Source organism: Aquirufa rosea (assembly GCF_004118285.1).
Lineage (GTDB): Bacteria > Bacteroidota > Bacteroidia > Cytophagales > Spirosomataceae > Aquirufa > Aquirufa rosea.
In genome coordinates this window covers 230,686-346,028 of sequence record NZ_SDHY01000001.1, presented here as the reverse complement: position 1 = coordinate 346,028, position 115,343 = coordinate 230,686, and the positions used below count along the sequence as shown (strand labels likewise).

General features: G+C 37.6%; 103 protein-coding genes and 1 tRNA gene (2 of these 104 only partly in view). 52 read left to right on the top strand and 52 right to left on the bottom strand.

What is annotated here, in order from left to right; genetic code table 11:
* The 3 genes in view from ESB04_RS01570 to ESB04_RS01560 are tightly spaced (at most 33 nt apart) and all read left to right on the top strand, a layout consistent with a single transcriptional unit that may run on beyond the window.
* A protein-coding gene (locus ESB04_RS01570) for a PhoH family protein (RefSeq protein ID WP_129025557.1) crosses the window boundary here: on the top strand, positions 1 to 179 show its end. The gene continues 781 nt to the left of window position 1, outside the view; 179 of the gene's 960 nt are visible here — the last part of the coding sequence; its start codon lies off the left edge, out of view; the stop codon is at positions 177 to 179.
* The gene (locus ESB04_RS01565) at positions 180 to 611 is read left to right on the top strand and encodes a GNAT family N-acetyltransferase (protein WP_129025555.1); all 432 of its coding nucleotides are present in this window, start codon (positions 180 to 182) and stop codon (positions 609 to 611) included.
* Between the two features lie 33 nt (positions 612 to 644).
* A complete protein-coding gene (locus tag ESB04_RS01560) occupies positions 645 to 1,514 on the top strand; it encodes a pirin family protein (protein WP_129025553.1) in 870 nt (289 codons plus the stop codon).
* A 277-nt stretch (positions 1,515 to 1,791) separates the two neighbouring features.
* Here ESB04_RS01560 and ESB04_RS01555 read toward each other — a convergent pair whose 3' ends face one another.
* Complete coding sequence (locus tag ESB04_RS01555) at positions 1,792 to 2,166, bottom strand: DUF3127 domain-containing protein (RefSeq protein ID WP_129025551.1); 375 nt, start codon at positions 2,164 to 2,166, stop codon at positions 1,792 to 1,794.
* 76 nt (positions 2,167 to 2,242) lie between these two features.
* Here ESB04_RS01555 and ESB04_RS01550 point away from each other — a divergent pair.
* A tRNA-Leu gene (locus ESB04_RS01550) sits at positions 2,243 to 2,326 on the top strand.
* A gap of 41 nt (positions 2,327 to 2,367) precedes the next feature.
* The gene (gene trhO / locus ESB04_RS01545) at positions 2,368 to 3,360 is read left to right on the top strand and encodes an oxygen-dependent tRNA uridine(34) hydroxylase TrhO (protein ID WP_129026131.1); all 993 of its coding nucleotides are present in this window, start codon (positions 2,368 to 2,370) and stop codon (positions 3,358 to 3,360) included.
* A 33-nt stretch (positions 3,361 to 3,393) separates the two neighbouring features.
* Here the strand turns inward: trhO and ESB04_RS01540 are convergent, their stop codons facing one another.
* The gene (locus tag ESB04_RS01540; protein WP_129025549.1) at positions 3,394 to 3,855 is read right to left on the bottom strand and encodes a hypothetical protein; all 462 of its coding nucleotides are present in this window, start codon (positions 3,853 to 3,855) and stop codon (positions 3,394 to 3,396) included.
* A gap of 50 nt (positions 3,856 to 3,905) precedes the next feature.
* Between ESB04_RS01540 and ESB04_RS01535 the strand changes: the two genes are divergently transcribed.
* On the top strand, positions 3,906 to 4,784 hold the full coding sequence (locus ESB04_RS01535) for a nucleoside phosphorylase (RefSeq protein ID WP_129025547.1): 879 nt from the start codon (positions 3,906 to 3,908) through the stop codon (positions 4,782 to 4,784).
* Here the strand turns inward: ESB04_RS01535 and ESB04_RS01530 are convergent.
* Positions 4,765 to 5,250 (bottom strand): GNAT family N-acetyltransferase, encoded by a 486-nt coding sequence (locus ESB04_RS01530; RefSeq protein WP_129025545.1) that lies wholly within the window; start codon positions 5,248 to 5,250, stop codon positions 4,765 to 4,767. The two genes, ESB04_RS01535 and ESB04_RS01530, sit on opposite strands and share 20 nt — an antisense overlap.
* 50 nt (positions 5,251 to 5,300) lie before the next feature.
* On the opposite strand from ESB04_RS01530, the gene surE reads away from it, so the two are divergent.
* Positions 5,301 to 6,083: a 5'/3'-nucleotidase SurE gene (surE, locus tag ESB04_RS01525; protein ID WP_129025544.1), complete on the top strand. Its 783-nt coding sequence runs from the start codon at positions 5,301 to 5,303 to the stop codon at positions 6,081 to 6,083.
* On the opposite strand, the gene ESB04_RS01520 is transcribed toward surE, so the two are convergent.
* Positions 6,073 to 6,624, bottom strand: a complete 552-nt coding sequence (locus ESB04_RS01520; RefSeq protein ID WP_129025541.1) for an NUDIX domain-containing protein — start codon at positions 6,622 to 6,624, stop codon at positions 6,073 to 6,075. The genes surE and ESB04_RS01520 overlap by 11 nt on opposite strands.
* A gap of 49 nt (positions 6,625 to 6,673) precedes the next feature.
* On the opposite strand from ESB04_RS01520, the gene ESB04_RS01515 reads away from it, so the two are divergent.
* A complete protein-coding gene (locus tag ESB04_RS01515; RefSeq protein WP_129025539.1) occupies positions 6,674 to 7,660 on the top strand; it encodes a cation diffusion facilitator family transporter in 987 nt (328 codons plus the stop codon).
* Here ESB04_RS01515 and ESB04_RS01510 read toward each other — a convergent pair.
* The 3 genes from ESB04_RS01510 to ESB04_RS01500 are packed head-to-tail and all read right to left on the bottom strand — an operon-like array spanning position 7,646 to position 9,430.
* The gene (locus tag ESB04_RS01510; RefSeq protein WP_129025537.1) at positions 7,646 to 8,344 is read right to left on the bottom strand and encodes an SDR family NAD(P)-dependent oxidoreductase; all 699 of its coding nucleotides are present in this window, start codon (positions 8,342 to 8,344) and stop codon (positions 7,646 to 7,648) included. The two genes, ESB04_RS01515 and ESB04_RS01510, sit on opposite strands and share 15 nt — an antisense overlap.
* Complete coding sequence (gene folE, locus ESB04_RS01505) at positions 8,344 to 9,048, bottom strand: GTP cyclohydrolase I FolE (RefSeq protein ID WP_129025535.1); 705 nt, start codon at positions 9,046 to 9,048, stop codon at positions 8,344 to 8,346. The genes ESB04_RS01510 and folE overlap by 1 nt, the downstream gene beginning before the upstream one ends.
* Positions 9,008 to 9,430 carry a 6-pyruvoyl trahydropterin synthase family protein gene (locus ESB04_RS01500; RefSeq protein ID WP_129025532.1) on the bottom strand — a complete coding sequence of 141 codons (423 nt, stop codon included), beginning with the start codon at positions 9,428 to 9,430 and terminating at the stop codon, positions 9,008 to 9,010. The genes folE and ESB04_RS01500 overlap by 41 nt, the downstream gene beginning before the upstream one ends.
* 80 nt (positions 9,431 to 9,510) lie before the next feature.
* Between ESB04_RS01500 and ESB04_RS01495 the strand changes: the two genes are divergently transcribed.
* From ESB04_RS01495 to ESB04_RS01480, 4 genes are all read left to right on the top strand, one after another.
* Complete coding sequence (locus ESB04_RS01495) at positions 9,511 to 10,863, top strand: Gfo/Idh/MocA family protein (RefSeq protein ID WP_129025530.1); 1,353 nt, start codon at positions 9,511 to 9,513, stop codon at positions 10,861 to 10,863.
* Between the two features lie 6 nt (positions 10,864 to 10,869).
* Positions 10,870 to 12,075, top strand: coding sequence for a sugar MFS transporter (locus tag ESB04_RS01490; RefSeq protein WP_129025528.1), 1,206 nt, complete (start codon positions 10,870 to 10,872; stop codon positions 12,073 to 12,075).
* An 88-nt stretch (positions 12,076 to 12,163) separates the two neighbouring features.
* Positions 12,164 to 14,179, top strand: coding sequence for a (E)-4-hydroxy-3-methylbut-2-enyl-diphosphate synthase (gene ispG / locus ESB04_RS01485; RefSeq protein ID WP_129025526.1), 2,016 nt, complete (start codon positions 12,164 to 12,166; stop codon positions 14,177 to 14,179).
* A gap of 1 nt (position 14,180) precedes the next feature.
* A complete protein-coding gene (locus tag ESB04_RS01480; RefSeq protein WP_129025524.1) occupies positions 14,181 to 14,369 on the top strand; it encodes a DUF6728 family protein in 189 nt (62 codons plus the stop codon).
* Between the two features lie 3 nt (positions 14,370 to 14,372).
* On the opposite strand, the gene ESB04_RS01475 is transcribed toward ESB04_RS01480, so the two are convergent.
* Together ESB04_RS01475 and gldC are read right to left on the bottom strand one after the other, a co-directional pair.
* A complete protein-coding gene (locus tag ESB04_RS01475; RefSeq protein WP_129025522.1) occupies positions 14,373 to 15,422 on the bottom strand; it encodes a thioredoxin family protein in 1,050 nt (349 codons plus the stop codon).
* 11 nt (positions 15,423 to 15,433) lie between these two features.
* Complete coding sequence (gene gldC, locus ESB04_RS01470; protein ID WP_129025520.1) at positions 15,434 to 15,784, bottom strand: gliding motility protein GldC; 351 nt, start codon at positions 15,782 to 15,784, stop codon at positions 15,434 to 15,436.
* 85 nt (positions 15,785 to 15,869) lie between these two features.
* Here gldC and ESB04_RS01465 point away from each other — a divergent pair, with 85 nt between their 5' ends.
* Both ESB04_RS01465 and ESB04_RS01460 read left to right on the top strand, forming a co-directional pair.
* Positions 15,870 to 17,123 carry a competence/damage-inducible protein A gene (locus ESB04_RS01465; RefSeq protein WP_129025518.1) on the top strand — a complete coding sequence of 418 codons (1,254 nt, stop codon included), beginning with the start codon at positions 15,870 to 15,872 and terminating at the stop codon, positions 17,121 to 17,123.
* 2 nt (positions 17,124 to 17,125) lie between these two features.
* Entirely contained in the window at positions 17,126 to 18,394 is a 1,269-nt protein-coding gene (locus ESB04_RS01460; RefSeq protein WP_129025515.1) for a dihydrolipoamide acetyltransferase family protein, read from the top strand.
* Between the two features lie 99 nt (positions 18,395 to 18,493).
* Here ESB04_RS01460 and ESB04_RS01455 read toward each other — a convergent pair whose 3' ends face one another.
* From ESB04_RS01455 to ESB04_RS01435, 5 genes are all read right to left on the bottom strand, one after another.
* Positions 18,494 to 19,255 (bottom strand): acyl-CoA desaturase, encoded by a 762-nt coding sequence (locus tag ESB04_RS01455; RefSeq protein WP_129025513.1) that lies wholly within the window; start codon positions 19,253 to 19,255, stop codon positions 18,494 to 18,496.
* Between the two features lie 90 nt (positions 19,256 to 19,345).
* The gene (locus ESB04_RS01450) at positions 19,346 to 20,005 is read right to left on the bottom strand and encodes a DUF4159 domain-containing protein (protein WP_129025510.1); all 660 of its coding nucleotides are present in this window, start codon (positions 20,003 to 20,005) and stop codon (positions 19,346 to 19,348) included.
* Positions 19,995 to 20,711 carry an RsmE family RNA methyltransferase gene (locus ESB04_RS01445; protein WP_129025506.1) on the bottom strand — a complete coding sequence of 239 codons (717 nt, stop codon included), beginning with the start codon at positions 20,709 to 20,711 and terminating at the stop codon, positions 19,995 to 19,997. Before ESB04_RS01445 ends, ESB04_RS01450 begins: the two co-directional genes overlap by 11 nt.
* Before the next feature lie 2 nt (positions 20,712 to 20,713).
* On the bottom strand, positions 20,714 to 21,271 hold the full coding sequence (locus ESB04_RS01440) for a hypothetical protein (protein ID WP_129025504.1): 558 nt from the start codon (positions 21,269 to 21,271) through the stop codon (positions 20,714 to 20,716).
* Between the two features lie 10 nt (positions 21,272 to 21,281).
* The gene (locus ESB04_RS01435; protein ID WP_129025502.1) at positions 21,282 to 23,489 is read right to left on the bottom strand and encodes a glutamine synthetase III family protein; all 2,208 of its coding nucleotides are present in this window, start codon (positions 23,487 to 23,489) and stop codon (positions 21,282 to 21,284) included.
* A gap of 244 nt (positions 23,490 to 23,733) precedes the next feature.
* Between ESB04_RS01435 and ESB04_RS01430 the strand changes: the two genes are divergently transcribed.
* Positions 23,734 to 24,747: a glutamine synthetase beta-grasp domain-containing protein gene (locus tag ESB04_RS01430; protein ID WP_129025500.1), complete on the top strand. Its 1,014-nt coding sequence runs from the start codon at positions 23,734 to 23,736 to the stop codon at positions 24,745 to 24,747.
* Between the two features lie 85 nt (positions 24,748 to 24,832).
* The gene (gene mtaB / locus ESB04_RS01425; RefSeq protein WP_129025498.1) at positions 24,833 to 26,158 is read left to right on the top strand and encodes a tRNA (N(6)-L-threonylcarbamoyladenosine(37)-C(2))-methylthiotransferase MtaB; all 1,326 of its coding nucleotides are present in this window, start codon (positions 24,833 to 24,835) and stop codon (positions 26,156 to 26,158) included.
* Positions 26,159 to 26,247: 89 nt separating this feature from the next.
* Here the strand turns inward: mtaB and ESB04_RS01420 are convergent, their stop codons facing one another.
* The 3 genes from ESB04_RS01420 to ESB04_RS01410 form a co-directional block, all read right to left on the bottom strand.
* Positions 26,248 to 27,591 (bottom strand): ammonium transporter, encoded by a 1,344-nt coding sequence (locus ESB04_RS01420; protein WP_129025495.1) that lies wholly within the window; start codon positions 27,589 to 27,591, stop codon positions 26,248 to 26,250.
* A gap of 20 nt (positions 27,592 to 27,611) precedes the next feature.
* On the bottom strand, positions 27,612 to 28,766 hold the full coding sequence (locus ESB04_RS01415; RefSeq protein WP_129025494.1) for a porin: 1,155 nt from the start codon (positions 28,764 to 28,766) through the stop codon (positions 27,612 to 27,614).
* Positions 28,767 to 29,119: 353 nt separating this feature from the next.
* Positions 29,120 to 29,467 carry a 4Fe-4S dicluster domain-containing protein gene (locus tag ESB04_RS01410; RefSeq protein WP_129025491.1) on the bottom strand — a complete coding sequence of 116 codons (348 nt, stop codon included), beginning with the start codon at positions 29,465 to 29,467 and terminating at the stop codon, positions 29,120 to 29,122.
* 149 nt (positions 29,468 to 29,616) lie between these two features.
* Here ESB04_RS01410 and ESB04_RS01405 point away from each other — a divergent pair, with 149 nt between their 5' ends.
* Entirely contained in the window at positions 29,617 to 30,630 is a 1,014-nt protein-coding gene (locus tag ESB04_RS01405) for an aldehyde dehydrogenase family protein (RefSeq protein WP_129025489.1), read from the top strand.
* On the opposite strand, the gene ESB04_RS01400 is transcribed toward ESB04_RS01405, so the two are convergent.
* Positions 30,603 to 31,151: a phosphatase PAP2 family protein gene (locus ESB04_RS01400; RefSeq protein WP_129025487.1), complete on the bottom strand. Its 549-nt coding sequence runs from the start codon at positions 31,149 to 31,151 to the stop codon at positions 30,603 to 30,605. The two genes, ESB04_RS01405 and ESB04_RS01400, sit on opposite strands and share 28 nt — an antisense overlap.
* A 2-nt stretch (positions 31,152 to 31,153) precedes the next feature.
* Positions 31,154 to 32,128, bottom strand: coding sequence for a tryptophan--tRNA ligase (gene trpS, locus ESB04_RS01395; protein ID WP_129025485.1), 975 nt, complete (start codon positions 32,126 to 32,128; stop codon positions 31,154 to 31,156).
* A gap of 114 nt (positions 32,129 to 32,242) precedes the next feature.
* On the opposite strand from trpS, the gene ESB04_RS01390 reads away from it, so the two are divergent.
* Genes ESB04_RS01390 through trxA form a run of 3 tightly spaced genes read left to right on the top strand, consistent with a single transcriptional unit; the run spans position 32,243 to position 36,876 of the window.
* Entirely contained in the window at positions 32,243 to 32,926 is a 684-nt protein-coding gene (locus ESB04_RS01390; RefSeq protein WP_129025483.1) for a DUF2461 domain-containing protein, read from the top strand.
* 3 nt (positions 32,927 to 32,929) lie between these two features.
* Entirely contained in the window at positions 32,930 to 36,493 is a 3,564-nt protein-coding gene (dnaE, locus tag ESB04_RS01385) for a DNA polymerase III subunit alpha (protein ID WP_129025480.1), read from the top strand.
* Between the two features lie 59 nt (positions 36,494 to 36,552).
* Complete coding sequence (gene trxA / locus ESB04_RS01380; RefSeq protein ID WP_109323049.1) at positions 36,553 to 36,876, top strand: thioredoxin; 324 nt, start codon at positions 36,553 to 36,555, stop codon at positions 36,874 to 36,876.
* Here the strand turns inward: trxA and ESB04_RS01375 are convergent, their stop codons facing one another.
* The gene (locus tag ESB04_RS01375) at positions 36,877 to 38,076 is read right to left on the bottom strand and encodes an aspartate aminotransferase family protein (protein WP_129025477.1); all 1,200 of its coding nucleotides are present in this window, start codon (positions 38,074 to 38,076) and stop codon (positions 36,877 to 36,879) included. It abuts the gene before it with no gap.
* Positions 38,077 to 38,209: 133 nt separating this feature from the next.
* Between ESB04_RS01375 and ESB04_RS01370 the strand changes: the two genes are divergently transcribed.
* Both ESB04_RS01370 and ESB04_RS01365 read left to right on the top strand, forming a co-directional pair.
* Positions 38,210 to 40,795 (top strand): DUF5686 and carboxypeptidase regulatory-like domain-containing protein, encoded by a 2,586-nt coding sequence (locus ESB04_RS01370; protein ID WP_129025476.1) that lies wholly within the window; start codon positions 38,210 to 38,212, stop codon positions 40,793 to 40,795.
* A gap of 66 nt (positions 40,796 to 40,861) precedes the next feature.
* The gene (locus ESB04_RS01365) at positions 40,862 to 43,030 is read left to right on the top strand and encodes a sodium-translocating pyrophosphatase (RefSeq protein WP_129025475.1); all 2,169 of its coding nucleotides are present in this window, start codon (positions 40,862 to 40,864) and stop codon (positions 43,028 to 43,030) included.
* 182 nt (positions 43,031 to 43,212) lie between these two features.
* On the opposite strand, the gene ESB04_RS01360 is transcribed toward ESB04_RS01365, so the two are convergent.
* From ESB04_RS01360 to ESB04_RS01350, 3 genes are all read right to left on the bottom strand, one after another.
* Entirely contained in the window at positions 43,213 to 43,779 is a 567-nt protein-coding gene (locus ESB04_RS01360) for a 50S ribosomal protein L25/general stress protein Ctc (protein ID WP_129025474.1), read from the bottom strand.
* 61 nt (positions 43,780 to 43,840) lie between these two features.
* A complete protein-coding gene (locus ESB04_RS01355; RefSeq protein ID WP_129025472.1) occupies positions 43,841 to 44,782 on the bottom strand; it encodes a ribose-phosphate pyrophosphokinase in 942 nt (313 codons plus the stop codon).
* Positions 44,783 to 44,867: 85 nt separating this feature from the next.
* Entirely contained in the window at positions 44,868 to 47,132 is a 2,265-nt protein-coding gene (locus ESB04_RS01350) for an aconitate hydratase (protein ID WP_129025470.1), read from the bottom strand.
* Positions 47,133 to 47,394: 262 nt separating this feature from the next.
* Here ESB04_RS01350 and ESB04_RS01345 point away from each other — a divergent pair, with 262 nt between their 5' ends.
* The 3 genes from ESB04_RS01345 to ESB04_RS01335 all read left to right on the top strand — a co-directional run bounded on the left by ESB04_RS01345 (position 47,395) and on the right by ESB04_RS01335 (position 53,112).
* Positions 47,395 to 49,605 carry a DUF5686 family protein gene (locus ESB04_RS01345; protein ID WP_262707664.1) on the top strand — a complete coding sequence of 737 codons (2,211 nt, stop codon included), beginning with the start codon at positions 47,395 to 47,397 and terminating at the stop codon, positions 49,603 to 49,605.
* 106 nt (positions 49,606 to 49,711) lie between these two features.
* A complete protein-coding gene (topA, locus tag ESB04_RS01340; RefSeq protein WP_129025466.1) occupies positions 49,712 to 52,201 on the top strand; it encodes a type I DNA topoisomerase in 2,490 nt (829 codons plus the stop codon).
* A gap of 20 nt (positions 52,202 to 52,221) precedes the next feature.
* Positions 52,222 to 53,112, top strand: a complete 891-nt coding sequence (locus tag ESB04_RS01335) for a bifunctional 5,10-methylenetetrahydrofolate dehydrogenase/5,10-methenyltetrahydrofolate cyclohydrolase (RefSeq protein ID WP_129025464.1) — start codon at positions 52,222 to 52,224, stop codon at positions 53,110 to 53,112.
* Positions 53,113 to 53,118: 6 nt separating this feature from the next.
* Here ESB04_RS01335 and ESB04_RS01330 read toward each other — a convergent pair whose 3' ends face one another.
* From ESB04_RS01330 to ESB04_RS01310, 5 genes are read right to left on the bottom strand one after another with little or no spacing between them, the layout of a single operon-like run.
* The gene (locus ESB04_RS01330; RefSeq protein WP_235832155.1) at positions 53,119 to 54,024 is read right to left on the bottom strand and encodes a class I SAM-dependent methyltransferase; all 906 of its coding nucleotides are present in this window, start codon (positions 54,022 to 54,024) and stop codon (positions 53,119 to 53,121) included.
* 2 nt (positions 54,025 to 54,026) lie between these two features.
* Positions 54,027 to 55,640 carry a hypothetical protein gene (locus tag ESB04_RS01325; protein WP_129025462.1) on the bottom strand — a complete coding sequence of 538 codons (1,614 nt, stop codon included), beginning with the start codon at positions 55,638 to 55,640 and terminating at the stop codon, positions 54,027 to 54,029.
* A gap of 4 nt (positions 55,641 to 55,644) precedes the next feature.
* Entirely contained in the window at positions 55,645 to 56,049 is a 405-nt protein-coding gene (locus tag ESB04_RS01320; protein WP_129025460.1) for an EVE domain-containing protein, read from the bottom strand.
* Positions 56,050 to 56,051: 2 nt separating this feature from the next.
* The gene (gene menB / locus ESB04_RS01315; protein WP_129025458.1) at positions 56,052 to 56,876 is read right to left on the bottom strand and encodes a 1,4-dihydroxy-2-naphthoyl-CoA synthase; all 825 of its coding nucleotides are present in this window, start codon (positions 56,874 to 56,876) and stop codon (positions 56,052 to 56,054) included.
* Positions 56,877 to 56,879: 3 nt separating this feature from the next.
* Positions 56,880 to 57,329 carry a DUF2452 domain-containing protein gene (locus ESB04_RS01310; protein WP_129025456.1) on the bottom strand — a complete coding sequence of 150 codons (450 nt, stop codon included), beginning with the start codon at positions 57,327 to 57,329 and terminating at the stop codon, positions 56,880 to 56,882.
* An 83-nt stretch (positions 57,330 to 57,412) separates the two neighbouring features.
* On the opposite strand from ESB04_RS01310, the gene ESB04_RS01305 reads away from it, so the two are divergent.
* The 11 genes from ESB04_RS01305 to ESB04_RS01255 all read left to right on the top strand — a co-directional run bounded on the left by ESB04_RS01305 (position 57,413) and on the right by ESB04_RS01255 (position 70,181).
* Positions 57,413 to 58,477 carry an AMP-binding protein gene (locus ESB04_RS01305; RefSeq protein ID WP_129025454.1) on the top strand — a complete coding sequence of 355 codons (1,065 nt, stop codon included), beginning with the start codon at positions 57,413 to 57,415 and terminating at the stop codon, positions 58,475 to 58,477.
* Between the two features lie 4 nt (positions 58,478 to 58,481).
* On the top strand, positions 58,482 to 59,231 hold the full coding sequence (locus ESB04_RS01300) for a hypothetical protein (protein WP_129025452.1): 750 nt from the start codon (positions 58,482 to 58,484) through the stop codon (positions 59,229 to 59,231).
* A gap of 5 nt (positions 59,232 to 59,236) precedes the next feature.
* Positions 59,237 to 60,652 (top strand): aldehyde dehydrogenase family protein, encoded by a 1,416-nt coding sequence (locus tag ESB04_RS01295; protein WP_129025450.1) that lies wholly within the window; start codon positions 59,237 to 59,239, stop codon positions 60,650 to 60,652.
* 26 nt (positions 60,653 to 60,678) lie between these two features.
* On the top strand, positions 60,679 to 63,462 hold the full coding sequence (locus ESB04_RS01290) for a TolB-like translocation protein (protein WP_164969568.1): 2,784 nt from the start codon (positions 60,679 to 60,681) through the stop codon (positions 63,460 to 63,462).
* A 29-nt stretch (positions 63,463 to 63,491) separates the two neighbouring features.
* Positions 63,492 to 64,532, top strand: coding sequence for a tetratricopeptide repeat protein (locus ESB04_RS01285; RefSeq protein ID WP_129025446.1), 1,041 nt, complete (start codon positions 63,492 to 63,494; stop codon positions 64,530 to 64,532).
* Positions 64,533 to 64,585: 53 nt separating this feature from the next.
* Positions 64,586 to 66,526 (top strand): threonine--tRNA ligase, encoded by a 1,941-nt coding sequence (gene thrS, locus ESB04_RS01280; RefSeq protein ID WP_129025444.1) that lies wholly within the window; start codon positions 64,586 to 64,588, stop codon positions 66,524 to 66,526.
* Between the two features lie 116 nt (positions 66,527 to 66,642).
* Complete coding sequence (gene infC, locus ESB04_RS01275; protein ID WP_129025442.1) at positions 66,643 to 67,203, top strand: translation initiation factor IF-3; 561 nt, start codon at positions 66,643 to 66,645, stop codon at positions 67,201 to 67,203.
* Positions 67,204 to 67,288: 85 nt separating this feature from the next.
* Positions 67,289 to 67,483, top strand: coding sequence for a 50S ribosomal protein L35 (gene rpmI, locus ESB04_RS01270; RefSeq protein WP_109323028.1), 195 nt, complete (start codon positions 67,289 to 67,291; stop codon positions 67,481 to 67,483).
* Between the two features lie 81 nt (positions 67,484 to 67,564).
* Positions 67,565 to 67,909, top strand: a complete 345-nt coding sequence (gene rplT / locus ESB04_RS01265; RefSeq protein ID WP_129025440.1) for a 50S ribosomal protein L20 — start codon at positions 67,565 to 67,567, stop codon at positions 67,907 to 67,909.
* A 96-nt stretch (positions 67,910 to 68,005) separates the two neighbouring features.
* Positions 68,006 to 69,160 (top strand): cysteine desulfurase family protein, encoded by a 1,155-nt coding sequence (locus tag ESB04_RS01260; RefSeq protein ID WP_164969566.1) that lies wholly within the window; start codon positions 68,006 to 68,008, stop codon positions 69,158 to 69,160.
* Positions 69,132 to 70,181, top strand: coding sequence for an XdhC family protein (locus ESB04_RS01255; RefSeq protein WP_129025436.1), 1,050 nt, complete (start codon positions 69,132 to 69,134; stop codon positions 70,179 to 70,181). Before ESB04_RS01260 ends, ESB04_RS01255 begins: the two co-directional genes overlap by 29 nt.
* 85 nt (positions 70,182 to 70,266) lie before the next feature.
* Here the strand turns inward: ESB04_RS01255 and dnaK are convergent, their stop codons facing one another.
* Positions 70,267 to 72,156 (bottom strand): molecular chaperone DnaK, encoded by a 1,890-nt coding sequence (dnaK, locus tag ESB04_RS01250; protein WP_129025434.1) that lies wholly within the window; start codon positions 72,154 to 72,156, stop codon positions 70,267 to 70,269.
* Between the two features lie 172 nt (positions 72,157 to 72,328).
* On the opposite strand from dnaK, the gene ESB04_RS01245 reads away from it, so the two are divergent.
* Complete coding sequence (locus ESB04_RS01245; protein ID WP_129025432.1) at positions 72,329 to 73,330, top strand: fatty acid desaturase; 1,002 nt, start codon at positions 72,329 to 72,331, stop codon at positions 73,328 to 73,330.
* Between the two features lie 45 nt (positions 73,331 to 73,375).
* On the opposite strand, the gene ESB04_RS01240 is transcribed toward ESB04_RS01245, so the two are convergent.
* Both ESB04_RS01240 and pgmB read right to left on the bottom strand, forming a co-directional pair.
* Entirely contained in the window at positions 73,376 to 75,676 is a 2,301-nt protein-coding gene (locus ESB04_RS01240) for a family 65 glycosyl hydrolase domain-containing protein (RefSeq protein WP_129025430.1), read from the bottom strand.
* 23 nt (positions 75,677 to 75,699) lie between these two features.
* Entirely contained in the window at positions 75,700 to 76,350 is a 651-nt protein-coding gene (pgmB, locus tag ESB04_RS01235; protein ID WP_129025428.1) for a beta-phosphoglucomutase, read from the bottom strand.
* A gap of 163 nt (positions 76,351 to 76,513) precedes the next feature.
* Here pgmB and ESB04_RS01230 point away from each other — a divergent pair, with 163 nt between their 5' ends.
* The 6 genes from ESB04_RS01230 to ESB04_RS01205 all read left to right on the top strand — a co-directional run bounded on the left by ESB04_RS01230 (position 76,514) and on the right by ESB04_RS01205 (position 83,330).
* Positions 76,514 to 78,229, top strand: a complete 1,716-nt coding sequence (locus tag ESB04_RS01230; protein WP_129025426.1) for an alpha-amylase family glycosyl hydrolase — start codon at positions 76,514 to 76,516, stop codon at positions 78,227 to 78,229.
* A 126-nt stretch (positions 78,230 to 78,355) separates the two neighbouring features.
* Complete coding sequence (locus tag ESB04_RS01225; protein ID WP_164969565.1) at positions 78,356 to 79,027, top strand: N-acetylmuramoyl-L-alanine amidase-like domain-containing protein; 672 nt, start codon at positions 78,356 to 78,358, stop codon at positions 79,025 to 79,027.
* Positions 79,024 to 80,160, top strand: coding sequence for a MalY/PatB family protein (locus ESB04_RS01220; protein ID WP_129025422.1), 1,137 nt, complete (start codon positions 79,024 to 79,026; stop codon positions 80,158 to 80,160). The genes ESB04_RS01225 and ESB04_RS01220 overlap by 4 nt, the downstream gene beginning before the upstream one ends.
* Positions 80,161 to 80,185: 25 nt before the next feature.
* Complete coding sequence (locus ESB04_RS01215; RefSeq protein ID WP_129025420.1) at positions 80,186 to 80,821, top strand: hypothetical protein; 636 nt, start codon at positions 80,186 to 80,188, stop codon at positions 80,819 to 80,821.
* A complete protein-coding gene (locus ESB04_RS01210) occupies positions 80,818 to 82,533 on the top strand; it encodes an IlvD/Edd family dehydratase (protein ID WP_129025418.1) in 1,716 nt (571 codons plus the stop codon). The genes ESB04_RS01215 and ESB04_RS01210 overlap by 4 nt, the downstream gene beginning before the upstream one ends.
* A 47-nt stretch (positions 82,534 to 82,580) precedes the next feature.
* Positions 82,581 to 83,330, top strand: a complete 750-nt coding sequence (locus ESB04_RS01205) for an SDR family NAD(P)-dependent oxidoreductase (RefSeq protein ID WP_129025416.1) — start codon at positions 82,581 to 82,583, stop codon at positions 83,328 to 83,330.
* A gap of 93 nt (positions 83,331 to 83,423) precedes the next feature.
* Here ESB04_RS01205 and ESB04_RS01200 read toward each other — a convergent pair whose 3' ends face one another.
* From ESB04_RS01200 to fucP, 10 genes are read right to left on the bottom strand one after another with little or no spacing between them, the layout of a single operon-like run.
* Positions 83,424 to 84,491 carry a dipeptidase gene (locus ESB04_RS01200; protein ID WP_129025414.1) on the bottom strand — a complete coding sequence of 356 codons (1,068 nt, stop codon included), beginning with the start codon at positions 84,489 to 84,491 and terminating at the stop codon, positions 83,424 to 83,426.
* 4 nt (positions 84,492 to 84,495) lie between these two features.
* Complete coding sequence (locus ESB04_RS01195) at positions 84,496 to 85,587, bottom strand: D-TA family PLP-dependent enzyme (RefSeq protein ID WP_129025412.1); 1,092 nt, start codon at positions 85,585 to 85,587, stop codon at positions 84,496 to 84,498.
* A 1-nt stretch (position 85,588) separates the two neighbouring features.
* Positions 85,589 to 86,371 (bottom strand): L-fucose dehydrogenase, encoded by a 783-nt coding sequence (locus ESB04_RS01190; RefSeq protein ID WP_129025410.1) that lies wholly within the window; start codon positions 86,369 to 86,371, stop codon positions 85,589 to 85,591.
* On the bottom strand, positions 86,371 to 87,210 hold the full coding sequence (locus tag ESB04_RS01185) for an amidohydrolase family protein (protein WP_129025408.1): 840 nt from the start codon (positions 87,208 to 87,210) through the stop codon (positions 86,371 to 86,373). The genes ESB04_RS01190 and ESB04_RS01185 overlap by 1 nt, the downstream gene beginning before the upstream one ends.
* The gene (locus tag ESB04_RS01180) at positions 87,203 to 88,051 is read right to left on the bottom strand and encodes a fumarylacetoacetate hydrolase family protein (protein ID WP_129025406.1); all 849 of its coding nucleotides are present in this window, start codon (positions 88,049 to 88,051) and stop codon (positions 87,203 to 87,205) included. The genes ESB04_RS01185 and ESB04_RS01180 overlap by 8 nt, the downstream gene beginning before the upstream one ends.
* Before the next feature lie 23 nt (positions 88,052 to 88,074).
* Complete coding sequence (locus ESB04_RS01175) at positions 88,075 to 88,752, bottom strand: SGNH/GDSL hydrolase family protein (RefSeq protein WP_129025404.1); 678 nt, start codon at positions 88,750 to 88,752, stop codon at positions 88,075 to 88,077.
* A gap of 11 nt (positions 88,753 to 88,763) precedes the next feature.
* Positions 88,764 to 89,531 carry an SDR family NAD(P)-dependent oxidoreductase gene (locus tag ESB04_RS01170; protein ID WP_129025402.1) on the bottom strand — a complete coding sequence of 256 codons (768 nt, stop codon included), beginning with the start codon at positions 89,529 to 89,531 and terminating at the stop codon, positions 88,764 to 88,766.
* 9 nt (positions 89,532 to 89,540) lie between these two features.
* Positions 89,541 to 91,196 (bottom strand): UxaA family hydrolase, encoded by a 1,656-nt coding sequence (locus ESB04_RS01165; RefSeq protein WP_129025400.1) that lies wholly within the window; start codon positions 91,194 to 91,196, stop codon positions 89,541 to 89,543.
* A 14-nt stretch (positions 91,197 to 91,210) separates the two neighbouring features.
* The gene (locus ESB04_RS01160) at positions 91,211 to 91,540 is read right to left on the bottom strand and encodes an L-rhamnose mutarotase (RefSeq protein ID WP_129025398.1); all 330 of its coding nucleotides are present in this window, start codon (positions 91,538 to 91,540) and stop codon (positions 91,211 to 91,213) included.
* 4 nt (positions 91,541 to 91,544) lie between these two features.
* Positions 91,545 to 92,888: an L-fucose:H+ symporter permease gene (fucP, locus tag ESB04_RS01155; protein ID WP_129025396.1), complete on the bottom strand. Its 1,344-nt coding sequence runs from the start codon at positions 92,886 to 92,888 to the stop codon at positions 91,545 to 91,547.
* 220 nt (positions 92,889 to 93,108) lie between these two features.
* Between fucP and ESB04_RS01150 the strand changes: the two genes are divergently transcribed.
* Entirely contained in the window at positions 93,109 to 94,545 is a 1,437-nt protein-coding gene (locus tag ESB04_RS01150; protein ID WP_129025393.1) for an alpha-L-fucosidase, read from the top strand.
* Here the strand turns inward: ESB04_RS01150 and ESB04_RS01145 are convergent.
* Genes ESB04_RS01145 through ligA form a run of 4 tightly spaced genes read right to left on the bottom strand, consistent with a single transcriptional unit; the run spans position 94,511 to position 98,144 of the window.
* Positions 94,511 to 94,960 (bottom strand): hypothetical protein, encoded by a 450-nt coding sequence (locus ESB04_RS01145; protein WP_129025391.1) that lies wholly within the window; start codon positions 94,958 to 94,960, stop codon positions 94,511 to 94,513. The two genes, ESB04_RS01150 and ESB04_RS01145, sit on opposite strands and share 35 nt — an antisense overlap.
* Positions 94,941 to 95,243 carry a Dabb family protein gene (locus ESB04_RS01140; RefSeq protein ID WP_129025389.1) on the bottom strand — a complete coding sequence of 101 codons (303 nt, stop codon included), beginning with the start codon at positions 95,241 to 95,243 and terminating at the stop codon, positions 94,941 to 94,943. The genes ESB04_RS01145 and ESB04_RS01140 overlap by 20 nt, the downstream gene beginning before the upstream one ends.
* Positions 95,244 to 95,246: 3 nt before the next feature.
* Positions 95,247 to 96,140 (bottom strand): 4-hydroxy-tetrahydrodipicolinate synthase, encoded by an 894-nt coding sequence (gene dapA / locus ESB04_RS01135; protein ID WP_129025387.1) that lies wholly within the window; start codon positions 96,138 to 96,140, stop codon positions 95,247 to 95,249.
* 3 nt (positions 96,141 to 96,143) lie between these two features.
* On the bottom strand, positions 96,144 to 98,144 hold the full coding sequence (gene ligA / locus ESB04_RS01130; protein WP_129025385.1) for an NAD-dependent DNA ligase LigA: 2,001 nt from the start codon (positions 98,142 to 98,144) through the stop codon (positions 96,144 to 96,146).
* A gap of 80 nt (positions 98,145 to 98,224) precedes the next feature.
* Between ligA and rpe the strand changes: the two genes are divergently transcribed.
* Genes rpe through ESB04_RS01105 form a run of 5 tightly spaced genes read left to right on the top strand, consistent with a single transcriptional unit; the run spans position 98,225 to position 104,184 of the window.
* Positions 98,225 to 98,887: a ribulose-phosphate 3-epimerase gene (gene rpe / locus ESB04_RS01125; protein ID WP_129025383.1), complete on the top strand. Its 663-nt coding sequence runs from the start codon at positions 98,225 to 98,227 to the stop codon at positions 98,885 to 98,887.
* 5 nt (positions 98,888 to 98,892) lie between these two features.
* Positions 98,893 to 100,920 (top strand): OmpA family protein, encoded by a 2,028-nt coding sequence (locus ESB04_RS01120; protein ID WP_129025381.1) that lies wholly within the window; start codon positions 98,893 to 98,895, stop codon positions 100,918 to 100,920.
* A complete protein-coding gene (locus ESB04_RS01115; protein ID WP_129025379.1) occupies positions 100,920 to 102,044 on the top strand; it encodes an acyltransferase family protein in 1,125 nt (374 codons plus the stop codon). The genes ESB04_RS01120 and ESB04_RS01115 overlap by 1 nt, the downstream gene beginning before the upstream one ends.
* Before the next feature lie 2 nt (positions 102,045 to 102,046).
* Positions 102,047 to 102,796, top strand: coding sequence for a glycosyltransferase family 2 protein (locus ESB04_RS01110; protein ID WP_129025377.1), 750 nt, complete (start codon positions 102,047 to 102,049; stop codon positions 102,794 to 102,796).
* A complete protein-coding gene (locus ESB04_RS01105; protein ID WP_129025375.1) occupies positions 102,793 to 104,184 on the top strand; it encodes a protoporphyrinogen/coproporphyrinogen oxidase in 1,392 nt (463 codons plus the stop codon). The genes ESB04_RS01110 and ESB04_RS01105 overlap by 4 nt, the downstream gene beginning before the upstream one ends.
* Before the next feature lie 8 nt (positions 104,185 to 104,192).
* Here ESB04_RS01105 and ESB04_RS01100 read toward each other — a convergent pair whose 3' ends face one another.
* Together ESB04_RS01100 and ESB04_RS01095 are read right to left on the bottom strand one after the other, a co-directional pair.
* Complete coding sequence (locus ESB04_RS01100; RefSeq protein WP_129025373.1) at positions 104,193 to 104,765, bottom strand: carboxymuconolactone decarboxylase family protein; 573 nt, start codon at positions 104,763 to 104,765, stop codon at positions 104,193 to 104,195.
* Between the two features lie 46 nt (positions 104,766 to 104,811).
* Entirely contained in the window at positions 104,812 to 105,360 is a 549-nt protein-coding gene (locus ESB04_RS01095; protein WP_129025371.1) for a peroxiredoxin, read from the bottom strand.
* Between the two features lie 101 nt (positions 105,361 to 105,461).
* On the opposite strand from ESB04_RS01095, the gene ESB04_RS01090 reads away from it, so the two are divergent.
* On the top strand, positions 105,462 to 106,382 hold the full coding sequence (locus ESB04_RS01090) for a hydrogen peroxide-inducible genes activator (RefSeq protein WP_129025370.1): 921 nt from the start codon (positions 105,462 to 105,464) through the stop codon (positions 106,380 to 106,382).
* On the opposite strand, the gene ESB04_RS01085 is transcribed toward ESB04_RS01090, so the two are convergent.
* From ESB04_RS01085 to ESB04_RS01070, 4 genes are read right to left on the bottom strand one after another with little or no spacing between them, the layout of a single operon-like run.
* Complete coding sequence (locus tag ESB04_RS01085; protein ID WP_164969564.1) at positions 106,369 to 107,682, bottom strand: MFS transporter; 1,314 nt, start codon at positions 107,680 to 107,682, stop codon at positions 106,369 to 106,371. The genes ESB04_RS01090 and ESB04_RS01085 overlap by 14 nt on opposite strands.
* Positions 107,683 to 107,685: 3 nt before the next feature.
* Positions 107,686 to 110,391, bottom strand: a complete 2,706-nt coding sequence (locus tag ESB04_RS01080) for a DNA gyrase/topoisomerase IV subunit A (RefSeq protein ID WP_129025368.1) — start codon at positions 110,389 to 110,391, stop codon at positions 107,686 to 107,688.
* Between the two features lie 9 nt (positions 110,392 to 110,400).
* A complete protein-coding gene (locus tag ESB04_RS01075; RefSeq protein WP_129025366.1) occupies positions 110,401 to 110,976 on the bottom strand; it encodes an NUDIX hydrolase in 576 nt (191 codons plus the stop codon).
* Positions 110,977 to 110,989: 13 nt separating this feature from the next.
* Positions 110,990 to 112,549 (bottom strand): NAD(P)/FAD-dependent oxidoreductase, encoded by a 1,560-nt coding sequence (locus ESB04_RS01070; protein WP_129025364.1) that lies wholly within the window; start codon positions 112,547 to 112,549, stop codon positions 110,990 to 110,992.
* A gap of 40 nt (positions 112,550 to 112,589) precedes the next feature.
* On the opposite strand from ESB04_RS01070, the gene ESB04_RS01065 reads away from it, so the two are divergent.
* Positions 112,590 to 114,539 carry a thioredoxin domain-containing protein gene (locus ESB04_RS01065; RefSeq protein WP_129025362.1) on the top strand — a complete coding sequence of 650 codons (1,950 nt, stop codon included), beginning with the start codon at positions 112,590 to 112,592 and terminating at the stop codon, positions 114,537 to 114,539.
* On the opposite strand, the gene ruvC is transcribed toward ESB04_RS01065, so the two are convergent.
* Entirely contained in the window at positions 114,532 to 115,104 is a 573-nt protein-coding gene (ruvC, locus tag ESB04_RS01060; RefSeq protein WP_129025360.1) for a crossover junction endodeoxyribonuclease RuvC, read from the bottom strand. The genes ESB04_RS01065 and ruvC overlap by 8 nt on opposite strands.
* Positions 115,105 to 115,123: 19 nt before the next feature.
* On the opposite strand from ruvC, the gene ESB04_RS01055 reads away from it, so the two are divergent.
* Positions 115,124 to 115,343, top strand: partial view of a polysaccharide deacetylase family protein gene (locus tag ESB04_RS01055; protein WP_164969563.1) — the start only. It continues 410 nt past the right edge of the window; the window shows 220 of its 630 coding nt (coding positions 1-220); it begins with the start codon at positions 115,124 to 115,126; its stop codon lies off the right edge, out of view.

The window sequence follows — 115,343 nt, the reverse complement described above, 5'->3', positions numbered from 1 at the left end:
TAACTGGAGATAAATCACAGGTAGATTTACCTAAAAATCAAGTTTCAGGTTTGGGAGAAGCTGCCCATATTTTGAAAGGCATTAGTGGCATTTCATTTGTAGAGTTAGATGGTTCGGACGTGGTTCGCCATCGTTTAGTTAGAGAAATCATTGAAGCTTACGGTAAACAGGAGAAATAAATGGTGGAGATTATTCAAGCGAAGTCATTAGAAGAAATAAACGAGGTTTTTAATATTCGGATTCAGGTATTTGTCCTGGAGCAGGCTTGTTTACCTTCGGAGGAATTTGATCAAACTGATGCTGAGGCAAAGCATTTTTTGCTTTTAGAAGATGCCAAGCCAGTTGCTACTGGTCGTTACCGTAAAACTGAAAAGGGTATTAAAATAGAGCGAATAGCTACTTTAAGTTCTGCAAGAGGAAAAGGATATGCCAGTCAAATGGTCAAACACATCATACAGGATGCTCAAAAAACATATCCCGATTGCCACTATTTCTATCTTCATTCTCAGCAAACCGTCATGCCCTTATATGCTAGTCTAGGATTTCTTCCCTATGGTGAAACTTTTATAGAGGCAGATATTGTTCATCAGGCAATGTCACTCACTTGTTAGTGACAATTAGTTTCTCTATTAATTTTTAAGAATATGACTAAGACTGTTGAATTGGTATACCCTCCTGGCGAAGTACATTTTGTGGGAGATGGATTTAGGGTGCATAATTTTATTCCAAGTAGATATGGTTTGGACATGCAGCGCATGAGTCCCTTTATCATGTTGGATTATGGATCTAAGCATTATTTCTCTCCTTCAGAGCATGCCAGAGGTGTTGGGGTTCATCCACACCGTGGCTTTGAAACAGTGACCATAGCCTACAAAGGACGAGTTGCGCATCATGATAGTAGCGGCGGCGGAGGAATTATTGGTGAAGGAGATGTACAATGGATGACTGCCGCGTCAGGGGTATTGCATAAAGAATATCACGAGGAAACCTTTAGTGCGGAAGGTGGAGATTTTCAAATGGTTCAATTGTGGGTGAATTTACCTGCGAAGGACAAAATGTCCACACCCAAATACCAAGCCATTTCCAATCAGGAAATCGTCAAGGTTGATTTAGGTGAATCAGGACTGGTGGAAGTAATTGCTGGAGAATATCAAGGGCAAAAAGGACCAGCCTATACATTCACGCCAGTACATATGTACAATGCCAAATTGAAGGCTGGTGCTCAGTCAAAGTTTTCTTTTCCAGCAAATTACAATACATGTCTATTGGTAATTGAAGGAGCAGCAAGTGTCAATGGTTCAGTGGATGTTCCCTTGGATCATTTAGCCTTGATGGCCAATGCAGGTGAAGAATTTACTTTGGAGGCTAAGGAAGATTCCGTGGTGTTAATTTTAAGCGGAGAGCCAATTTTAGAACCAATTGCGGCTCATGGTCCTTTTGTAATGAATACGCGTCAAGAAATCATGCAAGCCTTTGAAGATTTTAATGCAGGTAAATTCGGGTATCTGGCATAGTAGATGCCTTGCATTGCAAGGCATCTACTATGCACTGCAAGGGACCACTACTATGTAGATATCTGACAATAAAAGCCCTTGCAACGCAAGGGCTCTGGAATATGGGTATATGATACAAACCCTTGCAACGCAAGGGCTCTGGAATATGGGTATATGATACAAACCCTTGCAACGCAAGGGTTCTGGAATATGGGTATATGATACAAACCCTTAAAACGCAAGGGCTCTGGAATATGGGTATATGATACAAACCCTTGCATTGCAGGGGGTCTTCCGATTAAAATGGTAAATCATCTCCTGATTCAGCTTCTAATGGAGGAAACTGATAACCACCACTAGCGGTTGGAGCTACATTCGGAGGCACCGAAGGCGCTACTCCCGAGCGGTCTATGCGATAAGCTCTGATTTCTGTATACCAACGATCATTGTATTCCCTAGATTCTACATTAAATTGAACTTTTACTAATTCTCCATCTTGTATAGGAGCTAAGTCCTGGGTTTTGTCGCCCCATAGCGACATACATACTTTTTTAGGATATTGATCTTGGGTTTCAATCACAAATTCCTGTTTAATCCAATTGGTTCCGTTACGACCAGTGCCTGTAACTTCGGGTAATTTTTTAATTAATTTTCCGCTGATTTCTAAAGCCATTCTGTTTATTCAGATTTGATGAAAACTTGTATTCCTTGCAAGTAAGCAAATATTTGGTAATTTTGCTAACCCGTTTGGCGATGTGGTGGAATTGGTAGACACGCTACTTTGAGGTGGTAGTGCCGTTTTAGGTGTGGGAGTTCGAATCTCCCCATCGTCACTTATTTTTTGTTTGTTATTAATCTGTAAATCATGTTGAAGATGAAACCTTACAGTGTGTTGCTTTACTATAACTACACCCCTGTGCCTGATCCCGAGGCTTATCGAGAAAAACATCACCTTTTTTGTATTGAGAATAATATCCTAGGTCGAGTAATCGTGGCTACTGAAGGATTGAATGGAGCAGTTTCCGGATTAAAGGAAGATTGCGACAAATACATGAAATGGTTGGAAAATGATCCTATTTTCCAAGGTACTGACTTTGATTTTAAAATTGAAGAACACGATGCGCATACCTTTAATAAACTGCATGTCCGTGTTAAGAAAGAAATAGTACATTCAGACCTTCCCGTAAATCCGCGTGAAAAAACAGGAAAACACCTAAAACCGAAGGAATTTAAGGAATTATTGAAAAATGATCCAGACGTGGTTTTGGTAGATATGCGTTCTAATTATGAACATGAATTAGGTCGTTTCAAAGGTGCATATACCTTTGATATGGAGAATCTACGTGATTTGCCTCAGCATGTGCATGAAATTGAACATTTAAAAGACAAGAAGGTCATTACTTATTGTACGGGAGGAATTAAGTGTGAAAAGGCATCTGCTTATTTGTTGGAACGTGGTTTTAAAGATGTTTACCAATTACACGGTGGAATTATCAAATATGGTTTGGAAGAAGGTGGAGAAGATTTTGATGGTTCTTGCTATGTATTCGACAATCGTGTAGCCACACCCGTTAACAGTGTTAATCCGGTGGTGATTTCTACCTGTCATATTTGCCATGAGCCATCTGATCACATGGTAAATTGCGCCAATCCAGAGTGTAACGAACATTTAGCTATTTGCCCAAGCTGCTTGAAAGAAATGGATGGGGCTTGTTCTCCTGAATGTAAAGTACATCCTCGGAAGCGGCCTTACAATGAAAAAGGATATTATTCCAAACAATCCGTAGGATACTCTCCTATTTTAGGATTTAAGTCCTTTAGTCGAAATGCGAAGATTGAAGAAAAACAAAAAAAGGCTCATTCTTGAGCCATTTTTATGAATTTTATATTATATGAAGCATCAATAAATCCCCAAGATTTGTATTTTTTGATCCCTCAAGACAATCTTATCCCCTACTTTTTTAGCCCAAAATAATTCTCCGATTGGCGATTCTGGTGAAATGATAAAATATTCCTTTTGCTCTAGAATCATTTTACCTAAACCAATCAACATATAATATATGCCCATATTCGTTTCGATAAGCGCACCTTTGTCGACTTGTAGATAACTTCGATTGGATGGCAATTTCAGTATGATTTGCAAAGAATGCTTGTTTTGGTCTATGACGGCCGAACATTTATCCATTTCCCTCTGCATCATTTCTCGTCCAGTTTCATATTTATCCCCAGCTGAGCTTTTAGTGTCTGAATCCCGAGACTCCTTGGCTTGCTCATAGGCTACTTGAGCCTCTTGTATATTTTGCTCAATTCGAAGTTGAATTTCCTCTAAAAGTTGTTTTTTAATATCTATCCAATTTTTCATATCCTACCATTCCCAATAAATCAATTGGAAAATTATCAATAAATTTGTTCATGACCTATTTCTCGCCCACCGACTTAATTATCAATCCTGATGGAAGTTCCTACCATTTGAACATTCGATCCGAGCAGTTGACAGATACTATTTTTATGGTGGGAGATCCAGAAAGAGTAGAAAAAGTTTCCCAGCATTTTGATCGTATTCATACTAAAATACATAAAAGGGAATTTGTAAGTCATTTTGGAGAACTAGCTGGAAAACCAATTGGAGTACTTTCAAGTGGAATTGGTGCGGACAATGTGGAGATTGTCATGAATGAATTGGATGCTTTAGCCAATATTGATTTTGAAACCAGGGAAGAAAAGACCGTAAAGCGGAGCTTACAATTAATTCGGATTGGTACATCAGGATCTATTCAAAGTGATATACCGGTAGACTCGGTTTTGATTTCTAATTCCGCCATGGGATTTGATAACTTGTCTCAATTTTATGATTTTACTTCGGAGAATAGTTTAGATCAAGCTACACTAAATCAATTTTGTCAACAAATATCCTATCCTTTACCCATTTATGGTGCCAAAGCCTCCGATAAATTATTGAATTTTTTGGCACAAGATTCCTATTTCAAACAAGCCTATAGTGGAATAACTCTAACAGCACCTGGGTTTTATGCTCCACAAGGACGTACTGTTAGGATGCCTTCACTCCTACCCAATTACTTAGTGGATTGTGCTTCCCATAAAATTATGGGCCAAAGAATTAGCAATATTGAAATGGAAACTGCTGCCTATTATGCTTTTTCAGGAGTTTTAGGGCACGAAATGGTCTCATTGAATGCCATTCTTGCTAATCGTATAAATCATCAGTTTTCCACGAATCCTGAAAAGCAAATTAGTCAATTGATCGAAAGAGCTATAGAAGTCTTTTCATGATGTAATCATTCATGTAATACCCCTCTCCTACATGAATATCTACTTCTTGGTCAATTTGAAATCCCCTTTTATGATAAAAATTGACGGCTGAATTATGGCGGTTGACATTTAAAATCAATTCTTTTTGGCCATTCTCATGGGCAAATTGGGCTATATATTCCAAAAGGAATGTTCCAGCACCTTTACTTTTCTGAACTGGATTCAAATATATTTTATGAAGTTTTCCCTGTATACCATCCATGTTTTCATAGGCGGCAAAGCCAATGGCCTCCCCTTCCGATTCTAACATGAAAAATTGGACATTGCCTTCCATTTGTTTTCTAAGTACATCAGTTCGGTACATCATGTCCAGCATGAAAACGCATTGCTCTTCGGATAAAATGGCTCCATAGGTAGGTCTCCATGCTAGTTCAGCTATGAACTGAATAACAGGAATATCATTTATTTCAGCTTTTCGAATTTGCATGGTGCAAAATTAAGGGAGCAAATTTGTAAATTCGTTAAAAATATGAAATTATGAGTCAAGTGAAACCACTTATTTTAATTGCTAATGATGATTCCATTCACTCCAAAGGCATTAAAGTACTAACGGAAATCATGTCGGAAATTGGTGAAGTGGTCGTTGTGGCCCCAGATAGCCATCAATCGGGTATGGGTCATGCTATTACGATGGGTACACCTATCCGTGTAATTAGAACAGAAACTTTTGGTTCTAATATTCTTTCTTACAAGTGTTCTGGTACCCCTGCTGACTGTGTAAAATTTGGTAAGCACTATATCTTAAAGGGCCGTAAAATTGATTTAATGGTTTCCGGAATCAATCATGGATCCAATGCATCCATTTCAGTTTTATATTCAGGTACAATGTCTGCGGCTATCGAAGCAGCAATGGAAGGAATTCCTGCCATTGGTTTTTCTTTGTGTGATTATGCCAGTGACGCAGATTTTAGTCACTGCCATGATTTAATTATAAAAATAGCTCAACAGGTTTTAGAACATGGACTTCAAGAGGGTCTAACTTTAAACGTGAATTTCCCTGCCAAAACGGAGACTCCTATTCAAGGAATTCGTGTTGCACGACAAGCAAAAGCGGTTTATCGGGAGTTTTTTGAAGAGAGAAAAGACCCTTATGGTCAGCCATATTTTTGGATGGATGGCTTTCTTCACAATGAAGACCTGAATAATGGCACAGATTTAGATTGGCTTTCTGAAAATTATGCCACGGTAGTCCCTGTGAAATATGATCTGACGGATTATCAGGCTTTGGAAGAAATGAAGCATTGGGATTTTACGATATAAGCGCTTTTACTTTTAAAATCGTTATTATGCTTAAAGCATCTTGAATCTCTCCCCTATCTACCATATCAAAAACTTGCTTCACAGGAAGTTTTTTTATGACCAAAGATTCTGTTTCCTCAGGTGCCGCTGCTCCTTGCTGAAGGTTCTTCGCCAAATACATAAAGGCCCTTTCATCAGTCACTGAGTTGGATAAAAAGCAGCTTCCTAATTCATGCCATTCTAACGCTTTTAAACCAGTTTCTTCCTCCAATTCTCTTTTTGCGGCCTTTAATGGAATTTCATTTTCTTGAATTAAGCATCCTCCTTCTGGTAATTCCCAGGAATAAGTATCCAAGGTATATCGGTATTGACCTACCAAATACGTATTCCCATCATCATCCAAAGGAAAAACAGAAACCGCAACATTTTTGAAATGCACTAAACCATAAATTCCTTCTTTATTGCTGGGATTGATAACCTCATGATGTTCAATTCGAATCCAAGGGTTTTCATAAATCGTTTGCTTTGAAAGTGTTTTCCAGGGTTTATCTTCTTTTTTCATTTCGTAAATGTAAGTGGATTTGATGTATCTTTGTGCATAATTTTTTTACATGAAACAGCGCCTGCTGCTTGTTACTTTTTCGATTAGTGTGCTGATTCTAATAGGCAAATTTTATGCCTATTATCTGAGTGGTTCTACCACTATTTTAACAGATGCTTTAGAATCGATTATCAATGTAGTAGCTGGGGCATTTGCCTTTTATTCGGTTTATTTAGCCTCTTTACCTAAAGATTTAAACCATCCTTATGGTCATGGTAAAATTGAATTTTTTGCTTCAGGCTTAGAAGGAGTTTTGATTTTATTGGCGGCAACTTACATCTTTTTACACGCCTCCCAACACCTATGGACTCAGCAAGAACTCCAACAATTGGACATGGGTATGGCCATTTCTTTGGGCTCCTCTGCTTTGAATGGTATCATGGGGTATTTTCTTATTCAGATAGGAAAAAAAGAACATTCTCCTACTTTGGTGGCTGATGGAAAACACCTGCGATTAGATGCTTACAATAGTTTATTAGTCGTGTTAGCCTTGGCAATCACCTACTGGACGCATTGGCTCTGGGTTGATTCAGCGGCCTCTATTTTATTTGCCTTGTTTATGTTTTGGCAAGGAATCCGCTTGATTCGTACTTCGGTAGCTGCATTGATGGATGAAACAAATCCCAAAGTATTTAAATTGGTTATCGAGTGGATAACGCAAAACCAACAGCCTGCCTGGATAGATTTACATAATTTGCGAGTTCAACAATATGGAGGCGATTTACATATAGATTGTCACATCACTCTTCCGAGATACTGGGATTTAATTCGTGTACACGAGGAAATTCACGCTTTCGAAGAAACTTTATCACAAGTTTTACCCACTCACATTGAGATTTTTGTACATACGGATCCTTGCTTAGATGAATGCTGTGCTCACTGTCAGGTGGCCGATTGTCCTATAAGAACTCAAGTATTTGTTCGTAGGATTGAGTGGAACAATGTCAATTTAGCTTTGAACCAAAAACATTTTTTGGAACAACTAAACCGTTCTTAGGCTCCCTATTCCTCCGTCAACTCCTATGATTTGACCTGTTATCCACGAATTTTCTGGCTGTAATAAAAACATGGCTAAATTAGCTATATCTTCCGCTTGTCCTACTCGTCCCAAAGGATGTCTCTTTCCTCCAGATTCTATCTTTTCAGGAGAATTTAGTAAGTTTTGAGCTAAAGGCGTTTGTGTCAATGATGGAGCAATCGCATTAACTCGAATTTTCTGTGCACTTAATTCGGCTGCTAAGGAACGCGTTAAGCCTTCAATAGCTCCTTTAGAGCTGGCTATAGAAGCATGAAATCCCATTCCTGTCTGCACAGCAACCGTACTGAATAAGACCACGGAGGCATTTCCAGATAATTTTAATTTGGGCAACAAGGCCTGAATCACTCTAACGGCCCCCAACACATTGATTTTAAAATCAAATTCAAAATCGGAGCTAGTAAGTCGATGGAAGGGTTTTAAATTAATACTACCAGGACAGTAAGCTAAGCCATCAACTGGCTCTTGAATACTTTGTAAAATTTGATCATAATCTCCAAGGGCATCCCATGTATAATTTTCAATACCTGAAATGTCGCAAGCATGTCTTGAAAAATTAAGCACACGATTACCTTGGGCAATCAGTTGTTGAGCTAAGGAATATCCAATCCCTTGGCTAGCTCCAATAATGACAAATAATCCCATTATATGCTTTGGATAGAACCTAAAAATTCTTTTCTAGTGGATTCTTCTTGGAATTTACCTCCATAAAATGAGGTAATCGTAGAAGTTGCATCGTCCTTAACACCGCGCGAAGAAACACATAGGTGTTTAGCATCAATGTATACAGCTACATGCTCCGTATCAAGTACTTTTTGTAAATGTTTTGCTATTTGCATGGTTAAACGCTCCTGTACTTGAGGTCTTTTGGCATAATATTGCACTATTCGATTCAATTTAGAAAGTCCAATGACCTTACCGGAAGAGATGTAAGCAATATGCGTTTTACCCATAATAGGGACGAAATGATGCTCGCAATTGGAATAAAAACTGATATTTTTTTCAATGAGCATTTCATTGTAACCAAATTTATTTTCAAATAAGGCAATTTGAGGCTCATTTTTAGGATTTAATCCACTAAAGATTTCCTCCACGTACATCTTAGCCACACGCTTAGGGGTTCCTTTTAAAGAATCATCAGTTAAATCAAGGCCTAAAGTCAACATAATTTCTCTGAAGTGACTTTCGATTTTTTGAATTTTCTCAGCATCAGAAAGATCAAATGCATCAGCCCTCATAGGAGTTTCTATGGATGTAGCTATATGATTATCTCCAATCTCCTCATCAGTAAAATGAAAATTTTCTGTATCAATGAGCAGGGAATTCAACAAAATTTCTTTCTGTTTCATACAATCTGATTTTTAAATCTAAGTTGGTGGCAAGTGTAGCTCTTAATTTTTGATATATCACCCAAGCGATATTTTCAGCCGTTGGGTTTATATTTGAAAAATCGGGAACATCTAAATTAAGATTCTTGTGGTCAAACTTTTGAATGATTTCCCTCTGAATCATATGGGAGACTTCCTTCATATCAATAACATAACCCGTATCCGGATTAATTGTTCCAGTAATTTGCACAATTAATTCATAATTGTGACCGTGGTAGTTGGGATTATTACACAATCCAAAGACTTCCTGATTCTTTTCATCTGACCAATTTGGATTGAATAGTCGATGAGCCGCATTAAAATGCTCTTTTCTAAATACACTAACTCTAGGAAGATCCGTCATTTTTTTAAATTGGATATAAATTTACAGCCATATTTTGATTAAATTTCATTTTCATTACCTAAAAACCAGTTTAACAATTTATGAAAAGGCGAAATTTTATTTCTAAATCGCTGTTATACACTTCTTCTGCCGCTCTTTTTCCTACTATTCTGAAAGGCATAACACCAGAACAAACAAAAGTACGTTTAGGTTTCATTGGGGTGGGACTTCGTGGAAGAAATCATTTGGAAATGGCTCTTTATCGCCCAGATGTAGAGATTGTGGCTATTTGCGATATTGATCCCCAAGCCATTCAAATTTCCCAAAAAATGATTCGTGATAAGGGCCGTAAAGAAGCTGCAGCTTATCAAAAGGGGGATCATGATTTTGAAAATCTAGTTAAACGAGAAGATATTGATGGGGTTATTATTGCTACCCCTTGGGAATGGCATGTGCCTATGGCGCTAGCCTCTATGAAAGAAGGCAAATACACGGGTGTCGAGGTTTCTGCAACGGTAACCCTAAAGGAATCATGGGATTTGGTGAACATGTATGAGAAGACAGGCGCCCATTGTATGATTTTGGAGAATGTTTGTTATCGAAGAGATGTAATGGCCGTACTAAACATGGTCAGACAAGGAATGTTTGGTACTTTAACCCATCTTCAGTGTGGCTATCAGCATGATTTACGTGAAGTTAAATTTAATGATGGGGTTCGTCCCTATGGAGGAGGTGTTGAATTCGGTAAGAAAGGATTTTCGGAGGCTAAGTGGAGAACCCAGCATTCTGTTGATAGAAACGGTGATATTTATCCTACTCATGGACTAGGTCCAGTGGCGGAGATGTTAAATATTAATCGAGGGAATCAATTCTTATACTTAACATCTATGGCCAGCCCTGCCTTAGGTTTGCACAAGTATGTGGTAGACAAAGGAGGGAAAGATCATCCCAATGCCAATGTCAAATTTAAATTAGGGGATGTGGTTACTACATTGATTAAATGTGCCAATGGAGAAACCATTATGATTTCGCATGATACGAACTCTCCACGTCCTTATTCCTTAGGTTTCCGAGTACAAGGAACCAATGGCCTATGGATGGACGATAATAAATCAATTTATTTAGAGGGCGTTTCCCCCAAAGCCCATAGCTGGGAGCCATTTAAGCCGTATCAAGAAAAATACGATCATCCACTTTGGAAAGCTCATGCTCAGGATGCTGAAAATGCGGGACATGGTGGCATTGATTATTTTGTATTGAGAGCATTCATTGAATCCATTAAAAATAAAGTGGCTCCTCCGATTGATGTGTATGATGCAGCTGCTTGGTCAGCCATTTCGCCTCTATCTGAGGAGTCTATTGCCAAAGGCTCTGCTCCTGTAAAAATCCCTGATTTTACCCGAGGTAAATGGAAAACTAATCAACCTATTTTTGCTTTACATGATAATTATTAAACCTTTATGACAACTACAAACAAACCTACCAACACCTCTGCTGCACTTTTAATTATTGGAATACTCTTTTTCGTATTTGGATTTGTGACTTGGGTAAACTCCGTTTTGATTGCCTTTTTCAAATCGGCATTTGAATTAAATAATTTTGAATCTTTATTAGTAACCTCGGCATTTTTTATTTCCTATTTCGTGATGGCCATTCCTTCATCATGGGTGTTGGCCAAAACCGGCTTTAAAAATGGTATGTCGGTAGGTCTTTTAGTTATGGCAGTAGGAACTGTATTATTCGTTCCAGCCGCTAAAATGGCTAATTATCCCATGTTCTTATTGGGTTTATTTGTTATTGGAACGGGTTTAGCCCTTTTGCAAACTGCCTCTAATCCCTACGTGACCATTTTAGGATCCCCTGATTCCGCCGCTAAGCGTATTTCAGTGATGGGGATTTGTAATAAAGTGGCTGGTATTTTAAGTCAGTTTATTTTTGGTGGCTTGTTGCTTTCCTCTACTACGGATGCTAAAGATTTAAACATCGTAGTTAATCCTTATTTAATCATGACAGGGGTATTAGTAGCACTAGCTTTATTGGTTCGTTTTTCTACCTTACCAGAGGTGGAAGCAGAAGAAACTGAAGAGTCTAGCTCAGATCAACGTTCTAGTGTTTGGGCCTATCCTAACTTGGTATTAGGCCTAGTTGCCTTTTTCTTGTACGTGGGTGTAGAAGTAATGGCGGGCGATACCATTATCAACTATGGGGTTTCTCAAGGAATCGATATGGAAGTGGCTAAAACCTTTACTACCTACACCTTATACGGTATGTTGGCAGGATATGTAGTAGGTATTTTGTTTATTCCCAAATACTTATCTCAACAGAAGGCTTTGAATTATTCGGCTATTTTGGGAGTAGTATTTTCTTTAGGAACTATTCTTTTAGATGGATATTATTCGGTGATGTGTTTAGCTTTATTAGGACTAGCTAATGCCTTAATGTGGCCAGCTTTATGGCCTTTAGCTATTAACGGTTTAGGAAAATATACCAAACTGGGATCTGCATTGATTATCATGATGATTTCTGGAGGTGCATTGATTCCTTTGTTATATGGAAACATTGCTGATAGCATTCAAAATACCCAATTGGCCTATGTGATTATGGTACCCTGCTATCTATTTATTCTTTTTTATGCAACAATAGGCCATAAAAAGAGTTCTTGGTAATATAAAACATGTGAATGAGCCTCATCTTATTTTCATGAGATGAGGCTTTTTGTTGGTATTTCGTAAATTTGAAATAAATTAAATTTCTATGTCAAGCATTCATCAATCAAGTTCTGCTCATTTAATTTCCCAAGGGAATATCTATGCCCCTACCTTATTGGGATATCGCAGAAGAGAAACCATTCCTGTGGCCATTGGTGATTTGATGTTAGGCTCCGACTTCCCTATTCGTATTCAATCAATGACTACGGTGGATACCATGGATACTCAGGGTTCCATAGAACAATCCATTCGGATGATTGACGCAGGATGTGAATTGGTGCGGATTACTGCTCCCTCCGTGAAAGAGGCACAGAATTTAGAAAATATACGTAAAGGATTGCGTGAGAGAGGTTATAAAACGCCTTTGGTGGCTGATATCCATTTTACCCCCAATGCCGCTGAATTAGCAGCTAGAATAGTTGAAAAAGTGCGCATAAATCCGGGTAATTATGCTGATAAAAAGCGTTTTGAAACCATTGAATACACAGAAGCTTCTTACCAAGCAGAACTGGAGAGAATTCGTGACAAGTTTTTGCCTTTAGTAAAAATCTGTAAAGAATATGGTACTGCCATGCGTATAGGAACCAATCATGGTTCATTATCAGATCGTATTCTAAGTAGATATGGAGATACACCCCTCGGAATGGTGGAATCAGCCTTGGAATTTCTTCGTATTTGCGAGGACGAAAATTATTATAATATCGTTTTATCCATGAAAGCGTCCAATACGCAAGTCATGGTAGAAGCCTACCGCTTATTGAGTAAAAAGCTAGCTGATGGACAATTCAAGCCTTATCCTCTTCATCTAGGTGTAACAGAGGCCGGTGATGGTGAGGATGGTCGAATAAAATCTGCGGTGGGTATTGGTAGCCTTTTAGAAGACGGATTGGGAGATACCATTCGTGTTTCATTAACTGAAGACCCTGAATTTGAAATTCCTGTGGCCCAGGAATTGGCAAATCGTTATGTAAATCGACATATTCCTAGTGAACCTATTCCTGCCTTGTCAGATTTAGACCAAGGTTTTGATTCTCCCATTAATCCTTTTGCCTATACAAGAAGAAAAAGTAAAGAGCTTGCGAATTTTGGTGGACATCAAGTACCTCGCGTATTAGCTGATTTTTCTCAAATGAAGGAAATTGAGATGGATGATCTTAAGTCCATTGGGCATTTTTATCTTCCTGAGCCAGATAAATGGGCTATGAATGATTTAGGAGCAGATTACCTTTTTACAGGTAAACTGGATTTGAAATTTATGCTTCCCAATGGATTGAAGCAAATTCAATCTGCTGAAACCTGGTTAGCCCAAAGTGACTCGATTCATCAATTTCCCATGTTTGAGGCTTCAGTATGGTTGAATACCGATAAAAAGCATGCTTCACTCAATTTTGTTCATGCAGATGCGGAAGAAATTTGGTCTAATCCTGAACTAGTTAATGCCTTAAAAACAGCAAAGAAAGAGGTTTTAGTTCTTTCTTCAACCTATTCTAATCGAATGGCAGCACTTAGAAGGGCATTCTTTGAATTAGAAAATCAAGAAATAGATATCCCGGTGGTGATTCGTTTACATTACCAAGATATACCCAGTACCCAATTCCAATTGTTTGCCCCTACGGATGCGGGTGCCTTGCTTCTAGATGGCTTTGGAGATGGATTGATGCTTTCTCTTCAAAGTCTACATGACCAATATGCTCTAGTTAATTCTACCAATTTTGGTATTTTACAAGCTTGTCGAGTTCGTATTTCCAAGACTGAATACATCTCCTGCCCTTCTTGCGGCAGAACATTATTTGATCTTCAAGAAACTACCGCCAAAATTCGTCAAGTGACAGACCACCTCAAAGGCGTAAAAATTGGCATCATGGGATGTATCGTGAATGGTCCGGGCGAGATGGCCGATGCGGATTATGGATATGTGGGAATTGGTAAGGATAAAATTGCCTTGTATCGCGGACAGGAAGTTGTTAAAAAATCCGTTCCTACCGACTCCGCAGTGGATGAATTAATTCAATTAATCAAAGAAGACGGGATGTGGAAAGATCCCCAAGAAACCAATATTTAAAATGAGCAGACTCAAGGAACAATTCAAATTGGGGGAAGTTTTCTTATACTTTATCCGAGTATTTCAAAAACCTAAACCCGGAGCTCCTACGAATTTCAATATTCGCACCATGCACACCATCAACAAAATATCCATTGTGATGTTTTTATTCTGCGTGGCCGTCATGATTTATCGGGCCTTTTTGCGTTAAATATTACTTCATACCGAATTTACACCAATGTGATTTGGCATAACTTAATGCTTTTTTGTCCTTGGTTTTGCCATTGACATAATCGCATAGATATTGGTATTCTTTCGGTCCGGGTGCATTCGGAAGTACTGACAGTAAAATTTCAATCACTTGAATGGCCTGAGTAGCCTTCTTCTGTTTGAATAATAAAGAACTTTCTACCATCCACATTCTTCGCTGTATCGAGCTAGCATCTAAGCCTGCCTTTGTCATTTGTCCTTTAATCTTTTGAATATCTGCCAAGCTGAGCTTATTGGCCTGCGAACTCGTTAATACGATTTGAAAAATATTTTCGTAGGTCATTCTAACTGAACTAGCTTCAAACATTTTTTCGTAGGTAGGAATATGGCTTACAAAATAATCAAACAGCGGATTATTGTTGTTCATCATAACCATTTGAATAGCATTGAAAGTACTCTGGGATGTGTACTGATTGGTAGGTAATGATTTTGCGAATTCATTGAATGCCAAAATGTTAGCCGTAGTATCACCCATGATTCTGGCATATTCAGCGTAGTTTAATAAGAACTGTGGATTTTTATCCCCAGCCTTTAATCTTTTGGCATAGTTTTGTGCATGTTCGGCTGGATTAATGGCTTTTTGAGCAATGGAATTCACATTGATGACTGAATTATCACGTTCTCCAAATATTTTGGCGCCAACAATTTGTAAGTTGGAAGGATCAATAAAAATGAAAGTGGGAGTAGCATTGATATTGATTTTCAGCTTTTTTAGCAGTTTTTGATTTTCTGGATTTCGAATATCCAATTGAAAGTTCACGAATTTGGCATTGTAAATAGCTCCCACTTGCGGCTGGGCAAAGGTTCCTTTGAATGAATTACAAATATGACAATCTGGCGCATAAACTTCCATGAATAAAAGTTTATTCTGCTGTTTGGCAGTAGCTAATGCCATATTAAAATTCCCTGTCTTAATAAAATTGATACCTTTTTGTGCAAAACCTGGCAAAGCCAAAAGTAGGAAAAAGCTAAGGTACGAAGATGCAATTCTCATTCGAGTGTGATTTATTGGCCTTTTTCTGCCGCGATGATTTCCTTTTTTAAGTGAGCTGAGAGCGTCATACACACTTGTTCTACTTCCTGCGAAAAAAACTTGTCGCCCGTAGCCTGAAGTGATGCGTCTGCTACAGTACCCATCACTTCAATAAAGAATCTTTTCATGTCCAAGACCTCCATATCTTTTGTCCAAAGTGGTAATGTCAAGGTACCCTTATGATAAGGGTCCCAAGTCGCCACCAAAATTGCCTTGGTTTCTTCAATTCCTTCATTGGGGTTATCAGTTGCGGACCATGAAATTTGGTCTGGAATATTATTTTCGTCAAGCTTAATTTGGAAATGTATTTCTGATTGTTTCATTGCGCAATTATGAATGGTTTTTCGATTCAGGGATTCACTTCTATCCCAAATAAATCGTATTTTCGTACAAAAGTAAGAAAACTTCATGGTTCGAGCAGAAATTATTACGATTGGGGATGAGATTCTTTATGGTCAAATTTTAGATACTAATACGCAATGGATTAGTCTTGAATTAGATAAGATTGGAATTAAAACGATTCGTAAATCATCCGTAGGTGACCAAGACACTGAAATTCTAGCTATTTTAGAAGAAGCACAACACCGAGCTGACATTGTATTTATCACAGGTGGTTTGGGCCCAACTAAGGATGACTTGACCAAAAATGTGTTAGCCAAATTTTTTGATAGTGACATGGACTATCACCCTCAAGCACTAGAAGATGTACGTGTTTTCTTTGAAAAACGTGGTCGAGAATTAAGTGACTTAAATCGGGATCAGGCTTTATTACCTGTTAAAGCACAATATATTCAAAACAAGCAAGGGACTGCTCCAGGCATGTGGTTTGAAGAAAAAGGAACGATTTGGGTTTCCATGGCCGGCGTACCTTTTGAGATGAAAGCTATGATGGAGGAATTAGTATTGCCAAGAGTAGCCCAACATTTCAAGACCCCTACCATCGTTCATAAAATTGTTAAAGTGGTGGGTATAGGTGAATCCTATCTGTCCGACATGATACAAGATTGGGAATTGTCTTTACCTTCTCACATTAAATTGGCTTACTTACCTTCTTTAGGAATAGTTAAATTGCGTCTGACTGGCTTTGGTTCAGAAGCTAAACAAATCCAACAGGATATTCAGCGTGAAATAGACCGAGTAATGCCTTTAATAAAGGGCTATGTATTTGGATATGAGCAAGATGAATTGTCTGAGGTGGTTGGGAAGTTATTGATAGCTCAATCTGCCAACCTGGCAGTGGCTGAAAGTTGTACCGGAGGATATTTATCTCACTTATTCACCGAAATACCTGGAAGTTCAGCCTATATTGTCGGAGGAGTTATCTCCTACGCTAATGAAGTAAAAATGGAAAGTTTGGGGGTGTCTTCTCAAATTTTAGAGCAAGATGGAGCAGTAAGCGAAGCATGCATAGTGGCTATGGCACAGGGTGTTAGGGAGAAATTGAAATCAAGTGTATCTTTGGCTACTTCTGGCATTGCAGGTCCAGATGGTGGTTCTGAAGATAAACCTGTAGGGACAGTTTGGATCGCTTTAGCGCATTCTGGTGGAGTAATAACAAGAAAATTGCAATTGGCCGGAACCAGGAAGCAAATTATTCATATGACGGCTCTTAACTGTCTGAATTTACTTAGGAAATTTTTATTAAACGAATTGACACAATAGTTATGGCCATCATGGAAGTAATTATGCCCAAAATGGGGGAAAGCATCATGGAAGCAACAGTCCTAAATTGGCTCAAAAAGCCGGGCGACTATGTGGAAGCTGATGAGTTTATTTTAGAAGTAGCCACGGATAAAATAGATACGGAAGTCCCTAGTCCCGTTGCGGGTTATTTGCAAAAGATTATTGTTCCAGTGGGAGAAATTGCCACAATAGGGAAAGCTATTTGTGTAATTGATTCGACTGAAAATTCAAGTGAAAATCCTTCATTTGCTTCCAGTAGCTCCATGTTTCCTGAGCAAGATGATTTGGCCATGCTGACAGATGTGAGTTTGGGGATTTTAGGGCATAATGAAGAAAAATCCAATCCTTGGATATCTCCATTAATTAAGCAGATTTGCTTGCAGGAGAATGTCACCCAAAGAGAATTAAGTTCTATCAAGGGAACTGGATTAGATCAAAGGGTGACTAAAAAAGATGTATTGAATTATATTGCTGTTAGAAATTCTAAGCGTATGATTGCCTCCGGAACGCTGTCTCAAGGCCCAGGTTTGCGTTTACCGGGCGACGTGGTGGTTGAGATGGATCGAATGCGTAAAATGATTTCCGAGCGCATGGTTGACTCCAAGCGTATAGCTCCTCACGTGACATCTTTTTTGGAAGCCGATATGACTGCTATGGTTGCTTGGCGTGAAAATCATAAAGCTAATTTTTTGGCTAAATATAAGGAGCCGATGACCTACACTCCTTTGCTTATCATGGCTACGGCTAAGGCATTAAAAGATTTCCCTGGTATGAATATTTCTGTCGAGGGGAATTATTTAGTTCAGCATGAACAAATTAATATTGGTATGGCAGTGGCATTACCAAACGGTAATTTGATTGTGCCTGTCATTCATGAAGTGGATAAGCTTTCTTTGGTTGAATTGACTAAAAAGGTCAATGACCTTTCAAATAGAGCGCGCTTAAATAAATTAACCCCTGGAGATTTAGAAGGCGGTACTTATACCATTTCTAATATTGGTTCTTTCGGTAATTTGATGGGTACTCCTATCATCGTTCAACCGCAAGTGGGAATATTGGCTTTTGGAGTGATAGAGAAAAAACCAGCGGTCGTTTCTGGGCCTAATGGTGATGAAATAGCTATTAGACAAAAGATGTTTATTTCACATTCTTATGATCATCGTGTTATTGACGGTTCTTTGGGTGGAGGATTTTTAAAACGCGTGTCAGATTATTTGGAGAAATTTACCATGGAAGAATCAGATTTTTAGTTATTTAAACAAAGTATAAAATAGAGAAGCCTCAGAATTAATTTCTGAGGCTTCTTTATGTTTAGATATTTAAGAAATGATTCTTTACATTTCTTAAACTTAGAATTTCGAATTTGGATCCTTTATATTTGGACGAATGATCTTTAACCAAGTTAATAATTTCACCATAGGATAAGTTGGATCTATTTCAAACCACTTTGTAGCGAAATTCACGCGATTAGGCAATTTATGGTGGTTATTTTGGAATAATTCTCCCATCATTAAAACGTCCACTACCAGAGAATTTTTAGAATGATCGTGGTTATCGTAATTTTGGTAACCGTATTTATGTCCAGACCAATTTACTATTGCACCATGCACAGGTCCCATCAAGAAGTGTACGGGTAATAAAAAGAAGAATGCCCAGTGCATATCGAAGTATTTATAGGCTACGATGTAGAATGATGAATATGCTACTCCCCAACCAATACGAGAAACCCATGAATCACCAATTTTTTCAATGGTTTTAGAAACTGGATAATCATGCTCAAAACGCTCTTCAACTTTTTGAGATCTGTTCAAAACCGCATTATAAATATTTTTGGTTTTCCACATCATGGTAAAGACATTACTAGAGAACATCGGTGAATGTGGGTCCTTAGGGGTATCAGAGAAAGCATGATGCATTCGGTGCAAAATGGCATAAGCTCTAGGGCTTAAGAAAGACGAACCTTGAGACAAATAGGTCAAGAAATAAAAAAACTTCTCCCAAAACTTGTTCATCAAGAACATTTTATGGGCAGAATAACGGTGAAGGAAAAATGTTTGACTGAAAAGAGAAACGTACCAATGAATGATAAAAGCAGGAAGTACTAATTGCATAAAACTAAAAATAATTATTTGACTACAAATTTATACATGAAATCGCTAAGAATCTCTAGTATATGCATATACTTTCATGATTTTTGTCAGTTATGGGTGCATGAATGCATAGTGAAGCAAATTAGTGCCCATTTTTAAGGCTGCCTCGCGCTTTTCTGCGGGATCGTGGTAAATACTTTCATCTTCCCATCCATTGCCTAAATCGCATTCGTAGGAATAAAAACAAATTAATCTACCTTGATAAATTAAACCGAATCCTTGAGGGGCTTTTCCATCATGTTCATGTACTTTAGGCAGACCCTTGGGAAAGGAATATGGCTGGGAATAAATAGGATGGTTAAAAGGCAGTTCTACGAAGCCAAGCTCAGGAAAAACCTTTGCCATCTCTCGACGAATAAACTTATCTAAACCATAATTATCATCGATGTGTAAAAATCCCCCACCTATTAAGTATTGTCTAAGGTTTTTTTGTTCCTCTTTATCAAATACCAAATTTCCATGTCCAGTTATATGAATAAAAGGATAGTTCCAAAGCATGGGACTATTTAATTCAACTGTCTCTGGATTAGGATCAATATTCAATTTTGCTTGTTGATTAGCAAAGGCAATCAAATTAGGCAAAGATGTTTTGTTGGCATACCAATCCCCTCCCCCTTTGTATTTAACTTTAGCAATCTTTACAAGAGAATTTTGTGCCCAACAGATGTTGCCCAAGAGTAGTAATAAACATATAAATACATTAGACCTCATGTAAAAAATGGATGGAATGAGTGGCTACTAAACCGGCCGTTTCAGTGCGCAAAATAGTTTTTCCAAGGCTAAATGGAATCCATTTTTTTGCTAATAAGCCTGAACTTTCTTCCACAGAAAAGTCACCTTCTGGACCGATTAAGATATGATAGCTTTGATTTAATTGAATGCACTTGGCAAGTCCTTCGCTTGGTGGATTTGAGATGTAGGCAAATAATTTTTGGTCCTTAGTGTTTTTGTCAAGCTCTTGGATAAGTTGCTTAAATGGCAATATTGGCTGAATTTGAGTAATGAATAAATTTTTTGATTGTTTCAACGCAGAAATAGCTATTTTTTCAAGTCGATGCGTCTTTAATTCTTTTCGTTCTGAATAGCGAGAATGAAAAAATCCAATGGATTGAATACCTAATTCTGCACATTTTTCGACCATCCATTCCATTCGCTCCATCTGTTTCGTAGGAGCTATCCACAAATGAACAGAATAAGCTGGAGAAGAGGAGTTTTCTATTTCTATTAGTTGTTTGAAGCTCGTTTTTTTACTATGTGATACCTCAATTCGGGCTTGGTATTTTTGTCCTTTCCCATTTAAAATAAAAATCGGGTCATCAGCTTTCAATCGCAAGACCCGATGGGCATGAATGGATTCTTCTTCATTTAAATAAGAGTTGGACAATGGATTTGGCTCATAAAAAACCGGAATACTCATGCTTACTCTTCTTCAGATTTAAATGAATATAAAGAGCTGTCTAATTGTAATGAATTGGAGTTAAAATCCAGAATGAATTTTTCAAGAACCTCATCTGTTAAGGATGGAACATACAAAGCAGCCTCTAGGCCGATTCCAAAATCAAAATCTTTATCTACCTCCACATATTCACTTACTTTGATTTCATCGTTTTCCTCCATTTCCTCTATGATCTCCAAAACCATCATTTCAACCTCCTCGTCCAAAGAATCGTTGGCTTGATACATTTCATCTCTATTTTCAATAGGGATATAGAGAGGAAAATGTTGAATAGCTTCTCGCTCGGCAGCTTCATACAATAAGCTGGAGTAATGAAGTTGTAGGGTACAAAGAATGGCATCAAAGATGACCTCCTTTTGTTCAAAATGGCCCACAAATTGTATGTGGACCATTTCTCTATCATTGCTAACCGGAAGATCTTCGTCTTCTATGATGATAAATGAACGCTTTTCGGAAGCACAAAGCTCTTTTAAACGTTTGATTTCTTCAGGCGAAAACCCCGGATTGCTGCTTGGTGTCATAATTGACAAACTATTTAATCATTAATAATTCTCTGTACTTTGGTAATGGCCACTCATCGTCATCGATAATTAGCTCAAGTTTATCAACTGCATAACGAATGTCCTCAAAGTAGCTTTTAACCTTAGAGCCGTACAAGTAAGCTCTTTCTTCTATATTTTCTATATTATTCGCTTCTTTTCTTGCCTCAGTCATTTCGTTTTGTAATAATACAATTTTAGAGGTGTATTCGGATATTTTCTTTATCATCTCTACTGTAGGAGCATAATATTGAGGGTCAATACCGATTTCTTTTTGTCCTTTTACATTCTCAACCAATTGAGTTTGGTATTTTAAAGAAGTAGATACCACATGGTTAATGGCCATATCTCCTAATACTCGCGACTCAATTTGAATTTTTTTAATGTAATTCTCCAATTCAATTTCATAACGGGCATGCATTTCTTCTTTAGAATAGATGCCGTATTTCGTGAATAGTTCTATGGATTCCGGACGAGTATATACTGCCAAAGCCTCTGGAGTAGATTTTAAATTAGATAAGCCTCTCTTCTCGGCTTCTGTAACCCACTCATCAGAATAACCATTTCCTTCAAAACGGATTTTCTTGGATTCTTTAGCATAACGTTTCAACACGTCCATAATAGCCAATTCTTTCTTAACTCCTTTATCTAGTATAGCATCTACCTCCTTACGGAACAGGATTAATTGATTAGCTACGATAGTATTTAAAACGGTCATAGGCGCAGCTGAGTTGGCTGAAGAACCTACGGCACGGAATTCAAATTTATTTCCAGTAAATGCAAAAGGAGAAGTTCTGTTACGATCTGTATTGTCTAAAATAAGTGATGGAATTTTGTTGATACCTAATTTTAAATATACATTATCCCCTTTTTCCAATTGAAACTCCTCAATATCTTTCATGTTTTCTAAGTCATCCAAAACATTGTTCATGGTTGAACCTAAGAAAACAGAAACGATAGCTGGTGGTGCCTCATTGGCTCCTAATCGGTGCTCATTACCTGAAGAAGCAATAGAAGCACGTAATAAATCTGCATTATCATGAACCGCCTTCACAACGTTGACGAAGAAAGTCAAGAAGCGAAGATTCTCTTTTGGCTTAGATGAAGGTCCTAGTAAGTTAACACCTGTATCAGTTCCTAAAGCCCAGTTATTGTGCTTTCCTGATCCATTGATACCAGCAAATGGTTTTTCATGGAATAAAACCTTTAGCTTGTGTTTAACTGCTACTTTAGACATTAAATCCATCAATAATGCATTGTGGTCACAAGCCAAGTTTGCTTCTTCAAATGTCGGGGCTACTTCAAATTGTGCTGGAGCTACCTCGTTGTGACGGGTACGAACAGGCATACCTAATTTCAAAGCTTCAATTTCAAAATCCACCATGAAGGCATTAACACGTGTTGGAATTGAACCAAAATAATGGTCTTCCAGCTGTTGACCTTTGGCTGGTGCATGTCCAAATACCGTTCTACCTGCCATCATTAGATCAGGACGAGCATTGTAAAGAGCTTCATCTACTAGGAAATATTCTTGTTCGATACCTACTGTTGGAATAACCTTGGTGACATCGCGGTTAAAATATTCTTTTACAACGGCGGTTGCAGCTTTATCAATTAATTCAATAGATTTCAATAAGGGAGTTTTGTAATCTAGCGCCTCACCTGTATAGGAAACAAATACAGAAGGAATACATAAAGTAGCCGTACCTGCTGCATTTTCCATAATGAAGGCTGGAGATGAAGGATCCCATCCCGTATATCCACGAGCCTCAAATGTGGAACGAATTCCCCCATTGGGGAAAGAAGAAGCATCTGGCTCTTGTTGTACTAATGCCGAACCTTTGAATTTTTCAACCGCTTTACCAGAACCGAAATCAATATCAAAGAAGGAATCATGTTTCTCTGCTGTAGTACCTGTTAATGGTTGAAACCAGTGTGTATAATGGGTTGCACCTTTGGAGATAGCCCAAGATTTCATAGCAGCAGCTACTTCATCTGCTGCATCACGGTCAATTTTAGATCCTGTATTAATTGCAGTAGTTATCTTAAGATATGCTTCAGGAGATAATAATGAGCGCATTACCTCATCATTAAATGTCATGTTTCCATAAAAATCGCTTACTTTTTCAGTAGGAATTTTTACAACAGCGCTAGCTCTACTTTGAGCTAATTCAAGGGCTTTGAATCTAGTTATTGCCATGGTTGAAATTTGGTTATCAAGAACGTAAAAATAGGATTTTTGTAATTTAGATGAAACAAAATCATGGTCTTTTTCCTAGACTATTTGCAATTTCTAATAATTGTCATGTTTTTTATGTCTAAGTTTATGTGCTTTAAAATTGTATATTTTTTATGTAAAATAATTGTTTTTAATAAAAACAGGTTTATTTTTGCATTGTATTTGACACAAAAAATGAATTTTTAACAAAAACACGTTTAAAATTATGGCAAAATCTAAACTAGAATACATTTGGCTTGACGGTTATAAACCTACTCAGAGTTTACGTTCTAAAACCAAGATTGAAAATAACTTCAGTGGTCGTTTAGAAGATTGTGATGTTTGGTGCTTTGATGGTTCTTCTACTGAACAAGCACCAGGTGGATCTTCAGATTGTTTACTGAAACCAGTTTTCATTTGCCCAGATCCCGCTAGAAAAAATGCTTATTTAGTAATGTGTGAAGTTTTAAATTCAGATGGTACCCCACATGAGAGTAATGGAAGGGCTACTATTGAAGATGATGATAATGATTTTTGGTTTGGTTTTGAGCAGGAATATTTCTTGTGGGATCCAGAGACCAATAAACCATTAGGCTTCCCTGCCAACGGTTTTCCTGCACCTCAGGGTCCTTATTATTGTTCTGTAGGAGCAAAAAATGCCTATGGTAGAGAGATTGTTGAGGAGCATTTAGATATTTGTTTAGACGCAGGATTGAATGTAGAAGGTATCAATGCAGAAGTGGCTGCAGGACAATGGGAATTCCAGATATTCGCTAAAGGTGCCAAAGAGGCTGGTGATCAGATTTGGGTAGCTCGATATTTATTGGAAAGATTGGGTGAGAAATATGGTGTTTCTATCAACTGGCATTGTAAGCCTTTGGGAGAGTTGGATTGGAATGGTTCTGGTATGCATGCTAATTTCTCCAATACAGCTTTACGTACTTGTGGCGAAAAAGCTACTTATGACGCTATCTGCTCGGCATTTGAACCAGTAGTGAAGGAGCATATTGAAGTATATGGTGCTGATAATCATTTGCGATTAACTGGAAAGCATGAAACGCAGTCGATTCATCAGTTCTCATATGGTGTTTCAGATCGCGGAGCTTCTATTCGTATTCCAATCGCTACAGTAGAAAGAGGCTGGAAAGGTTGGTTAGAAGATCGTCGTCCTAACTCAGCTGCAGATCCATATAAAGTTGCATCTAGAATTATCAAAACAGTAAAATCAGCCAAATTTTAATTTGGGGGCTGATTAAACTATATTAGATTAAAAATGGCGGATTTATCCGCCATTTTTGTTTTAAATTTGCAGCTTGTTATCGTTTATGAAAAAAATAGCTTTCTATACACTAGGCTGTAAATTAAACTTTGCTGAATCCAGTACCATTGCTCGTTCTCTAGAACCTATGGGTTTTAATCGAGTAGAATTTCTGCAATCGCCTGATTTATTTGTCATTAATACCTGCAGTGTGACAGATCAGGCAGATAAAAAATGTAAGAAGGTAGTTAAAGAAGCTAAAAAAATCAATCCGGAGTCGGTGGTCGTTGTTATGGGTTGCTATGCCCAGTTGAAACCCCAAGAAATAGTAGAAATTTCTGGGGTTGATTTAGTGCTGGGGGCTAATGAGAAGTTTAAATTGCCCGAGTTGATAGAACCTTATTTTGTGGCTGAGCAAAGAAAGTCTTTGCCAAAAATTATAGCTTCTGAAATTCGTTATGATTTGGATTACCATGCCTCCTATTCCGTTAATGATCGGACGAGAACCTTTTTAAAGGTTCAGGATGGATGTGATTACCCTTGCTCCTATTGTACTATTCCTTTGGCTCGCGGACAAAGTCGATCCAGTAGTATTGAAAATGTATTGGGTTTGGTCAAAGAAATTGCTGAAAAAGGCGTAAAAGAAGTGGTGCTGACAGGAGTGAATATAGGTGATTTTGGTATTCAAAATGGTAAACGTGTCGAATCTTTTTTTTCCTTAGTAAAAGCTTTAGATTCTCAGCAAGAGATGAATCGTTTTAGGATTTCATCTATTGAACCTAATTTATTGCATAGTGAATTATTGTCCTTTTTGGCTACTTCTAAGCACTTTGTTCCTCATTTTCATGTTCCTCTGCAATCAGGTTCCAATGCCGTCTTACGACTTATGAAGCGCAGGTACCAAAGGGAATTGTATGCAGAGCGTGTCAAAGAAATAAAATCGCAAATGCCCCATGCTTGTATTGGGGTGGATGTCATTGTGGGTCACCCAGGTGAAACGGAAGAAATGTTTAAAGAAACCTATCAGTTTTTAAACGAACTGGACGTTTCTTATTTGCACGTTTTTACCTACTCAGAAAGAGCCAATACCTACGCCGTGGATATTCAACCCAAAGTAGATGTTAAAGTAAAAGCTGAAAGGTCCAAAATGTTGCATATTCTTTCTGATAAAAAACGCAGGGCATTTTATGAATCACAATTAGGTCGGAAAGGTAAAGTTTTATTTGAGGAAGCATCCTCAGATGGTTATATGGAGGGTTTTTCTGAAAATTACGTGAGGGTTAGAGTTCCTTATGATCCCCTATTAATCAACACTATTCAGCCAGTTAGGTACAAATCCATTGATGAGGAAGGTTTGGTGCGTGCTGAAATTTTAATCGAACATTTGGTGTAAAACAAAAAAGCCGGAAACTAATAGCCTCCGACTTTTTGATTGAAACAAAACCACAAGAACCATTACTTGCGGCTTTGTCTATGTTTAGATTATTCCGAAATCGATTCGTCGTGCTGCGAAATATCTAATCCTAATCTTTCTTCCTCTTCGTTTACACGCAATGGAATAATTTTGTCTGTAACAATTAAGAGGATGTAGGAAACACCAAAGGCAAAAGCAGAAACAATGGCTAGTGCTAAAATGTGTTTCACGAATAATTCAGTTTCTCCGTAAAATAAACCGTTGGCAGCTACAGCTGAGTTAACTGCGCTAGTAGCGAATATACCTGTCAACAACATGCCCATCATTCCACCTACTCCATGGCAAGGGAATACATCCAATGTATCATCCAAGTTGGATGATGCTCTCCAGTGAGCAATGATGTTAGATACCATGGCTGAAATTACACCTATGAAAATGGCAACCGGTAAAGTTACGAATCCAGCTGCAGGAGTAATTGCCACTAATCCAACCACTGCACCGATACAAAAACCTAATGCAGATACTTTTTTACCACGAGTTACATCAAATAAAATCCAAGATAAACCAGCCGCTGCGGCAGCAATGTGTGTAGTTGCGAAGGCAGAAACTGAAAGAGAATTAGCTCCAAGAGCAGATCCGGCGTTGAAACCGAACCATCCAAACCAAAGTAAAGCGGTTCCTAACAATACATATGGAATGTTTGCTGGAGGTAAAATATTGGATTCAATATGTGATTTTCTGCGGCGCAAGTATAAGGCACCCGCCAAAGCAGCCCAACCTGCAGACATGTGTACGACCGTTCCTCCGGCAAAATCCAAGACTCCTAAGTTAAATAAGAATCCATCTGGATGCCATGTCCAGTGTGCTAAAGGAGAATACACACAAATACAGAACAATACCATGAATAATACATAGGCCTTAAAGTTGATTCTCTCGGCTAATGCTCCAGAAATTAATGCAGGAGTGATTACCGCAAATTTCATTTGAAAGAAAGCAAATAAGGCAAAAGGAATAGTGAACTTGATTTGGTCGGCAGAGCCTAGAGATAATTTATGATCAAATACATGGTTGAACATAAAAAAGGTGGTTGGATCACCAATCCATCCGCCAATAGAATCTCCAAAGGCTAAACTGAACCCAAATACTACCCAAATCACACTAATTACTCCCATCGCGATGAAAGATTGCAACATGGTTGAGATGACATTTTTATGATTTACCATACCTCCATAGAAGTAAGCAAGACCAGGTGTCATTAATAATACCAATCCAGAAGCTACAATTAGCCAGGCTGTGTCACCTGTGTCAATTCCTTCCGTAGGAATAGAGCCTGGAAGATCAGTAAACAATGCAAGCACCGCAACAGCTAATAAAACAAGCAGCGGTATCCAAGTTGGTTTTTGTGTTGTCATGTTCGTAAATTTAAGTATGATTAAAATTTGTAAATAAAGACAGTAGCAAATGTGGCTTGTGATTTTTGTGATTTTCCATCACCATCAACAAATTGAGCTGTTTTGAAAGAATCTGTTCTTAATTCAGGTTTGATTAATAAATGACCTTCCGCTGTTGTAAATGTTCCTGTTAAGGTAAATGAGTTAACATCTGTACCAACTGTTTCGCCAGCCGCATTAATTCCACGTAATGCTCTTGCGCCACTTGTGTTGTCAAATACCTCATATCTAGCTCCCAGGCTAAAATGGTCAGTGAAGGCATAGTTAGAATAAAGAGCCACGCCACCCCATGTTTTGCTATTTCCTACATTTCCTCCACCTTGGAAATCACCTGTTTGAGAACCGTATGCAGCATTTAAGCCGATTAAATACTTAGGACTAATTTGATAAGAAGTGGTTAGGTCTAATAAATTATAACTACCAGAATCATCTTTTCCATTGGCTAAAGTAGCCGATTCGTTGGATGTTATTCCATTAATATATACGTTCCATCCTTCTTTTGGGGCTAAAAAGAACTGACCTATTAAACCCTTGGCTGCATTATTATCGTTCAGGTTGTCTACATTGTTCACAACCCCTAACATCAAGGCAGATTTATCTGAGAAAGCGTAGCTGGCCTTAGCTCCAATATGATAAAATGGACCATTGTTAAATAGATTAGATAAAGAATAATTATAGTTCACAGGTGCATCAATGACCTCATACCCGATATGTGTTCCAAATTGACCCACTGTAAATGTCCATTTGTCGTTCGGTTTCCAATTAAAGTAAGCTTGTTTGATAGCTAGTGCCGTGGTAGCCTTACCTGCTCCTAATGGTCCTATTACATTTCCATATTGTCCTAAGTCGGCATTGGGACCAAATGTTAAGTCAACTACCACATCGGAAGTTTTGGTAGAGTATCCCATTTTCGTTTGTACCAAACCTAATGAGAATTGATTTGATTTCTGATCAAAAGCTCTTTCGTTTCCAGCTACACCCAAGTTGCTACGATTTATCGGGTTGTTGAAATTCAACATATAGTACGAATCGATGTAACCCGAGAAAGTGAATTTGGAGCTTTCTGCTTCTTTCTCTTGGGAAAATCCCAAAAAGCAAATTCCGGATAATAAGAGGGTAAAGATTGATTTTTTCATATTCTTAAAATTTTAATGGGAAAATAAATGCTTGACTACGGAACAAATATTGGGTTAAAAAAAATATAAAGCAAAAATTTTACATAAAAATTAAACCTAAAAAATACAAAAAGTTAAAAATATTTAAATTTTAAGTTAAAAATTAAACCTAAAATTTGAATAATTACAAAAATTGATAAAAATACAATTAAATTCGAAACCTGTATTTGGAATTTTGTCAGAATTGACTCAGCTTATCTTAGAATAATATAAATCCGATGTATGCGGTAATTTAAAGCTGTTTAGGATTTAATTGATATAAAAAAAAGACCTGCTGTAGAGCAGGTCTTTTTAATAGAATGAAGTTTTGAAGCTTATTCGGCGTGCAACCAGGCCTTTTTAGCTAATAAAGTTTCCTTGTCTTCCACGTGATCTGGATCTGGAACACAGCAATCTACTGGACAAACCGCCGCACATTGTGGCTCTTCATGAAATCCTGTACACTCAGTACATTTATCAGGAACGATATAATAAAATTCTTCTGAAATCGGTTCTATGGGTGATTTTGCATCCATTGTTGAACCATCTCCTAATTCTACTTCTGTTAAAGCGGTACCTCCTGCCCATGTCCATTCAACTCCCCCTTCATAAATAGCTGTATTTGGGCATTCTGGTTCACAGGCCCCACAGTTAATACATTCATCCGTAATAATAATAGCCATAATCTTTTCTTTAAGACTTTAATTATCCTTATATCTAGGAAATTTCTGCAATTTACATCCAAAATTTTGAATAGTATATATTTTTAAAAGACTATTGCAAATTTTTTAGAACTTTGTATCCTTGTAACATACCAATAACCCTCCTATTGATGAAAAAAGATTCTTTTTTGCAGCTGATTGGCTTTTTACATGATTACTTCACTAAATCATCTAACAAGGAAAAAATAGAACTTTTTATAGAAAAGGCAAAAGATGAAAATCCTTGGTTTTCAGATCATTTGATTCGAGAGGCCATGGATGCGATTCAAATCCAGTTTTTTGATATAAATGCTTGGGAAGTTTTTTTTCAAGAACATCCTGAGCATGTGAAAGCGTCAAAGAAAGTGGGTTTAATTTTAGCAGGTAATTTACCTGCGGTAGGTTTACATGATGTTTTAATGACCTTAGCCAGTGGCAATACCGCTTTGGTTAAACTAAGTTCTCAAGATAAGTCCATCATGCAATTATATATACAGGTCATGCAGTCCTTTTCAAGTGATGTACCTGTTCAGTTGGTTGACCGTTTGCAGGGCGCTGAGGCTGTCATTGCTACAGGAAGTGATTTTTCAAGTTCCTATTTTAGTCATTACTTCGCTTCCATGCCTCATATTATTCGTAAGAACAGAACATCTATTGCCTTATTAACAGGAAATGAGAGTAAGCAGGATTTTGAAGGGTTGGCTAAGGATATATTCTCCTATTATGGATTGGGATGTAGAAATGTATCAACCATTGCCATTCCTGAATCTTTTGATCCAACGCCCCTTTTTGATGTATTAACTACTTATCATGGGGTTTTGGACCACAATAAATATTCCAATAATTATCAATACCACAAAACCCTTTTCTTATTAAACCAGGTTCAGCATTTTGATTTAGGCAATTTATTAGTGTTAGAAAGGGATGAATTGGTTTCTCCTGTGGGTGTCATCTTTTTAAAACGATATTCCTCTTTGGATGAATTGAATGCATGGATTCAAGCGCATGAACATAAGATTCAATGTGTGGTGAGCCAAGAAAAAACCGCATCTAATCGAGTGTATTTTGGAGAAAGTCAACAACCTGGTTTGAGCGATTTTGCTGATGGTATTGATACTTATGCTTTTTTGAGCAATTTATCGTAAATCAATATTTTGAGTAAATAAGCTCCTAAAGTACCCACTAAAGCACCTGTGATGACATCCAATGGGTAATGAGCACCTAAATAAATTCTACTGTAAGAGACGCAGAATGCCCAAATCAATAATACGTTTCTGATTAATTTATTTTGGGTAATGAAATACATACCCCAGGCCAAGGCAAAGGAATTGGCCGCATGAGAAGAGCAAAAGCCATATAGTCCTCCGCAGCCATCCGGTAAATGAATCCAGGCACTAAATGCTTCTTCATGGCAGGGTCTTAATCGTTTAAAATAGGGTTTTAATATGCTGGAGGAAACTTGGTCTGCCCAAACGATGCATAAAATCAAATAAGCCAAAGTCGGCAATATAAGCCTCTTTTTAAGCTGATATAGTTTAAATATCAAAAATAGATACAAAGGAATCCAGATCCAACGATTGGAAAACAGTACCATGATTTCATCCAGCCCACTGGCATGTGCTTGATTGATCCATTGAAACAAAGTACTATCCCAATTTGGCCACATAATTAAAACTGAAAGATTTCTCGAACTCGTTGAATGGTAGCTTCTGCTATCGGTTTTACCCTAGCTTCTCCTTCTTCTAATTTGGCCTCAATTTCCTTCGGATTAGCCATAAAGTAGTCGAATTTTTCTCGGGCTTCCTTGAAGTAAACCAATATAGCCTCATAAAGTGCCTGTTTTGCATGTCCATAGCCATATCCACCTTGTAAGTAATTAGCTCGCATGGTGGCCACCTGTTCTGGGCTTGCTATTAATTGATATAATTTAAAAGTAATATCTTCTTCAGGGTTCTTTGGATCTTCCAAGGGTGTGGCATCGGTCACAATCTTTTTAATCTGTTTTAATAAATCTTTTTCTGGTAAAAATACATCGATGTAATTGTTTAAGGATTTACTCATTTTTTGCCCATCGATGCCCGGAATGGTCATGACATGTTCCGAAATTTCTGCTTCTGGAATTACGAAAATATCTTTTTGGGCTAGTCTATTGACTGCCCCTGCCATATCTCGGGTCATTTCAATATGTTGCCTTTGATCTTTTCCTACTGGAATGATTTCAGCGTCATACAATAAAATATCGGCAGCTTGAAGGACTGGGTAGGTAAATAGTCCTGCGTTGACATCGGCCAACTTATTAGATTTATCCTTAAAGCTATGGGCATTAGCCAACATTGGAAAAGGAGTCACACAACTTAAATACCATAATAATTCCGTATGGTAAGCAGCCAATTTAGATTGGCGATAAAAATAAGTATGCTGAGTATCTAGTCCACAAGCTAACCAAGCAGCAGCAATGGACAAGGTATTTGATCTTATGGTAGCCCCATCTTTTAGGCTAGTCAACGTATGTAGATCGGCAATAAAAAGAAATGATTCATTCCCTGATTTTTTAGAAAGCTCTACCGCTGGAAGGATTGCACCCAATATGTTTCCCAAATGTGGTCGACCGGAAGACTGAATGCCCGTCAAAATGCGCATAATTAAAAATTTAATGTTTTACAAAATTCAAGAAAATAGCTCAAAACTCCCAAAATTTGGGACTAAGTATTGACTTAAATTATTTAAATTCGTTTCTAATTTTGCTTTACCAATCTTATGTTCCTCCCTGCTTCTTTATTTAGCTTTTTGTCCGATTTAAAAGAGAACAATACGCGGGAGTGGTTTGGAGAAAATAAAGAGCGTTACCTGGTACAAAAATCAGCTTTTGATCAATTTACTGTTCAATTAATCCAGCAATTTGGCGAGTTTGAAAATATGGATGGTGTGGAATTGAAGCATTGTTCTTATCGAATTTATCGGGACGTTCGTTTTTCCAAGGATAAGTCACCTTACAAAACCTGGTTTTCCGCTAGTTTTTCTGAAGGAGGACGGAAATCCGGGCTCATGGATTATTACTTACACATTGAACCGGGCGGGAAATCTTTCTTAGGTGGAGGAATGTATGAGCCCAGTCCGGAACAATTGGCCATATTTCGTCAGGAGGTGGATTATAACGCCCCTCAATTAAAAAACATTATTTTTTCGACTGAATTTGTAAAAGTATTTGGTGACCCTGTTGGAGAATCCTTGAAAAAGATGCCTAAGGGTTATGATATTAATCATCCTGAAATTGAATTATTAAAGAGAAAACAACTCTTTTTTTGGCATAAATATGCTGATTCAGAGGTTTGTGATCCCCAATTTGCAGAACACTTAATTCATGATGCCCAAATTTTGAAACCATTTTTGGACTTCTTGAATGCTATTTTTTTTGATAAAGAACCTTATACGACTAAGTAAAATATGCAGTTTTCCCACTTGCACAATCACTCCCAATTTTCACTTTTGGATGGTGCTTCCAAAATTTCTTCCATGTTTAAAAAAGCCAAGGCGGATAATATGCCTGCGGTGGCTATTACTGACCATGGAAATATGTTTGGGGTCTTTCAATTTGTAGCAGAGGCGGGAAAGCATGGAGTTAAACCCATTGTAGGTTGTGAGTTTTATTTGGTAACGGATAGGCATAAGCAGAGTTTTACCAAAGATCAGAAGGATAAAAGGTATCATCAGTTATTTCTGGCTAAGAACCCTGAAGGCTACCAGAATTTGGTGAAATTATGTTCTTTGGGATTTATGGAAGGTATGTATTCCAAATATCCCAGAATTGATAAAGAATTAGTTTTAAAATACCATAAAGGCTTAATTGCTACCACCTGCTGCCTAGGAGCAAGTGTTCCACAAGCTATTTTACGCTCAGGTGAAGAAGAGGCAGAAAAGGAGTTTAAGTGGTGGTTAGATTTGTTTGGGGAGGATTATTATGTCGAGGTTCAAAATCATCATATTCCTGAGCAACAAATAGTGAATGAGGTATTACTTCGTTTTGCGAAGAAATATCAAGTGAAGGTTATTGCGTCCAATGATAGCCACTATTTAGATCAAAAAGATGCCAATGCACATGATATTTTATTGTGCATTAATACGGGTGAAAAGCAGTCTACTCCTACTTACAAGGATATCGAGGGTGATTTTGATATGAAAGGAAAGCGATTTGCTTTTTATAATGATCAATTTTATTTCAAAACAACGGAAGAAATGACCCAATTATGGTCACATGTTCCTGAGGCCATAGATAATACCAATGAGATTGTAGGGAAAGTAGAAACCCTAGAACTGAAAAAGGATGTATTATTACCTAACTTCCAAATTCCAAGTACCTTTTTGAGTCAAGATGATTTTCTGGAGCATTTGACTATGGAGGGCGCTAAAAAGCGTTATGTGGAAATCCATCAGGAAATAGAGGAACGACTCAGGTTTGAATTGCATACTATTCGCACGATGGGATTTGCTGGTTATTTCTTGATTGTAGCCGATTTTATTAATGCGGGTAAAGATTTGGGCGTTTATGTAGGTCCAGGGCGTGGTTCTGCTGCGGGTTCCGTAGTGGCTTATTGTTTGGGCATTACTAATATTGACCCCATTAAATATAATTTACTTTTTGAGCGTTTTTTAAACCCAGACAGAAAGTCATTGCCCGATATTGATACAGATTTTGATGATGAGGGTAGACAAAAAGTGATTGATTATGTCGTAGATAAATACGGTCGTAATCAAGTGGCTCATATAGCCACCTACGGTACTATGGCAGCCAAAATGTCTATCAAAGACGTGGCTCGTGTATTAGATTTGCCTTTATCAGAATCGAATGCCCTGGCTAAATTGGTGCCGGATAAGCCTAAAATATCCTTAGAACGTGTCATGAACGCACCATTGACGGGTGATGGTAGTTTGGCAGATAAAGAAAATTTGACCAGCGATGAATTGGAGCAAGTGAAACAATTGCGACAAGTCAAGGCGGATGGAGGTTTGGCTGCGCGTGTTATTGAAAATGCCTTGGTTTTGGAAGGATCAGTTCGTGGTACCGGTATTCATGCGGCAGGAATTATCATTGCTCCCAATGATTTGACTGATATTTTACCAGTGGCTACCTCCAAAGATGTTAATTTATTGATTACCCAATTCGATGGTTCCGTCATTGAGAATGCTGGCGTAATTAAAATGGACTTTTTGGGGTTAAAGACTTTGTCTATACTTAAAGAGGCGATTCGTTTAATTCAACAAAACCACGGAGTTAAAATTGATTTAGATAGCCTTCCATTGGATGATGTCAAGACCTTTGAGTTATATCAGCGAGCAGAAACCAATGGTACCTTCCAGTTTGAATCTCCTGGTATGCAAAAGCATTTAAGGGATTTAAAGCCCGATCAGTTTTCTGATTTAATTGCGATGAATGCTTTATTTAGACCAGGTCCTATGGTCTATATTCCTAATTACATCGCTCGTAAACACGGTAGGGAGAAAATTGAATACGATTTGCCAGAAATGGAGGAGTATTTGAGCGATACTTATGGGATTACCGTTTACCAAGAGCAGGTAATGCTCCTTTCTCAAAAATTAGCCAATTTCACCAAGGGTGATGCGGATGTTTTACGAAAGGCCATGGGTAAAAAGGATAAGGCGACCATCGACAAAATGAAGGGTAAGTTCATGGAGGGTGGTCAAGCGAATGGTCATCCGGCAGATCGTCTAGAAAAAATCTGGACAGACTGGGAAGCTTTTGCTCAATATGCATTTAATAAGTCCCATTCCACCTGTTACGGGCTAGTTGCTTATCAAACAGGTTTTTTGAAGGCTAATTATCCTTCGGAATACATGGCTGCTGTTCTCTCTAATTCATTGGGGAATATCGAAAAGATTACATTTTTCATGGATGAATGTAAGCGAATGGGTATTCCCTTGTTAGTTCCAGATGTTAATGAATCAGAGCGAGTTTTTGCTGTGAATAAAAAAGGGCAAATCCGTTTTGGATTAGGAGCCATCAAAGGTGTGGGAGAAGCTGCCGTTGATGCTATTGTGGAGGAAAGAACCAAAAACGGCGATTATCTAGATATTTTTGATTTTGTATCTCGTGTCAATATTCGTCAGGTAAATAAAAAAAGTTTGGAATCACTGGCTTTAGCTGGAGCTTTTGATTGCTTTATTGATATCCCACGTTCTCATTATTTCTATGTTGATCAGGAAAATACCACCTTCATTGAGAAGATTGTCAGGTATGCTGCTCGTATGGCTGAATTAAAGGCAAGCGCCACTCAATCATTATTTGGTGAATTAGGTGCGGGAACAGGAAATGATATTGCTAAACCTCGCTTACCTTCTGCCGAGCCGTGGTCGGTGATGGAACAATTAAAAAATGAAAAAGAGGTGGTGGGTGTTTACATCTCCGGACATCCTTTAGACGAATACCGCATTGAGATTAATAACTTTTGTAATTCTAGTGTATCCCAATTGGAATCTAAAGTCGGTATAGTTCAATCCATTGCTGGAATTGTGACTAAGGTAAATGTTAGAACCTCTGGTAATGGAAATCAATTCATGATATTTAGCTTGGAAGATTTTACTGGAACCACGGAGTTTGCTCTGTTCGCCAAAGATTACATTGAGTTTGAGCGTTTTATTGGATTAGATCGATTGCTGTTTATTCAAGGAGTTTACAAGAATAAAAATTCTTATTCAGATCAAAAAGCGTTCAAAATTCAATCCATTGAACTTTTGTCCGAGATATTGTCATCTAGAACGAAAGAAATGAAACTTTCTTTGAACTTACATAGTTTAACTAAAACTTCATTAGATCAGTTGATGGAAACCCTAGAGCGACATAAGGGAAATAAGAAATTGATTGTAGAAGTGTACGATGAACAAGAACGATTGCAATTGGATTTTATGTCTAGAAAGATGCAATTGAATATTGCGAAATCATTGATGGATGAATTAGCGGAATTGGAAAATATCTCAGTTAAATTGATTTCCTAAATTTCGCTTTTCCAGAAACTAATAAATTGTTTAATTTTGAATCATAACAAATATAAATCATGGGAAAATACGTAGAGGCAACTGATGCCAATTTTCAAGAGTTAATAGGATCTGATACACCTGTATTAGTGGATTTTTGGGCTGAATGGTGTGGTCCATGTAAAATGATTGGTCCAGTGGTAGAAGAATTAGCGGGAGAAGTAGAAGGACAGGCTATCGTGGCTAAAATGAATGTAGACTTAAATTCTGCTGTTCCAGCTTCATTGGGAATTCGTTCTATTCCTACCTTAATGGTGTTTAAAAACGGTGAAATGAAGGAACGATTAGTAGGTGGAAATTTACCCAAGTCGGTATTGGCAGAAGCTTTATTAAAGCACGCTTAATTATTTAGAGCATACTAATTCAATGGCCTGCAATAAAATGTTGCAGGCTTTTTTTATTTCCTCTTCAGTAATTACCAGAGGTGGTGCAATTCGGATTGAATAATCACAAAATAGAAACCAATCGGTAATTAAGCCATCTTCAATGCACTGGTCAATGACCGCTTTTACAGTTTGAAAGGAATCTAATTCTACGGCTAGCATGAGACCTATTCCGCGAATTTCCTTGATGCTCGGGTGCTTTAATAGGCTTTTGAATAGCTGACCTTTTTGTTTAACCTTATCTAAGAGATTTTCTCTAAAAATAGATTCTAAGGTAGCCAAAGAGGCTGCGCATGAAACTGGGTGTCCACCAAAAGTGGTGATATGTCCAAGAACGGGATTTTGAGTCAGTGAACTCATGAGGATTTCTGGAGCAATGAAGGCTCCTATGGGCATGCCCCCTCCCATCCCTTTGGCAGAAAGTAATATATCAGGTTCTATTCCTGTGCTTTGAAATGCCCAAAAAGTACCTGTCCTTCCAAAACCCGTTTGGATTTCATCTATGATAAGTAAACAACCCATTTCATCACATCGCTTTCTGAGTGCTTGAAAATAAGTTTTATCCGCTAATCGAACGCCTGATTCCCCTCCTACTATTTCAATGACAATGGCCGCAGTTTTTTTTGTTATGTAGGCTAAATCATCTATTTCTCCGTGTCGAATATGGCGTATTCCTGGTAGTAATGGTCTAAAACTATTTTTGAAATTTTCATCCCCTGCCAAGGAAAGGGCTCCCTGACTTGCGCCATGGTAAGCTTGATAACAAGAAATGATTTCTGTTCTTCCCGTATATCGCTTGGCTAATTTCATGGCACCCTCTACCGCTTCTGTGCCTGAATTGGTAAAATAGACTTGATTCAGAGATTTAGAATTTGTCGATTTAATGAGTGCTTCGGCTAATTTTACCTGTGGACTCTGAATATATTCTCCATATACCATTAAGTGCATATAGGAGTCTAATTGATTTTTAATCGCTTCTACCACATAAGGGTGCCTGTGACCTACATTAGAAACTGCAATTCCTGAAATTAAATCCATGTAGGATTTTCCATTTTGATCATATAAGTATATATGTTCAGCTTTTTCGATTTCCAGAGCTAGAGGTGCATCAGAAGTTTTAGCTAAATAATTCAGAAAAAGTTGTCGGTGTGTCAGCGCCATTTTTGTAAAGAAAAACAAATTTATCGCCTTTACGTTAGGAATGAAAATTATATGAAATACTTTATTTTACCCTTTATCATAAAATCAGTTTACTTATAAAATCTACTACTATTTTTGCGTAAAATACCCTCATATGAAATCTATACCTATTTTACTTCTTCACTTGCTACTTATTTATGGAGCTTCGGTAAATGCTCAACAAATTCATGGAACGGTTAAAAATAAGCAAGGAGAGATTTTACCCTTTGCTACGGTTTGGGTGGCTAATCAAAACAAAGGAACAACTGCCAATGAAAATGGTCAATATGCCATTAAATTAGGTCAAGGTAAGCACGAGGTAGTATTTCGATTTTTAGGGCATAGTCCTAAGTCTTTTACTGTTGTCATCGAATCCCCTCAAGAAGATAAAAAATTGGATGTTGTTTTAGAGGAACAGGCCATCGATTTAGCAGAGGTCAATGTAGGCGGATTAAAAGAAGATCCTGCCTTGGGGATTATGCGGCGGATGATTGCCATGGCTCCTTTTCATTTAAGGGAATTGGATGCTTATGAGGCCAAGGCCTATGTGAAAGGATCAGGAAAGGTAACCGAGGTCAGTTCGCTCGTTAAAATATTGGGGGGCAAAAAGATTGAAAAAGAAATGGGGGTAAAAGTGGGAAGTACCTATGTGTTGGAGGGAATCAATCAAGTCATTTATCAAAAGCCAAACAGACTACAAGAAAAAGTAATTTCTAATCGAAATAATTTACCCGCCGCCTTAAATCAAGGTTTAAATCTAAGGGTGACGCAGACGAATTTCTATCGACCTAAAGTATGGGGTAGTTTATGGTCACCCTTTGGACCTCAGGCATTTCAGTTGTACCGTTTTGCTTATTTGGGAAGTTTTACACAAAATGGTATGACAATTAGTAAAATTAAAGTCCAACCGAAAGCATCTTATGATGATTTATTTGAGGGTTTTGTTCAGGTAGTGGAGGATACTTGGAGTATATATTCATTCCTACTTAAATTTAAGGATTCGAATGGCGAATATGAGTTTTCTCAACAAAATGCCCTTTTTCAAGGCGTTTGGATGCCTATTCAATATGATTCTCATGTTCAATTTGATGCATTTGGGGTGAAGGCAAATTTTAGGTACATCACCCAGATCAAACAATATCAAATTCAAGTCAACCCAGCTTATTTGGTTAAACCCACACTCATTGAAGAAAGACTTAATAAGGATTTGGCAAAAGAAATCAACCGGGAAAAACTGAAGGAACCCAAAAAGGCTTTAGGGAAGGAATTGACGAGGAAAAAATTAAAAGAGGTTATTAAGGAAGTTGATAAGCTGGAGAAAAAGGAAAATTTGGCTAAAATGGATGGTTTAAGTTCCGATTATACTTTTGAAGTAGATTCAATGGCGAGAACCAAGTCTGAAAGTTTTTGGGAAGATGAAAGGCAAGTTCCATTAACGGAATCAGAGAAAATTGGCTATCAGGAAGCGGATAGCCTTTGGAAAGCCGGAGCAGATAAAAGAAGAAAGGATTCTGTTAATGCATTACCTAAGTTTTACATTCGCCATTTGTATACGGGCAAGTTTTATAACTACGAGAAAAATTTCATTGGAAAGAGTATTAATTTGAGCTCTTTTGGTGGAGGATTTAATGCGATAGATGGTTTTTATCTTGATAAGAGTGTGGTTTATCGAAATAGATTTGGTAGAAATAATTATTTATCCCTTGGTGCAGATGTCCGATATGCCTTTGCAAGAAAGGCATGGAATGGGGATGTGTTTTTGGAAAGAAACTTTGATGAGAATAGGCAGTTTTTTAAACTAGAGCTTGGTTCAAATGTCTATCAGATAAATCGAAATAACCCTATTTCACCGTTTTTGAACATGTTTTATTCTTTATTATTATCGGAAAACTATGTTCGATTGTTTCAAAAAAACTATGTGAGTGCCAATTACCAATATCAATTTACTCCTAAGCTTCGATTTATTTCCTATATTGAATTTAGAAACAGGGAGGTTTTATCCAATTCGGTGGAACATGGATGGTTGAAACAAGACAAATTATTTGAACCCAATATGCCTTCCAATGTAGCTTGGGGAGATCAAGTTCCTCCTCGTGCTAATCAATGGGCAAGCTCCTTAGGAATTCGATGGCAGCCTATGTCTACTTGGAGTCGAAATAATGGAGTTAGAAGAATAAATAATAATGAAGGGCCAAGCTTTCAATTTAACTATGCTTTTGGCGCAGGTGATGATCAATTTCAACGCTTGACTGCAGATTATAGTCAATTTATAAATTTGGCACGCTTAGGGTCATTACAAATGCAGTTGTCGTATACGTTTTATTTACAAAAGGCCACTAATTTTTTAGATTATAGCCATTTTAATGGGAATCAAACCCTATTTATTAGTGCCAATGATCAGTCTTTCAGGACACTTCCTTATTATGCCTTTAGTACTACTGATCAACATATTAAATTGCATGCGAAATGGGAGCCCAGGAAATTGCTTTTTAGTCAGTGGAATATATTGACTCAATATGGTATCAGAGAATACTTGGTATATAATCGTCTTCAATTGTTAGCTGGTCCCAATCAAGGAGCCTACCAAGAATTAGTATATGGTATTTCTGGTATTGGTAAGTTTCTAGGCTTAGAGTTGGCCTATCCAGTGAGTAATTGGGTTCCAGAGCGCTTCAAGCTATTGCTTAGATTTCCTTTTTAGTTGTTTTATGTGCCAATTTTCTTATTTTTGTGACAAATTTTTTTGGAATAATCTAAAACACACTTTATGGATTCAATTGTTTACTTAGTTCCTGCTTTTGGAATAGTGGGATTGTTGTACACAGCTTGGAAATTTAGCTGGGTATCAAAGCAAGATGCTGGAAATGAAAAAATGCAAGAGCTTTCGGGCTATATCGCTGATGGAGCGATTGCCTTTTTGAAAGCAGAATGGAAAATATTAGCCTATTTCGCTTTACCAACGGCGATTTTATTGGCATGGTTAGGAAATCAGGAAGGTCCTGGATTTCACTCTTCCCCATTGATTGCAGTAGCATTTATCATCGGAGCTATATTTTCTGCCACAGCAGGCTATATAGGAATGATTGTGGCTACTAAAGCCAATGTGCGTACAGCGGAAGCTGCTCGTACATCCTTAGCAAAGGCTCTATCTGTTTCATTTACAGGAGGGTCTGTTATGGGAATGGGCGTAGCTGGTTTGGCTATTCTTGGCTTAGGAGGCTTGTTTATTACCTTTTACCAGATTTTTGCCCAAGGACAAGCATTGACTTCCAATGAGATGAAAACCGCGATTGAAGTATTGGCTGGTTTCTCATTAGGAGCTGAATCCATTGCTTTGTTTGCACGTGTAGGTGGAGGTATCTATACAAAAGCAGCGGACGTTGGAGCAGACTTAGTAGGTAAGGTTGAGGCAGGAATTCCTGAAGATGATGTGCGTAATCCTGCAACTATTGCTGATAACGTAGGAGATAACGTAGGTGATGTGGCTGGTATGGGTGCCGACTTATTTGGTTCTTATGTAGCTACTATTTTAGCTACTATGGTTTTGGGACAAGAGATTGAAGTTAGCGATAATTATGGTGGCTTCTCCCCTGTTCTTTTACCGATGTTAATTGCTGGTGTAGGTTTATTAGCTTCATTAGTATCTACATTTTTTGTTCGTATTAAAGGTGAAACTTCGTCTGTGCAAAATGCCTTGAACACGGGTAACTATTTATCCATTGTTATCACTTTTGTAGTTTCTTATTTCTTGGTGCAAAATATTTTACCAGAAACCTTGGTACTTCGTGGTTTTAGCTTTACCGCAATGGATGTTTTTTATTCCATTATCGTAGGATTAGTGGTTGGTACATTGATGTCAATCATAACGGAGTATTATACGGCCATGGGTAAACGTCCTGTTGATTCTATTGTTCAGAAATCAGGTACTGGTCATGCGACTAATATTATCGGTGGTTTGGCCGTAGGTATGGAATCTACCGTATTACCGATTTTAGTGTTAGCCGCGGGAATTTATTTCTCCTACTTCTTTGCTGGAATTTACGGGGTTTCTATTGCTGCTGCTGGTATGATGGCAACCACTGCGATGCAGTTGGCCATTGATGCCTTCGGTCCAATTGCGGATAATGCAGGAGGAATTGCTGAAATGTCACAATTACCTTCTGAGGTTCGTGAGCGTACTGATAATTTAGATGCTGTAGGAAATACGACAGCAGCAACTGGTAAAGGTTTTGCTATTGCTTCAGCAGCCTTAACATCTTTGGCTTTGTTTGCCGCATTTGTGGGAATTTCTGGAATTACTCAGATTGATATTTACAAGGCTGATGTGTTAGCAGGATTATTTGTAGGTGGTATGATTCCATTTATTTTCTCTGCATTATGTATTTCAGCGGTAGGAAAAGCTGCCATGGAAATGGTAAATGAGGTTCGTCGTCAGTTCCGTGAAATTCCTGGAATTATGGAGTATAAAGCTAAGCCTGAATATGAGAAGTGTGTTGCCATATCTACAGAAGCGTCTATTCGCCAAATGATGTTACCAGGCGCTATTGCCTTAACTGTTCCAGTCATCGTTGGATTTATCATGGGACCTGAGGTATTAGGCGGGTTATTAGCTGGTGTTACTGTATCAGGTGTGTTGATGGGTATATTCCAATCCAATGCTGGTGGTGCTTGGGATAATGCTAAAAAATCGTTTGAAAAAGGCGTTTTAATTGCTGGAGAGACTTATAAAAAAGGTTCTGATCCGCACAAAGCAGCTGTTACTGGTGATACCGTAGGAGATCCATTTAAGGATACTTCTGGTCCTTCCATGAACATCTTGATTAAATTGATGTCCATTGTTTCCTTAGTAATTGCTCCTTATATCGCCAAAACTGATGGTAAGGTTTCTCAAGTGGAGAAAGCGCCAATTGTGATGAAAATGGTTGCTAAGAAATAATTCATTTTTCCATTGAAATTGAAAAGCCAATCCAGAGATGGATTGGCTTTTTATTTTTACTAAAATTCAATAGATAGGTATAGTTGCCCCATTGGGTTTTATTATTTTTGATAGCAGGTAAACTAAAAAAGCCTTCCCATTGGAAGGCTTTTTTAATCTCTATCAGAAGGATATTCCTAGGATTAAGCAGTTAATTTACCTCTTAATGCTCTTGGGATATCGATAGTGGCCACTGGGTTAGACATTGGATTTAAAATCTCGCATCCAGTTACTTCTAATTTATTTACTTTCACAGTTTGACCTAAATCTAAACCAGAAATGTCTGCTGTTACAAAATCAGGAATATTTTCAGCTAATCCTTTCAAAGTTACTTTACGCAATTTTTGGATCATCTTACCCCCTTTAATAACTCCTGGAGAATTACCTACAATTTTAATAGGCACATCGATCTTAATTGGCTTGTTTTCTACGATTTCTAGAAAATCTACGTGTAATATCATTTCGTTTACTGGATGAAACTGAGCATCTTGTAAAATAGCGCGGTATGTATCACCTTCGATATTTAATGCCACTTCATATACATCAGATGAGTAAAGTAATTCACGGAAAAGAATCATGGGTACTGCAAAATGTACCTGCTCTTTTCCACCATACAATACACAAGGAGCTAAAGCTTCAGAACGCAAATCTTTCGCGCTCTTAGTTCCGAGATTCGCTCTTTTATACCCTACAATCTCTAATTTTTTCATGTTGTTTTTTTGTTAAGTCTCCAGTCTTTCGCGTTTGGCTATCCCCTGAAAACGGTTAAAATTAATATTTAATAAATAATGAACTGATAGATTCGTGATCTCTAATTCGACCGATTGCCTTTGCAAATAACTCAGAAACCGATAGAACTTTAATTTTGGAGCATTGTTCTCTTAATGGTATCGTATCAGTTACCACTAATTCAGTTAAGACCGAATTGTTGATATTCTCATACGCTTTACCTGATAGTACGGGGTGAGTGACAATAGCTCTCACCGATTTAGCTCCTTTATCCATGATTAATTGAGCGGCTTTGCACATGGTGCCTCCTGTATCAATTAAATCATCAACTAATACCACATTGGCTCCTTCCACATCCCCAATCAATTGCATGGAAGCAATTTCATTTGCGCGTTTTCTGTGCTTATCGCAAATAACCATGTTGGCATTAAAAAACTTAGCCATATTTCTAGTTCTTACTACTCCACCTACGTCTGGAGAGGCAAAAGTTAAATTTTCCAGTTCTAAGGATTTTAAGTAAGGAATAAAAATGGCCGTTCCTTCTAAGTGATCCACTGGAAAATCCATAAAACCTTGGATCTGTCCTGCATGTAAATCGATTGTCATCAGACGATCGGCACCTGCTGCAGTCAATAAATTCGCAATCAATTTTGCACCAATTCCTACCCTTGGTCGATCCTTACGATCTTGACGAGAATATCCAAAATATGGAATTACCGCCGTGACATAATGGGCAGAGGCTCTTCTAGCGGCATCTATCATCAACAATAACTCCATCAAATTGTCGGCAGATGGGAAAGTGGATTGAATGATAAACACATCACAACCTCTTACGGATTCATCAAAGCTGGGAGACATTTCTCCGTCTGAGAAGCGTAAAATGGTGGCGGCACCTAAATCTTTTCCATAGTATTTAGCAATTTCTTTGGCCAAATAATTGGACGCTGAACCAGAAAATATTTTTACTGCATTAATCGCTGCCATGGGGAAAAATTAAGGAACTTATATTTTGTTTAACAGAAATAAGGCGCAAAACTAGTAAATTTTGCGCCCTTTTACAATTTAATCTTTATTTAATAGATGCCCTGATAATATTCAAGGCTCCTCCGGCTTTAAACCACTCTATTTGTTGAGCATTATAGGTATGGTTTACAGCAAAACTCTCTTTGCTTCCATCCGCATGTTCTAATTCAATAGTCAATGGCTTTTCTGGTGCAAATTCATTTAATCCTACAATATTGATGCTATCATCTTCTTGAATCTTGTCATAATCAGCTTCATTGGCGAATGTTAATGCCAACATACCCTGTTTCTTCAAGTTGGTTTCATGGATACGAGCAAATGATTTCACTAATACCGCACGTACTCCCAAATGACGAGGTTCCATGGCAGCATGCTCTCGTGATGAACCTTCACCGTAATTGGTATCCCCAACTACAATAGTGCCAATTCCAGCAGCTTTGTAAGCACGCTGTGTCTCAGGTACAGGACCATAGGCACCCGTTAACTGATTTTTTACATTATCTGTTTTTTCATTGAAGAAGTTCACAGCGCCTATTAACATGTTATTTGAGATATTGTCTAAGTGACCACGGTATTTTAACCATGGACCAGCCATAGAAATATGGTCTGTAGTACACTTACCTTTCGCCTTGATCAATAATTTCAAGCCTTTCAAGTCTGAACCTTCCCAAGCAGCAAAGGGTGCTAATAATTGCAAACGGTCAGAAGTTGGAGAAACTTTTACTTGAACGCCAGAACCATCAGCTGCAGGTGCTTGATAACCAGCATCTTCTACGGCAAATCCTAATTTCGGCAATTCATCGCCTGTAGGAGCTTCCAATTTAACTTGTTCACCTTTCTCATTAGTTAATGTGTCAGTCAATGGATTGAAAGTCAAATCTCCAGCAATAGCCAAAGCGGTCACAATTTCAGGAGAAGCTACGAACGCATAGGTATTTGGATTTCCATCAGCACGTTTCGCGAAGTTTCTATTAAATGAATGAACGATGGTATTTTTCTCTCCTTTTTCTGCCCCTGGTCTAGCCCACTGTCCAATACATGGACCACAAGCATTCGAGAATACAGTAGCACCAATCGAATCAAAAGTGGAGATAAATCCATCTCTTTCAATAGTGTAACGTACTTGCTCTGAACCCGGAGTAATGGTGAATTGTGCTTTTGTTTTTAAACCTTTGGCAGCAACTTGCTTCGCCAAAGATGCTGCACGTGCAATATCCTCATATGAAGAGTTGGTACATGATCCAATTAAGCCTACTTCTACTTTAGTTGGCCAGTTGTTTTTAGCTGCCAACTCTTTCAATTTAGAGATTGGAGTAGCTAAATCTGGTGTAAATGGACCATTTACGTGTGGCTCCAAGGTATCTAAATCAATTTCAATAACTTGATCAAAATAGGCTTCAGGGTTGGCATAAACCTCTGGGTCAGCTGTTAAGTGTTCACGAATGCCGTTGGCTAAAGCAGCAACATCTGCTCTTCCAGTTGATTCTAAATAACGGGCCATAGAATCATCATAGCCAAATGTAGATGTGGTTGCTCCAATTTCTGCGCCCATATTACAAATGGTTCCTTTGCCAGTACATGACATGGAAGTAGCTCCTTCTCCGAAATATTCCACCACACAACCTGTTCCACCTTTTACAGTTAATATACCCGCAACTTTCAAGATAACATCTTTAGCTGAGGTCCAACCATTTAATTTACCTTTCAATTTTACTCCAATTAACTTAGGGAATTTCAACTCCCAAGCTAATCCAGCCATTACGTCGCATGCATCTGCTCCTCCTACTCCAATGGCAATCATTCCCAAACCACCCGCATTTACCGTGTGAGAGTCGGTTCCAATCATCATTCCTCCTGGGAAAGCATAATTTTCTAACACTACTTGGTGAATGATACCTGCTCCTGGTTTCCAGAAACCAATTCCGTATTTATCTGAAACAGATGATAAGAAATCGTATACTTCTTTATTTTTATCTACGGCCACTTGTAAATCAGTAGATGAAGCTACTTTAGCTTCAATCAAGTGGTCACAATGTACTGTTGAAGGAACGGCAACCTGTGGACGACCTGCCTGCATGAATTGCAATAATGCCATTTGTGCAGTGGCATCTTGCATAGCAACACGGTCTGGTGCAAAATCCACGTAGGAAGCTCCACGAGAAAATGTGCTGGAAGGAGTCCCTTCCCACAAGTGACTATAAAGAATTTTTTCCGTTAATGTAAGCGGTTTCCCTGTCAATGCGCGGGCTGCAGCTATTCGAGCTGGCATGCGATCATAGACAGCTTTAATCATTTCAATATCAAAGGCCATGAGTCAATGTTGGTTTTAATAAATTGTTTGTAAAATTAATAGATTACCGTCACCTTTTTGTCACTTTTTTTAAATAACATTTCCTTTGCAGCAGTTTTTTGTGAATTTTACATTTTAATTGACGTTTTAAGGTCAATATTATGCTTTCTAAATAATTGTTAAGCCCAATTTGAGATTTAAACCCATCATTTCTTTTTTTCTGTGGCTATGTTTTTTTAAAAGCTTAAGTGCTTTTGGACAAGGCAATAGCGTTCCGGATTTAGTGATTAGCAAGGCAATCGAAATGGCTCCGCAACACGGTGCACAAATTGGGTATTTTAGTTCTGAGGTAATCACCAAGGAAAAGGGCCGTTTCAATCAGGTCATTGGTTTAGCTAAAAATCGATTGAAAAAGAATGAGGGTATTCAAGAGGGTCAATGGTACGGAAATCAAACACATTCTAAAGTATATGTTCGAAGTTTAAATCAAATTATTCATGAGATTATCGATGTGAGAGGCTTTCAAAAAAAGTATCCAAGACCTACTTTATTTTTTTGGCCTGATTTTTACCAAGACTACATAGGAACCAACTGCGTCTCTCCTTTAAACTACCACGGACGAAATTTTTATTCCTATTCGCATACAGGCGACACTTTGGTTGAAGGACATCAAGCATTACAATTTGATGTCAAACCGCTTAGCTCTGGAGATCGTTTATTCTCAGGCAAGCTGACATTAAGTATTGATGGTTGGATAATTCGCTGGCAGGCACAGGTAGAATCAGATGCCATCATGTATTACATGGATTTGCAGCACCAGTGGTCAAACCAAGCTTGGTTACCTAAAACCGCCTATTTTAAGTTGTCAGGTGGACTCATGGGTAATTATGGTGAATTCATCTTACAAGAAGAGTTGCAACAAAAACCAACTAATTGGCAAGATATTTCTTCTTGGCAGACTCCTCAGCCTGTCAAGGAACGTTTGAATATTTCCGAAGTTGGATTCGATGAAGTTTTTGCCACGCAATTACTTGGGAATTTTCACCAGTCCTTGCTTAGAAAATGGAAATCTAGGCCACAAAGTGGTTTGATTACCATGGATTCAGTTCGTTACGCTATAAAGGGAGAAAGTGCTCATAATACTTTAGGAGATCAATTTTTTCAAGGTTCAAGAAATGATATTTTGTTGGAGACTGCTATTGATACCTTACGTAAAAGTCCCTTTTCCATTAATCAACTGATATTCTCTAAGTCTTTTTATCTGGGACCTCGTCAAAAAGATTTTTATCCCTTTGAGATTTATTATAAATCACCGGTTTTTGATTCAAACTTTAATACTGTTGAAGGATTTGTCGCTAATGCAGGATTGGTGTTTCGAAAACGCTGGGCTAGATATAAATTCTTGGAAGCGGAATTTTTAGGTAGAAGATCCTTTGGTTTGAACAGAAATACGGGTTATGTTAAACTTAGGTACAAAACTGAAACATTTGATATTTCCTTATCTCAAGGGGATTTTGTTCAGCAGATGAACCCTGATAATTCAATATCTCCCGAGATGAATACGCTTTCAACTCTATTGTTGAAAAATAATCAGATGAAAATCTTCCGAAAGGAATTTTGGAATATGTCTTTAATTAAGCGTTTTTCTTCCAAATTCTTTTTGAAAGGAAGTTTGGATTGGTCGCGAAGGAGTCAAATGGATAATACGACGGACTATTATTGGTTTAATTACCTCAACAGGAAGTTTACCACCAATAACCCTCAAAATGCCGAATATACCCAAGATGGTTTTGCCACTCATAAGGCTTTTATTAGCCAATTGACTCTTGGTTTTAGGCCTTTTTTGACACAATATTATCGTAATCATATCCGAGAAAGTGAATGGGGCTCATCCCCTCTTATTTTGGTGAAATATCGAGCAGGTTGGAATGGAGTGGCTGAATCTTCGGCTCCTTTTAATATGCTTGAACTATCCTATTTACAAAACATGACTTTATCTCCTTGGATCAAGGCAGGTTTCATTATTAATGCCGGAACATTTTTAGGATCTGCACCTACCAATTTTATTGATTTCAAACATTATAACGGCAACATGAACTTAGTTTTGACGGGTGAAATGCTAGCCTCTCATCGTTTGGTGGGATATTACCAAAATTTTACTTCGGGGGCTAACCAGCGACTGAATGTAAACCATTATGCCTACAGTACGGCAGGGACCTATTTGGAGGGACTTTCTCTTTTTCAGTTTTCAAATCTTTGGTTAAAGCCTTTATTGGGGATGAAGAAATCTTATGTGAAAGAATTGCTAATAGCTAACACCGTATATATCCAAAATCAAAAACTTTTGTATTCTGAGCTTGGTTACGGCATGGATGGCTTGCTAAAGGTCCTTCGATTGGAAGCTATATCCAGTTTTGTAAACGGAAAATTTAATTATGTTGGATTGCGCTTAAATTTAAATTCTCGGATACGCATTGGAAATATTCCTGAATAATCAATAAGTAGATTTTTTCGGGTCATTTAAATTCCTTGGCAAGAAATTCATTTTAAGCAAGTATATTTGAGGTCACTTTTTAATTTACAATTTCAATTTATTTAGAATGGCAAAAAATTTGGTCATCGTGGAGTCGCCGGCAAAAGCTAAAACCATTGAAGGGTATTTGGGTAAAGATTTTGTGGTGAAATCTTCGTTTGGTCACGTGAGAGATCTGCCCACCAAAGGCGATAAGGCGATAGATATTGAACATGATTTTGCGCCAACTTATGTGATTTCAGCAGATAAAACAAAAGTGATTTCTGAATTAAAAAGTTTAGCTAAATCATCTGAAGAAGTATGGTTAGCAACTGACGACGACCGTGAGGGAGAATCTATTTCATGGCATTTAAAGGAGGCATTGGGATTGAAAGACGATACCAAAAGAATTGTCTTTCGAGAAATTACCAAATCGGCCATTCAAAATGCCATTTCTGCTCCTCGTAAAATTGATATGGATTTGGTGAATGCCCAGCAAGCTCGCCGAATCATGGATCGATTGATTGGATTTGAATTATCTCCTGTTCTCTGGTCTAAAGTACAAAAGGGACTGTCAGCAGGCCGAGTACAATCCGTTGCTGTTCGATTAATCGTAGAGCGTGAAAGGGAAATTGAGCATCATCAAAGTGTGGCTTCATACAAAGTTTCAGCTTTATTTGAGCTGCCCGGAAAGAAATATTTAAAAGCAGAATTACCCAAAAATTTTGCTACCGAGGAAGAGGCAGTTGCTTTTTTAAAGAAGTGTCTTGATGCCGAGTTTAGTATCAAAAATTTAGAAACTAAACCCGCCAAAAAAACACCCGCACCGCCGTTTACTACCTCTACTTTGCAACAAGAAGCCTCTAGGAAATTAGGATATTCTGTAGCTACAACGATGCAAATTGCGCAGAAACTCTACGAGTCGGGAAGGATATCTTATATGCGTACTGATTCTACTATGCTTTCTCAAGAAGCTAGGGATAAGGCCAAACAAGCCATTGAATCTGCTTACGGGTCTAAGTTTCACCACGGACGGCAGTTCAAGACTAAAAATGAAAGTGCCCAAGAAGCTCACGAGGCCATTCGTCCTACGGATTTTGAGGTAAACTCCATTTCAGGCGATGCTCGTGAAAAACGTTTATATGAATTAATTTGGAAGCGCGCTATTGCCTCTCAGATGGCTGATGCGGTGATAGAAAGAACAACCGCCCAAATTCAAATATCGACCACATCCGAATTATTAGTAGCTCAAGGTGAGGTGGTAACATTTGAAGGATTTTTAAAAGCCTATTTAGAGGGTAAAGATGAGGAGGAGGAAGATGAGAACAAGGATATGTTGCCGCCTTTACAGGTAGGTCAAGTGTTAGTATTAAATGAGTTAAAAGCCCAAGAAAGATTCTCTAGACCAGCAGCAAGATATACGGAAGCAAGTTTAGTTAAGGCCTTGGAAGAGAAAGGAATAGGTCGTCCTTCTACCTATGCTCCAACTATTTCAACGATCATCAAGCGAGCTTATGTGGTTAAAGAAGATCGGGAAGGAAAAGAAAGAGAATTTCAAACTTGGATTTTGAAAGACCGGGAAATTGTTGGTCAAAAAAATAAGGAAATTGTAGGTACGGAAAAAGCTAAATTATTCCCAACCCATATAGGCATTTTAGTGACAGATTTCTTGGTAGAAAACTTCCAAGATGTAGTCGACTATACCTTTACGGCTGAAATGGAAGATGAGTTTGATAATGTGGCGAAGGGAAAGTTGCCTTGGACTCAGCTGATGAAGAACTTTTATGGTTCTTTTCATCAAACCATTGAAGACAGTAAATCCATTTCAAGAAGTTCAGTGGGTGGAGGAAGAGAATTAGGTGTGGATCCTGTTTCTGGTAAGAAAATATCGGTGAGATTGGGTAAATTTGGTCCATTTGTGCAATTGGGGGAATCAGGTGAAGAAGAAAAACCGGTATTTGCCAATTTGACCAAGGATCAATCTATTTCCACTATTAGCCTAGAAGAAGCCATTGCTTTATTAGAGCGTCCTAAACTACCTAGAGAGGTGGGTATTTATCAAGATAAACCCTTGATCATTGGGGCAGGAAAATTAGGGCCTTATATCAAATTTGATGGAAAGTTCACCAGTTTACCTGACAGTGAGGATCCATTTACTTTGGATTTAGCGGGAGCTATTCGTGTATTGGATTCAGCCCAAAAAGTGGCTGAGGCAGAGAGTCTTGGGACTTTTGAAAATGAGTTGATATCCACAGGTAAGGGTCGATTTGGCCCCTATGTTAAGCATGCGGGAAAATATTATTCTCTTGGCAAGACAGATAATTTAGCTACTTTAAGTCAAGAAAGAGCTATTGAGATTATTTTGGCTAAACGAAATATGGAGGCCAACAAATACATCAAAGAGTTTCCGGAAAACGAACAAGTAAAAATTGTTAACGGTATGTATGGTCCTTACATACAGATAGGCAAAAGAAATGTCAAGATTCCTAAAGATATGAGTCCGGCGGACTTGACCTTAGAACAGTGTCTAGAACTTGGTGAGCAGGCTCCTGCGCCTAAAAAAGGAAGAAAAAAGTAATACAAATATAAATTATGGGTATGAGTCAAATTATTGATGGCAAGTTTGTGGCTGAGTCCATGAAAGCCTCCATTGCTAAAGAAGTACAAGAATTGTTAGCAAAAGGACATAGGGCACCACATTTAGTGGCCATTCTTGTAGGAAACAATGGAGCCTCTGAAACTTATGTTGCCAATAAAGTTAAGTCATGTGAGGAATTAGGTTTTACCTCTACCCTATTACGTTTTGATCCGACTATCACGGAAGCTGAATTACTGAAGGCGGTTCAAGAAGTAAATAATAATCCTGGTATGGATGGTTTAATTGTTCAATTGCCATTGCCAGACCATATTAATCCTGATAAAGTTATGGAAACAATACATCCATCCAAAGATGTAGATGGTTTCCATCCCATCAATATCGGTCGAATGGCTAAGGGTTTGCCTGCTTACATTTCAGCTACTCCTCAAGGAGTGCTGGATTTATTGGCATATTACCAAATTCCAACTGCTGGTAAGCATTGTGTGGTGGTAGGAAGGAGTCAAATCGTTGGATTACCCATGTCAATTTTAATGCAAAGAAATCATCCTCAGGGTAATTGCACCGTAACTCTGACTCACTCGAGAACACCTAATTTAGAGGAGATTAGTTCACAGGGGGATATTGTCATTGCTGCTCTAGGAAAACCTGAGTTTATTAAAGCAGCTCATATTAAAGAAGGTGCCGTAGTAATTGATGTGGGTTTAACCCGTGTCGAGGATGCTAGCAAAAAATCTGGTTTTGCCTTAAAAGGGGATGTGGATTTCGCAGACGTAGCGCCCAAATGTTCCTACATCACTCCAGTGCCTAAAGGTGTTGGTCCTATGACCATTGTTTCATTAATGAAAAACACTTTGTTGGCGGCTAAAGGAGAAATTTATCCTAAAAATTAAGCGATATTAAGATTGATAATAATAGCGATGGAAAACTCCCAATGGCAGTTTTTTGTCGCTTTTATCATTTAAATACAGCTCACCTGATTCTGCCGTTTCCGGCACATCAAATATGCCATTCATTAGATTTTCCACCACTAAAGTTGAAAATCCCAATGAATAGACATTACTCAATAATAAATGCTCTTCAGGATCTAGTATTTCTTTGACAGAAAGTAATAAATCTTCAATTTGTTCTTCTAAGACCCATTTTTCACCATCAGGTCCCCTTCCATAAGCTGGGGGATCCAGGAGAATTCCTTGATATAAATTACCTCTTCGAGCTTCTCTTTTGACGAATTTTAAGGCATCCTCCGCCATCCATCTTATCCCATCAAGTTTGGATATTTCCATGTTTTCCCTAGCCCACGAAAGAACGGGTTTAACAGAATCCACATGAGTTACGTCTGCTCCCATTTGTCGACACACCAAACTAGCTCCTCCTGTATAAGCAAACAGGTTTAAAAACTTGGGCTTGTTGTGTTTAAATTGAGGGATTTTTTCTGCTAAATATTCCCAATTGGATGCTTGTTCTGGGAATAGACCGACATGTTTAAAAGAAGATAAAGAAATTTTGAAGGATAAGTTTAGGCGCTTTGATTGATAAGGCATAAACCATTTATCAGCCACTTTTCCTTTGATCTCCCATTGACCACGCTCTACACTTCCTTTTTCTTTTTTGAAATGAGCGTGGCATTGAGATTGCCAAGCTTGTTCCGACAAAGATTTACCCCAAATAGCTTGTGGTTCTGGCCTTCTAACGATGAAAGAACCAAATTTTTCCAGCTTCTCAAATCCACCTGAGTCGATTAACTGATAATTATCTCCCCAAAATTGAGGACTTTCAATGGCAATGGATGTGGACTGCTTCAAACTTATTTTTGGATTTCAATCTTATTTAAATAATATACTGAACGGCGACCTTCTTCATTGGAGATGGTCTGGTAGCCATTGGCTAAATAATAGGGACCAAACCAGTAATTTAACTCCGACTTACTGCTTCTTCTGATTTTATCCGCATCATTATCAGTACTAATATTTTGAATACTTTCTGTTTCCGATCTTCCTTGATTACCAATTTTTTTGGTTATGATTTGATTGTCTATGTTGAAAGAAAGAACAATCTCATCCCCCTGAAGAGAAGTTTTAATTTTTTGGATTAATTTGGGTTCTTTTAGGTCTTTCATGGCTATGCAATGATCCCATAACAAATCCCCCTTTTCATCTAATTCGACAATAACTGCATGTGTATAAACCCAGCCGTCAAATTGCTGCTGGCTTCCGTAGGAATTGAACCCTCTATATCCCCAAGGGCTATAATAGCTAGAATAGGGTGAATACAAGCCATAATAACCGTAACCCCAACGGTAAGGATTATACATCATAGTCCATGGTGAGTAAAAACCTCCTAAACCCATCATGCTGCCGTATGGGCCGAAATTATTGTATTTATAATCAGGATAGAATGCTTCTGCCACCACAATGTAATGGTCACCTTTTTTGATAATTTCATGAATTAATAAACGGTAATCTAAGCGCAAATCTTCTCCTTTGCTTTCTTTATTTTTTATCTTCTTTTCTTGTTTCTCCTTTTGTTTAGGCGTTAAAAAATTGAAGAAATTAGAAAACTTAGTGAAGCTATGAAACTTGGACTGTATCAATTCTCCATCTAAATATGAATTAAAATAGATCCCTTGCGAACTTGGTCCCTTAGAGGATCCAATGGTAGTTTTATGACCGTAAGTCCCCACGATAACTTGTAAGGAGTCGTTGAGCTGGGTGGATTTGGCATTCATCATAGCAAATTCCTCGTTGGGATCCATTACAATTTGCCCAATTTGCACTCCATCTTCATCAAAAGACTTGATAACTAATTGATAATTTTTAGCTCGGTTTCCTACCGAATAGGTTACATTGATTTGTTGTTGAATGGAATCTAGGTCCATCGACTGGATTTCTGCTTGTCCTTTTACTACCGAAGGCAGTATGCGCGTTTTACGCTCCTTTAAGTTCGTAAATAAGATAACAGGCTGATTATTAACTATACCAGCAATGAATAGAGATTCATTCAATGCTTTGAAATTGGATATTTCCATTCGATCAACGGAATAGATTTGAAATTTTTCAAAAGTTCCTTTAACTATATTGACCCGAATGACTTGATAGGAATTACTTTTAAAACGGCTGAACAATAGGTTAAGTGATTTTCCATCAAAACTGTGATTTACGTAATCAAGTCCATTATCTATGGTTCCGGAAGTATACCAAACTTGTTGTAAGTTGGTAGAGAATTTCTGAATACTGAACTCCTGTTTACCTAATTGGTTAAGTATTATAACTCCTTGATTTCCAATGGGTATGGTGAAAGATTCCAAATCCTTTCCTCCTACTGGAAACTCAATTCGCTGACCTACTTGAGCGTTCAATTGAAATAAGGCAAGAATTAAAATACCACTTAGTAATAGCTTGATGGAAGATAAAACTCTCATATATTTATTCTGTTAGGCTCAATATGATATCAAATTCAGGTTTGTTAACAGGGGTCACTGAGAGTCTGGATTGTTTTATTAATGCCAGATTACATAAACGAGAATCTGATTTCATTTGTTTTAGGGTAACTGTTTTGTTAAACTTCCGAACGGGAATCAGTTCTACCACTACCCAGCGAGGATCATCTGTTGTCGGATCAGGATAATGTTCCTTACTGACTTCGGCTAATCCAACAACTTCGAGACCTTCATTGGAGTGGTAAAAATAGACCCAATCTCCTTTTTTCATGGCCATCAAATTGTTTCTTGCCTGGTAATTTCTTACCCCATCCCATACGGATTTACCTTCTTTAACGAAATCATCCCAAGAATATTTGAAAGGTTCTGATTTAACTAGCCAATAATTCATATTTATGGAAATTTAGGAAATTTAGAGAAATCAGGTTTTCTTTTTTCTAAAAATGCATTTTTACCCTCTTTGGCTTCTTCAGATAAATAGTAAAGCAAGGTAGCATTTCCAGCTAATTCTTGGATACCAGCTTGACCATCCAATTCTGCATTAAAGGAGGATTTCAACATGCGAAGCGCTATTGGGCTTTTCTCGAGTATTCTTTCACACCATGAAATCGTGGTAGCTTCCAATTGGTCTAATGGAACAACTTTATTAACTAAACCCATGTGTAAGGCCTCTTGAGCATCGTATTGGTCACATAAGTACCAAATTTCTCTGGCTTTTTTCTGTCCAACTACTCGGGCCAAATAGGAAGCTCCAAAGCCACCGTCAAATGAACCTACATTTGGTCCTGTTTGACCGAACCTCGCATTATCTGCCGCAATGGATAAATCACATACGACATGTAGTACATGGCCACCACCGATAGCCCAGCCTGCTACCATAGCTACCACAGGTTTAGGAATAGAACGAATTTGTTTTTGTAAGTCTAATACATTTAATCTAGGCACCAAGTCTTGGCCAACATAACCCCCATCACCTCGAACACTTTGGTCGCCACCTGAACAAAATGCTTTTCCTCCCTCTCCTGTCAAAATAACAACGCCAATGGAAGTATCTTGCCTGGCTAATTCCATGGCCTCCGACATTTCCTGCACCGTTTTTGGTGTAAATGCATTGTGTTTGTGCGGTCTATTAATTGAAATCTTCGCTATTCCTTTATATTGCTGAAATAGGATTTCTTCATATTCTTTAATGGTTTTCCAAGGGAAATTAGATGTCATGATTTAAATATTTTCTTGGTTATAAATTACATCCCAGGTATGGTCTGCTAATAAAGTTACTTGAGCTAAAAATCGACTGTATTTAAAAGATCGCCCCCATTCGTGTGGAGCCACTAAAGACAATAAATCTGTCCCATTTTCTTTTTCGTACAGGTAATAAGTTTCATTAATGATGGGTTCAAAACCCATGGCAGCATCATATATTCGTTCAGAAATCTCTTTTCTTTCAGCCAAAAGTTTCGCTTGTTTGGCTAAAGTTTCCATCTGCTCGTACAATTGATTCATTTGCCTATCTGTCTGTTGCCTCATGGCTGTCACAGATCGACCTTTGGTTTTACCCATATCTTCGGGCTTTATAACGGCAGATCCAGCCGTATGAGCATAAGGTAAAAGACCTGGATTGGCGGCTACTTTTTCAGGATTGATTGGATTTAAGAAAGGATCTTCTGACATGCGCAATTAATTAAGGTAAATCCTAGCTTTAACCCTCAAAATTAGAGAATGTTTGGTTAATTTTGGAATGATTGACTGATTATATGCTGCTTATTTCTCCCAAGTCAAATTCCTTCCCTATTCCATCGACTCCTTTTGAAGCTGAGGTCATGGAATTTTGCCGATTATGGCATACTGGAAATGAATGGTTTACCTTTCATACTTCAGGTTCCACAGGTGTTCCCAAGGAAATTAAAATTCATCGTAGACAAATGATTTATTCTGCCAAAATGACGGGTAAATGGTTGGGATTAAAGTCAGGCGATAAAGCTCTTTTGTGTTTGCCTATTAGATTTATTGGAGGAGTGATGGTGGTAGTTAGGGCATTGGTATTGGATTTGGAATTAGTTATTGTTGAACCTAGTAATCAACCTGAAATTCCAGCCAATTTGTCTTTAGTATTGACATCTTTGGTCCCTCCTCAGTTACAATATCTATTACAAAACCCCTCGCTGCTTTCATCATTTTCCATTGCCAAGGGTATTTTAGTAGGTGGTGCTGCTATTTCAAAAGAAATCGAAAATCTTGCCGCTAAACAGGATATTCCCATTTATTTAACCTATGGGATGACAGAAACTGTATCCCACATAGCCTATCGATCTATCTCTAAGACTACTGATGAATATTTAATTCCTTTATCAGGTGTGGAATTGAGATTGAATGCTGATGCTTGCCTGTGCGTACGTTCTTTTGTTACCAATGAAGTTTGGATTGAAACGAATGATGTAGCTGACTTGCTTCCAGATCAGCGATTTCAAATTTTAGGAAGGAAGGATTTTGTGATCAACTCGGGAGGAATGAAAATATTCCCAAGCCAGATTGAACAACATGTTCAGACTTATTTTCTGGAAAATGGTTTATCTTACCTTTGTTTTGTAGCAGGTTTACCTGATGAAAAATATGGTCAGAGAGCTACATTATTTATTGAATCCCAACAAGCCATTACTTGGGAAAATGATTTAAAGCGATATTTATTGCAACATTTGTCATCAAAACAAATCCCTAAGTCGATTATTTGCCTTCCTCAATTCATATTTAATTCAAACGGTAAATTAGATAGTCGGAAAACGGTAGCTTTGTATCAAGAAACTTCATCCATTGAATCCTAATTTTATGAGTAATTTTAATTTATTGTACGAAAGCGCCAATCATGTTCCCGCTCCCTATCATTTCGAAGCGATGCTAAAATTTCTTGATTGGGGAAGTTCGGTGGCATCTTTGGAAATTGAAATACAATACACTGACCGGGATGATTTTTCTAAGGAAGAACTTATGGCGGAGGGATTACCACTGGAGGATTTTTGGTCTTGGAAAGGCCCCATTACACCGGTATGGCAAAATCGATTGCAAGCTAGATTTGATACCTATAAATCTGGTATTTGTAAACCGAAAGATACTGAACCATTTATCATGTTGGAGTATGAAGATCGTAAAACTCTGGTTCCTAGAATGCTAGAAATGGAAGAAAATCTAATTCAGGAATTTTTTCAATCTATTTTTGAAGCTGCCGGAAGAGAAATGCCTTTATACCTAGGATTTCAATTTAAGGATCATCAAGGCAATTGGATTCGAATAGAAGGAGAATTATCATTTCAAAATTTAAACTTCACCTACCAAGAATCAGGTTCTGTTCAAAAAACAATTTCAGATTGGGAGCGTTTACAAACTTTAATGAATACGATTTACATAGCTGATTTCCAATCTGATAAGGCTAAAGAAGAATTGAAAAGTTCTCAGTCTTTTGCGGTTTATCCGGGTGACGGGCTTTGGTATATTGCTGGTGATTCATTGAGAAAACCATCTGGTAATAATCGATATTTTGATGGTTTGGAAAACAGTTTAAGAGAAATTTTTGCATCATAAAAATTATGGTTTCATCGATAGAAGATCAAATTGCTGAGGTTTATTGGATTCAAAAATCATCTTTGGCTAGACTCAATAATTCTAGCCCTAAAGAGAGGATAGATAAATTAAGATCTATAGAAAAATACATGCTTGCGCACAAAAAGGAATTGTTTGATGCGCTCTATGAAGATTTTAAAAAACCTGCTTCTGAGGTGATATTAGCTGAATTGTTGGGTGTAAAGAGAGAAATTGATCATATTTGTAAGAACCTAAAATCATGGATGAAACCTCAAAGGGTAGATACACCTCTCCTACTTTTAGGTACGCAAGGATATATTCAACCCGAAGCTAAAGGTATGTGTCTGGTCATTGCACCTTGGAATTATCCATTTAACCTGGCTATTTGTCCCTTATTGTTAGCCATAGCTGCAGGTAATGCGGTTATGTTAAAACCTTCGGAGCTAAGTCCTGCTACATCAACTTTTATTAAAAAGATGATTACAAGTCTATTTGATCGTAGCGAAGTTGCTGTTTTTGAAGGAGATGCTGCTGTTTCTACTCATTTATTGGAGCAAAAGTTCAATCATATATTTTTTACGGGAAGTCCTGCCATAGGTAAAGTAGTGATGAAGGCTGCTTCTGAACATCTTTGTTCGGTTACTTTGGAATTGGGAGGAAAATCGCCTGCTATCATTGGACCTGCAGCAGATATTGAGGCATCCGCACAAAAAATTGCTTGGGGAAAATTTTTAAATAATGGCCAAACCTGTATTGCCCCAGATTATGTCTATGTTCATGAAAAGCATTATTTTGCCTTCTTGGAATTCTTGGAAAAGGCGGTGAATAGTTTTTATAATCCTGAAAATAAAGGTATTCAACAAAGTAAGGATTATGCTAGAATTGTCAATAAAAGGCACTTTGCGCGCGTCATGCATTTAGTAGAAGATGCCAAATTACGCGGAGCTAATGTACTTTTTGGTGGGGATACCGATGAAAATGAATGTTATATCTCACCTACTGTTTTGACTAATTGTAACCACGATATGCAAATTTTGCAGGAGGAAATTTTTGGTCCAGTTCTCCCTATTTTGGTGTACAAAGATGAGCAACAAATTGTGGATCAATTAGCCAAGGAGGAAAAGCCATTGGCCTTATATATTTTCTCAGAAAATGAAGATTTCACTCAATACATTCTGAAAAATACAAGTTCCGGAGGTGTAGTGGTGAACGATTGTTTGATTCATTACGGTCATGGTGAACTTCCTTTTGGTGGAGTTAATAATTCTGGAATAGGTAAAACGGGTGGTAAATTTGGTTTTAATGAATTCTCCAATCAAAAATCCGTTTTAGTTCAGCACAGTCGGATGATGAAATTCTTGTACCCACCCTATAAATTGAATGTTCGTTGGATGCTTGATTTTATTTTGAAATGGCTGTAAAAAAAGTCCTATTATTTCTGATATTTGTGGCTTGGACCCTCCAATCAAAGGCCCAATTAAATTATGCCTTACTAGACCAAAATCCACCCTCAGTTCAATGGAAAAAAATACAGGTTCCTAATTTACCTATTCAGCTAATCTTCCCCAAAGATGCCGATAGTTTAGCTAAATTAACAGCATATTACCTAGAAAAACACGTTTCTAAAGTTGGTCAAACTCTTCCCTCTAAGCTTCATTCCTGGAAAATTGTACTTCAAAACCAGGGCATTTATTCTAATGGTTTTGTTAGCCTAAATGCTCCTAGAGCTGAGTTTTTCACTATACCAACTCAATCTCCGTCTTTAGTAGGTACAAATGAATGGTTGGAAATGCTTGTAAGCCACGAAACGCGACATATTTATCAAAATGAATTAGGTCGTCAAGGGTTGGCAAGTGTTTTTAGAACCCTCTGGGGAAGCAATGGCCAGGCTTTGTATTCCAATTTGATAATTCCCAATTGGTTGTGGGAAGGTGATGCAGTGGAAACTGAAACTCGTTTGAATCCCATAGGAAGGGGTAAAATACCTGAGTTTTATTTGCCTTTGCATGCCTATTTACTTCAATTTGGAATACCTTCCTATGGAAAAATGATGGGTAAATCCTTTCGCCAATGGGTCCCTAATCATTACGTTTTTGGACAATATTTTAGTCAATATATCCGTGAAAAACAAGGAGAAAAGGCTATTGGTCAGATATGGCAGCAAGCCTTAAACAGACCTTATCCATTTGCTTTTTCATCAGTATTCAAGAAAAGAACAGGTTTAAGCATTGATCAATGGAGCCAAATGGCCTTGAAAAATTTAAAGGATTCCTTACAGCTGCAAGCTATTAATACGAAGCAAGCATCAGAGTCCCTAATTCAAATTAGTCCGGCAGTAAAGAAAGGTTTTTCTCCCTATAAGTTCCCTAATTGGGTGTCTTCTGATACGGTGGTGGCTATTAAATCAGGTTTTTCCACCATCCCTGTCTTAGTGGAGTTGAGTCATGGTAATGAAAGAATTTTAGAAAAACTAGGCCCCATAGCGGAAATGAATATGTTGTCTGCATCCAAGAATTGGGTGGTTTGGTCAGAAATAAGATTTGATCCTCGTTGGGGTCAGAGGCAAGGTAGTAGAATCGTCCTTTATAACCGATTTACAAAAGAAAAGTCTTATTGGGATGGTGATGAGAAATGGATAAATCCATCCATAAACCCAGATGGCAAGCATTTGTTGACTTTAGTTCAAAATACTTCAGGTTCCTCCCATATGTTGTTATTGGATATCGAAACTCGGCAACTGATTAAGAAAATACAAATTGCTCCTGGGGAACAAATCATTCATGCTCGATTATCTGAAGAAAACCGTTTAGTGTATGTGGTGAAATACCAACATCAGAAAGCCATTAGAATCATTGATTTAGACAAATTACATGTTTTACATGAATTTAATTTGGGAGAAAGCAACATCGGTTCACCCTATTTGAAAGGATCTTTTGTGTACTTCAATGAGCCTATTAATGGAATTGATCAAATAGCTAGGATCGATATTTCTACTTCCAAGAAACAGATTGTAACTCAATCCGAGTTTGGGGCATATTCTGCCCAGGTTTCTTCAGATGGGAAATTGATTTATCAGGCATATCAGGCCAAAGGAGATGTCATTGTTCAAAAAATGATTGGAGAACAGAATTGGAAACCTTTAGCAAATATTTCTAAAGTAAATAGCGTTCAAGAGAATGTCCCAAATTATTCCATTAAACCTTATTCCAAATGGAATATTTTCAATGTGTATTCATGGGGGCCTTTAGTAGCTGCACAAGGAAATCAGCTGGAACTTAGTCTTTTATCTAAAAATATAACGAATACCTTACAAGCTGGACTTGGATATCAATATGATCCTAATGAGCGCTCAGGAACCCAATTTGCCAGATTTTCTTATCAAGGTTTTTATCCGGTTATTGATGTTTCTTTTCAAAATAGTCAGCGAAGTACTAGTTTGTACATCGATAAAAAATCTCCATTGGATAGTTTGAGAACTGATTCTTGGACTCAAACTAAGGGTGATATAGGCATTCGTTTACCCTTCAATTTGACACATTCGGCATTTGCAGAATATTTGACTTTATCTTCTACCTATTCTTTTTTTCAAGTAAATGGATATGATTTGCCGCTGAGATACAAGAATGAAGCTTTTAATGGATTATATTCATCCATGACCCACGCCATATCCTATTCCAAATTAATGAATAAGGCATATTGGGACGTCCAATCACCTTGGGGCTACCAATTGGGACTTTACTGGCAAGGAACACCATTTACTCAAAATTTGAAGTCTGAAATTTGGTCGGCTCAGCTGAAATTCTTTTTACCTGGATTAATCAAACACCACGGTTTGTCCTTGAGAGGTGCCTACCAGCAACAGTCCAATGGGAATTATACTTTTGCCAGTACATTAGCGCTATCCAGAGGATATACTACGGTTTTGTACAATCGATTATATACTTTCTCGGCTGACTATAAATTTCCTATTGCCAATACTGATTTTAATTTGGGTAGGTTAGTCTATGTTAAGCGTTTGAAAGGCAACCTGTTTTTTGATGCCTCGCAAGGAGAAAATTATTCGAAAGATGAAATATCAAAGAATACATTTCAATCATTCGGTGTAGATTTGTCATCTCAATTTCACTTGATGCGATTTGCACAGACATTTGAAATCGGAGTACGTTGTTTATATAAATCTCAAACCCAACAAATCGAGTGGTATCCTTTAGTAGTCGATATAGGTTTTTAATCCTTATAGGGTGGGGTTTGATAATTTTGATGTCCTGTGAAACCAATCAGGATTCCAAAGGAGAAAAAATACCACCTGCATCAGCTTTTAAAAAGGGGGAAGATCCTCAACGTGTTATTCAATATTTAAGTGCGATTTTAGAGGATAAGCCCTCTTCTACTCTATTCTATTTGCGTTCAAAAGCGTATTTCTCTCAAAGGAAATATTTGTTGGCAGCGGAGGATATTCAAAGAGCTTTACAAATTGAATCGGGAGATTTGGATTTTTTATTCCTTTCTGCCAAGATTCATTACCATTTAGAGGAATATGATGAAGCCTTGAATGAAGCTAAATCATTGGAGGAAGCAGGATTTTCAAGTCCCGGCTTGTGGATATTATTAGCAGAAATTTATGCACACCGTGGACAGGTAAAAATTGCCAATTATTATTTGGCAAAAAGTTTAAAAGTGGGTTTGTCACCTGAGGACAAAGCCTATGTTTATACCTTACGAAATTTATCGGTCGGAGATACTTTAACATGGTTAAGGAATGTTCGTGATAGCAGCAGAGTTTATTTAGCTGATAATCCATTAGCAAGAATTTATTTTCAATTGCAAGCGGATCGAATGCCCATCATGAATTACCAGTACCAATTATTGGCGGCCAGAAAAAAATATCCCAATGATCCGCATTTATTGCGTTTTTGGGCAAGGTTTTTGGCTAGGATTCGACAAACCCCTCGAGCAGAAAATGTGTATGCCAGGGTTTTATCATCATTTTCCTCCAATCCAGCTTTATTTTTGGAAGTGGGAACATTTTATTTCAAAAGTAGGGATTATTATAAAGCGATAGCCTTCTTGGATAAGGTACCACCCAATACGCCATGGGCTGCAGAAGCTTTATTTTACAAATCCATCTGTTATTTATATATCGGTGAGCGAATGAAGAGTTTGGCTTTATTGGATTCGGCTCAGGGATTATATCCTCAGGACAAAAGATTTAAAAGTTTGAAGTTTAGATTTATGAACCGAAGCTTGGATTCAACCCAAGCTCAACAAGATAGTTTATCCGCGAAGTCGCCTGAAAATTAAAATAGGCCTGCATTATTCCTGCTTAATTCGTAAATTGCGGAAAATTAGTTCGAATGATAAAAATTACTTTTCCCGACGGGAATATTCGTGAGTATCAAGTGGGGGTAACTCCCATGGAAATAGCCCTATCCATTTCAGAAGGTTTAGCTAGAAATGTGCTGGCTGCCAAAGTAGATGAAAAAGTAGTAGATGCTTCTACTCCTATTCAAACGGATGCGAAAGTTCAATTGCTTACTTGGAATGATACGGATGGGAAAAAGACATTTTGGCATTCTTCTGCCCACTTAATGGCAGAGGCTATTGAGGCCTTATATCCTGGTACTAAGTTTGGAATTGGTCCAGCTATCGAGAATGGATTTTATTATGATATTGACCTAGGAGGTAAAGAATTTGGCAGTGATCAGTTCAAGCAAATAGAAGATAAAATGCTGGAATTGGCACGCCAAAAAAGTGAATATGTACGTAAGCCTATGTCCAAAGCGGATGCCATCACCTATTTTCAAGAAAAAGATGATGAGTATAAATTAGAGCTATTGGAGGGCCTTGAAGATGGTTCCATCACTTTCTATTCCCAGGGGAATTTCACCGACTTATGTCGTGGACCCCACATTCCTCAAACAGGCTTTATTAAATCCGTTAAGTTATTGAGTGTGGCGGGTGCTTACTGGCGAGGGGATGAAAAGCGTAAACAAATGACCAGAATTTACGCCATTACATTTCCTAAAGCCAAGGAATTAGAAGAGTATTTGTTTTTATTAGAAGAGGCCAAAAGAAGGGATCATAGAAAATTAGGAAAGGAATTAGAATTATTTGCTTTTTCAGAAAAAGTAGGTTTAGGATTGCCTTTATGGTTACCTAAAGGAACAATTTTGAGAGAGAGATTGGAGAATTTTTTACGTAGAGCTCAAGTAAGGGCGGGTTACTCTCCTGTGGTTACCCCACATATTGGTAGCAAGCAATTATACGTGACCTCAGGTCACTATGCCAAATACGGCAAAGATTCATTTCAGCCAATTCATACACCAGATGAAGATGAGGAATTTTTATTGAAACCGATGAATTGCCCTCATCATTGTGAAATTTACAAGACGAAGCCTCGCTCCTACAAGGATTTACCTTTGAGATTGGCGGAATTCGGTACGGTTTACCGTTATGAGCAATCTGGTGAATTACATGGACTTACTCGTGTACGTGGATTTACTCAAGATGATGCGCATATTTTCTGCCGTCCAGATCAGGTGGAGGATGAATTCATGAAAGTGATTGACTTGGTATTATATGTATTTAAAGCCTTGGGATTTCAGGAATTTTCTGCTCAGGTATCTTTACGGGATAAAACAGATAGAGAAAAGTACATTGGTCGTGATGAGGATTGGGAAAAGGCAGAGGCGGCTATCATCAAATCGGCAGAAGAAAAAGGGCTTCCTTATGTGATTGAATATGGTGAAGCTGCTTTTTATGGTCCTAAGTTGGACTTTATGGTTCGTGATGCCTTGGGTAGAAAGTGGCAATTAGGAACGATTCAGGTCGACTATCAATTGCCACAACGTTTTGAGTTGGAATATACGGGTTCGGACAATCAAAAGCATCGTCCGGTGATGATACATCGTGCCCCTTTTGGTTCTTTAGAACGTTTCGTGGCTATTTTAATCGAAAATACTGCAGGTAATTTCCCATTGTGGTTATCTCCGGATCAATTAGCGGTATTGCCTATTTCTGAAAAGTATGAGGACTATGCCAATGAAATCTATTTACGCCTGCAAGAGCGTGATTTGAGAGGTTATGTGGATCACCGGGATGAGAAGATTGGACGTAAAATTAGGGATGCGGAGGTTTCTAAAGTTCCATTCATGATCATTGTTGGAGATAAAGAACAGGCAGAGGGTATGGTGAGTATCCGTAAAAAAGGTCAGGGGGATTTAGGAACCATGACTTTAGATGCCTTTATGGCGATTGCACAAGAAGAAATACAACAATTAACTCAGGATAAATAGATTTTTCAGGAATATCAATTGCTTGAGAGTCTTTTGTTTGCAAATGCGTTAAAATTGATATAGATTTCGAATTGAATTCAAAAATTAACATTAATTATTAAACGAAAATTCACTTTATGGCTTTACGCCCCAATAACAATTACAGAGGAAATAAACGAGAAGAGGAACCTTATCGAATTAACAATTTAATTCGAGGTGTTGCAGAGGTTCGACTAGTTGGTGAAAATATAGAGCAAGGTGTGTATGAATTCTCGAAAGCCCTGGCTATTGCTGAATCTCAGAGTTTAGATTTGGTTGAAATCTCCCCTAATGCAGTTCCTCCTGTTTGTAAGGTCATTGATTATGCTAAATTCAAGTATGATCAAAAGAAGAAGCAAAAGGAAATCAAGGCCAACGCAACCAAAACGGTTATTAAGGAAATTCGTTTCGGTCCTAACACGGACGAGCATGATTTTAATTTCAAGTTAAAGCATGCTGTTAACTTTTTAAAAGAGGGCGCCAAAGTAAAAGCATATGTTCATTTTGTAGGACGTACCATTGTTTTTAAAGAGCGTGGTGAAATGTTGCTTTTGAATTTTGCCAAAGGTTTAGAGGATTTTGGCAAGCCAGATGATATGCCTAAGCTAGAAGGTAAGCGTATGAGCATTATCTTTTCTCCTAAAGCAGCCAAGAAATAATTTATTTTTTTTCGATTCAGAATGGGAATTCATGGGTATTTTTTATACTTTTGCATTCCCAATTTTTAATTTAATTTTTACTATAATGCCAAAAATTAAAACCAACTCTGGAGCAAAGAAACGTTTCAAGGTAACTGGAACTGGTAAAATTAAGCGTAAACACGCTTTCCATAGCCATATCCTTACTAAAAAAACGACTAAGCAGAAGCGTAACCTAGTTCATGCTACCTTAGTTTCTCCATCAGATATGGACCGTGTAAACTTAATGTTAGGTCTTTAATATCAATTTAGTTATTGTTCAACCAGAAATAAGGCCTAAAGTACTCGAAAGAGTCGCCTACATTTCAAAAAACAAATTTTTATGCCACGTAGTGTCAACCATGTAGCTTCAAGAGCTCGCAGAAAAAAAATTTTAAAATTAGCCAAAGGCTTTTATGGTCGCGGAAAGAATGTTTGGACCGTTGCCAAAAACAAAGTAGAGAAAGGTTTGCAATATGCATACCGTGATCGTAAGGTTAAGAAAAGAGACTTCAGAGGATTGTGGATTCAGCGTATTAATGCTGCCGCTCGTCAAGAAGGAATGTCTTACTCCGCTTTTATGGGTAAATTCAATAAATCAGGTATGACTTTAAATCGTAAAGTTCTTGCTGATTTAGCGATGAATCATCCAGAAGCATTCAAAGCAGTAGTTAAAAAACTAGGTTAATGCCTTTTTATGATACTCCTTAGAAAGTCCCAAAGAAATTTGGGACTTTTTTCATGTCCTATATGTATCTTTGTAGCCTACTCTTAGGCAAATATTTTGAAGCGTCCTGTCTATTTAGATTATGCTGCCACTACTCCCGTTTCTCAGGAAGTATTGCAGGCTATGCTTCCTTATTTTACAGATCAATTCGGTAATTCAGGTTCTAATCAGCACCTATTTGGTTGGGAAGCAGCTGATGCTGTGGAGGAATCCAGGAATTCCATTGCATCTTTTTTTCATGTAAAACCCTCTTCTATCCTTTTTACCTCAGGCGCTACAGAGTCCAACAATTTAGCTATCCTTGGATTATTAGAGCATCAAACTCCAGGACATATCATAAGCTCTGTCTTAGAACATAAGGCTGTGTTGGAGCCCTTAGCTCATTTAGCATCGAAAGGTTGGGAAATTACTTACTTAAAGCCTAATCTGGACGGCGAAATTACTTTAGAGCATTTTATTGCTTCGGTTAAGGAAAATACTCGATTGGTCTCTCTTCTGTGGGTAAATAATGAAATTGGTACAATTACCGATGTACCGGCAATTGCTCAATGGTGTTCTAATCACAGTATTATTTGTCACAGTGATGCTACGCAAGCTTTGGGTAAAATGGCTATTCAACATTTATATTTGCCTGATTTGTTGAGTTTTTCCGGGCATAAAATTTTTGGTCCTAAAGGTATTGGTGGACTTTATGTCAAACCTGGAATAGGTTTACAGGCTAGACAATGGGGCGGATCTCAAGAACGTAATTTACGAGCTGGTACATTGGCAGTTCCATTGATAGTTGGATTGGCCAAGGCCATTCAACAAATACCCCTATTATTGCAGTATTTACCTGAATTAGAAGCTAAGAAAAAGGATTTAGCGAATGAATTGAAAGCAAAATTGGGCAATTCCATTGTGATCAATTCAGATTCTCAAAATCAGGTGGCATCCATACTAAATGTATCAATTAAAGGAGTGGATTGGGAAAAATTATTTAGATCGATGCCCCTTTTGGCCATGTCAAATGGTTCTGCTTGCAATTCAAAATCAACTTTTCCATCTCATGTATTAAAAGCGTTGGGTAGGCCAGATGATATGGCATTGGCTAGTTTGCGTATTTCATTGGCGCATCCTTATTTACAAGAAAATCACGAATGGGTTAAACAATATTTGGTTCAACATTTACATCAATTAATTCATGAAAGATTGGATACAAATTTCGAATAGACTAGAAGAACTATTGTCAGAAAATGTCGAAATGGCGTTAGCCACTGTCGTACATGTAGAGGGCTCTGCATATCGTAGACCAGGTGCGCGCATGTTGGTTACGGGTGATGGAAATTGGTGGGGGGCCATCAGTGGTGGTTGTTTGGAAGGTGACATGTTGAAAAAGGCTCAAATGGCCATCATGACTCAAAAAATAAAATTAGTGACTTATGATACTCGTGAAGATGATCCTTTTCAGTTGGGCGTAGGTTTGGGATGTCAAGGATTAATAGATATCGTGATTAATCCAATTCGTTCCCATTTAGAGGCATTTTCGAAAGCATTGAAACAGGCTATTTCCTCTCATGAACCTGGCATATTATTAAGTGAGTGGGATGAGAATCAATTGGATCAATATAGTTTTAGCTATGTTCGAAATAGCGAATTATCAAGCATAGATGCTGATAAACAAGCGGTATTAGAAAATAAGATGGCTCTTTATCAACTTCGAGAAGGTAAATCACAACTTTGGGAATATGTTCCTCCCATGCCTAGAATATGGATTTTTGGTCACCAATTTGATGCTTTAGCTTTAATTCAGCAATTGAATCTTTTAGCTTGGGAAATTCATTGGGTTGGTAATGTCCCAAAAATGAATGTTATCGGCAAGAAGCTAGTACATCAAGTGTATGATTGGGAATCTGAGTGGGAAATATTAGCGGAGGATTGTTTGGTTATGATGACCCATGATTTTGATCGTGATGCGTTTTTGATGAAACGATTAATGTCTTACGTTAAAGTGGCTTATTGGGGGATTTTAGGTCCGCAAAAGCGTATGGATAAATTGGAGAATCAATTAAAAAAAGAAGGTTTCGATATTAGCTCAGTGCGAGCGTTTTTATCCAATCCTGTTGGCTTGGATATTGGTGCAGAAGGTCCCGAAGAAATTGCCATTTCTATCTTGGCGGAGATTATTGCTCAAAAAAATAATCGTAATGGACAGGCTTTAAAATATCGAAAATTGCCTATACACGTAGTTTAGAATTAGTTTATAGAAATTCCCATAAAAAACAAAAAACTCCCAACTTATCAGCTGGGAGTTTAAATAAACCTCTAAACCTATTTAACTATTTTACTTCCTCGAAAGCTACATCCTCCGCCTCTGTGGTTCCATTAGTTGAAGCATCAGTTGGATTTCCTGTAGGTTCTGCTGTTTGACCAGCAGCATACATTTCTTGTGAAGCAGCAGTCCAAGCTGTGTTCAATTTCTCTAAACCTGCATCAATTGCCGTTACATCTTGGGAAGCATGGGCTGTTTTTAATTCAGCTAAAGCTCCTTCAATGGCTGATTTGTTCCCTTCTGAAAGCTTCTCTCCATATTCTTTTAACTGCTTCTCAGATTGGAAAATCAAGGCATCAGCTTGGTTGATTTTTTCAACACGCTCTTTCTCAATTTTATCATTCGCTTCGTTGGCCTTTGCCTCGTTGCGCATTTTTTCAATTTCAGCATCTGTTAATCCACTGGAAGCCTCAATACGGATTTTTTGCTCCTTACCTGTTCCTTTGTCTTTAGCAGATACGTGTAAGATACCGTTGGCATCAATATCGAAAGTAACTTCAATTTGAGGTACTCCGCGTGGTGCTGGTGGCAATCCATCTAAGTGGAAGCGACCTAATGAACGGTTATCTTTCGCCATGGGTCTTTCCCCTTGCAATACATTTAACTCCACGGAAGGTTGGTTATCTGCGGCAGTAGAGAATACCTCTGACTTTTTGGTTGGAATAGTGGTATTTGCCTCGATTAATTTGGTAAACACCCCTCCCATCGTTTCAATACCTAAAGATAATGGAGTCACATCAAGTAACAAAACATCTTTTACTTCTCCCGTTAAAACTCCTCCTTGAATAGCAGCTCCTAGGGCTACAACTTCATCAGGATTAACGCCTTTAGAAGGTTTTCTTTCAAAGAATTTTTCTACTTCTTCCTGAATTCTAGGAATACGTGTAGATCCTCCTACTAAGATTACCTCATCAATATCTGAGTTAGAATACCCCGCATTTTTCATGGCTCTTTTGCAAGGCTCCAAAGTGCGCTGAATTAAACTGTCGGCTAACTGCTCGAATTTCGCGCGAGTTAAGTTACGAACCAAGTGTTTTGGAATTCCATTAACTGGCATGATGTATGGCAAGTTAATTTCTGTGGAAGCACTTGAACTTAATTCAATTTTAGCTTTCTCCGCAGCTTCTTTCAAGCGTTGAAGTGCCATTGGATCTTTACGCAAGTCGATGTTCTCGTCAGCAATAAATTCCTGAGCTAACCAGTCGATGATAACCTGATCGAAATCATCACCACCTAAGTGAGTGTCTCCATCTGTTGATTTAACTTCGAAAACGCCATCACCCAACTCTAAGATGGAAACGTCAAACGTTCCACCCCCTAAATCGAACACTGCGATTTTCATATCTTTACCTTGCTTGTCTACTCCATATGCCAAGGCAGCGGCTGTAGGCTCATTGATGATACGTTTTACCTCCAAACCAGCTATCTGTCCAGCTTCTTTGGTTGCTTGACGCTCTGCATCATTGAAGTAAGCAGGTACGGTAATTACGGCCTCTGATACAGATTGCCCCAAATAATCTTCTGCTGTTTGCTTCATCTTAGTTAAGATTTGCGCAGAAATTTCTTGTGGAGTATATAATCGATCACCGATGCGAACACGAGGGGTATCGTTGTTCCCCTTCTCAACCTGATATGATATGGTTTTTAATTCAGCACTTACATCACTATATTTTTTACCCATAAATCTTTTTACAGATGATATGGTATTTTGAGGATTAGTGATTGCTTGTCTTTTCGCAGGATCTCCAACTTTACGCTCACCATTCTCTAAAAACGCTACAATTGAGGGAGTTGTCCTTCTTCCTTCTGAGTTAGCAATGACCACTGCCTCATTCCCTTCCATTACGGCCACACACGAATTGGTGGTACCTAGGTCAATTCCAATAATTTTTCCCATGATTATTAAGTTATTTTTTCACTCCTTATTATCAAGGAATATGCCATGAAATTACTTTTTTACAAATGCTGACATATTGTCACTTATTGGCTAGGCAAATAATAAAATTGAATAATTTTCGACAGGAAATAGGCTTATATGTTATCTTTGCATAAAGAAAAATTGTTCAATTATGTCTGAATTTAATGACTTTACGTGGGTAGAAGGTTCAGAGCCTCATCGCCAGCGTACAAGAGAAATCATCAAGAAACATCCTGAAGTAAAAAAATTAATTGGCAAAAACCCCAATACCATTTGGTGGATTTTAGCCTGTGTCGGTATTCAAATCAGTTTAGCCTATTTTTTGAAAGATTCACCTGGGTGGATGATTGTGGCAGTAGCTTGGTTTATAGGTGCTTTTCCTACACACACTCTTTTTGTGTGTATCCACGAAACAGCGCATAATTTGGTTTTCAAAAAGAACTCTTGGAATGTTTTCGCAGGAATTATTGCCAACTTCCCTTCTTTATTCCCTACTGCAATTTCCTTCAAAAATTACCATTTGAAACACCATGCCTTTCAAGGAGTACATGAATTGGATGCTGATTTGCCAGATTACTGGGAAGCCAAATTGATCAACAATTATTTCATAGGTAAAGCTATTTGGTTATTGCTTTTCCCATTTTTTCAAGCGATTCGTACTATTCGCTGCATTGAATTAGCTGTATTTGATCGTTGGGTTATCATGAATATTGTGGCTCAGTTTGCCTTCGATGCACTGATCGTTTATTTATGGGGCTGGCCAGCACTAGCTTATATGGGTTTGAGTTTTATGTTTTCCGTTGGCTTGCATCCACTCGGTGCTCGTTGGATACAAGAGCATTACCTAGTTTTAGACAAAAACCAAGAAACCTACAGTTATTATGGAGGTTTGAATGGGATTAATATGAACGTAGGTTATCACAATGAACACCATGATATGCCTTCTATTCCTTGGAATAACCTTCCCAAGTTGAAAGCGGCAGCTCCAGAGTTTTATGATAATCTAAAATACCATACTTCCTTTGTTAAGCTTTTTTTTACCTTTTTATTCTCTCAAGAGGTAGGTTTATATTCACGTATTGCACGTAAAGAACGTGGTGGCGTAGTATTAACTGACGTTTCTACACCTGATATAGATTTAGTCAAAGAATAGAATAAGCACATGACATTCAAAAGGCCTCAATCTTGAGGCCTTTTTTTATACCAATATCGATGCATTTGGCTCGATGGAATGTTTTTTGCCATGTATGAGTAGCTCGACAGGATTAGTTGTTAAATTATAAATCACTACCCCCTCTTGTTTTACCCATACGTCTAAATGGCTATTCCTAAAATGAATTTTAAATCGATAGCTTTTCCATTGTTTAGGTAAAAATGGTGCTAAATGAAGTAAATTATTTTCAACGCTTTGACCGGCAAATCCTTTTATAATAGACATCCAGGTACCTGCCATGCTAGTAATGTGACAACCATCCTCCGTGTCATTATTGTAATCATCTAAATCCAATCGAGCGGCCCTAGTATAAAATTCATAGGATTTCTCTTCTTTACCCAGTTTTGCGGCTAAAATACTATGTACGCATGGACTTAAAGATGATTCATGTACGGTTAAGGGTTCATAAAAATTGTAGTTTCTGGATATTTCCTCTTGGGAGAAATGTGGTTCGAAAAAATACATACCTTGTAGTACATCCGCTTGTTTAATGTAGCAAGATCTTAAAATTCTATCCCAAGACCAATGCTGATGGATAGGTCTTTGATTGGCGGGTATTTGGTCTACTGGCGCAATTACTTTATCTAAAAAGCCATCTTGTTGTAAATAAATACCCCGTTTTTCATCTCTCGGATAATACATGTTACTCGCTATCTCTTCAAAGTCAGTTAATTCCTGCTCATCAAATTGACTTTGAATAAATTTCAATTTTGAATCCTCCGGAAACAGGTTTTTTATTTCTTGGTATACCTCCTGAACATAACTTAGACACCAGGCAGCTAGGTAATTGGTATACCAATTATTATTGGCATTATTCTCATATTCATTCGGTCCTGTTACTCCTAAAATGACATACTTTTGCAAATTTTCTGACCAATTGACGCGTTGTTTCCAAAATCTGGCGATGGCTAATAGGACATCCCAGCCATAATCAACCAAATGTTTTTTGTCATCTGTATATTGGACATAATCTTTGATTGCGTAAGCGATGGCCCCATTTCTGTGAATTTCCTCAAAAGTGATTTCCCATTCGTTGTGACACTCTTCGCCGTTCATAGTCACCATAGGATACAAGGCAGCTCCTTGACTAAAGCCTAATTTTTCAGCATTTTCTATGGCTTTATCTAATTGTTTCCAACGATAAATCAATAGATTCTTAGCCACATGACTAGGTGCAGTGGAAAGATAAAAAGGAATGCAATAAGCCTCTGTATCCCAATAAGTTGAACCTCCGTATTTTTCACCAGTAAATCCTTTGGGTCCTATGTTTAGGCGATCATCTTTTCCTGTGTAGGTTTGATTCAGTTGAAATATATTAAATCGAATGCCTTGTTGGGCAGCTACATCTCCTTCTATAATGATATCATTGATTTTCCATTTTTCAGCCCAAGCATTGGCTTGTTCTTGAAGCATCTTTTCAAAACCCTTTTGGCTTATTCTTTGTAGATAATCAAGTAACACCTGTTCAAAAGAATGGCTGGCATGGTTCTCTGAACTTAAGTTAACGGCATATTTATAGATACTTAAGGTCTCATTCTGTTTTATGTCTAATTGATAATGCAATGCACTGTACTTTTCTTTTAGTTCATAGCTGGGATTAATGTCTAATTTTTGACCATTTTGAAATATTTGGACTTCTTGACCAGTCATAACCTCAAAATTGGACTTCTTCGTTTTTGACCAAACACATGAGCGATTTTCCCAAGCATGCACTTTGACTTCTTCCCAAAATTTCTCCTGGTAATTGGAATCCTTATTTTTTACATCTCCATCGATAAAGGCTGAGATATGTATTTCTCCTGAAAAGTTGATAGGTGTAACTTGAAAGCAAATAGCACCGGATTCGTCATCTGCCATACTATTAAATCGAATGGACTGAATAAGCAACCTTTTGCCATTGGAAAGACTTATCTCGCATCTACGTAGCAAATAGCCCTCCTTCATATTTAATTCTCGATAAAAATCATGAATGGTGGCCTGATGTAGATCTACTTTTATTCCATCTAATTCCAAATCTATACCAATCCAATTGGCTGCATTGAGGACTTTAGCAAAATATTCGGGATAACCATTTTTCCACCATCCTACCCTCGTCTTATCTGGATAATAAACTCCAGCTACGTAATTTCCTTGAAGGGTTTTTCCTGAATAACTTTCTTCGAAATTGGCACGTTGTCCCATTCTTCCATTACCTAGTGAGAAAATGGACTCGGTTATTTCATTGTATTCTGGGTGGAATCGGTCTTCAATGACTTTCCATTCATCATGGATTAAATATTGTTTCATATATAAATTGACAATGCTTGATGTTATTTAAATTGTAATAATGATTGGGCATCAACTCCACTAAATGTAGGAATAATTTTATCAGCCCCTTTTAGTGTTTGATGCGTATCTATTCCAATTACCTTCATACCTGCTGCTTTTGCGGCCTCTATTCCAGCTTGTGCATCCTCAAATACGATGCATTCATTGGCTGAACAGTCTAAGGCTTCAGCGCCTTTTAAAAATACTTCTGGATTAGGTTTACTTGTCGTTACCACATTGCCATCGATAATGGCATCAAACCAAGGTAGCAATCCGGTTTTTTGTAAAATAATTTCGGCATTTTTACTGGCTGAGCCCAATGCTATTAAAAATCCTAATTCCTTGAGTTGTCCAAGGAAATCTAAAACACCCGGCAATATCTCCCCGGGATTCATTTGAGAAATCAGATTCAGATATGCCTCATTTTTTTCTCGGAGCCAAATTTCTTTAAGTTCGCTATTGGCTTGATAATTAGCCCATTGTAGTATTCTTTCTAAGGATTCTACTCGAGATATACCTTTTAGCTCTTCATTTTGCTCTAAGCTAAGGTCAAAGTTAAATCGATGAGCTAATTGTTTCCAGGCTTGATAATGATAAGAGGCAGTATCTACAAGCACTCCATCCAAATCAAATAAACAGGCTTTATAAATCATTACTAATTTTCTAGGGTCAATTCAATCATATCAAAAATACACTTTTTCTATGGCTAGGAAAAGTAATTTGCTCCTATTCATTCCATGATATGGATTTAGGGGAATAAGGGAAATTTGATTAATTTAGATAATTCAGATTAATCTTTTTCATTTTAATCGTTCGATGCAAGAAGTACGAAATCACAAGATCATTATATATCAGATGATGTTCCATTTATGGGGGAATACCAATACTAATTTGGTATATAATGGTTCATGTGAACAGAATGGCGTTACTAAATTTAAGGATGTCTCGGACAAGGCTTTACAGGCATTAGCTAATAAAGGTTTTACACATATATACGCCACTGGATTAATCGAGCATGCTACGATGGAGGATTTTTCTGCCTGGGGAATCCCTCTAGATCATCCATCCATCGTTAAAGGGAGGGCTGGCTCTCCTTTCGCTATCAAGGATTATTATGATGTTAATCCTTTTCTGGCCACTGATCCCTCCCAACGTTGGGAGGAATTCGAAGCGATGTTACAACGTATTCATCATTCCAATCTTAAATTAATCATTGATTTTGTTCCCAACCATTTAGCCAGACAATATCTTTCAGATAAAAAGCCAAAGGGAATTATTGATTTTGGAGTGAATGATCAAGTGGATAAGGCCTTTGACCCCAATAATAACTTTTATTACTTACCCGGTACTCAATTTTCTGTTCCTTCTGATTGGACTTGTCCTGTACCATGTACAATTCCCTATATTGAAATACCTGCGAAGGCCAGTGGTAACAATGTTTTTTCTGCACAGCCCTATAAAAATGATTGGTTTGAAACCGTCAAATTGAATTATGGAATCGATTTTCAACATCAGCAAGAAAAGCATTTTGACCCTGTTCCAGATACCTGGAATAAGCTTTTAGATGTTCTGATTTTTTGGACAAATGTGGGTGTAGATTCCTTTCGCTGTGATATGGCAGAAATGGTTCCCGTCGAGTTTTGGGCCTATGTTATTCCTAAAATAAAGGCTATTAATTCTGAAATAACCTTCATTGCGGAGATTTATCAGCCTCATCGTTATCATGATTACATTTTTAAAGGGGGATTTGATTATTTATATGATAAAGTAGGCTTATATGATGCGCTACGTCGATTAATGGAGGAAAAACCAGAGGCAAGCGTAGAGGATATAACGCGAGTATGGCAACAAGAGTCAGGGGAATTCGGAGAACATATGTTGCGTTTTTTAGAAAATCATGATGAAACGAGAATCAATAGCCCTGGATTTGCTCAGCATAATTTATGGTCGAGTATTCCAGCTATGGTGATTATAGCCTGCTTGCATCATGGGCCTATTATGCATTATATGGGCCAAGAATTTGCTGAGCCCGCCAATGAATGTGAAGGATTTAATGAGGCTTTGGATCGTACGACCATGTATGATTTTTGGCGGGTAGAAACTCATCAACGCTGGATGAATAAGGGCAAATTTGATGGGAGTTTATTAACCCTTCAGGAAAAGCAATTGGATGATTTTTATGTTAAGCTTTATCAATTCGTTCATTCCAATCCATGCATTCAGAGAGGTAAATTTTTCGATTTGCAATACGCGCAAAATGAAGAATATCCTAAGCGTAAAGTCTATGCTTTTTTACGATATACGGAGCAAGATTGCTTATTGATTGTATGTAATTTTGATGCCCATCAAGATTATACATTGGATATTATCATTCCAGAACTAGCCCTCAATATGATGGGGATGAATGATGTGGTGTTGAATTATATTCAAAGCTTTGTTCCTCCTCATTTACAAGGCTCTAAAGTTAATACGCAGGTTGTCTATTCAAATAGCGCTAACTTTTATCGAGTAGTTTCCAAAGGTAAATTGTGATATTTGATGCGAACAGCTTTCCTCTCATTTCTTCTTGTATATTCCTACTCTTGCTTTGCGCAAGATAAATGGATACCACTCGATTTACAGAATCGAATTCATTTGGCTAATAAACAGAAAAATCACATGATTTTAGCCGAATATTTTTTAGGTAAGCCTTACATAGCCTTCGCTTTATCTCCGGAGAATCCAGAGCGTGTTTATATTTCTCTAGAGGATTTTGATTGTGTCACTTTCATTGAAAATGTCATGTCACTATATGCTTCTAAGGGGCAAGATTCTTTGTACAAGAAGAATCTGATTTATTGGAGGTATTCCAATCCGAATGATATTCGATTTGAAACGCGCGAACACTATTTTACGAGTGCACTGCGTCGAATGGTCACGGAAAAGCGTTTGGAACAAGTGCATAGTCCAGTTGAAGTGAATAGTAAAAAGACATTTTCTTTTCTGTCTAATTTCTACCGTTCTAAAAATAAAAATATTTCGATTCCAGAATTACAACATATGGAACAGAAATTGGCCGGACAGTCCATAAGTTATTTCCCGACGGCTCAGGTGACTGGCATATTACCCTGGTTAAGGGATGGAGATATCATCACATTTGTTTCCAGAAGAAATAACTTAGATGTTCAGCACACGGGTTTTATAGTTCAAAAGAAAAAAAATTGGTATCTATTGCATGCCTCTCAAGAGGCAAAAAAAGTATGCATATCGGAAAAGAATTTAACAGATTACCTTAAATCACATCCCTCCTTTCTTGGCTTTCAGGTTTTTAGACCTAATTTTATTAAATGAAACAATACAATTTTGATCAAGTAATCGATCGTAAAAATACATCCAGTTACAAATGGGATAATCCATTATATGATGGCAAAACGATACTCCCAATGCCTGTGGCTGATATGGAGTTTGCTGTGGCAGATGAAATATTAGAGGCATTAGATAAAATAACTCAGCATGGTGTCTTAGGTTATTCCATCGTTCCTGATTCGCTAAAAGTACTTGCTCAAGCCAAATTAAAAAATGATTATGCTTGGGAAACTTCACTTGATTGGCAGGTTTGGTTACCTGGAATTGTGCCGGGCATAACCCTAGCCTGTGATATTTTTGCTAATGAAGAGAGAGGTGTTTTGACCCCTATTCCTGTTTATCATCCTTTTCATTTAATACCTACTTGGTTGGGTAGACCTTTGATTACTTTTCCCATGGTGGAGGAAAATGGTCGTTGGGTATATGATTTTACTGCCTTCGAGGAATCTTTACAACGAAAACCTGCCGTATTTTTATTTTGTAATCCTCATAATCCTGGTGGTACGGTATTTAATCAGGAGGAAATTAATCGAATTATTACCTTATGCAAGCAGTATGATTGTATGATTATCTCAGATGAGATTCATGCAGATTTGCAAATTTATCCTCAGTCCCAACATATTTGTATTGGTCAGCAGATCGAGGATATACCGTCGATTAGTTTTTTTGCCACTTCAAAGGCTTATAATACAGCTGGTTTGGGTGGATGTGTCGCCATTATCCCAGATAAAGTAACTCGAGAGGCTTTTGTGAAAAAAACCTTTGGATATATGCCCATGTTGAGTCGTCATAGTATTGACGTGATGACGGCCACCTATCAGCATGGGGCCAATTGGTTATCTCAGCTTCTGCCCTACTTGAAACAGAATCATGATTATTTAATGAATTTTATCCATCAATTCCCAGGTTTAAGGATGTTGCCACTCGAAGCCACCTATTTAGCCTGGATTTCTTATGATGAGACTTGGGGAGATTTACAAGTGCGTCTTTTAGAGAAAGGTCTTCATGTCTTACGAGGAGAGCAGTTCAAAGGGAAAAATTTTATTCGATTAAATTTTGCTTGTCCACTATCTCAAGTCAAAGAAGCCTGTCAGATCATAGCTAGTTTGATTCAGTGAAATGAAATCATTCATTCGGTTTTTTATGGTGATATTCCTCTTCAGTGTACTGGCGGGCATCATTTATTATATTCAGGTAGAGGAAGAAAATCAGCCCTCAACCGTATCTTTAGATGATGTAGATTTAGTTCAACGCTATGAGGATTCTTTGAAATACAATTTGAAGGAAGTTGATGTAGATAGAGAAAAAGAGAATGACAATCATTGGATAAGTCGAATTGAAGATTTTGAAGCAAGGGCAGAGTTGAAAAATCAGCATGTTTACCTGAGTATTTTAAAGGGAAGTCAAACCATTTTCTATAAGGTATTTAAAGCTACATCTGTTAGACAAATATTATCCACTGATTTAAATAGGAACATGCACCCTGAATTTTGGTTCTTGTTCTTTCAAGGAAAAAGTAGTCAAATACTTGTTTATGAATACTTTCAAGGGCAAATTAAAACCATTGAATTTCCTCAATTGAAAGGGAGGCAAAAGTTTGGTTACGCAGGAAATGATAGTTTACATGTAGATAAATCTTATATTGTAAGGTCATTTGATTTCAGGAATGATTCCTTTGCGGATTTTCCAAATGGCATAAGAGCTTGTTATTACAGCTTGGGTCTTGACCGAAGCTTTGTGTTAAATAAAACTTTAGACTTAGAAGATTTAAAACAATGAGTGAGCAAAAATTACGATCGCAACAGTGGTTTGGTAAGACAGGAAAGGATGGATTTATTTATCGGGCTTGGATGAAAAACCAAGGTATTCCAGATGATTATTTTCAAGGGAAGCCTGTTATTGGTATTTGTAATACTTGGTCTGAATTAACCCCTTGCAATGCTCATTTCAGAGAATTAGCTGAATTCGTTAAGAAGGGGGTCATTGAAGCAGGAGGTTTTCCAGTCGAATTTCCAGTGATGTCACTGGGGGAAACTTTAATAAAACCTACCGCCATGCTTTATCGGAATTTGGCCAGTATGGATGTTGAAGAATCTATTCGTGCTAATCCTATCGATGGAGTTGTATTAATGTGTGGTTGTGATAAAACGACTCCTTCTCTGGTGATGGGGGCTTGTAGTGTCGATTTGCCTAGTTTGGTTATTTCGGGAGGGCCCATGATGAAAGGCAAGTTTAAAGGAAAGGAAATTGGTACTTCCGATGTATGGCGTTTTGCCGAGGCATATAAATTAGGTGAATTATCTCAAGCAGAATTCATTGAGGCTGAGGCATGTATGGCTAGAACTCCTGGGCATTGTGCCGTTATGGGAACGGCTTCCACTATGGCCACTATGGTAGAGGCATTAGGTTTAAGTTTACCTCAAAATGCAGCCATTCCTGCGGCAGATGTGCGAAGAAAAGTGTTAGCCCAACAGTCGGGAAGAAGAATTGTGGAAATGGTCAAAGAAGATTTAAAACTATCGAAAGTTTTGAATCGTCAAGCATTTGAAAATGCGATTCGCGTCAATGCTGCTACAGGTGGTTCTACAAATTTTGTGATTCACTTATTAGCCATTGCAGGTAGAATAGGCGTTGAATTAGATTTGGATGATTTCGATAAATTTTCAAAGCAAGTTCCTTTATTAGCTAATATTCAACCTTCTGGAGTTCATTTCATGGAGGATTTATATTATGCAGGAGGCTTGCCTGCCTTGATGAATCAAATGAAAGAGTTTTTGCATACTGATATTATCACTGTAAATGGTAAAACCGTTGGGGAAAATATTGCAAATACTCCAATTTATGATTCAAACATTATTTCAACCTTGGAAACAGCTTTCAAACCAGATTCTGGCATTGCGGTTGTAAAAGGGAATTTAGCTCCTAATGGGGCTGTAGTTAAACCTAGTGCCGCTTCTCCTGAATTATTTAAACATCGTGGTAAGGCAGTTGTATTTGAAAATATTGAAGATTATCATGCTCGTGTGGATGATCCCAATTTGGATATTGACGAAACCTCTGTGATGGTATTGAAAAATGTTGGTCCGAAAGGATATCCTGGTATGGCAGAAGTGGGAAATATGGGTATACCTAAGAAATTATTGGAGAAAGGTGTCAAAGATATGGTACGAATCTCTGATGGTAGAATGAGTGGAACAGGATTTGGTACGGTAGTTTTACACGTTTCCCCAGAATCCGCTGCTGGTGGACCTCTAAATTGGGTGCAAAACGGTGATTATATTTCCTTGGATTTAGATAACAGATCTATCCACTGGGAAGTATCCGATGAAGAGTTAGAAGCTCGCAAATTGGCTCAACCATTTCAGGCTCAAGCCCATATTAGAGGATATGTAGGTTTGTTTATTGATCGTGTGTCTCAAGCGCATGAGGGGGCGGATTTTGATTTCCTAAAAGGTGGTTCTGGCTCTGTGGTAACAAGAGATTCTCATTAATGGATTTAAGTGAGAAGGGCATTTAGGTGCCCTTCTTAATAAAGAATATGTTAAAGTATATTGTAACGGGTGCTGCACAAGGTATTGGATTTGAGATAGTTAAATCTATTTTATTGCAAGGAGATTATGTGATTTGGAATGATGTAAATCAGGAACATATTGATAAAGCACAAGCTCAATTACATCACCAAGGATTATATCAGTTCTCCAGTATTTGTGCAGATGCAAGTTCAGATGATTTTTTGGAATCACTTAGCCATTTAATCGACCAAACACCAGGAACCTTAGCAGGATGTGTATGTAATGCAGGTATTACAACCTTTGGTGATTTCTGGTCTTATACCAAAGAATCTTTAGATCAAATTTTGAAGATTAATATCAAAGGAACTTTCTTTTTGGCTCAATTAGTCGCGAAAAAATTGAGGGATGCTGATCTTGGTGGTAGTATTTTACTGATGTCTTCTGTTACTGGGCATATAGCTCATCCCGATTTGGCAGCTTATGGAATGACCAAGGCGGCATTAAATCAATTAGCTAAAAATCTTGTCATTGATTTATCTCCGTATCAAATACGGATTAATACGATAAGTCCGGGTGCTACTTTGACAGAAAGAACCCTTTCAGATCAGGATTATCGTCGAGAATGGTCTTCCATTACTCCAATGGGCTGTCCTGCTACAGTAGAAGACATCGCTCAAGCTGCTTTATTTTTCTTATCGCCAAAATCTAAACATGTAACTGGCCAATCTTTGGTTATTGATGGCGGATGGACTTCGGTTGGAATACCTCCTAAGTGAATGGTGAATGGTAAATGGTGAATGGTAAATGGTGAATTATAATTTATAAATGGCTTGTCATAGTATAGCTTAATAATCGGGTTCATTCATCATTTATTCCCAAGTTTTCTCTAAAAAATTAATCCAGTTTTTATGGCAAATCTTTTCTACATCCTGGTGGCTGTATCCTCGTTTAACCAATAAATCTGGGATTTTTTGTAGGTCTGCAATACTCTGAATATCATATGGACATTGTTCCGTACCAAACCCACCGTCTAAATCTGTACCCAAACCCACATGATTAGTATTTCCAGCCAACTGACAAATATGATCTAAATGGTCAATCATGGTGTTTAAACTGACATTCATATTTTTTGGTGTAGACACTCCTCTTACCCAATTGGGTACCATCATCCAGGCATCTAAGGGCATACCGATAACCGCACCTCGACGTATTAATTCTTTGAACTGTTCATCCGTAAATTGGCGATTGTGATCTACTAAGGCTCGACAATTATGATGACTTGCCCAAACTGGACCATCATAATGCTCCATGGCTTCCCAAAAACTATCATCACATAAATGGGTGGCATCTAAGATGATTCCTAATTTTTCCATTCTACTTAACAAAGCTCTTCCACTTTCACCTAATCCTCCTGTGGCATTGGTCCCTTGAGCATATCTACCTGGCCCATAATGTGCAGGTCCTAAAGCCCTAAGTCCATATTGATAAGCGATATCTAGGTGATCAACCGTAATGATAGAATCTGCCCCTTCTAAACTTAAAATATAGCCGATCTTTTTTTTAGCATCTTGAGTAGAATTCCAATAATTCAAATGCTCTTGTAACTCATTCCAATTTCTTATCGGGGTCAATTCTCCCAAGGCTTCTAAAGCTTGGTAATAGGCTAATTGCCCTTGTGTTTGCGCCCAAGCCTGTTCAGGAGAATGCCATCCGGGTAAGCTAGAATTTTTATCTACATATCGAGCAATTTGGGTAGCCACTACAATTCCTATATTTCCCTTTCTCAACTCCTCCAATGAAATCACGGCATTTCCTCTGTCTGGCTTATCGGTCATTCCTCGCTCTCTTTCATTGATTTCTTGTAGGGTTGAGCGTAAATCTCTATTCCATTCCAAAGCATTCATGCTGAGGTCTAGGTGCGCATCAAATAGTAGCATCTTCTTAGATATTGATTTTTCTGTTTCTAGCTAATACTTCCCATTGGCCTACCAATTGATTATTTTCAATGACTTGCAAAGAAGCATGTAAGGCTACGGTAGGACATACATGATAGGGAATCATGTAAATTTCTTGACCTATTTCGAATGGACCAGAGTCCTCTACTTCAACTATGCCATGTTCTTCACTTTGACTAACAAGTTTAAAATCTGGATAGTCAACAAATCGTACACGGTTTTCAATAGAGTTTTCTGCAGCTACCGATTTATGGCCTAAATCCAAGCAAATAGTGTGTTGACTTGGTTTTGAAATTATTCGGCTTATGATATACAGCGCAGTTTGTAGGCTATTGGGGGGATAAAGAGGTGTATATCCTGCATCGAAAAATACAAATGTTCCGGGACTGCAAACAAAGTCTGGATTTTCACAGTGAACTAAAAAACTAGGTGTTCCTCCTACACAATATTCCAAGTGAGGAAATTCTGAGGAAGTAGCATGAATGAGCTGATGAAACTCGACAAAATCACGCTTAACATGGGCTTTTCTTTCATCAAGATTCAAATCACGAATATGTCCATCGTAGGCATGTAATCCTTCTAAATGAAGATGAGGTAAGCTTTTCACAACTTGCATCAATGATTCCGCTAGGCAAGGAAGAATGCCCGTCCGGTTCATGCCCACGTTAATGTCGATAAAAATTCCTATCTGTAGTTTTCTCTGTTGAAATACCTGAGAAAGAGTCTCAGCTGCTTGCTTGTCATCCACCAGACAGGCAAATTTACTTTGAGGATATTGTTGGACTAAATCTGCCAAACGGGACACATAGGGCCCGGTGGGCTGCATACTTAATAATATGGAAGGAGCTTTAGATAAAGCTAAAAGTTCCGCCTCGGCTATGGTAGCGCATTTGAATTGGGTAATCCCGACGGCCATCAGTAATTCATTGACCTCCTTGGTTTTATGTGTTTTTATATGTGGTCTTAATCGATCGGGATTTCCACCAACACATTGCAAGATGTAGGCTATATTTTTCTTTACCCTTTCAGGAAAGACAAGTAATCCAGGACTTTGAAGAGGAGCACTTGGTAAATTCATCTTAAATTAAAGCGCGATCTAAATGAGTATAACCTCCATCTACATGGATTAATTGACCAGTAGTATGGCTGGATTTTTTTGACATTAAAAAAGTAACCATATCACCTAATTCCTCTGGTGTGGTCATTCGCTTGCCTAAAGGTATTTTCTCTGTAATGGAGGCTAATGTTTCTTCCGGATTTGCTAAGGTTTTTAACCATTTATCATATAATGGAGTGTAGCATTCTGCTACAATGACAGCATTTACGCGTATCCCATATTTTAATAATTCTACTGCCCATTCACGTGTGAGAGCATTTCTTCCACCATTGGCGGCTGCGTAGGCGGAAGTCCCCCCCTGTCCTGTTTCTGCGACTTTGGAACCAATATTCACAATGGCTCCTTTGGATTGGATTAAATGAGGTAAACATGCCTTGGCCATTAAATAATAATGAATTAGGTTGGAGTGCAAAGACTGCATAAAACGCTCATAGCTGCCTAATTCAAGACTCACTCCATCATTAATACCAGCATTGTTCACCAATCCATCTATTTTCCCAAAAAATTGGTATATCTCATTCACTACACGTTCACATTCTTCTGGTTGGGTTAATTCAGCAACAAAAGAGAAGGCTTGTCCGCCCGTGGCTTGAATTTTTGCCACTGTTTTTTCGTTGTCTACCTTATTTCTACCCACGATGGCTACCATGGCAGATTCTAGCGCCAATGATTGACTGATTCCTTCTCCAATACCCTTGGCGCCCCCAGTAACGATGATGACCTTTTCTTTAAGTCCTAAGTTCATTATAATTCAACTTGATAAAATGATATACAATTATTCAACGAGATGTCCTCTTGCTCAGAAGGGCTCAACTCGGAGATACTCTCTTTAAATACTTCCACCCATTTTTCCAAAGGGGAAGCAACAAGCACCACGGGATAATCAGAACCAAACATGAGTCTTTTAGTACCAAAAACCTCCAATGCCACTTCGATCGATTCTTTTATTTCGTCTTTAGACCAATGAGCCCAATCTGCCTCCGTTACAAGCCCAGAAATTTTGGCAGAAACATGTTCTAAAGGCTTATAGCCCCGTATATCTTCCTTCCATTGTTTGAGATCCTTGGATTTGAATGGAGGTTTAGCCAAGTGATCCAGAACTAATTTTTGATTATCTACTTTTTGAGCAAATAATGCACTTTCCTTCAATTGATGAGGATAGATTAATATATCATAGGTATAATCAAATGAGGCTAATTCTTTGACACCTTGAATAAAGTTGGGTCTTTGGAAAAACAATGGGTCTTTTTCCGCCTGAATGACGTGGCGAAAGCCTATACATTTTTCAAATTGAGAAAAATATTCCAACCTTGGTTCTACATCATTACACTGTAAGTCAATCCAACCCACAACACCTTTGATGAAATCATTTTGCTCGGCTAGAGCCAGCAAAAATAAGGTTTCTTCTTCAGAAGAATCAGCTTGAACAGCTATGCAACCCTCAATTCCGTTATTTTGAAAGACGATTTGGCTTTCCTGAGGATAAAAGTCTCTTTGAATGGTTGACATCTCATCCGTAATCCAGGTATCCCTTTCCGGCTGATAATTCCAAAAATGTTGGTGAGCGTCAATGATTTTAGGCATGATAAGCTACGGCAGTTTGTTTTTGTTCACCAAGACCCTCCATTCCCAAAGTCATAACATCTCCCGGTTTTAAAAATAACGGAGGGTTTAATCCCAGTCCCACTCCATGGGGAGTGCCCGTAGAGATAACATCGCCAGGCAATAAGGTCATGAATTGAGATATGTAAGATACTATTTGAGGAACATTAAATATCAATTGACTGGTATTACTACTTTGAAATCTTTTGCCGTTGATGTCCAACCACATATTTAAGTTGTGGACATCCGTAATTTCATCCTTAGTGGCTAAAAATGGACCCAAAGGAGCAAAGGTATCGCAGCCTTTACCTTTAGACCAGTTACCTCCTCTTTCTAATTGAAATTCTCTTTCAGAAATATCATTATGTAAACAATAGCCAGCGACATAATTATAGGCATCTGATTCCTCCACATAAGAGGCCTTTTTGCCAATCACAATAGCAAATTCTACTTCCCAGTCCGTCTTAACTGAATTTTTAGGAATAATGACATCATCAAAAGGTCCACTTAAGGCAGAAGTGCTTTTGAAAAATAAGATTGGTTCGCTAGGAATAGCCGCTCCCGTTTCTTTGGCATGATCCGCATAATTTAGACCCACACAAATGATTTTGGAAGGTCTCGCTACACATGAACCTATTCTACCTGGTTTAGCAATAAGCGGTAAAGTTTCAGTCTGAACAATTTTATCTAATTTTTCTAAACCTCCATTTTCAAAAAAATCTTCATTGAAGTCAGTAAAGTACGCACTGACATCATAGTATTTATCTTCAATTAAGACGGCAGGTTTTTCTTTATTCAAGTCTCCTAAACGGACTAATTTCATGGGAATATATATTTACTCGATGATTATTTTAGATCTTTTAGCACAGACCACATGGTTTCAGCCAAAAATTTATTTCCATTTTCATTTAAATGAACTCGGTCGGTGGTCAAGATTCCAGATTCCTTGTTCTCAGTATTGTTCGCTTGTTCATAAGCCAAAAATGCTTTTCTCAAGTCGATTAAGGTACAATTATTGTTCTTCGCAATTTTACGAATGATATCTGAATAACGGTTTAAATCTCCGTCGTTTTCATTGGTAGCATCATACCGCTCTCCAATGACGGTTGGAGTGCAAAGAACCACTTGACTACCAGACGCTTGAACTTTTTTGATAAGAGCATTGTAAAATTTTTCAAATTTATCCGCATCAGTTCCTGTTCTAGAGGATGTCTTATGCCAAACATCATTGATGCCAATATATATGACCGTGATATTGGGTTTTTTAGCAAGTAAATCATCTTCATGACGTAGGTACAAATCATAAATTTTGTTCCCTCCTATTCCTGCACCGATTAATTCATATTTGTCTGCAATCCCTTGGTTAGCCAACATACTCAGCATTTGAGTGATATACCCGGTTTTGGACACTCCAGCCTGAGTGATAGAATCACCAAAAAATACGATTCGAATAGGATTTGCTGGTGAAAATGAACTCAAAGAGACAAGTAAAAGAGCAATTGAAAATATGATTTTTCTTTTCATACGAATTTAGGTTAGTTGTTTAAATAGGTAAATCCTCCATCAATGGGATAATCACAACCCGTGATAAATGAGGCTTCATCTGAACATAAATATAATGCTAAAAAGGCTATTTCTTGTGGTTCTGCCATGCGTCCAATAGGTTGTGTTGCCGATAATTTGGCAAACATCTCTTCTTTTTTATCCGGGTAGTTTTTTGCAATAAATCCATCAACAAATGGTGTATGTACTCTTCCTGGCGAAATGCAATTACATCGGATGCCCTGCTTTACATAATCCTTAGCCACAGATTGAGTCATAGACCTGATAGCTCCTTTGGTCATGGAATATCCAAAACGATCAGGAATACCAACGGATGCTGCTACTGATGCCATATTGAGAATTACCCCATTAGATTTCGCTAACATGCTAGGAATAAACGCTTGTATACAATGAAATGCGCCTTTGACATTGACATCAAAAATAGCTTGAAAACCTTCTGAGGTGGTATTCTCTACATTTCCAATTTGTGCTATTCCAGCATTGTTAATCAAAATGTCTATATGACCAATTTGCCTAGAAATATTTTTCACCTCTTCCATATTTGCGATATTTACAATATGCAAAGAGGATTGGGGAGATATTTTTTTTAACTCTTTCTCTGTAGCTCGTGATGTTTCATTTTCTAGGTCTAGTAAATGAACCTCTGCTCCTTGCTGGGCAAACAGTAAGGAAATTGCTTTTCCTATTCCTGATCCCCCTCCAGTAATGACTGCTATTTTTTGTTGTAATGAGAATAACATACATCAATATTATAATGAAACTCCTCTTCTCCAGAACATGAAATCATCTTGCCCTAATTCCATGGCTTTTGTATTAATTTCGCCAGAAGCTAAACGTATGACATAATCTAAAATTTCTTCTCCCATTTCTTCTACGGTTTTTTCACCTGAAATAATTGGTCCACAATCGATATCAATGATTTCTGGTAGCTTTTCTGCTAAACGGGTGTTGGTAGATAATTTTACCATAGGACTAATAGGATTCCCTGTTGGTGTACCTAAACCTGTGGTAAATAATTGGACAGTAGCACCTGCCCCAGCCATACCTGTGGTAGCTAATACATCATTTCCAGGGGTGCAAACTAAATTCAAACCATTTTTTTTGGCATATTGACCATAGCCCAAGGCATCCACTATGGGTGAAGTTCCAGCTTTTTTAGCTGCTCCTGCAGATTTTATCGCATCGGTTATCAAGCCATCCTTAATATTTCCTGGTGAAGGATTCATATCAAAGCCAGCACCCACAGCTTCGGCTCTTTTGGCATACTCACGCATGAGTTTGCCAAAATTATCAGCTACAGTGGCATTGATGGATCTATTTTGTAATTCTTGTTCTACCCCACATAACTCGGGAAATTCTGCAATCATGACGGTTCCTCCTAAGGCTACTAATAAGTCAGCAGTGTGACCAATTGCAGGGTTGGCGGAAATTCCTGAAAAGCCATCTGAACCACCACATTTTACACCAAGACGTAGCTTAGATAATGGGGCATCTTCTCTTCTGATTTGATTGATTTCCACCAATCCTTGGAAAGTTTTTAGAATAACTTTACTTAACAAATTTTCTACGCCACTACCTTCATCCTGTTGTTGTTCGAAAAAATGAATAGGCTTGGAAAAATTGGGGTCAATAGCTTTTAAGCATTGCTTAAAGGTTTCTATTTGAGAATGTTGGCAACCCAGACTCAAGACGGTAATACCACCTACATTGGGATTGACACAATATCCTGCCAATAAGGCGCAAAGCATTTCTGAATCATCTTTACTCTCTCCACAGCCACTTTCATGTCTTAAAAATTTAATGCCATCAACGTTGGGGAAAGAGGTAGATTTTTGAAGTAATTCACCTTGGAAGGACTTTTTAATCTCACTAGTTTTTAATTCACTCCCACTTTCAAATTGCTTCTTTAATTCGATAACCTGATCTGTAAATGGGTCATTTTTTTGAAATCCTAAACCTTTAATAAAGGCATTTTTAAGTAGCTCGATATTTCTATTTTCGCAAAATACCAGCGGAATCACTAACCAGTAGTTCTGAGTACCCACCTGCCCGTCTGGACGATGATAGCCCCTAAATGTGGTATTTTTCCATCGCTCTACATTTGGAGCTTCCCACTCATATTCTTTTTGTTTTCCCAAGAAATCTTGTGAGGCATGATGTAAATTAAAAGTATGAATGAGGCCACCTTGAGGAATATTTTGTGAGGCCACTCCTACTAAAACACCATACATGGTAGCCGTTTCTCCTTTAGGAATAGCATGAGTAGTAAATTTATGTTTAGCAGCAATATCTTCTTGTAAGGTAATTTTTTGACCTAGATGTTCTATAATAGTTCCAGCTTTTAAATCTTTTAGAGCAACGAGTAAATTATCTTTTGGATGTATATGTAAATAAGAACGGGACATTAAAATAGCATTAATTATAGTTTAAAAATTCGTTTGGTTAACACCCATTTTTGACCTTTGGAGGTCCCGGGTATTACTTGTTGAAATTGACTCATTAATTGTTCCCATTCCTGAACTTTTGAATTTGAGGCGTCCATCATTTGCTTTTTTTCAAAACTAAAATGGTCATGGGCAACAATCTCCATGACTAATCGGTTTTCAAAGCGAAAAATCTCCATGGATTCAATTCCAGAGGCACGAATACTTTCCGCAATATGTGCGGGGATGTTTTTGTGATAGTTTTCATAGGTTTCAATAAGTTTAGATTCATTTTTTAAGTCGAGAATCAGCATAAATCGTTGCATATCCCTAGACTTTTTGGATTTTAAATCCTTGGTACGCGTAAAATACGATAAACAAAAAGCAAGCAAGAGGTATACTTAATGCTAAGGAAGGTCCTATTTTAAATAAATATGCAGTAAATGGAGGAATAACGGCTCCACCCACAATAGACATAATAATTAACGAGGATGCCAGCTTAGATCCTTCCCCCAAATCTTTACATGCTAGCGCAAAGATAGTAGGAAACATGATGGATTGGAAAAAATATACCATCATTAATGCAATTACCGATAATATTCCTCCACCTAACATGGCGATTATAATGGACAGTACCGATCCAATGGCATAAATTCCTAATACACGATTGGATTCAAATTTGCCCATGAAATAGGTACCTATAAATCGACCTACCATGAAGAGTATAAAAGCAAAAGAGGCATGAAAACTCGCAATTTGTGTAGGAGTCATGCTCGACGAAGTTTGATAGATTTGCTCTACAATCCATAAATTAGAATCTCGAGCAAAATCTAATTTAAAGTCAACAAAATTTCCCCAAAGTGATACCTGAGCTCCTATATTACAAAATTGTGCAATGACGCCAAGACGTAAATGTTTATGCTTTAATAAACTGATTATACTGACATTGCCTGTATATGATTTACTTTCTCCCGCTGCCTTCACTTCCGGCATTTTGGTAATAGCAAATAAAATGGCAACCAAGGCAACAACCAATCCGATGATTAAATATGGACCTTGTACCGATGCAGCTTGGTGTACACGAATAGCCTCTGCTTCCAACTTAGGTAGGCTTTGAAGATAATCTCGGGTATATTCTTGATCTGAAAAAATAAATAAACCACCAATGACAGGTCCTAAAATAGTACTGATTCCATTGAATGATTGAGCTAAATTAAGTCGAAAATCACCTTTTTTAGGATCTCCTAATACAGTAACATACAAATTGGCGGCAGTTTCCAAAAATGCAATGCCACTAGCTATTAAAAATAAGGCTCCTAAAAAAAAACTATATTCTCTGACCGAGGCTGCTGGATAAAATAAGAAAGCCCCAGCGGCATATAAAATGAGTCCCATGAGGATACCCATTTTATAACCAAGCTTTTTCATGACCATACCAGCAGGAATTGCCATGACAAAATAACCCATGTAAAAGGCGGTTTCAACTATATTGGCTTGCCAACGTTGTAAGTCTAAAGCTATTTGAAACTGTTTAACTAAGGTGCCATTAAGACTGTTGGCTAAACCCCACAAAAAAAATAAGCTAGTAACTAAAATAAAAGGAACTAAATAATTAGTATTGTCTTTGCTTTGACTTAATTCCAATTGATCATCTGTATTTAGAGGTAATGCCATGTATTCACTTTAGAGTTAAAAGAGTTTAGTTGGCTTAATTTACCCTCTTTTTTTATTTTTTTTCAGATTTTTGCTCAATATTTTCATGTAAAATGTTAAAAAAATTCAAACTTTTTTCCTGCAATTGAGTTTAAGGTAAATTTCTTTAAATTTATTGTATCATTTAAATACATTTTTGTATATCTGTTTTTCTACTTTCAATTTTATATCACCTATTCAAATGCGTGTTATTTTACTTTTCTTTTCTTTTTTGGGTATCATTTTAACTAGCCAAGCCCAACAAATATCACCTCTTGCTCCACTTCCCTCTTCCAAACAATTGAAATGGCAAGCCATGGAGTATTATGGTTTTGTTCATTTCAATATGAACACATTCACCAACGTGGAATGGGGGGAGGGAAAAGAGGCTCCAAATAACTTTAATCCTTCTGCTCTGGATTGTCGGCAATGGGCTCGAATAGCCAAAGCTTCTGGTATGAAGGGATTGATACTGACTGCCAAACACCATGATGGATTTGCCTTATATCCATCCAAATTTACTAGTCATACCGTGGCAAAATCTCCGTGGAAAAATGGAAAAGGAGATGTAGTCAAAGAATTAGCCAATGCTTGTAAGGAATATGGTTTAAAAATGGGAATTTATCTTTCTCCATGGGATCGTTTTCATCCTGCTTATGGTACAGATGAATACAACAAGATTTATGCTAAAATGCAAAAAGAGTTATTAACGCAATATGGTCCTATTTTTGAATTTTGGTACGATGGGGCGAATGGTGAAGGTCCTAATGGTAAAAAGCAAGTATATGATTGGCCTCTTTTTCATTCTATGGTAAATAAGTATCAGCCAGATGCCGTTCAATTTTCCGATAATGGTCCTGATATCCGTTGGGTAGGCAATGAAAGAGGCTATAACTATGAAACCTCTTGGTCTCCATTTAATAAGGACGAGATATATCCTGGATTTCCAAATTTTGATAAGTATCGAAATGGGCAAGAAAATGGTAGTCATTGGGTTGCTCCCGAGGTAGATGTTTCAATTAGACCAGGCTGGTATTACCATCCTAATGAGGATAATAAAGTAAAAAGTCCTGACTCACTCATGAAAATCTATGTGGCTTCTGTGGGCAGAAATGCTAATTTACTATTGAATATACCCGTGGATACACGAGGATTAATTCATCCAAATGATTCTGCTGCAATGATAGGTTTCGCGGATCTTAGAAAGAAAGGATTAATTAATTTGATTAATCCGACAAATAGCGTCATTCGAGTTAGTTCTACGCACAATTCCAATTATTCCTCTAAGTTATTGACAGATAAATCCATTAATACGGCTTGGGCACCAGAATCTAATGACAAGCGAGCCTATATTGATTTGATGTTTAATAAAGCTGTCAGAGCTAATGCTTTTATGCTTCAAGAACCTATTACATTAGGTCAAAGAATTAAAGCTTTCTCCATAGAAATTACCCTTGAATCAGGTGAAAAGTTGACTTTAAATGGCAAAACAATAGGATATAAAAGAATGATTACCTTTCCTGAAAAAATGGTAAAACAAATTCGGGTATTTTTGGAAGACTCCAGAGCGCAACCTCTAATTTCTAATCTTGAACTATACCGAATTATTTCAACACGTAACGAATCGCTTTTCCACTAAAAGTGTATCCAGTCGCGTATTGGGTGCTATATACTTGATATTTTACATCCATCAGGGCGCTTGCCCCCATTTCAGTAGCTTTTTCCACCATTTGACTTAATAATTCTTGTTTCTTAAGTTGGTGGTTTCCGCGGTTGAGCATTTTGCCATTGACAGTTTGCTTGTCTTCTAAAGGAACTTCCCCCGAGATACTAACCAAATCTATTACCTCGTATGATTGTTTAGGATTTTCATTGAAATAAAATACTTCAATGGCATATTTAACAGGAATTTCAAATCCCAAACCATCATGACGGTCTACTCCACCATCTTTGAAATTAGGGGAATAGTATGTAGATGGTTTGACGTTTTTAGAGCAAGCTGCTAATGAAAATAGTAAAGCTAGGCTGAATAATTTAAATAGTTTCTGAATCATAGATTAAGATTCTGTCCCAATACTGAGCACAGTTTTTGATAAATTCTAAGTGGATAGGAGCTGTTTGATAATAATCATGTCCAGCTTCTCCTTCAAAAGTGGTCAAAAGGCAATAATCATAGGAGCGATCAATCACTGGTCTTTCTGTTTTGGCAGGTTTTCCTACGTTGAAATCTTTAATACTTTCAATTTGAGCGAGGGACTTCACCCCTATTTCAAATGCTTGAATTTCCTGCTCACTTAAACCTTTTTTTAGCCAAAAATTTACTACGTGTACAAACATATCTTAATTAAATATTTTCTCTTGTTTCATGATACGAGATAATTTAACTCCCAATTCATCGGAAGCTTCTGCCAAAGGCATTCTTACTTGGGCTTGAATCAATCCTTTAATTGCTAAAATTTTCTTAACACCTACGGGATTACCTTCTTCATATAAATATGGATCTATGGCTAAGAAACTTCCCAACGATTTTCTCGCCTCTGCAAAATTACCTTCTAAAGCCGCATGAATCATATCGGAGAATTGTTGAGGAAATGCATTAGCAATAACAGACATAACTCCTACTCCCCCAATGGATATGATAGGAACTGCTTGTACATCATCCCCAGAAATTAACAAGAAATCTGATGGCTTATGCGCAGCTATTTCCATACACTGCTCTATTACACATGACGCTTCCTTAACGCCAATTATATTCGGGTGCTCAGCTAATGTTAAAATGGTTGAAGGACTTAAATTTATGCCTGTTCTTCCAGGGATATTGTATAAAATTACAGGCACTGGGGAGGCATCCGCAACGGCACGGTAATGTTGTATAACTCCACGGGCACTGGGTTTATTATAATAGGGACAAACCGATAAAATGGCATCAATCCCATCAAAAGACGTTTGCTTTATTTGCTTTAATAAACTCTCTGTATTATTTCCACCTAACCCATATACAATGGGCAAATTTCTTTCATTGGATTCTTGAACAGTGGCTATGATTTTTTTCTTTTCATCAGCTGTAGTGGTGACAGATTCTCCCGTTGTTCCTTGGACAACCAAATAATCCACACCTCCATTCGATACATACTGAACCAATTCTGCCAATGCTTTCCAATCAATCGTTCGATCAGTCTGCATAGGTGTGATAAGGGCTGGTGCTACCCCATAAAATTTAGGTAATGTGTGCATACGCTAGTTGAGCAGAGCTAGAAACTCTTCCTCGGTGATAATTTTTATAGATAATGAATTTGCCTTTTCTAATTTGGCAGGACCCATGTTTTCGCCGGCAACTAAATAATCTAGTTTGGATGAAATACTGGAAACTACCTTACCTCCATGGGCGATAATTTTGTCTTTTAACTCTTCTCTTTCGAAGTTTTTAAACACCCCCGAAATTACAAAACTTTTTCCTAGTAAGGCTTCTCCCTCCAGAACTATTTCTTTAATTTCTTCAGATAGCTGAACGCCTGCTTCTTTTAAACGCTCTAATTGTTGGATATTATCCGCATCATCAAAATATTCTTTTAGACTATTAGCAATTCTTTCTCCGATTTCGGGTACTGCAATTAATTCTTCCAAAGTAGCTTTTTGTAGTTTTTCAATGGAATGAAATTGCTGTACCAATTTTTCCGCAATAGTAGCCCCCACATGTCGAATTCCAAGGCCAAATAAAACTTGTCGGAAGGCAACGCTTTTTGATTTTTCTATGGAAGTCAAAATGTTGGAAATGGATTTACTTTGAAATCCTTCCAATCCTTGAAAGGATTGCTCATTTAATTGATATAAATCCGAAATGTGATGAATAATGCCCTTTTCTACTAACAGGTCGATCGTTTCAACGCCCAAATTCTCAATATTTAAGGCCTTTCTCTGAATGAAATGCTCTATTTTCCCTTTAATCTGCGGTGGACATTTTTTTTCATTCAAGCAATAATGATTGGCCTCACCTTCTTGTCGAACTAGTGTACTACCACAGGCTGGGCATTGCTCGGGGAAAATAAATGCTTGTGTATTTTCTTTACGCTTACTCAAGTTGACTGAGGTAATTTTTGGTATAATCTCACCTCCTTTTTCAACGAATACTGTGTCATGTTTTCGTAAATCCAAACGATCCATTTCATTGGCGTTGTGCACCGAGGCTCTCTTGACCATAGTGCCAGCCAAATAAACAGGTGTTAAATTAGCCACCGGAGTTACATTTCCGGTTCGTCCAACTTGATAACTAATGCTGAGAATCTCAGTTTCCGCAATTTCTGAAGGATATTTATAAGCTATGGCCCAGCGTGGAGATTTTGCCGTAAATCCTAACCTATTTTGTTGTTCATAGTCATTGACTTTGATAACGATACCATCCGTATTGAGTGGTAATTCATTTCTTTTATCCTTCCAACTGTGAATATATTCTAAAACCTCGTCGATGGATTTACATTTTTTCCAAGTTGGAGATACTGGAAAATCGGCCTGATTCAAGGCAATTAAACTTTCCTCATGAGTTTGAAATGGATTTTCATCCCCTACCATGGCATATATATAGCAAGCCATATTTCTTCTCGCAACCTCAGCAGAGTCTTGCATTTTGAATGTACCAGAAGCCGCGTTTCTTGGATTAGCGAGAGGTGCCTCTCCTTGTTTTAACTTTTGCTCATTTATGGCTTCAAAGGAAGAAAGAGGCATATAACCTTCCCCTCTCAATTCAAATTCTCTAGGAAAAATGGAAGAATTTAATCGGAGTGGTAAATGCTTGATTGTTTTGATATTATTTGTAATGTCATCCCCTCGTGTTCCATCTCCTCGAGTGACACCTTTGATAAGTTGTCCATTTTCATACCAAAAGGATAAGGCAACTCCATCAAATTTAAGTTCACAGATGTATTCATAATCCTCACCCTCCAACCCTTTTGCCACTCGATCGTCAAAATCCCTTAATTCCTGCTCACTGTAGGTATTTCCCAAGGAAAGCATAGGATAGCGATGTTTAACACTTTTAAATTGTTTAGTAATGGTTCCTCCCACACGTTGAGTAGGGCTATCAGGATACGCGAAAAGAGGGTTTTCACTTTCTAACTTTTGAAGTTCTGCCAATAGATTATCAAATTCTTGATCTGAAATAAGGCTTTCATTGTGTTGATAATAGGCCTCATTGTACCGATTAATTTGAAGGATTAATTCATCCATTCTTTTTTTGACATCCATGAATCTAATTTTATTCCTTAAAGTTAAATGGAAAGCCTTAACAAATAAACCTTAGCGAATAATTTTCGTACCTTTGCTAGATGGAAAAGTTAATCATTGCCCCTTCTATTTTAGCCGCAAATTTTGCTGAGCTTGGTTCTGAAATCGATATGTTAAATGCATCGGCAGCCGAGTGGATTCACGTGGATGTCATGGATGGGATGTTTGTTCCTAATATTTCTTTTGGTTTTCCAGTGTTAGAAGCAGTTAAAAAAAGAGCTTCCAAAGTACTGGATGTGCATTTAATGATAGAAAAACCTGAAAGGTATTTGGAGGCTTTTGCTAAATCGGGCGCACAAGTTTTAACTGTTCACTATGAGGCTTGTCCACATTTACATCGTACGGTACAACAAATTAAAGATTTAGGCTGTTTAGCTGGAGTTGCTATAAATCCATCTACTCCTGTACATGTTTTGGAAGATATTATTCATGATATAGATTTGGTCTTAATTATGTCCGTTAATCCTGGTTTTGGGGGTCAAAAGTTCATCTCTAATGCCATTAAAAAAACCAAAGAAGTGGCCGAATTAGCCAAGTCCAAAGGCTTGGGTAAATTGAAAATAGAAATAGATGGCGGTGTTTCATTAACAAATGCCTCTGAATTGATTAATGTAGGTGCTAATGTATTAGTCGCTGGAAATTTCGTTTTTTCTTCACCTAATCCCCAAGAGACTATTGCCCATTTGTTAGAACTTGGAAATTAAGATTCATGAAGTTGAAAATCCGTTTTTTACTTGGAATTCTCTTTAGTTTGCTTGTTTTTAGCTCCCATGCTCAGCGGGTTCGATGGGCCAGTAAAGTCATTTCAGTTTCTAGCGAATATTCGGATCCACTCTTAGGTTTAGAATACAGAGCACTTCATATTTTAGGTAAACCTAGTAAATATCCTACTTTCAACAATAGTCCTAGCGCCTGGCAGTCTTTAACTCCGGACAATCCTGCGGGAGAATATATAATTGTAGGATTTGATAGTGTTTCTGTTATTAGGCAAGTAGCCATTTTTGAAAATTTTGGGGCAGGCTCTATTGTTCGCGTGGATGGTCTGGATGAAAATAATAAATTGATATTATTGAAGGAATTTAGTCCTGGATATGCGACTAGATCTGCACAGGTTACCAGCTTTAATTTGCCCAATCTTACCGTTCCTTTGAGAGCTATTAAAATTTCCATGAATTCGGAACGAGTTAAAGGATATTCTCAAATAGATGCCGTGGGTATTTCGGATTCTGATGTTCCTATTGTAGAGAGCTTGAGGCTAAATAAAGATGCCAACGCTTATTCATTCAAAGAAAATTTAGGCAAAGAAATTAATTCACCTTACAATGAGATTTGTCCAGTCATTAGTCCTGATGGCAAAAAGCTCTATTTTACTCGTTGGAAACATCCATCCAACATGGGCAAAAATAAAAATCAAGACATTTGGGTTTCCAATTGGCAATCCGATACCAAAACTTGGTCTAAAGCCGAGTTATTTCCTGAACCTATCAATAACGATGAAAACAATGCTGTTTGTGGGATCTCTCCCAACGGTAAAACGATGCTCTTGAATAATGTTTATCGCAATGATGGTCAAATGGAGAAGGGTGTTTCCATGTCATTTTTGTTGAGAACTGGTGATTGGAGTTTTCCTAAAGCTTTGAGGATATTGAATTTTAAAAACAAATCGGAGTTTTCTGAATATTCATTAGCACCGAATGGAAAGATTTTGGTGATGACCACTGAAATGAAAGATTCTTATGGGGGTAAGGATATATATGTGTCATTTTGGAAGAATGACGATACCTGGACTGAACCCAAAAATATTGGACAAGTAGTTAATACCGGAGAATCTGAGTCGACTCCATTTATTGCTCCTGACGGAGTTACTATGTATTTTTCCTCCAGTGGTCACGTAGGATATGGTAATAATGATATTTTCTTAACTCGTCGACTGGATGATACTTGGCTAAATTGGTCCGAGCCAGAAAATTTAGGGCCCATTGTGAATACAGCACAATGGGATGGTTATTTTTCGGTAGCCGCACAAGGTGATTATGCTTATTTTAGTTCGGTTGAAAACTCCTTGGGTGCGGAAGATATTTATCGAATTAAGATTCCTGAAAAAGCTAAACCTTTGACCTTAATTCAAGTAGCTGGCCAAATTATAAATCAAGATACACAAGAGGCTCTTGCGGGTAAAATTTTAGTTAAATCTGTTTCTGGGACAGACTCGCTTCTAGTAGATTATGACCCTTACTTGGGGGATTATAGTTTTATGTGGCCCGCCAAAAAAGCCTTTACTATGCAGGTAGTTAAGGATGGTTACATTTGTAGGGTTGAAAAAATGGATTACACCTATGAGCGTTCCTACAAAGTTATTCAAAAGAACTTATTCATTATTCCCATTCAACTCAATAAACAGTATCAGATTCCTAATATAAATTTTGATCAAAGTAAAGCTGAGCTTTCATCTAGTTCTTATGAAGAATTGGATAAAATTGTGACGATATTAAAGGACAATACTAGTTTTAAGCTACTTTTGGAGGGGCATACCGACAATCAAGGTGATTGGAATGAAAACATGAAGCTTTCATTAGAAAGAGTTGAAAATGTTAAAGCTTATATTGTTTCCAAAGGGATAAGTCCTAATAGAATTCGGGTCAAAGGTTGGGGAGGAACCAAGCCATTGGCAAGTAATATGAGTGAGGAACGAAGAAAGTTAAATCGAAGGGTAGAATTTACGCTTCAAGGAGATTAATGAACACTAAACCTACGAAATACTTTTCTCAACTTAATGGAATTCGCTTTATAGCGGTGTTATTAGTATTGATGGACCACTGGTTGATACCTATTATACCATTTCCTTTAGGACATTTAGGTGTAGTCATTTTTTTTGTATTAAGTGGTTTTTTGATTACACGTATTTTATTCCATAGTGCAGATGAAATAGCAGATAAAGGTCATTCCCCTTGGGCTAAGATTAAACTTTTTATCGTACGTCGATCTCTACGTATTTTCCCAATATATTTTTTGATATTGATCGTTGGTTGGGTGTTTAACATATCTCACTTTACACATGTGTGGAAATGGTTGTTATTCTATTTACCTGATTTTTATATCATGTGGAATAGGCAGTGGATTGGAGTTTGGGATCATCTTTGGTCATTGGCTGTGGAGGAACAATATTATTTAATTTTTCCATACTTCATTATTTTCTTACCTAGAAAGTACTTTCGAAAGCTATTTCCATGGATGATTGCCCTTGGTTTATGTTCCAGGTTATTTTTCTATCTATTTGTTAGTCATGAATTTAAGCAGTCTGCCTGGATGTGGTCTTATGTAAATCCATTAAGTGCCATTGATAGTTTTGGCTTGGGAGGCTTATTGGCCTATTTTTATCATTACCAATCAGACATCTATGCTCAAATTGTGAAACTTAAATATCCCTTGTACATTTCCATCTTTGCATTCTTTTTAGTCTTATGGTTTTCTCATTTATCAACATATACATATGACAATTTTTGGTTTGTGGTAATGGAACGAAGTGTGGCTGCAATCTTTTCTTTCTTTTTAATTGCAGAGGCAGTCGCAGAAAGAAGGCACATATTGGGTAGGATATTATCGCATTCTTGGATTGAATACATGGGTAAAATTTCCTACGGACTATATTTATATCACAATTTTGTGTACAATTATTACCATCAAGAAGGAAATACTATCTGGTGGGCTATTTCTAAATATATGCCCTCATTTCAAACAAATTTCCTTAATTTTATAGGATTGAAATTTTTCATCAACCTAATTATATTACTATTTATAGCTAGTGTATCATGGTTTCTTATTGAGAAGCCGATCAATAGTTTCAAGGATAAACTAAAATAAATATGAGTTTGGAATTAGTGGTAGTGATACCCGCATATAACGAAGAGGAGTGTATTCAGCAAGTAGTAGCGCATTGGATCAATGGTATTTCTACTTACGTGAGCCAGGACAAATTTAAATTACTCATCATTAATGATGGTTCCAGAGACCGTACGGGAGCTATTTTAGATGAAATTTCAGGTATCTACCCTAATTTGATTGCCAAGCATCAGATAAATGGTGGCCATGGCAATGCGGTGGTGAATGGATACCGTATGGCCGTTGAGATGAATCCTACATATGTGTTTCAAACAGATTCTGATGATCAGTTTGATGTGAAAGATTTTGGTAATTTTTGGGAAAAAAGAAATCAATCCGATTTTATTTTAGGTTATCGTAAAGTGAGACATGATGACCCATTTCGTTTAGTTATAACGCGTATTTTAAAGTATTCCTTACTGTTTATCTATGGAACATACATAGATGATGCTAATATTCCTTTCCGCTTATTTAAAACGAGCTTTTTAAAGAAATTGCTTCAGGCATTACCAGCACGTACTCCATTCGCACCTAATATTTTCCTATCAGTGTTGTCCAAAAAATCTGGTCAAAACCTCTTTAATATTCCTGTGACCCATCGTGAAAGAGAAACCGGTGAAGTTTCCATACGGCATTTTAAATTATTAAAAGTTTGTTGGCAAAGTTTTGTGGAGCTATTAGCATTTAGATGGGATTTAAATCGTTTAGTCAAAGAAATTAATCAAGGGAAATGAAATACAAATATGTAATCCTAGGTGGAGGGCCCACAGGTCTGGGTGCTGCTTATCGCTTAAAGGAATTAGGAATTACTGATTTTATCGTACTTGAAAAGGAAAACTTTGTGGGTGGTTTGGCCACCAGTTTTGTAGACGAGCAAGGTTTTACATGGGATGTGGGAGGACACGTTCAATTTTCCCATTATCAATACTTCGATGATTTAATGAAATTGGCATTAGGGGAAGATGGATGGTATACGCATCAAAGAGAATCTTGGGTGTGGATTCGCAATCGTTTTGTACCCTATCCTTTTCAAAATAACTTAGGTTATTTGCCCAAGGAAGAACAATGGCAATGTTTGCAAGGACTTATTGAATTGTATAAAAAAGGTCCCTCTACGAAGTTGGCCAATTTTAAAGAATGGATATTAAATACCTGCGGACAAGGTATTGCTGACTTATTTATGTTTCCATATAATTTCAAGGTTTGGGCTTACCCTCCTGAAATGATGAATGCTAACTGGGTGGGAGAACGTGTAGCGGTTAGTGACTTAGGTAGAATCGTTGAAAATATATTATTTGAAAAGGATGATCTTTCTTGGGGGCCCAATAATTTATTTCAATTCCCTAAAACGGGTGGTACAGGTTCTATCTGGAAGGCTGTGGGTCAAATGATAGGAGAAAAATATTTCCGACTTAATTCCGTAGTAAAATCAGTTCATTTAGCCGATCACCAGATTGTCTTGGAGGATGGAGAGACAATTGAATATGAGCATGTGATGAATACCATTCCATTGGATGTCTTTACTCAGAAATGTCAAGATTTATCCAAGGATATAGTCAATACTGCTCAAGGTCTTAAACATAGTAGTACCCATGTGATTGGTATTGGATTGAAAGGTAAACCTGTGGAGCGTTTAGCTAAAAAATGTTGGATGTATTTTCCTGAAAGTAATAGTCCATATTACCGAATTACTGTATTCTCTAATTATAGCCCTAATAACGTTCCAGATCCAGATACACAATGGTCATTGATGGCTGAAGTAAGTGAATCAGAACTGAAACCTGTGAATAGAGAAACTTTAGTTAAAGATACCATTAAGGCCATGATAGAAGATGGATTAATTGAATCGGAAGATCAAGTGATTTCGAAATTCTACTTTTCGACATCTTATGGATACCCAACTCCTTCCGTGGAAAGAGATGGTATTTTGAAGGAAGTACTTCCAGTGCTGGAAAATCAAGATGTATATAGTAGAGGGAGATTTGGGGCTTGGAAATATGAAGTTTCCAACCAAGATCACTCGATGATGCAAGGAGTAGAATGGGCCAATCGCATGGTACATCAAGTACCCGAATTGACCCTTCCCTTCCCGAACACGGCTAATGCTATGTGGGGTAAATAAATTTTACCCTACAATAAGACGATTAGGCTTTTGAAGATCGCTGTTAGGCGAATTGCATCCATGATGCGCGCTTCAGTAGCGCCGTGGTTAATTACGGATTGTTCGTGAGATTTTACACACATCTCACATCCATTGATAGCGGAAACTGTTAAACTGGCTAATTCAAAAAATTCTTTGCCCAATACAGGATTCATCATGATGGACATTCTAATTCCTGCTGGTGCGGTGTTGTAGAATTCTTTGCCTACAAAATGCTTGAAACGATAAAACACGTTATTGGCATTTAGTAAAGAAGTCAGGGCATGAATTTCATTGATTTCAGCATCTGTTGCTCCCTTGGTCTTAGCCAATTCAGTTAAGGAATTGATGGTTATTTCATGCTTTTGATTAACAGAAACAGCCAAAGCTAATAATACCGCTTCTTTCTCTGTTAACGTAGCATACTTTAACGCATTAGATACATTTATTTTCAAGTCCTTGATGTAACGACTGTCAGTTGCATCTAATTGATCTAACAATGGGAATTGACTAGTGGTAGGTAAATTTAATTCTGCTAAAAGATTATCTCTAGTTTCGCTCATGGTCATTTTGTTAAAAAGCCCCAAATGAATGGGGCTTTAGTGGATATTATAATGTGGCGTCTCCAGCTTTCCAGTTACATGGGCAAAGCTCGTCTGTTTGTAATGCATCCAATACACGTAATACTTCATCTACGTTACGACCTACTGATAAATCATTAGCACTTACCCAACGAATGATACCATCTTGATCTGCGATATAAGTTACACGGTAAGCTACTTTCTCATCTTCTGTTAAAATTCCAAGCTCCTCAGCTAAGCTCTTCGAAGTATCTGCTAACATTGGAAATTTCAATCCGCGTAAATCATCGTGATCTCTTCTCCAAGCAGCGTGTACGAACTCAGAATCTGTAGAAGCACCAATCAACATGGCATCACGGTCAGCAAAATCACCTGCACGACGGTTGAATTCAGCAATCTCAGTTGGACAAACGAATGTGAAATCTTTTGGCCACCAGAACATCACCATCCACTTACCATCTTTTTTGTGATCTTCGGCAGTGATTGTTGCAAACTCTTTATCTTTTTCTAATGACACTACTGCTTTTTTTTCAAATGCTGGAAATTTACTTCCCAAACCTAACATGTGTGTAGACATAATTTTATTTGTTTCGTTTAAATGATGTGCAAATTTCGATAAGAAATAACTATCAAGCAAATCTATATTTATTATATTTGTATAACAAAAAACTATAATAAATGACAATCACTCAATTAGAATACATTGTGGCTTTAGATGATCTAAAAAGTTTTTCAAAGGCTGCTGATTTTTGTTGCGTTACTCAGCCAAGTTTGAGTATGCAGGTTCAAAAATTAGAGGCGGAATTAAATATTGTATTGTTTAACCGTAAAGAAAAACCCTTAAAGGCTACCTTGCAAGGTCAAGAAATTATACGACAAGCAAGAGTGATTTTAAAAGAAACTGCGACATTGAAAGAATTGTCAAAAGGCTGGAGTAATCAAGTGGCAGGTAATGTTAGTATTGGGGTGATTCCAACTATTGCTCCCTATTTGATGCCTCGATTTTTATCTGGTTTTCAACAAAAATTCCCTGATTTACATTTGAATATCTCCGAAACAACTACGGCTAATATCGTAAAAGAAATTAAAGAGGGGAAGTTAGATATAGGTATATTGGTGACTCCCTTGGGAGATCAATTGGTGGAGAAGCATTTATATTACGAAGAGCTTTACCTTTACTCCAATTACCGAATGGACTCTGAAAAGATTTGTCAAACTTTGGAACCCTCTAGTCTTTGGTTATTAGAAGAAGGGCATTGTTTGAGCAGTCAGATTAATTCCATTTGTAATTTGAAAGCGGGCCAGAATTTGGGATCAAAAATTACCTACCAAACAGGTAGTTTAGAGACTATTGTTAGAATTGCAGAAGATGCTGGAGGACAAACCATTATTCCTGAGATGCTTTATGATTTTCTAGATCCTCAAAAGCAGGATCAAGTATTTTCTTTTCCCTATCCAAAACCGGTGCGTGAGGTTTCACTGGTTTATTCTCCCAGTTATGCTAGAAAGGGAATTATACAAGCGCTTCATAGTGAAATACTTTCCGTAGTTCCAGAATCTTGGCGCGAATTAAATGAGCGAAATATTATTCCGATTTAAGAACCTTAGGATTGATTTTGTGCAATTTAGCCATGTAAATCAGGCTCAAAAGGAATACTAGCGCCAATACCAAAATACCTAACCGCATATTTCCAGTCAACTGAATCAATAGTCCAAATATAAAAGTACCTATTACTGTAGATGCTCGGTCGCACACATCAAAAAAGCTAAAATAGGATGCTGTATCATGCTCATTTTCAGGACATAACTTGGCGTATGTTGCTCGGGAGTTCGACTGGATCCCCCCCATGACAAAACCTATTGCTGTGGCCAATAAGTAGAAATGAAAGGTCTCTTGAACGAAATAGGCTGAACAACAAACAAAAATCCAAAAGATGATAATGACACGAATGGCATTAACATTACCTATTTTTTTGGACAAATAAGCGCAGACATAGGCCCCTGGGATAGCTACTAATTGAATCAGTAAAATGGTGATAATGAGTGATTCAGAAGGTAAGTGTAATTCTTGGCTACCGAACAAAGCTCCCAATAACATGACGGTTTGAGAACCCATGTTGTACAAGAAAAAGCCCAATAAAAAATACTTAATGGATGGAATATGGGTGATTTCATGAAAAACCTTTTTGATTTCTTTGAATCCACCCAACCACCATTGAGGGTGATCTTTTTCCTTTTTGCTAGATTTAGGAAGGTATATAAATGGGATCTGAGCAAATAAAAACCACCAAACTCCTACGGTTAAAAAGGATATTCTTGATGCCATTTCAACGGATATACCTCCATACCAATTAGGCATTAAAATCATGCTTAAATTTTGGAGTAAGAGTATTACACTTCCAATATATCCCAAAGAGAACCCTTTGGCACTTAATTGATCGAACCGGTCAGGACTTGCAATTTCTGGTAAAAATGAATTGTAAAATACTAGGCTCCCTCCCCATCCTATGATAGAAAAAAGAAAACCTAGAGAGCCTAAAACGTATTCTCCTTTGGTAAATAAATACAAGAGCATACAACTAAAGGCTCCTAAATAACAGAAGAACCGCATGAAGCTCTTTTTGCTACCAGTGTAATCTGCTATACCTGAAAGAAATGGCATGCAAATAGCCAATACCAAATAAGCAAATGAAATAATGTAAGAATAAACTACAGTGTTTAGCAATGAAAAACCTGATATTTCAATGATTTCTGGGTGCTTACTACCCATCATAATTGCTGCCACTGGGAAATAAATGGGAAAAATAGCTGAAACAATCGTTAGAGAATGCACAGAATTGGCCCAATCATAAAAGGCCCAAGCATTCATTGTTTTTTTGTTGTTTAAAGAATGTTCCATAGGTTAAAATAAGCCTAATTGTTCTCCAGTTCCCGTAATATCTTTTTGATCTGTTGGTAGATTTTTTATTTCAAACGGAATATCATCGTTCACCGAAGAATTCTCATTCTTTATTTCAGTAGAATTTTCTTCACTCATTTCAGAATCACCCTGCAGATTTTTTATAATAAATTCAGGCTCCTCCTGCGGAGAATTGTTTGTCTCTTCATTATCCTCTTCATTTGGATTTTTCTCCTCAGTTTCAATAAATTGAACATCCGTCAGTTTAGGATAATTTAGTTTATTTCCGATGGCCTTCCACCCACGAACATCCACTAACTCTGATACAGGCACTAATTCTATTTGATTAGTTTTACCGTCAGCTTTGTGTTTAATCTGTACATTGGGAGCATAATTATCACTAGCGGCCAACAATTTTGATGCTTTGTGATCGGAAATAAATAAAAATTTCTTGTCTACGGTGGTTGTTTCTAATTTGAATCGTTTGATAAAGTGATTCTTGCTAGATCCATCCAAATAAACGGCAGATATGATACTATTTGGTTGGTATTTCTTTAGGTGAAGTATCTCATCTGCGGTATAACGATTCGTTAATTCAAAATTAGTTAACTCGTAATTACCAGATTTGTACATGACCAAAATGCAATCTTTGGGTTCAAAATTTCCAATAAATTGACCATGTTCATCTCGGTTTAATCTTCCTACTGTAGCATCATACCAAATATCTACCCCGCCCAAGGTGGAAACTCCGGCCGATTTTTGAGTGATTTTTCTTACGGGATATTTGGTCAATACATTTCCCATCGACTCACGTCCCTTGATGGCTAGTTTGGCAAAATCGTAATCAAATTGCTTGTTCTTGGCAGTGCAATTTGCTGTCAAATTGATTTGTATCACTTCGGCCTCTCCATTTTCATTGGCTGAAAAATAGCTAATCTTCGACTTGGCATGATCGCTGACAATTTTATATTCCCTGTCTCGGGTAACGGATGTTACCTTAAATCTTTTAACAAAGGAGGTGCCTGTTTTTCCGTCAAAATAGACCAAGTTGTAAACTTTACGGTCATCATTCTTCTTAAATACAGAACAATATAAAATGTCTTTTCCTACGAATACTTTTTCCTGAACTTTAGTAACTACACAGGTTCCATTTTGTCGAAATACGATGATGTCGTCTATGTCTGAGCAATCCATAACATATTCGTCTTTTTTCAAACCATATCCAATAAAACCATCTGCCCTGTTGACATATAATTTTTGATTGGCTGCAGCCACTACAGTAGCAGAAATAGTGTTGAAATTCTGTATTTCAGTCCTACGCTCTCTACCCTTTCCGTATTTCTGTAATAGATTTTTGAAATAATTAATGGCATAAGTAATTAGATTAGCCAAATTATGCTCTACTTCAGCTAATTCCTCCTCTAGTCGTTTCATCGCCTCATCGGCCTTAAAAGCGTCATATTTAGAGATACGTTTGATACGGATTTCTAATAATCGTAAAATATCGTCTTCAACAATTTCCCTATAAAAATCTTTTTTGAAAGGTTCTAATCCTTTATCGACCATTTCAATCACCGATTCAAAGGTCTCACACTCTTCAATATCTCGATAAATACGATTTTCAATGAAAATTTTCTCCAAGGAACTGAATAAAATTCGTTCCATGAGTTCAGCTTTCCTAATTTCTAATTCTTGCTTCAGTAAATCAACAGTTTGATGAGTGCTAACTTTCAAAATATCAGTTATACCTACAAAATGTGGTTTTTCATCAATAATGACACATGCATTGGGTGAAATGGATATTTCACAATCCGTAAAAGCATATAATGCATCTATGGTAACATCAGGTGAAATACCAGGTGCTAATTGAATCTGAATCTCAACGTCCTTGGCCGTATTGTCAATCACTTTCTTGATTTTGATTTTCCCTGTATCATTGGCTTTAATGATGGAGTCGATGAGAGAAGTAGTCGTGGTGGAATATGGTATATCCTTGATTACCAGCGTTTTTTTGTCTAATTCTTCAATTTTTGCTCGAATTCTTATTTTTCCACCTCGAAGACCATCATTATAATTGGAAGCATCCAGAAGTCCGCCTGTTAGGAAATCGGGTAATAGCTCTACTTTCTTATTATTTAATAAATCAATCGATGCCTGTAGAATTTCACAGAAATTATGCGGCATAATTTTAGTGGCCAAACCTACGGCAATACCCTCTACACCTTGCGCTAATAATAGTGGGAATTTGATGGGTAAGGTAATCGGTTCTTTTTTTCGACCATCATAAGACAATTGCCATTTGGTCGTTTGATTGTTAAAAACTACATCATTGGCAAATTTGGATAAACGTACTTCTATGTAACGAGCAGCTGCGGCACTATCTCCCGTTCGCATGTCGCCCCAGTTTCCCTGGCAATCAAACAGTAATTCCTTTTGCCCCAAATTCACCATGGCATCAGTAATGGAGGCATCACCATGAGGGTGATATTGCATGGTTTGTCCAACTACATTCGCCACTTTATTAAAGCGACCGTCGTCCATCTCTCGTAGGGCATGAAGAATCCTTCTCTGTACGGGTTTTAATCCATCTGCTACAGCCGGAACAGCGCGTTCAAGAATGACATAAGAGGCATATTCTAAAAACCAATTTTCATACATTCCTGCCACTGCAATTTGATTTTGCAAACTGCCATCCAATGATTCGTCCATATAATCAATCTATCTATTTAATTCACCTTTTAAGTGAAACAATTGGTATAAAAATAATGCTGTAGCGCCCCAAATTATTTCTCCTTCAAATTCAAATTGTGGTGCCCAATAGGGTTTATTTTGAATTGTGAGTTGATGCGCTTTTAATTTAGACACATCCAGAAAATGCGATACAGGTATTTCAAAAATACGATTAATTTCTCTTTTATCTAAAACGTAATTTTGCTTTTCTTTCAGCACGGCATAATAGGGTTGTACCCAATAATTAGAAACCATCACCCAAACAGGTTCCAGAGCTTTTAATTCCTCATAAGGTACTTGTATACCTATCTCCTCCTTTACTTCTCTAATGGCAGTTTCCATCAAGTTCCTATCTGTCAATTCCATTTTACCACCTGGAAAGGCCATTTGTCCTGAATGGGCTCCATCATATTCATTTCTTTTAATGAGTAGAATGGTATCTTCCTGATTAGCATGTTGGTGAATGATGGCTAGTACAGCGGCTTGTCGAGCATTTTCTTTCACAGATTTCATTTGCATGAATTCTTGGTGCAAAGAGAAAATAGGTTCAAATAGTTCTTTCATCTATTTCTCTCATTTAACTGGCTATAGCTTCAGCGCAACGAATTCCATCCAAGGCAGCTGACATGATTCCACCTGCGTAGCCAGCCCCTTCTCCGCAGGGAAACAATCCTTTAATTTGAGGATGCTCTAAGGTTTCAGGATTTCTGGGGATTTTCACGGGGGAAGAAGTTCTACTTTCTAATCCAATTATTTGTCCCACATTACTAGAAAAATGAGGTATCTTTTTTTGAAAATCTTGTAATCCCATTGCTAAGGGTTCAGCTATAAAATCGGGTAAAAAATCTCTCATTTCTCCAGGAATAAGTCCGGGCACATAGGAACTATCATGATATGATTTACTGGTTTTCTTTTGGATAAAATCTTGTGTTAATTGAGAAATGGCTTTTTGAGTTCCTCCAGCTAACTGATGTGCCTTTTGCTCTAAAGATTCTTGTAAATACATGCCAGCTAAAGCTCCTTCTGATTTAAATTTAGCCCAATCGTTATCCAATAAACCTACCACAATACCTGAATTGGCATATTGGGAATCTCTTCTAGAAGGAGACATGCCATTCACGACTACTTGGTTTTGGGAAGTTGCGGATGGAACAATAAATCCACCTGGACACATACAAAATGAAAATACGCCTCTTTGTAGACCCTTGTACCTAGTTTGACTGACTAAACTAAAACTGGCAGGCGGTAAGTATTTAGGCCTTTCTTTCATTTTATATTGGCAGGCATCAATGAGAGATTGTCGATGTTCGATACGTACACCAATAGCAAAACCTTTGGATTCAATCAGAATATTTTTGTGTCTTAATAACTCAAAAATATCTCGGGCAGAATGACCCGTGGCTAACAGGAGTTTATCTGACCTAAATTCTTCATTTTGAGCAGTAATTACCCCTTTAATTTGATGATTCTCTAAAATAAAATCAGTTACCCTCTGATTAAAATGAACCTCCCCTCCTGCTTCTATAATGGCAGTTCGAATGGAGGCAATAATGGCGGGTAATTTATTGGTTCCAATATGGGGATGTGCTTCGAACAAAATATTTTTATCTGCACCATGAGCAACAAATGTTTCTAAAACAGATTTGATATCCCCCCTTTTGGTACTTCTTGTATATAATTTCCCATCCGAATAGGTTCCAGCACCACCTTCACCAAAACAATAATTACTATCTGAATCTACTAAATTAAATCGATTGATAGCGGCTAAGTCTCTTCGTCTATCACGTACATTTTTACCTCGTTCCAGTACAATGGGTTTAATACCTAATTGAATTAATCGTAAGGCAGCGAACAATCCAGCTGGACCGCTTCCAACAATAATTACTGGAGTTGAATTAGTAGGTAATGGCTTTAATTGAGCAAATTGACTTAATGAAAAATCATGATTTTTTTCGTAAAAGCCTATTCTAAGATTTACATTTATCTGTCGGTTTCTGGCATCGATTGACTTTTTCTCAATTCGATATTGATAGCTATTTAATAGATTTGTACCCAGTTCTGATATTAGATATTCATGGAGCAATGCTGGAGAATGAGCAATCTCTGGACTTACTACAAAATCTTTAAGGTCTAACATCTCGATATTTTACACGAATTTACAAAATTTGTCTTTTTAAATGAATAAGCTACAGCATCAAGTTAGTCCCTATTTATTGCAACACCAGCACAATCCTGTCCATTGGCAACCTTGGGGGCCAGAGGCTTTGGAACAAGCTAAAGCGGAGGATAAATTAATTCTGGTCAGTATTGGATATGCCGCATGTCATTGGTGTCATGTCATGGAAAAAGAATGCTTTGAAAGTCAAGAAGTAGCAGATTTAATGAATAAGTATTTTATCAACATTAAGGTGGACCGAGAAGAAAGACCTGATATTGATATGATTTACATGGATGCCATTCAGCAAATGGGTATTTCGGGTGGTTGGCCTTTAAATGTGTTTTTGATGCCATCTCAAAAACCTTTTTATGGAGGTACCTATTTTCCTAAAGCTAAATGGATGAATATATTATCTTCTGTTCAGAATGCGTTTGCCGAGCACCGTCAAGAATTAGAGGCATCTGCTGAAGGATTTGCTAATGCTATTGCTGATTCAGCTTCCATTTTTCAAATGATCGATTTAGATAATCAGCCATCCATGATTCCTAGATGTCTACAAGTGATTACGGGTAATATGGATCCTGTGTTTGGGGGCATGAATAAAGCACCTAAATTTCCATTACCCTCTCTCCTTTTGTTCTTAGAATCTATTCCTAGTCCTTTAGGCCAACAGTCACAAGCATTTCAAGCAAGTGATTTGCAATTATCCAAAATGGCACAAGGGGGAATTTTCGATCAATTGTCTGGTGGATTTTCACGTTATTCGGTTGATTCTGAATGGTTTGCTCCTCATTTTGAAAAAATGTTATATGATAATGGACAACTATTGGAAGTTTATGCTGCTGCTTATCAGCGGTCTAACAATCCTCTGTATAAGGAAGTAATTTATCAAACCATCCATTTTTTAAAGACAGAATTAAGAGCTGAAAATGGGCTCTATTACGCCTCTCTAGACGCAGATAGTGAAGGAATGGAGGGATGGTTTTACACATGGCCATTTGATGAAATAAATGCTCTGATTCCATCTTTGGATAATCCAGATTTTTACCGAAACTACAGCATTGTTCCTAATGGAAATTGGGAAGATGGGCGAAATATTTTGTTTAAAAATAAGCCCATTTTGAATGAGCAATATTCAGAGGAGCTGGATGTATTAAATTTAGTAAGAGCTAAAAGAATTAGACCAGAAACAGATACCAAACAAATATTAGCGTGGAATGCCTATGTGCTTTCGGGATTAATTGCTTGTTCTCATGTACTAAAATCAGTTTCTATTCGTCAAGATGCCGTTGATTTAGCCGAGGCAATGAAAAAACACTTAATTGTTTCTGACTACTATTGCTTACATCAAGCCAGCTTCGCAGGCAGTCCAATTGGTGGTTTTTTGGATGATTATTCTGCGGCTGGCTTAGCTTTTCTTCGTTTGTATTTATTGACTTTTGATAGGGCCTACTTTGATTTGGCAAATCATATCATAGAAAAAGCAACTTATATATTTGAATCTAAGGAAGAGCAATTGGCATTATTCAATTATGCATCCAATGAGAACCAAGAATTAATTGCCGATAAGATAGAATTCACTGATTCTGTTTGTCCATCGTCTAATTCCATGATGTGTGAGGCCTTATTATGGATTGGTTTGATTGATACGAATGTTAATGCTACCCTAAGAGCTAAACAAATGTTAGAAACGGTATTGTCTAAGGCTCAAACAAATCCAGCATATTTTACCAATTGGTTGCGCATTTATTCTCAATGGGTAGAAAATCCTAAGGCTATGCTCAAGTTTAATGTTGAATTATTGGATGATAGTGGCATGATGGATCAATTGAATTCAACATCCTTGACTCTGTTACCAGTAGACAATTTACCAAATAGTAAAAATTATTTATTGTGCATTGGAAATCACTGTTTGGCACCAATTGAAACTTGGGAGGAGTTGAATCAACAAATGAAAGAGATCATTTAATTCTATCAGGATTTTCAGAAACAAAAGCACCCCAGCCCTTTTTGGTACCTTTTACGGAGGATGAAATGTTATTTTCATGAAAATGATGACAAATGGCAATGCCCAAGGCATCGGTAGCATCGAATAATTTAGCATCCAATTTTTGGCCTACGATAATTTCCACCATTTTGGCTACTTGTTCTTTTGAGGCATTTCCATTTCCTGTGACAGATTGTTTTACTTTCTTTGGCTCGTATTCTACGATAGGAATGCCTTTGGAAAAAGCTAAGGACATCACCATCCCTTGAACTCTTCCCAGTTTGAGCATGGATTGTACATTTTTTCCAAAGAATGGAGATTCAATGGCAATTTCATCTGGCATAAATTCTTCTAATATTCCTAAGACCCTTTCGTGTATTTTTAAAAATTTTGCCCCTTGCGTGGTATACTTGGTTAAATTTAATACACCATATTGAAGAATAGTGACTTTACTTTTATCTATTTTCAATAGTCCATAGCCCAAAAAGCGAGTCCCTGGATCTATTCCTAAAATTATTTTTTCTGCATTTGAACTTGTAATTTGCATGGATTTTGATTCGAGATACATGTTCATTCATCGATTACCTTCTGTGGTACCTACTATTTTTCCTAGCTTGATTTGGTCTAGAAAAGTAGATTCCTCTGATAATCAAGTGTTTTTCACTTTCGATGATGGACCATGTCCTGAAATTACCAATTTTGTTTTAGAAGAGTTAGATAAATACCAGGCCAAGGCTACTTTTTTTTCCATTGGGAAAAACTTATTGGCTCATGCCGATTTGGGTC

What these genes read in the sequence shown, in the direction of transcription:
- ESB04_RS01565 (WP_129025555.1), top strand. Translation starts at nt 180, where the DNA reads ATGGTGGAGATTATTCAAGCGAAGTCATTAGAAGAAATAAACGAGGTT.
- ESB04_RS01560 (WP_129025553.1), top strand. Translation starts at nt 645, where the DNA reads ATGACTAAGACTGTTGAATTGGTATACCCTCCTGGCGAAGTACATTTT.
- ESB04_RS01555 (WP_129025551.1), bottom strand. Translation starts at nt 2,166, where the DNA reads ATGGCTTTAGAAATCAGCGGAAAATTAATTAAAAAATTACCCGAAGTT.
- trhO (WP_129026131.1), top strand. Translation starts at nt 2,368, where the DNA reads ATGAAACCTTACAGTGTGTTGCTTTACTATAACTACACCCCTGTGCCT.
- ESB04_RS01540 (WP_129025549.1), bottom strand. Translation starts at nt 3,855, where the DNA reads ATGAAAAATTGGATAGATATTAAAAAACAACTTTTAGAGGAAATTCAA.
- ESB04_RS01535 (WP_129025547.1), top strand. Translation starts at nt 3,906, where the DNA reads ATGACCTATTTCTCGCCCACCGACTTAATTATCAATCCTGATGGAAGT.
- ESB04_RS01530 (WP_129025545.1), bottom strand. Translation starts at nt 5,250, where the DNA reads ATGCAAATTCGAAAAGCTGAAATAAATGATATTCCTGTTATTCAGTTC.
- surE (WP_129025544.1), top strand. Translation starts at nt 5,301, where the DNA reads ATGAGTCAAGTGAAACCACTTATTTTAATTGCTAATGATGATTCCATT.
- ESB04_RS01520 (WP_129025541.1), bottom strand. Translation starts at nt 6,624, where the DNA reads ATGAAAAAAGAAGATAAACCCTGGAAAACACTTTCAAAGCAAACGATT.
- ESB04_RS01515 (WP_129025539.1), top strand. Translation starts at nt 6,674, where the DNA reads ATGAAACAGCGCCTGCTGCTTGTTACTTTTTCGATTAGTGTGCTGATT.
- ESB04_RS01510 (WP_129025537.1), bottom strand. Translation starts at nt 8,344, where the DNA reads ATGGGATTATTTGTCATTATTGGAGCTAGCCAAGGGATTGGATATTCC.
- folE (WP_129025535.1), bottom strand. Translation starts at nt 9,048, where the DNA reads ATGAAACAGAAAGAAATTTTGTTGAATTCCCTGCTCATTGATACAGAA.
- ESB04_RS01500 (WP_129025532.1), bottom strand. Translation starts at nt 9,430, where the DNA reads ATGACGGATCTTCCTAGAGTTAGTGTATTTAGAAAAGAGCATTTTAAT.
- ESB04_RS01495 (WP_129025530.1), top strand. Translation starts at nt 9,511, where the DNA reads ATGAAAAGGCGAAATTTTATTTCTAAATCGCTGTTATACACTTCTTCT.
- ESB04_RS01490 (WP_129025528.1), top strand. Translation starts at nt 10,870, where the DNA reads ATGACAACTACAAACAAACCTACCAACACCTCTGCTGCACTTTTAATT.
- ispG (WP_129025526.1), top strand. Translation starts at nt 12,164, where the DNA reads ATGTCAAGCATTCATCAATCAAGTTCTGCTCATTTAATTTCCCAAGGG.
- ESB04_RS01480 (WP_129025524.1), top strand. Translation starts at nt 14,181, where the DNA reads ATGAGCAGACTCAAGGAACAATTCAAATTGGGGGAAGTTTTCTTATAC.
- ESB04_RS01475 (WP_129025522.1), bottom strand. Translation starts at nt 15,422, where the DNA reads ATGAGAATTGCATCTTCGTACCTTAGCTTTTTCCTACTTTTGGCTTTG.
- gldC (WP_129025520.1), bottom strand. Translation starts at nt 15,784, where the DNA reads ATGAAACAATCAGAAATACATTTCCAAATTAAGCTTGACGAAAATAAT.
- ESB04_RS01465 (WP_129025518.1), top strand. Translation starts at nt 15,870, where the DNA reads ATGGTTCGAGCAGAAATTATTACGATTGGGGATGAGATTCTTTATGGT.
- ESB04_RS01460 (WP_129025515.1), top strand. Translation starts at nt 17,126, where the DNA reads ATGGCCATCATGGAAGTAATTATGCCCAAAATGGGGGAAAGCATCATG.
- ESB04_RS01455 (WP_129025513.1), bottom strand. Translation starts at nt 19,255, where the DNA reads ATGCAATTAGTACTTCCTGCTTTTATCATTCATTGGTACGTTTCTCTT.
- ESB04_RS01450 (WP_129025510.1), bottom strand. Translation starts at nt 20,005, where the DNA reads ATGAGGTCTAATGTATTTATATGTTTATTACTACTCTTGGGCAACATC.
- ESB04_RS01445 (WP_129025506.1), bottom strand. Translation starts at nt 20,711, where the DNA reads ATGAGTATTCCGGTTTTTTATGAGCCAAATCCATTGTCCAACTCTTAT.
- ESB04_RS01440 (WP_129025504.1), bottom strand. Translation starts at nt 21,271, where the DNA reads ATGACACCAAGCAGCAATCCGGGGTTTTCGCCTGAAGAAATCAAACGT.
- ESB04_RS01435 (WP_129025502.1), bottom strand. Translation starts at nt 23,489, where the DNA reads ATGGCAATAACTAGATTCAAAGCCCTTGAATTAGCTCAAAGTAGAGCT.
- ESB04_RS01430 (WP_129025500.1), top strand. Translation starts at nt 23,734, where the DNA reads ATGGCAAAATCTAAACTAGAATACATTTGGCTTGACGGTTATAAACCT.
- mtaB (WP_129025498.1), top strand. Translation starts at nt 24,833, where the DNA reads ATGAAAAAAATAGCTTTCTATACACTAGGCTGTAAATTAAACTTTGCT.
- ESB04_RS01420 (WP_129025495.1), bottom strand. Translation starts at nt 27,591, where the DNA reads ATGACAACACAAAAACCAACTTGGATACCGCTGCTTGTTTTATTAGCT.
- ESB04_RS01415 (WP_129025494.1), bottom strand. Translation starts at nt 28,766, where the DNA reads ATGAAAAAATCAATCTTTACCCTCTTATTATCCGGAATTTGCTTTTTG.
- ESB04_RS01410 (WP_129025491.1), bottom strand. Translation starts at nt 29,467, where the DNA reads ATGGCTATTATTATTACGGATGAATGTATTAACTGTGGGGCCTGTGAA.
- ESB04_RS01405 (WP_129025489.1), top strand. Translation starts at nt 29,617, where the DNA reads ATGAAAAAAGATTCTTTTTTGCAGCTGATTGGCTTTTTACATGATTAC.
- ESB04_RS01400 (WP_129025487.1), bottom strand. Translation starts at nt 31,151, where the DNA reads ATGTGGCCAAATTGGGATAGTACTTTGTTTCAATGGATCAATCAAGCA.
- ESB04_RS01390 (WP_129025483.1), top strand. Translation starts at nt 32,243, where the DNA reads ATGTTCCTCCCTGCTTCTTTATTTAGCTTTTTGTCCGATTTAAAAGAG.
- dnaE (WP_129025480.1), top strand. Translation starts at nt 32,930, where the DNA reads ATGCAGTTTTCCCACTTGCACAATCACTCCCAATTTTCACTTTTGGAT.
- trxA (WP_109323049.1), top strand. Translation starts at nt 36,553, where the DNA reads ATGGGAAAATACGTAGAGGCAACTGATGCCAATTTTCAAGAGTTAATA.
- ESB04_RS01375 (WP_129025477.1), bottom strand. Translation starts at nt 38,076, where the DNA reads ATGGCGCTGACACACCGACAACTTTTTCTGAATTATTTAGCTAAAACT.
- ESB04_RS01370 (WP_129025476.1), top strand. Translation starts at nt 38,210, where the DNA reads ATGAAATCTATACCTATTTTACTTCTTCACTTGCTACTTATTTATGGA.
- ESB04_RS01365 (WP_129025475.1), top strand. Translation starts at nt 40,862, where the DNA reads ATGGATTCAATTGTTTACTTAGTTCCTGCTTTTGGAATAGTGGGATTG.
- ESB04_RS01360 (WP_129025474.1), bottom strand. Translation starts at nt 43,779, where the DNA reads ATGAAAAAATTAGAGATTGTAGGGTATAAAAGAGCGAATCTCGGAACT.
- ESB04_RS01355 (WP_129025472.1), bottom strand. Translation starts at nt 44,782, where the DNA reads ATGGCAGCGATTAATGCAGTAAAAATATTTTCTGGTTCAGCGTCCAAT.
- ESB04_RS01350 (WP_129025470.1), bottom strand. Translation starts at nt 47,132, where the DNA reads ATGGCCTTTGATATTGAAATGATTAAAGCTGTCTATGATCGCATGCCA.
- topA (WP_129025466.1), top strand. Translation starts at nt 49,712, where the DNA reads ATGGCAAAAAATTTGGTCATCGTGGAGTCGCCGGCAAAAGCTAAAACC.
- ESB04_RS01335 (WP_129025464.1), top strand. Translation starts at nt 52,222, where the DNA reads ATGAGTCAAATTATTGATGGCAAGTTTGTGGCTGAGTCCATGAAAGCC.
- ESB04_RS01325 (WP_129025462.1), bottom strand. Translation starts at nt 55,640, where the DNA reads ATGAGAGTTTTATCTTCCATCAAGCTATTACTAAGTGGTATTTTAATT.
- ESB04_RS01320 (WP_129025460.1), bottom strand. Translation starts at nt 56,049, where the DNA reads ATGAATTATTGGCTAGTTAAATCAGAACCTTTCAAATATTCTTGGGAT.
- menB (WP_129025458.1), bottom strand. Translation starts at nt 56,876, where the DNA reads ATGACATCTAATTTCCCTTGGAAAACCATTAAAGAATATGAAGAAATC.
- ESB04_RS01310 (WP_129025456.1), bottom strand. Translation starts at nt 57,329, where the DNA reads ATGTCAGAAGATCCTTTCTTAAATCCAATCAATCCTGAAAAAGTAGCC.
- ESB04_RS01305 (WP_129025454.1), top strand. Translation starts at nt 57,413, where the DNA reads ATGCTGCTTATTTCTCCCAAGTCAAATTCCTTCCCTATTCCATCGACT.
- ESB04_RS01300 (WP_129025452.1), top strand. Translation starts at nt 58,482, where the DNA reads ATGAGTAATTTTAATTTATTGTACGAAAGCGCCAATCATGTTCCCGCT.
- ESB04_RS01295 (WP_129025450.1), top strand. Translation starts at nt 59,237, where the DNA reads ATGGTTTCATCGATAGAAGATCAAATTGCTGAGGTTTATTGGATTCAA.
- ESB04_RS01285 (WP_129025446.1), top strand. Translation starts at nt 63,492, where the DNA reads ATGTCCTGTGAAACCAATCAGGATTCCAAAGGAGAAAAAATACCACCT.
- thrS (WP_129025444.1), top strand. Translation starts at nt 64,586, where the DNA reads ATGATAAAAATTACTTTTCCCGACGGGAATATTCGTGAGTATCAAGTG.
- infC (WP_129025442.1), top strand. Translation starts at nt 66,643, where the DNA reads ATGGCTTTACGCCCCAATAACAATTACAGAGGAAATAAACGAGAAGAG.
- rpmI (WP_109323028.1), top strand. Translation starts at nt 67,289, where the DNA reads ATGCCAAAAATTAAAACCAACTCTGGAGCAAAGAAACGTTTCAAGGTA.
- rplT (WP_129025440.1), top strand. Translation starts at nt 67,565, where the DNA reads ATGCCACGTAGTGTCAACCATGTAGCTTCAAGAGCTCGCAGAAAAAAA.
- ESB04_RS01255 (WP_129025436.1), top strand. Translation starts at nt 69,132, where the DNA reads ATGAAAGATTGGATACAAATTTCGAATAGACTAGAAGAACTATTGTCA.
- dnaK (WP_129025434.1), bottom strand. Translation starts at nt 72,156, where the DNA reads ATGGGAAAAATTATTGGAATTGACCTAGGTACCACCAATTCGTGTGTG.
- ESB04_RS01245 (WP_129025432.1), top strand. Translation starts at nt 72,329, where the DNA reads ATGTCTGAATTTAATGACTTTACGTGGGTAGAAGGTTCAGAGCCTCAT.
- ESB04_RS01240 (WP_129025430.1), bottom strand. Translation starts at nt 75,676, where the DNA reads ATGAAACAATATTTAATCCATGATGAATGGAAAGTCATTGAAGACCGA.
- pgmB (WP_129025428.1), bottom strand. Translation starts at nt 76,350, where the DNA reads ATGATTTATAAAGCCTGTTTATTTGATTTGGATGGAGTGCTTGTAGAT.
- ESB04_RS01230 (WP_129025426.1), top strand. Translation starts at nt 76,514, where the DNA reads ATGCAAGAAGTACGAAATCACAAGATCATTATATATCAGATGATGTTC.
- ESB04_RS01225 (WP_164969565.1), top strand. Translation starts at nt 78,356, where the DNA reads ATGATTTTAGCCGAATATTTTTTAGGTAAGCCTTACATAGCCTTCGCT.
- ESB04_RS01220 (WP_129025422.1), top strand. Translation starts at nt 79,024, where the DNA reads ATGAAACAATACAATTTTGATCAAGTAATCGATCGTAAAAATACATCC.
- ESB04_RS01215 (WP_129025420.1), top strand. Translation starts at nt 80,186, where the DNA reads ATGGTGATATTCCTCTTCAGTGTACTGGCGGGCATCATTTATTATATT.
- ESB04_RS01210 (WP_129025418.1), top strand. Translation starts at nt 80,818, where the DNA reads ATGAGTGAGCAAAAATTACGATCGCAACAGTGGTTTGGTAAGACAGGA.
- ESB04_RS01205 (WP_129025416.1), top strand. Translation starts at nt 82,581, where the DNA reads ATGTTAAAGTATATTGTAACGGGTGCTGCACAAGGTATTGGATTTGAG.
- ESB04_RS01200 (WP_129025414.1), bottom strand. Translation starts at nt 84,491, where the DNA reads ATGCTACTATTTGATGCGCACCTAGACCTCAGCATGAATGCTTTGGAA.
- ESB04_RS01195 (WP_129025412.1), bottom strand. Translation starts at nt 85,587, where the DNA reads ATGAATTTACCAAGTGCTCCTCTTCAAAGTCCTGGATTACTTGTCTTT.
- ESB04_RS01190 (WP_129025410.1), bottom strand. Translation starts at nt 86,371, where the DNA reads ATGAACTTAGGACTTAAAGAAAAGGTCATCATCGTTACTGGGGGCGCC.
- ESB04_RS01185 (WP_129025408.1), bottom strand. Translation starts at nt 87,210, where the DNA reads ATGCCTAAAATCATTGACGCTCACCAACATTTTTGGAATTATCAGCCG.
- ESB04_RS01180 (WP_129025406.1), bottom strand. Translation starts at nt 88,051, where the DNA reads ATGAAATTAGTCCGTTTAGGAGACTTGAATAAAGAAAAACCTGCCGTC.
- ESB04_RS01175 (WP_129025404.1), bottom strand. Translation starts at nt 88,752, where the DNA reads ATGAAAAGAAAAATCATATTTTCAATTGCTCTTTTACTTGTCTCTTTG.
- ESB04_RS01170 (WP_129025402.1), bottom strand. Translation starts at nt 89,531, where the DNA reads ATGTTATTCTCATTACAACAAAAAATAGCAGTCATTACTGGAGGGGGA.
- ESB04_RS01165 (WP_129025400.1), bottom strand. Translation starts at nt 91,196, where the DNA reads ATGTCCCGTTCTTATTTACATATACATCCAAAAGATAATTTACTCGTT.
- ESB04_RS01160 (WP_129025398.1), bottom strand. Translation starts at nt 91,540, where the DNA reads ATGCAACGATTTATGCTGATTCTCGACTTAAAAAATGAATCTAAACTT.
- fucP (WP_129025396.1), bottom strand. Translation starts at nt 92,888, where the DNA reads ATGGCATTACCTCTAAATACAGATGATCAATTGGAATTAAGTCAAAGC.
- ESB04_RS01150 (WP_129025393.1), top strand. Translation starts at nt 93,109, where the DNA reads ATGCGTGTTATTTTACTTTTCTTTTCTTTTTTGGGTATCATTTTAACT.
- ESB04_RS01145 (WP_129025391.1), bottom strand. Translation starts at nt 94,960, where the DNA reads ATGATTCAGAAACTATTTAAATTATTCAGCCTAGCTTTACTATTTTCA.
- ESB04_RS01140 (WP_129025389.1), bottom strand. Translation starts at nt 95,243, where the DNA reads ATGTTTGTACACGTAGTAAATTTTTGGCTAAAAAAAGGTTTAAGTGAG.
- dapA (WP_129025387.1), bottom strand. Translation starts at nt 96,140, where the DNA reads ATGCACACATTACCTAAATTTTATGGGGTAGCACCAGCCCTTATCACA.
- ligA (WP_129025385.1), bottom strand. Translation starts at nt 98,144, where the DNA reads ATGGATGTCAAAAAAAGAATGGATGAATTAATCCTTCAAATTAATCGG.
- rpe (WP_129025383.1), top strand. Translation starts at nt 98,225, where the DNA reads ATGGAAAAGTTAATCATTGCCCCTTCTATTTTAGCCGCAAATTTTGCT.
- ESB04_RS01120 (WP_129025381.1), top strand. Translation starts at nt 98,893, where the DNA reads ATGAAGTTGAAAATCCGTTTTTTACTTGGAATTCTCTTTAGTTTGCTT.
- ESB04_RS01115 (WP_129025379.1), top strand. Translation starts at nt 100,920, where the DNA reads ATGAACACTAAACCTACGAAATACTTTTCTCAACTTAATGGAATTCGC.
- ESB04_RS01110 (WP_129025377.1), top strand. Translation starts at nt 102,047, where the DNA reads ATGAGTTTGGAATTAGTGGTAGTGATACCCGCATATAACGAAGAGGAG.
- ESB04_RS01105 (WP_129025375.1), top strand. Translation starts at nt 102,793, where the DNA reads ATGAAATACAAATATGTAATCCTAGGTGGAGGGCCCACAGGTCTGGGT.
- ESB04_RS01100 (WP_129025373.1), bottom strand. Translation starts at nt 104,765, where the DNA reads ATGAGCGAAACTAGAGATAATCTTTTAGCAGAATTAAATTTACCTACC.
- ESB04_RS01095 (WP_129025371.1), bottom strand. Translation starts at nt 105,360, where the DNA reads ATGTCTACACACATGTTAGGTTTGGGAAGTAAATTTCCAGCATTTGAA.
- ESB04_RS01090 (WP_129025370.1), top strand. Translation starts at nt 105,462, where the DNA reads ATGACAATCACTCAATTAGAATACATTGTGGCTTTAGATGATCTAAAA.
- ESB04_RS01085 (WP_164969564.1), bottom strand. Translation starts at nt 107,682, where the DNA reads ATGGAACATTCTTTAAACAACAAAAAAACAATGAATGCTTGGGCCTTT.
- ESB04_RS01080 (WP_129025368.1), bottom strand. Translation starts at nt 110,391, where the DNA reads ATGGACGAATCATTGGATGGCAGTTTGCAAAATCAAATTGCAGTGGCA.
- ESB04_RS01075 (WP_129025366.1), bottom strand. Translation starts at nt 110,976, where the DNA reads ATGAAAGAACTATTTGAACCTATTTTCTCTTTGCACCAAGAATTCATG.
- ESB04_RS01070 (WP_129025364.1), bottom strand. Translation starts at nt 112,549, where the DNA reads ATGTTAGACCTTAAAGATTTTGTAGTAAGTCCAGAGATTGCTCATTCT.
- ESB04_RS01065 (WP_129025362.1), top strand. Translation starts at nt 112,590, where the DNA reads ATGAATAAGCTACAGCATCAAGTTAGTCCCTATTTATTGCAACACCAG.
- ruvC (WP_129025360.1), bottom strand. Translation starts at nt 115,104, where the DNA reads ATGCAAATTACAAGTTCAAATGCAGAAAAAATAATTTTAGGAATAGAT.